General features: G+C 40.1%; 102 protein-coding genes, 5 tRNA genes, 1 other RNA gene and 4 pseudogenes (1 of these 112 running past the window's edge). 72 read left to right on the top strand and 40 right to left on the bottom strand.

Annotation, left to right across the window (positions count from 1 at the left end; genetic code table 11):
* From lpxB to DV434_RS05215, 5 genes are all read right to left on the bottom strand, one after another.
* On the bottom strand, nucleotides 1-166 hold the 5' end (the start) of the coding sequence (gene lpxB / locus DV434_RS05235) for a lipid-A-disaccharide synthase (RefSeq protein WP_118785374.1). 1,007 nt of this gene lie to the left of the window's left edge; only the first 166 of its 1,173 coding nucleotides appear in the window; the start codon lies at nucleotides 164-166; the stop codon falls past the left edge of the window.
* Between the two features lie 115 nt (nucleotides 167-281).
* Nucleotides 282-1,853: an SIALI-17 repeat-containing surface protein gene (locus DV434_RS05230; protein ID WP_118811527.1), complete on the bottom strand. Its 1,572-nt coding sequence runs from the start codon at nucleotides 1,851-1,853 to the stop codon at nucleotides 282-284.
* A 44-nt stretch (nucleotides 1,854-1,897) separates the two neighbouring features.
* Nucleotides 1,898-2,686, bottom strand: coding sequence for an acyl-ACP--UDP-N-acetylglucosamine O-acyltransferase (gene lpxA / locus DV434_RS05225; RefSeq protein ID WP_118811526.1), 789 nt, complete (start codon nucleotides 2,684-2,686; stop codon nucleotides 1,898-1,900).
* A 14-nt stretch (nucleotides 2,687-2,700) separates the two neighbouring features.
* A complete protein-coding gene (fabZ, locus tag DV434_RS05220; protein WP_050541747.1) occupies nucleotides 2,701-3,105 on the bottom strand; it encodes a 3-hydroxyacyl-ACP dehydratase FabZ in 405 nt (134 codons plus the stop codon).
* Between the two features lie 127 nt (nucleotides 3,106-3,232).
* Nucleotides 3,233-4,792, bottom strand: a complete 1,560-nt coding sequence (locus DV434_RS05215) for a phosphoethanolamine transferase (RefSeq protein WP_005632883.1) — start codon at nucleotides 4,790-4,792, stop codon at nucleotides 3,233-3,235.
* A 130-nt stretch (nucleotides 4,793-4,922) separates the two neighbouring features.
* Between DV434_RS05215 and pyrH the strand changes: the two genes are divergently transcribed.
* Entirely contained in the window at nucleotides 4,923-5,636 is a 714-nt protein-coding gene (gene pyrH / locus DV434_RS05210; protein WP_005628053.1) for a UMP kinase, read from the top strand.
* A 64-nt stretch (nucleotides 5,637-5,700) separates the two neighbouring features.
* On the opposite strand, the gene DV434_RS05205 is transcribed toward pyrH, so the two are convergent.
* On the bottom strand, nucleotides 5,701-7,227 hold the full coding sequence (locus tag DV434_RS05205; protein WP_005632882.1) for a catalase: 1,527 nt from the start codon (nucleotides 7,225-7,227) through the stop codon (nucleotides 5,701-5,703).
* Nucleotides 7,228-7,417: 190 nt separating this feature from the next.
* Here DV434_RS05205 and DV434_RS05200 point away from each other — a divergent pair.
* A pseudogene (locus DV434_RS05200) lies at nucleotides 7,418-8,419 on the top strand (IS5 family transposase); the annotation flags it as partial.
* A gap of 487 nt (nucleotides 8,420-8,906) precedes the next feature.
* On the opposite strand, the gene DV434_RS05195 reads toward DV434_RS05200, so the two are convergent.
* The 9 genes from DV434_RS05195 to gltX all read right to left on the bottom strand — a co-directional run bounded on the left by DV434_RS05195 (nucleotide 8,907) and on the right by gltX (nucleotide 15,736).
* The gene (locus DV434_RS05195; protein WP_118785368.1) at nucleotides 8,907-9,587 is read right to left on the bottom strand and encodes a LysR substrate-binding domain-containing protein; all 681 of its coding nucleotides are present in this window, start codon (nucleotides 9,585-9,587) and stop codon (nucleotides 8,907-8,909) included.
* On the bottom strand, nucleotides 9,482-9,805 hold the full coding sequence (locus tag DV434_RS11110) for a LysR family transcriptional regulator (RefSeq protein ID WP_192881481.1): 324 nt from the start codon (nucleotides 9,803-9,805) through the stop codon (nucleotides 9,482-9,484). The genes DV434_RS05195 and DV434_RS11110 overlap by 106 nt, the downstream gene beginning before the upstream one ends.
* A 69-nt stretch (nucleotides 9,806-9,874) precedes the next feature.
* Nucleotides 9,875-10,534: a caspase family protein gene (locus DV434_RS05185; protein WP_118811525.1), complete on the bottom strand. Its 660-nt coding sequence runs from the start codon at nucleotides 10,532-10,534 to the stop codon at nucleotides 9,875-9,877.
* A gap of 104 nt (nucleotides 10,535-10,638) precedes the next feature.
* Entirely contained in the window at nucleotides 10,639-11,094 is a 456-nt protein-coding gene (locus tag DV434_RS05180; protein WP_118781738.1) for a hypothetical protein, read from the bottom strand.
* A gap of 47 nt (nucleotides 11,095-11,141) precedes the next feature.
* On the bottom strand, nucleotides 11,142-12,350 hold the full coding sequence (locus tag DV434_RS05175) for an ATP-binding protein (RefSeq protein ID WP_118785365.1): 1,209 nt from the start codon (nucleotides 12,348-12,350) through the stop codon (nucleotides 11,142-11,144).
* Nucleotides 12,351-12,625: 275 nt separating this feature from the next.
* Nucleotides 12,626-13,426 carry a DDE-type integrase/transposase/recombinase gene (locus DV434_RS05170; RefSeq protein WP_204628593.1) on the bottom strand — a complete coding sequence of 267 codons (801 nt, stop codon included), beginning with the start codon at nucleotides 13,424-13,426 and terminating at the stop codon, nucleotides 12,626-12,628.
* A gap of 99 nt (nucleotides 13,427-13,525) precedes the next feature.
* Complete coding sequence (locus DV434_RS10975) at nucleotides 13,526-13,813, bottom strand: helix-turn-helix domain-containing protein (RefSeq protein WP_239992758.1); 288 nt, start codon at nucleotides 13,811-13,813, stop codon at nucleotides 13,526-13,528.
* A 324-nt stretch (nucleotides 13,814-14,137) separates the two neighbouring features.
* Nucleotides 14,138-14,213: transfer RNA gene (locus DV434_RS05165), tRNA-Ala, on the bottom strand.
* An 80-nt stretch (nucleotides 14,214-14,293) separates the two neighbouring features.
* Nucleotides 14,294-15,736, bottom strand: a complete 1,443-nt coding sequence (gltX, locus tag DV434_RS05160) for a glutamate--tRNA ligase (RefSeq protein WP_118785364.1) — start codon at nucleotides 15,734-15,736, stop codon at nucleotides 14,294-14,296.
* A 170-nt stretch (nucleotides 15,737-15,906) separates the two neighbouring features.
* Between gltX and DV434_RS05155 the strand changes: the two genes are divergently transcribed.
* From DV434_RS05155 to lpt6, 5 genes are all read left to right on the top strand, one after another.
* Nucleotides 15,907-15,982 (top strand) — tRNA-Val (locus tag DV434_RS05155).
* Between the two features lie 43 nt (nucleotides 15,983-16,025).
* A tRNA-Val gene (locus DV434_RS05150) sits at nucleotides 16,026-16,101 on the top strand.
* A 58-nt stretch (nucleotides 16,102-16,159) separates the two neighbouring features.
* Nucleotides 16,160-16,235, top strand: a tRNA-Val gene (locus tag DV434_RS05145).
* 52 nt (nucleotides 16,236-16,287) lie between these two features.
* Nucleotides 16,288-16,363: transfer RNA gene (locus DV434_RS05140), tRNA-Val, on the top strand.
* 121 nt (nucleotides 16,364-16,484) lie between these two features.
* Complete coding sequence (gene lpt6, locus DV434_RS05135) at nucleotides 16,485-18,140, top strand: phosphoethanolamine transferase Lpt6 (RefSeq protein WP_118785363.1); 1,656 nt, start codon at nucleotides 16,485-16,487, stop codon at nucleotides 18,138-18,140.
* A gap of 43 nt (nucleotides 18,141-18,183) precedes the next feature.
* Here the strand turns inward: lpt6 and DV434_RS05130 are convergent, their stop codons facing one another.
* From DV434_RS05130 to DV434_RS05120, 3 genes are read right to left on the bottom strand one after another with little or no spacing between them, the layout of a single operon-like run.
* Nucleotides 18,184-18,981: a virulence factor BrkB family protein gene (locus tag DV434_RS05130; protein ID WP_118775586.1), complete on the bottom strand. Its 798-nt coding sequence runs from the start codon at nucleotides 18,979-18,981 to the stop codon at nucleotides 18,184-18,186.
* Nucleotides 18,978-19,460, bottom strand: a complete 483-nt coding sequence (locus tag DV434_RS05125; RefSeq protein WP_118775587.1) for a YchJ family protein — start codon at nucleotides 19,458-19,460, stop codon at nucleotides 18,978-18,980. The genes DV434_RS05130 and DV434_RS05125 overlap by 4 nt, the downstream gene beginning before the upstream one ends.
* Nucleotides 19,461-19,462: 2 nt before the next feature.
* Nucleotides 19,463-20,125, bottom strand: a complete 663-nt coding sequence (locus DV434_RS05120) for an MOSC domain-containing protein (RefSeq protein ID WP_118785362.1) — start codon at nucleotides 20,123-20,125, stop codon at nucleotides 19,463-19,465.
* 237 nt (nucleotides 20,126-20,362) lie between these two features.
* Here DV434_RS05120 and udp point away from each other — a divergent pair, with 237 nt between their 5' ends.
* Nucleotides 20,363-21,121, top strand: a complete 759-nt coding sequence (udp, locus tag DV434_RS05115; RefSeq protein WP_005635080.1) for a uridine phosphorylase — start codon at nucleotides 20,363-20,365, stop codon at nucleotides 21,119-21,121.
* A 74-nt stretch (nucleotides 21,122-21,195) separates the two neighbouring features.
* Here the strand turns inward: udp and pssA are convergent, their stop codons facing one another.
* Nucleotides 21,196-22,563 carry a CDP-diacylglycerol--serine O-phosphatidyltransferase gene (pssA, locus tag DV434_RS05110; RefSeq protein WP_118785361.1) on the bottom strand — a complete coding sequence of 456 codons (1,368 nt, stop codon included), beginning with the start codon at nucleotides 22,561-22,563 and terminating at the stop codon, nucleotides 21,196-21,198.
* Nucleotides 22,564-22,709: 146 nt separating this feature from the next.
* Here pssA and DV434_RS05105 point away from each other — a divergent pair, with 146 nt between their 5' ends.
* A complete protein-coding gene (locus DV434_RS05105; protein WP_118785360.1) occupies nucleotides 22,710-23,765 on the top strand; it encodes a tRNA/rRNA methyltransferase in 1,056 nt (351 codons plus the stop codon).
* Nucleotides 23,766-23,796: 31 nt separating this feature from the next.
* Here DV434_RS05105 and DV434_RS05100 read toward each other — a convergent pair whose 3' ends face one another.
* Nucleotides 23,797-24,495, bottom strand: a complete 699-nt coding sequence (locus tag DV434_RS05100; protein ID WP_192881486.1) for a tRNA1(Val) (adenine(37)-N6)-methyltransferase — start codon at nucleotides 24,493-24,495, stop codon at nucleotides 23,797-23,799.
* A 340-nt stretch (nucleotides 24,496-24,835) separates the two neighbouring features.
* On the opposite strand from DV434_RS05100, the gene srmB reads away from it, so the two are divergent.
* Nucleotides 24,836-26,161, top strand: a complete 1,326-nt coding sequence (srmB, locus tag DV434_RS05095) for an ATP-dependent RNA helicase SrmB (RefSeq protein ID WP_118785359.1) — start codon at nucleotides 24,836-24,838, stop codon at nucleotides 26,159-26,161.
* A gap of 119 nt (nucleotides 26,162-26,280) precedes the next feature.
* Here the strand turns inward: srmB and rdgC are convergent, their stop codons facing one another.
* Nucleotides 26,281-27,189 (bottom strand): recombination-associated protein RdgC, encoded by a 909-nt coding sequence (gene rdgC / locus DV434_RS05090; RefSeq protein ID WP_118785358.1) that lies wholly within the window; start codon nucleotides 27,187-27,189, stop codon nucleotides 26,281-26,283.
* 65 nt (nucleotides 27,190-27,254) lie between these two features.
* Here rdgC and proC point away from each other — a divergent pair, with 65 nt between their 5' ends.
* The 13 genes from proC (at nucleotide 27,255) to DV434_RS05025 (ending at nucleotide 41,278) form a co-directional block, all read left to right on the top strand.
* Nucleotides 27,255-28,070: a pyrroline-5-carboxylate reductase gene (proC, locus tag DV434_RS05085; protein ID WP_114908653.1), complete on the top strand. Its 816-nt coding sequence runs from the start codon at nucleotides 27,255-27,257 to the stop codon at nucleotides 28,068-28,070.
* Entirely contained in the window at nucleotides 28,070-29,236 is a 1,167-nt protein-coding gene (locus tag DV434_RS05080) for a 3-phenylpropionate MFS transporter (RefSeq protein ID WP_118785357.1), read from the top strand. Before proC ends, DV434_RS05080 begins: the two co-directional genes overlap by 1 nt.
* Nucleotides 29,237-29,266: 30 nt before the next feature.
* Nucleotides 29,267-30,160: a site-specific tyrosine recombinase XerD gene (gene xerD / locus DV434_RS05075; RefSeq protein ID WP_118785356.1), complete on the top strand. Its 894-nt coding sequence runs from the start codon at nucleotides 29,267-29,269 to the stop codon at nucleotides 30,158-30,160.
* Nucleotides 30,161-30,346: 186 nt separating this feature from the next.
* On the top strand, nucleotides 30,347-31,984 hold the full coding sequence (gene pyrG / locus DV434_RS05070) for a glutamine hydrolyzing CTP synthase (protein ID WP_005636432.1): 1,638 nt from the start codon (nucleotides 30,347-30,349) through the stop codon (nucleotides 31,982-31,984).
* Nucleotides 31,985-32,174: 190 nt separating this feature from the next.
* On the top strand, nucleotides 32,175-33,485 hold the full coding sequence (gene eno / locus DV434_RS05065; RefSeq protein ID WP_118785355.1) for a phosphopyruvate hydratase: 1,311 nt from the start codon (nucleotides 32,175-32,177) through the stop codon (nucleotides 33,483-33,485).
* Nucleotides 33,486-33,556: 71 nt separating this feature from the next.
* Complete coding sequence (locus DV434_RS05060; protein WP_118785354.1) at nucleotides 33,557-34,195, top strand: NUDIX hydrolase N-terminal domain-containing protein; 639 nt, start codon at nucleotides 33,557-33,559, stop codon at nucleotides 34,193-34,195.
* An 8-nt stretch (nucleotides 34,196-34,203) separates the two neighbouring features.
* The gene (locus DV434_RS05055) at nucleotides 34,204-34,623 is read left to right on the top strand and encodes a DUF2251 domain-containing protein (protein WP_005636440.1); all 420 of its coding nucleotides are present in this window, start codon (nucleotides 34,204-34,206) and stop codon (nucleotides 34,621-34,623) included.
* A gap of 12 nt (nucleotides 34,624-34,635) precedes the next feature.
* On the top strand, nucleotides 34,636-35,220 hold the full coding sequence (locus tag DV434_RS05050) for a DUF1190 domain-containing protein (RefSeq protein WP_118785353.1): 585 nt from the start codon (nucleotides 34,636-34,638) through the stop codon (nucleotides 35,218-35,220).
* Nucleotides 35,221-36,402 (top strand): glutathionylspermidine synthase family protein, encoded by a 1,182-nt coding sequence (locus DV434_RS05045; RefSeq protein ID WP_118785352.1) that lies wholly within the window; start codon nucleotides 35,221-35,223, stop codon nucleotides 36,400-36,402. It abuts the gene before it with no gap.
* Nucleotides 36,403-36,688: 286 nt separating this feature from the next.
* Nucleotides 36,689-37,543 carry a formate transporter FocA gene (gene focA, locus DV434_RS05040; RefSeq protein WP_053465239.1) on the top strand — a complete coding sequence of 285 codons (855 nt, stop codon included), beginning with the start codon at nucleotides 36,689-36,691 and terminating at the stop codon, nucleotides 37,541-37,543.
* Nucleotides 37,544-37,580: 37 nt separating this feature from the next.
* Nucleotides 37,581-39,893 carry a formate C-acetyltransferase gene (gene pflB / locus DV434_RS05035; protein ID WP_192882519.1) on the top strand — a complete coding sequence of 771 codons (2,313 nt, stop codon included), beginning with the start codon at nucleotides 37,581-37,583 and terminating at the stop codon, nucleotides 39,891-39,893.
* A gap of 130 nt (nucleotides 39,894-40,023) precedes the next feature.
* Nucleotides 40,024-40,764, top strand: a complete 741-nt coding sequence (gene pflA, locus DV434_RS05030) for a pyruvate formate lyase 1-activating protein (RefSeq protein ID WP_118811523.1) — start codon at nucleotides 40,024-40,026, stop codon at nucleotides 40,762-40,764.
* A 31-nt stretch (nucleotides 40,765-40,795) separates the two neighbouring features.
* Nucleotides 40,796-41,278: a surface-adhesin E family protein gene (locus DV434_RS05025; protein WP_118811522.1), complete on the top strand. Its 483-nt coding sequence runs from the start codon at nucleotides 40,796-40,798 to the stop codon at nucleotides 41,276-41,278.
* A 46-nt stretch (nucleotides 41,279-41,324) separates the two neighbouring features.
* Here DV434_RS05025 and dsbB read toward each other — a convergent pair whose 3' ends face one another.
* Together dsbB and nhaB are read right to left on the bottom strand one after the other, a co-directional pair.
* Nucleotides 41,325-41,858 (bottom strand): disulfide bond formation protein DsbB, encoded by a 534-nt coding sequence (dsbB, locus tag DV434_RS05020; RefSeq protein WP_005632029.1) that lies wholly within the window; start codon nucleotides 41,856-41,858, stop codon nucleotides 41,325-41,327.
* A gap of 9 nt (nucleotides 41,859-41,867) precedes the next feature.
* Nucleotides 41,868-43,412, bottom strand: coding sequence for a Na(+)/H(+) antiporter NhaB (gene nhaB, locus DV434_RS05015; RefSeq protein WP_118811521.1), 1,545 nt, complete (start codon nucleotides 43,410-43,412; stop codon nucleotides 41,868-41,870).
* A 124-nt stretch (nucleotides 43,413-43,536) separates the two neighbouring features.
* On the opposite strand from nhaB, the gene fadR reads away from it, so the two are divergent.
* The 4 genes from fadR (at nucleotide 43,537) to ruvX (ending at nucleotide 46,043) form a co-directional block, all read left to right on the top strand.
* A complete protein-coding gene (gene fadR / locus DV434_RS05010) occupies nucleotides 43,537-44,262 on the top strand; it encodes a fatty acid metabolism transcriptional regulator FadR (RefSeq protein WP_118785347.1) in 726 nt (241 codons plus the stop codon).
* A gap of 61 nt (nucleotides 44,263-44,323) precedes the next feature.
* On the top strand, nucleotides 44,324-45,061 hold the full coding sequence (gene rsmE, locus DV434_RS05005) for a 16S rRNA (uracil(1498)-N(3))-methyltransferase (protein WP_118785346.1): 738 nt from the start codon (nucleotides 44,324-44,326) through the stop codon (nucleotides 45,059-45,061).
* Nucleotides 45,058-45,618 (top strand): YqgE/AlgH family protein, encoded by a 561-nt coding sequence (locus DV434_RS05000; RefSeq protein WP_005627726.1) that lies wholly within the window; start codon nucleotides 45,058-45,060, stop codon nucleotides 45,616-45,618. The genes rsmE and DV434_RS05000 overlap by 4 nt, the downstream gene beginning before the upstream one ends.
* The gene (gene ruvX / locus DV434_RS04995) at nucleotides 45,618-46,043 is read left to right on the top strand and encodes a Holliday junction resolvase RuvX (protein WP_005646895.1); all 426 of its coding nucleotides are present in this window, start codon (nucleotides 45,618-45,620) and stop codon (nucleotides 46,041-46,043) included. Before DV434_RS05000 ends, ruvX begins: the two co-directional genes overlap by 1 nt.
* A gap of 141 nt (nucleotides 46,044-46,184) precedes the next feature.
* On the opposite strand, the gene trhP is transcribed toward ruvX, so the two are convergent.
* The 5 genes and pseudogenes from trhP to efp all read right to left on the bottom strand — a co-directional run bounded on the left by trhP (nucleotide 46,185) and on the right by efp (nucleotide 50,573).
* Complete coding sequence (gene trhP / locus DV434_RS04990; RefSeq protein WP_048953461.1) at nucleotides 46,185-47,564, bottom strand: prephenate-dependent tRNA uridine(34) hydroxylase TrhP; 1,380 nt, start codon at nucleotides 47,562-47,564, stop codon at nucleotides 46,185-46,187.
* A 200-nt stretch (nucleotides 47,565-47,764) separates the two neighbouring features.
* Nucleotides 47,765-48,418 (bottom strand): annotated as a pseudogene (locus tag DV434_RS04985) (IS1595 family transposase).
* A 31-nt stretch (nucleotides 48,419-48,449) separates the two neighbouring features.
* Nucleotides 48,450-48,815: a transposase gene (locus DV434_RS04980; protein WP_118785345.1), complete on the bottom strand. Its 366-nt coding sequence runs from the start codon at nucleotides 48,813-48,815 to the stop codon at nucleotides 48,450-48,452.
* A gap of 124 nt (nucleotides 48,816-48,939) precedes the next feature.
* Nucleotides 48,940-49,695 (bottom strand): opacity family porin, encoded by a 756-nt coding sequence (locus DV434_RS04975; RefSeq protein WP_118811520.1) that lies wholly within the window; start codon nucleotides 49,693-49,695, stop codon nucleotides 48,940-48,942.
* A 311-nt stretch (nucleotides 49,696-50,006) separates the two neighbouring features.
* Nucleotides 50,007-50,573, bottom strand: a complete 567-nt coding sequence (gene efp / locus DV434_RS04970) for an elongation factor P (RefSeq protein WP_005635150.1) — start codon at nucleotides 50,571-50,573, stop codon at nucleotides 50,007-50,009.
* 37 nt (nucleotides 50,574-50,610) lie between these two features.
* Here efp and epmB point away from each other — a divergent pair, with 37 nt between their 5' ends.
* The 10 genes from epmB to DV434_RS04920 all read left to right on the top strand — a co-directional run bounded on the left by epmB (nucleotide 50,611) and on the right by DV434_RS04920 (nucleotide 60,284).
* Nucleotides 50,611-51,627, top strand: a complete 1,017-nt coding sequence (epmB, locus tag DV434_RS04965; protein ID WP_118785343.1) for an EF-P beta-lysylation protein EpmB — start codon at nucleotides 50,611-50,613, stop codon at nucleotides 51,625-51,627.
* 84 nt (nucleotides 51,628-51,711) lie between these two features.
* Nucleotides 51,712-53,061 (top strand): opacity-associated protein OapA, encoded by a 1,350-nt coding sequence (gene oapA, locus DV434_RS04960; protein WP_118785342.1) that lies wholly within the window; start codon nucleotides 51,712-51,714, stop codon nucleotides 53,059-53,061.
* A gap of 47 nt (nucleotides 53,062-53,108) precedes the next feature.
* The gene (locus tag DV434_RS04955) at nucleotides 53,109-53,513 is read left to right on the top strand and encodes an Opacity-associated protein OapB (protein WP_118785341.1); all 405 of its coding nucleotides are present in this window, start codon (nucleotides 53,109-53,111) and stop codon (nucleotides 53,511-53,513) included.
* Between the two features lie 2 nt (nucleotides 53,514-53,515).
* Complete coding sequence (gene recO / locus DV434_RS04950; protein WP_118785340.1) at nucleotides 53,516-54,226, top strand: DNA repair protein RecO; 711 nt, start codon at nucleotides 53,516-53,518, stop codon at nucleotides 54,224-54,226.
* Complete coding sequence (rlmD, locus tag DV434_RS04945; protein WP_118785339.1) at nucleotides 54,226-55,542, top strand: 23S rRNA (uracil(1939)-C(5))-methyltransferase RlmD; 1,317 nt, start codon at nucleotides 54,226-54,228, stop codon at nucleotides 55,540-55,542. The genes recO and rlmD overlap by 1 nt, the downstream gene beginning before the upstream one ends.
* A gap of 77 nt (nucleotides 55,543-55,619) precedes the next feature.
* Nucleotides 55,620-57,851 carry a GTP diphosphokinase gene (relA, locus tag DV434_RS04940; protein ID WP_118785338.1) on the top strand — a complete coding sequence of 744 codons (2,232 nt, stop codon included), beginning with the start codon at nucleotides 55,620-55,622 and terminating at the stop codon, nucleotides 57,849-57,851.
* A gap of 14 nt (nucleotides 57,852-57,865) precedes the next feature.
* The gene (locus DV434_RS04935; RefSeq protein WP_005627042.1) at nucleotides 57,866-58,222 is read left to right on the top strand and encodes a diacylglycerol kinase; all 357 of its coding nucleotides are present in this window, start codon (nucleotides 57,866-57,868) and stop codon (nucleotides 58,220-58,222) included.
* An 82-nt stretch (nucleotides 58,223-58,304) separates the two neighbouring features.
* Nucleotides 58,305-58,898, top strand: coding sequence for a molybdopterin adenylyltransferase (mog, locus tag DV434_RS04930; protein WP_118785337.1), 594 nt, complete (start codon nucleotides 58,305-58,307; stop codon nucleotides 58,896-58,898).
* Between the two features lies 1 nt (nucleotide 58,899).
* Entirely contained in the window at nucleotides 58,900-59,238 is a 339-nt protein-coding gene (gene glnB, locus DV434_RS04925; RefSeq protein WP_005627040.1) for a nitrogen regulatory protein P-II, read from the top strand.
* The gene (locus tag DV434_RS04920; RefSeq protein ID WP_118785336.1) at nucleotides 59,238-60,284 is read left to right on the top strand and encodes an AI-2E family transporter; all 1,047 of its coding nucleotides are present in this window, start codon (nucleotides 59,238-59,240) and stop codon (nucleotides 60,282-60,284) included. Before glnB ends, DV434_RS04920 begins: the two co-directional genes overlap by 1 nt.
* A 39-nt stretch (nucleotides 60,285-60,323) precedes the next feature.
* On the opposite strand, the gene priA is transcribed toward DV434_RS04920, so the two are convergent.
* Nucleotides 60,324-62,516: a primosomal protein N' gene (gene priA / locus DV434_RS04915; RefSeq protein ID WP_118785335.1), complete on the bottom strand. Its 2,193-nt coding sequence runs from the start codon at nucleotides 62,514-62,516 to the stop codon at nucleotides 60,324-60,326.
* Between the two features lie 84 nt (nucleotides 62,517-62,600).
* On the opposite strand from priA, the gene trmB reads away from it, so the two are divergent.
* The 10 genes from trmB to ftsN all read left to right on the top strand — a co-directional run bounded on the left by trmB (nucleotide 62,601) and on the right by ftsN (nucleotide 71,255).
* A complete protein-coding gene (trmB, locus tag DV434_RS04910) occupies nucleotides 62,601-63,341 on the top strand; it encodes a tRNA (guanosine(46)-N7)-methyltransferase TrmB (RefSeq protein WP_118785334.1) in 741 nt (246 codons plus the stop codon).
* Between the two features lie 117 nt (nucleotides 63,342-63,458).
* Nucleotides 63,459-63,803, top strand: a complete 345-nt coding sequence (locus DV434_RS04905) for a YggL family protein (RefSeq protein WP_005632159.1) — start codon at nucleotides 63,459-63,461, stop codon at nucleotides 63,801-63,803.
* Between the two features lie 214 nt (nucleotides 63,804-64,017).
* On the top strand, nucleotides 64,018-64,548 hold the full coding sequence (gene napF, locus DV434_RS04900) for a ferredoxin-type protein NapF (protein WP_118785333.1): 531 nt from the start codon (nucleotides 64,018-64,020) through the stop codon (nucleotides 64,546-64,548).
* On the top strand, nucleotides 64,541-64,822 hold the full coding sequence (locus DV434_RS04895; RefSeq protein WP_005627031.1) for a chaperone NapD: 282 nt from the start codon (nucleotides 64,541-64,543) through the stop codon (nucleotides 64,820-64,822). The genes napF and DV434_RS04895 overlap by 8 nt, the downstream gene beginning before the upstream one ends.
* Before the next feature lie 156 nt (nucleotides 64,823-64,978).
* Nucleotides 64,979-67,462: a nitrate reductase catalytic subunit NapA gene (napA, locus tag DV434_RS04890; RefSeq protein WP_118811519.1), complete on the top strand. Its 2,484-nt coding sequence runs from the start codon at nucleotides 64,979-64,981 to the stop codon at nucleotides 67,460-67,462.
* 54 nt (nucleotides 67,463-67,516) lie between these two features.
* Nucleotides 67,517-68,356, top strand: coding sequence for a ferredoxin-type protein NapG (gene napG / locus DV434_RS04885; protein WP_118811518.1), 840 nt, complete (start codon nucleotides 67,517-67,519; stop codon nucleotides 68,354-68,356).
* Nucleotides 68,356-69,219 (top strand): quinol dehydrogenase ferredoxin subunit NapH, encoded by an 864-nt coding sequence (gene napH, locus DV434_RS04880; RefSeq protein WP_118811517.1) that lies wholly within the window; start codon nucleotides 68,356-68,358, stop codon nucleotides 69,217-69,219. The genes napG and napH overlap by 1 nt, the downstream gene beginning before the upstream one ends.
* Before the next feature lie 5 nt (nucleotides 69,220-69,224).
* The gene (locus DV434_RS04875; RefSeq protein WP_005632144.1) at nucleotides 69,225-69,668 is read left to right on the top strand and encodes a nitrate reductase cytochrome c-type subunit; all 444 of its coding nucleotides are present in this window, start codon (nucleotides 69,225-69,227) and stop codon (nucleotides 69,666-69,668) included.
* 14 nt (nucleotides 69,669-69,682) lie between these two features.
* A complete protein-coding gene (locus tag DV434_RS04870; RefSeq protein WP_005632140.1) occupies nucleotides 69,683-70,285 on the top strand; it encodes a cytochrome c3 family protein in 603 nt (200 codons plus the stop codon).
* 175 nt (nucleotides 70,286-70,460) lie between these two features.
* The gene (gene ftsN / locus DV434_RS04865; protein ID WP_118811516.1) at nucleotides 70,461-71,255 is read left to right on the top strand and encodes a cell division protein FtsN; all 795 of its coding nucleotides are present in this window, start codon (nucleotides 70,461-70,463) and stop codon (nucleotides 71,253-71,255) included.
* A 102-nt stretch (nucleotides 71,256-71,357) separates the two neighbouring features.
* On the opposite strand, the gene proB is transcribed toward ftsN, so the two are convergent.
* Nucleotides 71,358-72,461 carry a glutamate 5-kinase gene (gene proB, locus DV434_RS04860; RefSeq protein ID WP_118811515.1) on the bottom strand — a complete coding sequence of 368 codons (1,104 nt, stop codon included), beginning with the start codon at nucleotides 72,459-72,461 and terminating at the stop codon, nucleotides 71,358-71,360.
* A gap of 101 nt (nucleotides 72,462-72,562) precedes the next feature.
* On the opposite strand from proB, the gene folA reads away from it, so the two are divergent.
* The 15 genes and pseudogenes from folA to DV434_RS04785 all read left to right on the top strand — a co-directional run bounded on the left by folA (nucleotide 72,563) and on the right by DV434_RS04785 (nucleotide 88,991).
* The gene (gene folA / locus DV434_RS04855; RefSeq protein ID WP_085000005.1) at nucleotides 72,563-73,045 is read left to right on the top strand and encodes a type 3 dihydrofolate reductase; all 483 of its coding nucleotides are present in this window, start codon (nucleotides 72,563-72,565) and stop codon (nucleotides 73,043-73,045) included.
* A 171-nt stretch (nucleotides 73,046-73,216) separates the two neighbouring features.
* Nucleotides 73,217-74,389: an EmrA/EmrK family multidrug efflux transporter periplasmic adaptor subunit gene (locus DV434_RS04850; RefSeq protein ID WP_106381641.1), complete on the top strand. Its 1,173-nt coding sequence runs from the start codon at nucleotides 73,217-73,219 to the stop codon at nucleotides 74,387-74,389.
* 9 nt (nucleotides 74,390-74,398) lie between these two features.
* Nucleotides 74,399-75,931: a DHA2 family efflux MFS transporter permease subunit gene (locus DV434_RS04845; protein WP_118811514.1), complete on the top strand. Its 1,533-nt coding sequence runs from the start codon at nucleotides 74,399-74,401 to the stop codon at nucleotides 75,929-75,931.
* Between the two features lie 125 nt (nucleotides 75,932-76,056).
* Nucleotides 76,057-78,351 carry a CRISPR-associated helicase Cas3' gene (gene cas3 / locus DV434_RS04840; RefSeq protein ID WP_118785324.1) on the top strand — a complete coding sequence of 765 codons (2,295 nt, stop codon included), beginning with the start codon at nucleotides 76,057-76,059 and terminating at the stop codon, nucleotides 78,349-78,351.
* 112 nt (nucleotides 78,352-78,463) lie between these two features.
* A complete protein-coding gene (locus tag DV434_RS04835; RefSeq protein WP_118785323.1) occupies nucleotides 78,464-79,513 on the top strand; it encodes an SIR2 family protein in 1,050 nt (349 codons plus the stop codon).
* A complete protein-coding gene (locus DV434_RS04830) occupies nucleotides 79,503-81,251 on the top strand; it encodes an ATP-binding protein (RefSeq protein WP_118785322.1) in 1,749 nt (582 codons plus the stop codon). Before DV434_RS04835 ends, DV434_RS04830 begins: the two co-directional genes overlap by 11 nt.
* Before the next feature lie 119 nt (nucleotides 81,252-81,370).
* Nucleotides 81,371-82,045 carry a type I-C CRISPR-associated protein Cas5c gene (gene cas5c, locus DV434_RS04825; RefSeq protein WP_118785321.1) on the top strand — a complete coding sequence of 225 codons (675 nt, stop codon included), beginning with the start codon at nucleotides 81,371-81,373 and terminating at the stop codon, nucleotides 82,043-82,045.
* Nucleotides 82,042-83,820, top strand: coding sequence for a type I-C CRISPR-associated protein Cas8c/Csd1 (gene cas8c, locus DV434_RS04820; protein ID WP_118785320.1), 1,779 nt, complete (start codon nucleotides 82,042-82,044; stop codon nucleotides 83,818-83,820). The genes cas5c and cas8c overlap by 4 nt, the downstream gene beginning before the upstream one ends.
* An 11-nt stretch (nucleotides 83,821-83,831) precedes the next feature.
* Nucleotides 83,832-84,704 carry a type I-C CRISPR-associated protein Cas7/Csd2 gene (cas7c, locus tag DV434_RS04815; protein WP_118785319.1) on the top strand — a complete coding sequence of 291 codons (873 nt, stop codon included), beginning with the start codon at nucleotides 83,832-83,834 and terminating at the stop codon, nucleotides 84,702-84,704.
* A gap of 14 nt (nucleotides 84,705-84,718) precedes the next feature.
* Nucleotides 84,719-85,369 (top strand): CRISPR-associated protein Cas4, encoded by a 651-nt coding sequence (cas4, locus tag DV434_RS04810; protein WP_118785318.1) that lies wholly within the window; start codon nucleotides 84,719-84,721, stop codon nucleotides 85,367-85,369.
* Between the two features lie 151 nt (nucleotides 85,370-85,520).
* Entirely contained in the window at nucleotides 85,521-85,784 is a 264-nt protein-coding gene (locus DV434_RS04805) for a hypothetical protein (protein ID WP_118785317.1), read from the top strand.
* A gap of 142 nt (nucleotides 85,785-85,926) precedes the next feature.
* The gene (locus DV434_RS04800; protein ID WP_118785316.1) at nucleotides 85,927-86,631 is read left to right on the top strand and encodes a hypothetical protein; all 705 of its coding nucleotides are present in this window, start codon (nucleotides 85,927-85,929) and stop codon (nucleotides 86,629-86,631) included.
* A gap of 201 nt (nucleotides 86,632-86,832) precedes the next feature.
* Nucleotides 86,833-87,297, top strand: a pseudogene (locus DV434_RS10970) (CRISPR-associated endonuclease Cas1); the annotation flags it as partial.
* A gap of 12 nt (nucleotides 87,298-87,309) precedes the next feature.
* Nucleotides 87,310-87,546 (top strand): annotated as a pseudogene (gene cas2, locus DV434_RS10890) (CRISPR-associated endonuclease Cas2).
* Nucleotides 87,547-88,229: 683 nt separating this feature from the next.
* Nucleotides 88,230-88,991 carry a HugZ family heme oxygenase gene (locus tag DV434_RS04785; protein WP_118785315.1) on the top strand — a complete coding sequence of 254 codons (762 nt, stop codon included), beginning with the start codon at nucleotides 88,230-88,232 and terminating at the stop codon, nucleotides 88,989-88,991.
* 115 nt (nucleotides 88,992-89,106) lie between these two features.
* Here the strand turns inward: DV434_RS04785 and DV434_RS04780 are convergent, their stop codons facing one another.
* The 3 genes from DV434_RS04780 to polA are packed head-to-tail and all read right to left on the bottom strand — an operon-like array spanning nucleotide 89,107 to nucleotide 93,563.
* Nucleotides 89,107-90,411 carry an L-cysteine desulfidase family protein gene (locus DV434_RS04780; RefSeq protein ID WP_118785314.1) on the bottom strand — a complete coding sequence of 435 codons (1,305 nt, stop codon included), beginning with the start codon at nucleotides 90,409-90,411 and terminating at the stop codon, nucleotides 89,107-89,109.
* An 18-nt stretch (nucleotides 90,412-90,429) separates the two neighbouring features.
* Nucleotides 90,430-90,744, bottom strand: a complete 315-nt coding sequence (locus tag DV434_RS04775; protein ID WP_005632128.1) for a cupin domain-containing protein — start codon at nucleotides 90,742-90,744, stop codon at nucleotides 90,430-90,432.
* A gap of 11 nt (nucleotides 90,745-90,755) precedes the next feature.
* Nucleotides 90,756-93,563 (bottom strand): DNA polymerase I, encoded by a 2,808-nt coding sequence (polA, locus tag DV434_RS04770; RefSeq protein ID WP_118811513.1) that lies wholly within the window; start codon nucleotides 93,561-93,563, stop codon nucleotides 90,756-90,758.
* Between the two features lie 148 nt (nucleotides 93,564-93,711).
* Between polA and DV434_RS04765 the strand changes: the two genes are divergently transcribed.
* The 4 genes from DV434_RS04765 (at nucleotide 93,712) to clpB (ending at nucleotide 97,737) form a co-directional block, all read left to right on the top strand.
* The gene (locus tag DV434_RS04765; RefSeq protein WP_118785312.1) at nucleotides 93,712-94,014 is read left to right on the top strand and encodes a cell division protein ZapA; all 303 of its coding nucleotides are present in this window, start codon (nucleotides 93,712-93,714) and stop codon (nucleotides 94,012-94,014) included.
* Nucleotides 94,015-94,259: 245 nt separating this feature from the next.
* Nucleotides 94,260-94,457: non-coding RNA, 6S RNA (ssrS, locus tag DV434_RS04760), on the top strand.
* A 17-nt stretch (nucleotides 94,458-94,474) separates the two neighbouring features.
* Nucleotides 94,475-95,038 (top strand): 5-formyltetrahydrofolate cyclo-ligase, encoded by a 564-nt coding sequence (locus DV434_RS04755; RefSeq protein WP_114909450.1) that lies wholly within the window; start codon nucleotides 94,475-94,477, stop codon nucleotides 95,036-95,038.
* A 128-nt stretch (nucleotides 95,039-95,166) separates the two neighbouring features.
* On the top strand, nucleotides 95,167-97,737 hold the full coding sequence (gene clpB / locus DV434_RS04750; protein ID WP_118785311.1) for an ATP-dependent chaperone ClpB: 2,571 nt from the start codon (nucleotides 95,167-95,169) through the stop codon (nucleotides 97,735-97,737).
* A 269-nt stretch (nucleotides 97,738-98,006) separates the two neighbouring features.
* Here the strand turns inward: clpB and nhaA are convergent, their stop codons facing one another.
* The gene (gene nhaA, locus DV434_RS04745; RefSeq protein ID WP_192882518.1) at nucleotides 98,007-99,173 is read right to left on the bottom strand and encodes a Na+/H+ antiporter NhaA; all 1,167 of its coding nucleotides are present in this window, start codon (nucleotides 99,171-99,173) and stop codon (nucleotides 98,007-98,009) included.
* Between the two features lie 225 nt (nucleotides 99,174-99,398).
* Here nhaA and brnQ point away from each other — a divergent pair, with 225 nt between their 5' ends.
* A complete protein-coding gene (gene brnQ / locus DV434_RS04740; RefSeq protein WP_118811529.1) occupies nucleotides 99,399-100,709 on the top strand; it encodes a branched-chain amino acid transport system II carrier protein in 1,311 nt (436 codons plus the stop codon).
* A gap of 2 nt (nucleotides 100,710-100,711) precedes the next feature.
* On the opposite strand, the gene gss is transcribed toward brnQ, so the two are convergent.
* A complete protein-coding gene (gss, locus tag DV434_RS04735; RefSeq protein WP_118811512.1) occupies nucleotides 100,712-102,598 on the bottom strand; it encodes a bifunctional glutathionylspermidine amidase/synthase in 1,887 nt (628 codons plus the stop codon).
* A gap of 228 nt (nucleotides 102,599-102,826) precedes the next feature.
* Between gss and yedE the strand changes: the two genes are divergently transcribed.
* The gene (gene yedE, locus DV434_RS04730; RefSeq protein ID WP_118811511.1) at nucleotides 102,827-103,885 is read left to right on the top strand and encodes a YedE family putative selenium transporter; all 1,059 of its coding nucleotides are present in this window, start codon (nucleotides 102,827-102,829) and stop codon (nucleotides 103,883-103,885) included.
* A 143-nt stretch (nucleotides 103,886-104,028) separates the two neighbouring features.
* Here yedE and DV434_RS04725 read toward each other — a convergent pair whose 3' ends face one another.
* A complete protein-coding gene (locus DV434_RS04725) occupies nucleotides 104,029-105,267 on the bottom strand; it encodes a YadA-like family protein (protein ID WP_239994343.1) in 1,239 nt (412 codons plus the stop codon).
* Nucleotides 105,268-105,642: 375 nt separating this feature from the next.
* On the opposite strand from DV434_RS04725, the gene rnr reads away from it, so the two are divergent.
* A complete protein-coding gene (rnr, locus tag DV434_RS04720; protein ID WP_118811509.1) occupies nucleotides 105,643-107,991 on the top strand; it encodes a ribonuclease R in 2,349 nt (782 codons plus the stop codon).
* Nucleotides 107,992-108,046: 55 nt separating this feature from the next.
* Nucleotides 108,047-108,787: a 23S rRNA (guanosine(2251)-2'-O)-methyltransferase RlmB gene (rlmB, locus tag DV434_RS04715; protein WP_118811508.1), complete on the top strand. Its 741-nt coding sequence runs from the start codon at nucleotides 108,047-108,049 to the stop codon at nucleotides 108,785-108,787.
* A gap of 161 nt (nucleotides 108,788-108,948) precedes the next feature.
* Here the strand turns inward: rlmB and DV434_RS04710 are convergent, their stop codons facing one another.
* Nucleotides 108,949-109,410 carry an Lrp/AsnC family transcriptional regulator gene (locus DV434_RS04710; RefSeq protein WP_118785307.1) on the bottom strand — a complete coding sequence of 154 codons (462 nt, stop codon included), beginning with the start codon at nucleotides 109,408-109,410 and terminating at the stop codon, nucleotides 108,949-108,951.
* A gap of 118 nt (nucleotides 109,411-109,528) precedes the next feature.
* Between DV434_RS04710 and rarD the strand changes: the two genes are divergently transcribed.
* Complete coding sequence (gene rarD, locus DV434_RS04705; RefSeq protein ID WP_192881476.1) at nucleotides 109,529-110,419, top strand: EamA family transporter RarD; 891 nt, start codon at nucleotides 109,529-109,531, stop codon at nucleotides 110,417-110,419.
* 61 nt (nucleotides 110,420-110,480) lie between these two features.
* Here rarD and guaA read toward each other — a convergent pair whose 3' ends face one another.
* From guaA to guaB, 3 genes are all read right to left on the bottom strand, one after another.
* Nucleotides 110,481-112,052, bottom strand: a complete 1,572-nt coding sequence (gene guaA, locus DV434_RS04700) for a glutamine-hydrolyzing GMP synthase (RefSeq protein ID WP_118785305.1) — start codon at nucleotides 112,050-112,052, stop codon at nucleotides 110,481-110,483.
* 13 nt (nucleotides 112,053-112,065) lie between these two features.
* Complete coding sequence (locus tag DV434_RS04695) at nucleotides 112,066-112,395, bottom strand: hypothetical protein (RefSeq protein ID WP_005646998.1); 330 nt, start codon at nucleotides 112,393-112,395, stop codon at nucleotides 112,066-112,068.
* A gap of 68 nt (nucleotides 112,396-112,463) precedes the next feature.
* A complete protein-coding gene (gene guaB / locus DV434_RS04690; RefSeq protein ID WP_118785304.1) occupies nucleotides 112,464-113,930 on the bottom strand; it encodes an IMP dehydrogenase in 1,467 nt (488 codons plus the stop codon).
* 129 nt (nucleotides 113,931-114,059) lie between these two features.
* On the opposite strand from guaB, the gene birA reads away from it, so the two are divergent.
* Nucleotides 114,060-114,968 (top strand): bifunctional biotin--[acetyl-CoA-carboxylase] ligase/biotin operon repressor BirA, encoded by a 909-nt coding sequence (birA, locus tag DV434_RS04685; protein ID WP_192881485.1) that lies wholly within the window; start codon nucleotides 114,060-114,062, stop codon nucleotides 114,966-114,968.
* The last annotated feature ends 375 nt before the right edge of the window (nucleotides 114,969-115,343 follow it).

Genomic DNA, 115,343 nt, shown 5'->3' with positions numbered 1-115,343 from the left:
TATCGACAAGCGTCTCACAGCCTTCAGCCAACATTCTTGGGCCAGCAATGCCAATAAAGCGAGCATTAGGATAATGAGCTTTGAGTTGGCGAATTAAACCAGCACCGAGAATATCACCAGATGCTTCTCCAGCAACAAGAGCAATGGTTGGATTTATCCTATTCATAAACGTTATCCTTGAATAAAATTAAAACAATAAAAATTATAAAGGGCGTTTGTATAAGTACGCCCTAATGTGATTTTTAATTTAACATGATATAAAACATCCTAGAACTACTATTCTAGAATTTACCTTCTAATGATAGATAGGTTCCCCATTGTTTACTACTAATCAGTCCATTTTTTATATAAGGTGTAAAGGATATACTAAATTTTGGAGAAAATTGGTAATTCAATCCTGAACTAATACTCCACTGGGTTTTGTGAATATTAAGATGATAGTCATGTTTGAGGTTTTCTATTTGCACAGCACCAGTCACATTGCTTTTAATTTGATGTTCAATTTCTATAGTATTTAACCATGTTAATTTAGTAGTGATTGAATAATTCCATTTTATACCTGATGCAAGTGAATGCTCTCTCCATTGTATATTATTGTATTTCATTAAAAACTGAGAAACAGGTACATCATATCCATTTTGTTTAATCTGTGTATTTCGGTAAGATAAATACCAACCTAAAGAGTTTTTATTTGATAGTGTTAAGTCCTGACCCAATGTTAAATTCCATGAGATACCTTTATATCTGGTAACACTGTTATTAAAATAGGGGGGGGGGAGTAAATAAGAATTATTATTTTTTGCAATTCCAGCTACAATATATGAATTAGAAGGCAATTTATAATGTGCGAAAGCCCCTATTCCAACATTATTATGAAGTGTGCGATAGTTGTTTGATAAATGATTTTCTAATGAACGCTCTATGTTTACTCCTAAAGTTAACTTATTTGTTATTCCGTATCCCAAACGTAGGCCAAGTAAATTATCATGTATATCATTTTTAGCCATATAATGATGTCGAATGCCATAACAAAACTCATTTTTATTAGCAATACAATAGGTTTGTAAGGAACGTAATTTATTAAATTGATGCTTCAATAATATACTATTGTTTTCTTCTAATTTTCGTTGTGATAGCGATTGGCGAGGCTCAACATATTCAGGTTTATCCATTATTGGCGCATTAGATGGCACAGCTGTAATTGAAACATATGTAACTACTGGTAGTATATCTTGAAAATCAGCTTCACCATCCTTATCGCCATTAACCCCACCTTCAAAATCAACAGGTTCTGCACGGTCAGGAATGCCATTAACTGAACCTGTAAATTCGATTTTTGAATGTATCTCAGGCGTGCCTTTCATATATGGAATATTTAGAGATTCTTCATCAGGATGAGGTCGCAGAATAGATTTTGCTAGTTCACTTATACTGTCAGTATCATGTTTATAACCAGGATTATAATTATAATCATGATGAGGATAAGGCTTATAATCAGGATAAGATACACTTGGTCCCTCATCACCACAATTAGTAATGCAACCTTTATATTCTGGTATTTCATGAATTGGTGGATCCATGCTATTTACCCCCCCAGTAAACTCTGGAGGTTTGGCTGCGACTTCAGGAATACCATTAACCGCACCATTAAACTCTGGGGGAAGCTCTGTTCTTATTACTTTGAAAGGAACGGCACCAATAGAAATAACATCTTTAATTATTAATGATTCAGAAATAGGAGATTCTTTATCATCAATCGAAACTGATAGATGTAGTGCTAATGTATCAGGAGAAGAAAATAAAAAGGTTGTAGTAAGAAAAAATTTAAACTTACTGTTGAGATTTAATAACATAAATTTTTCTTATAATTATTATGAATAGTGAATGAAAAATATTATTAACGAATAATACCGCGAGTTGAACGTTTGAAAAATTCAACAAAGAAACTGATCGCTGAATCGGTTTCCGCAATTTGCTCAATTTCGGGTAACACTTCTTCGAGCGTTTTACCACTACGATAGATCATTTTATAAACGTTACGGATTGCGTGCATGGTTGGTTTATCAAAACCACGACGTTTTAAACCTTCTAAGTTTACGCCAAATGGACGGGCGTGGTTGCCTTGAGCCATAACATAAGGAGGTACATCTTGGCTTACCATAGAACCGCCGCCTAACATGACGTGTGCACCAACGATCACAAATTGGTGAATTGCTGACATACCACCAACAATGACGAAATCATCTAATTCTACGTGACCTGCAAGCGTTGCATTGTTTGCCAAAATACAGTTGTTTTTAATTTGGCAATCATGTGCAACGTGAACATTCACCATTAATAAATTGTTATTGCCAATAGCGGTTACGCCACCGCCTTGGATCGTGCCTCGATGGATTGTCACGTGTTCACGAATTCGGTTGCCATTACCAATAATCGTTTTGGTTGCTTCGCCGTTATATTTTAAATCTTGGTTCACTTCACCAATGCTAGCGAATTGATAGATTTCATTATCTTCGCCAATAACTGTATCACCACGTACGACAACGTGAGATTTCAATACGGTGCGAGCTTTAATTTCAACAGTGCCTTCAACAATACAGAAAGGCCCGATAACAACACCTTCACCAATAACCGCGCCTTCTTCAACTAAGGCCGTTGGATGGATTTTTGCATTTGGGTGGATCATATTTACCCCCTTAATTAACGACGAGCGCACATTAGTTTTGCTTCACAAGCAATTTCACCATTTACGGTTGCTACGCCAGTAAATGCAGTGATGCCACGGCGTTCTTTAATCACTTGAACGTTTAATTCCATTTGATCTCCAGGTAACACTGGGCGTTTAAAGCGCGCTTCATCAATACCTGCGAAATAGAATAATTCACCGCCTTTTAATTCGTGAGTTTTAAAGGCTAAAATGCCCATTGCTTGTGCCAAAGCTTCTAAAATTAAAACGCCCGGTAAAATAGGTTCGCCAGGGAAGTGACCTGTGAAACAAGGCTCATTGACGCTAATATTTTTAATCGCTTTTAACCATTCACCTTCTTTAAAATCCAATACGCGATCCACTAATAAAAATGGATAGCGATGTGGTAATAAACTCATAATTTCTTTTGATTCGATCACTCTTGGTTGTTGTTCTGACACGTTGACACCTTACAAAAAATAAACAAATAAAATCTGTCGGATTATACGATATTTACGGCTAAAAATAAAACGCACCCAATATAGCCTAGTGTTTAGGACGAATATCAATGGCAGGATCGTCATCTTTACGATATTTTTCATCAATTCGTTTTTGCAATCCAAAGTCATTTTTATCCGACTCGTTAGAAAATAAATCTTCTGTTTGCGTTAATTGAGGATTTTTAATTCCCATCCAATTTGCGATTCCTTCTAAGAAGTTCAACCCAGATTTAAACACCTTATATTCTTTGCGTTCGGTGTCATCCGACGAAATTTTGAATAACGGAATATTATGATGTTCTCGACTGAAACAGTTTTGATTGAACAAAAGTATATTGTTTTTTTCATCTTGTTGGTGGCATAAACCGTGATCTGAGAAATAAATCATTGAGAAAGTGCGGTGATTTTTCTTCGCGTTTTCTGCAAGCTGATCATATACGCGTTTTAAAAATTCATCAGTTTTCTTAATAGACGACACATAGCAATTTAAGTAACCATATCTCGGATTAAGATCTTTATCGTTAAAGATTTTTGGATAATCTTCGACACGGTCGCAAGCCATTGGATGTGAGCCATAAATATGCAACACAATAAAACGTTTTCCTTGAATAGGATCTTCTAGTACTTGGGCGAATTTTGGTAATAAATCAAAATCACTAAAGTTAGTAGAATTAAAGCTCCCGCCTTTTTTCAAGAAAAAGGTTTCATCAGATTTTGAAGCAAGAGATGAAACTGGCGTATCGAATTCACCGAGCATACCTTGATTAGAAAGCCAATAAGTTTTCACGCCTGCAGATTTGATGAGATCGACTAAACTCAAACTGTAATTGGGTTCCCATTTTTCTTTGTTAGGAAGGGTTAACATAAGTCGAAGTGAGGCGACGGTATTGGTTCCTGCTGAACGAAAACCATCAATCAATGTGCCTTTAGCGCTAGACATAAATGGCGTGTTTTCAATTGGATAGCCGTAGGCATTGTGATAATCTTTCCGTGCACTTTCACCAAGAACAATCACATAATCATCATAGCGTGAATTTTCTAATGTTGATTTTCCCCAGTTATCAGATTGGGACATTTGTTTGAGTTTTTGTACTTCATCCACAATTTTTAATGTAGAACTTACGGTTTCTTTAATCGGTTCAGCAAGCGGCATGTTGTAAGCAAAAAGCAATGTCGCCAAGGCAATAAATGTTTTATTACGATAAAATTTTATGCCAAATTTCACCGCACTTTTGTACTGAAGAAAAATCAAAATAGGAATGGCGAAAGCAATTAAGTAACTACTCACTGGGATTTGCAATAGAAATTCCTTTGTTTCCAACATATCTGTCGCGAAAAGCGAGGCGATATATTGGTAGCTTGGAGGGCCAAAATTTAGTCCTGTAGGCGTATAAAAAGCATGCAGTAATGCAAGCGGTAGCAAAATAAAATAAAAGGATTTTTTACTGCTACTTAATAAGAGAATAGTTGTTGTCGCAAGCAGAATGAGAACCACAGTTGGTTCTGTAAACATTCCAGAACCGATTAAAATAAAATAACCTGCTAATGCGGCACAAATCACCGCAAAAAGTGCGGGCAAAATTGGGCTTGTTTTTTTCGTGTTCATAATTGTCTTCCCTGAAAAGAAAATGCCGCTATTATCCTCCTTTCACTCAGAATTTCCATATTTAACTTCTTCACTCTTGAGCGGTTATTTTATAGAATAAGCCAATTTTTTAAGCCAGAGGGAAAAAACAATGAGCCAACCAATTTATAAACGTATTTTATTGAAATTAAGCGGTGAAGCATTACAAGGAGAAGATGGTTTTGGTATCGATCCTGCAATTCTCGATCGTATGGCTGTTGAAATTAAAGAATTAGTGGAAATGGGCGTGGAAGTTGGTGTCGTTCTTGGTGGTGGAAACTTATTCCGTGGCGCAAAACTAGCAAAAGCTGGGATGAATCGCGTGGTGGGCGACCATATGGGAATGCTTGCTACGGTGATGAATGGTTTGGCAATGCGTGATTCTTTATTCCGCGCTGATGTGAATGCAAAATTAATGTCAGCTTTCCAATTAAATGGTATTTGCGATACTTATAACTGGTCTGAAGCAATCAAAATGTTACGTGAAAAACGCGTAGTCATTTTCTCTGCGGGAACAGGAAGTCCATTCTTTACCACTGATTCTGCTGCTTGTTTGCGTGGTATTGAAATTGAAGCTGATGTTGTGTTGAAAGCGACTAAAGTTGATGGTGTGTATGATTGTGATCCAGCGAAAAATCCTGATGCAAAACTTTATAAAAATTTAAGTTATGCAGAAGTGATCGATAAAGAATTACAAGTGATGGACTTAGCGGCGTTTACTTTAGCTCGTGATCATGGCATGCCGATCCGAGTATTCAATATGGGTAAACCTGGTGCATTACGTCAAGTAGTGACTGGTACCGAAGAAGGCACCACTATTTGTTAGTGAATGTTGAAAAGTAAAACGGTAGGAAAATTCCTACCGTTTTTGTTTGGCTACAGCCTAGAGATTATAACAATCCACCTTGACCTAAGGCTGGGTCAGTTTCACGTGCTTTTAATGCATCTTCAACGGTTAAGCCCAATGCTTTTGCAACGCCTTCACCATATGCTGGCTCACACCAGTGACAGTTACGGATATGACGGTATTTGATGAACTCAGGTGCATCACCCATTGCAGCTGCAGTGTTGTTGAATAACGCTTGTTTTTGCTCTGCACTCATTAAGTTAAATAATGCTCGCGGTTGGCTGAAGTAATCATTATCATCATTACGGAAATCCCAGTGTGCCGCATCACCATTAATGCGAAGCGGTGGTTCAGCAAAGTCTGGTTGTTGTTGCCATTGGCTGAAGCTGTTTGGCTCGTAGTGCGGTAGGCTACCATAGTTGCCGTCTACACGGCCTTGGCCATCACGTTGGTTGCTATGAACAGGGCAACGTGGACGGTTTACTGGAATTTGACGGTAGTTCACACCTAAACGGTAACGTTGTGCATCCGCATAGTTGAATAAACGAGCTTGTAACATTCTGTCAGGACTTGCACCGATACCCGGCACCAAGTTACTTGGTGCAAATGCAGATTGTTCTACATCTGCAAAGAAGTTCTCTGGGTTACGGTTTAATTCAAACTCACCGACTTCAATTAATGGGTAGTCTTTTTTCGGCCATACTTTAGTTAAGTCGAATGGATGATAAGGCACTTTTTCCGCATCTGCTTCAGGCATAATTTGTACGAATAGCGTCCATTTCGGGAAGTCGCCACGTTCAATTGCTTCGTATAAATCACGTTGATGGCTTTCACGATCATTTGCGATAACTGCAGCTGCTTCTGCATCGGTTAAGTTTTTAATACCTTGTTGAGTATGAAAATGGAATTTTACCCAGAAACGTTCACCCGCTTCGTTCCAGAAACTGTAAGTATGTGAACCATAACCATGCATATGACGATAGCTTGCTGGAATACCACGATCACTCATAACAACGGTTACTTGGTGCAATGCTTCAGGTAATAATGTCCAAAAATCCCAGTTGTTAGTGGCTGAACGCATATTGGTACGTGGATCGCGTTTTACTGCTTTGTTTAAATCTGGGAATTTACGAGGATCACGTAAGAAGAATACCGGGGTGTTGTTACCCACTAAGTCCCAGTTACCTTCTTCGGTATAGAATTTTAATGCGAAACCACGAATATCACGTTCAGCATCAGCTGCACCACGTTCACCTGCAACAGTGGTAAAACGTGCGAACATTTCTGTTTTTTTGCCAACTTCACTGAAAATTTTTGCGCGAGTATATTTAGTAATATCGTGTGTGACAGTAAAGGTACCAAATGCACCAGAACCTTTTGCGTGCATACGACGCTCTGGAATAACTTCGCGTACGAAATCAGCTAATTTTTCGTTAAGCCATAAATCTTGTGAAAGTAATGGACCACGCGGACCAGCAGTTAAACTGTTTTGATTGTCCGCCACAGGGGCGCCATTTCCCATAGTTAGGTTAGTAGAAGATAAATGCGAAAAAGGGCATTGAGAACTCATTATTAACTCCTTGTATGTATGAAATAAGTAGGGTTGAAATAAATTTCGTAAACATCATACAAAAAGGTTTTAACGATTGAAATCTATCAAATCAATCAAAAAAAACTATGCTAGGTGACAGGGTTTTGAGATTAGATGAGACCTTTGCAAAATCCCCTAAATTCCCACCAAGACATTTAGGGGATTTTCCATGACCACCTTCTTCCAACAAACCGCACAAGCCATGATTGCCAAACACATCGACCGCTTCCCGCTATTGAAGTTGGATCAAGTGATTGATTGGCAGCCGATCGAACAGTACCTGAATCGTCAAAGAACCCGTTACCTTCGAGACCACCGCGGCCGTCCCGCCTATCCCCTGCTGTCCATGTTCAAAGCCGTCCTGCTTGGACAATGGCACAGCCTCTCCGATCCCGAACTCGAACACAGCCTCATCACCCGCATCGATTTCAACCTGTTTTGCCATTTTGACGAACTGAGCATCCCCGATTACAGCACCTTATGCCGCTACCGCAACTGGCTGGCGCAAGACGACACCCTTTCCGAACTGCTGGAACTGATTAACCGCCAACTGACCGAAAAAGGTTTAAAAGTAGAGAAAGCATCTGCGGCCGTCATTGACGCCACCATTATTCAAACCGCCGGCAGCAAACAGCGTCAGGCCATAGAAGTCGATGAGGAAGGACAAGTCAGCGGACAAACCACACCGGGCAAAGACAGCGATGCCCGTTGGACAAAGAAAAATGGCCTCTACAGACTCGGGTACAAACAACATACCCGTACCGATGCGGAAGGCTATATCGAGAAACTGCACATTACCCCCGCCAATGCGCATGAGTGCAAACACCTGTCGCCTTTGTTGGAAGGACTGCCCGAAGGTACGACCATCTATGCCGATAAAGGCTATGACAGTGAGGAAAACTGACAACATCTGGAAAAGCATCAGTTACTGGACGGCATTATGCGCAAAGCCCACCGTAACCGTCCGTTGTCGGAAGCGCAAACCAAACGTAACCGATATTTGTCGAAAACCCATTATGTGGTCGAACAGAGCTTCGGTACGCTGCACCGTAAATTCCGCTATGCCCGGGCAGCCTATTTCGGGCTGATTAAAGTGAGTGCGCAAAGCCATCTGAAGGCGATGTGTTTGAACCTGTTGAAAGCGGCTAATAGGCTAAGTGTGCCTGTTGCGCCTAAAAGGCGGCCCGGATGCCTGATTATGGGGCGTCCGGGGAGGATTAAGGGGTATTTGGGTAAAATTAGGAGGTATTAGGGGAGGGAAAGAGCCGAAAACCTGTGTTTGGGGTTTCGGCTGTTGAGGGAAAGGCTTTTTTGCAAAGGTCTCGGATGGATTTGTTTTTTGATTTCTATCCGCATCCGCAAGCAATTTTTCGAGGATATTAGGAATTAAAAATAGATGTCTGCCTGAGAGGGGAAGGGCAAGGGGCGATATCGACTGTTTCGAATTTCTATTATGGGAAATTAAGTTTGAACCAGTACAGCCTTACCTTGCCGTAGCTCAAAGGGAACACTTATCAAGGTCAAAGTACCCAATGAATTGGGCTTAATACTGTCTGAGACCTTATTGCTTTGTCCTGATTTAAATCTAATCCACTATATTATGTCTTAAGGTCGTCTGAAAATACAGTTTCCATGGCATTAAGCCTTGAACTTGGGATTCAGACGACCTTTTCTATTTTCAACCACTCAATCAACGCCTCTGCCGCCTGCGTTTTGTGGCGGTTGGGCGGGTAGTACAAGGCCATCGGCGAATAGACGGCGCACTCGTGGGAGAAGAGTTCCACCAGTGCGCCCGAGGCCAGTTTGTCGGCGACGGCATAATGCGGCAGCCATGTCAGCCCCAAGCCGTCAAGGGCGGCGGTTTTGACAAGGGCGGTGCTGTTGAATGTGAGGCTGGTAGGAACGCGCACGCGGTGGATTTGCCCGTTTTGGAAAAATTCCCAGTCGTCCAAGCGGTTAAAGGCGTTGAACGCGGGCACTATACAGCGGTGCTGAGCGAGTTCGGACGGTGTTTCAGGCTGCCCGTGGCGGGTGAGATAGTCGGGCGCGACTACGACGCACATCGCCCGTTCGCTCGAAATCAGCACGGCGACCATGTCCTGCGCCACGTCGCTCGAAGGCCTTACACCAAAATCAAAGCCCTGCGCCACGATGTCCGACCAACTGTTGCTGATCAGAATCTCCACGTCCACCTCGGGAAACGCCGCCAAAAACGACCGCACTTTGGGGTAAATCAGGTAATAGGCGGGGTTCTCCGCCGCATTGATGCGCAGCCTGCCCCGCACCGTGTCGCCCAAATCGTTAAGCGCCGCCAGCTCGTCCTGAATGCCGCCAAACATCGGCGCAATCCGCTCATACAGCCGCTGCCCACCTCCGTGGGTGACATGGAACGGGTGGTGCGGTTTAACAGCTTGGTATTTAAGCGGTTTTCCAAATCGTTCATGCGGTGGCTGAGCGCAGACGGCTGCACCCCGAGCGACTGCGCCGCACGGCTGAAATTGCCGAGTTTGACGACTTGGGTGAAGGCGTAGAGGTCGTTGAAGTTGCGGTTTTGCATGGGGTTGTTCCATATTGAAATGCCGTCTGAAAGGTTAGTTCCAGACGGCATTTTGTTCAAAACTAGAAATTACCAAGAGATCAAATTTCTTTTGGGATTGACACAAAATACTAATTGCCGATCTTCTTGTACTCGTATTAGACCTTTGTAAGTTGGTGTCTGTTTCCCATTTGATTTTCTATAAACGACAGGGCTTGTAGTCTGATGTACGGTAATAGCACTTACAGTTCTTTCATTTCCTTTTGATAATTGTATTGCATTTGAAATCAGATTCTGAGTATAAAGACCCCCATCATCATCTTGTGCAAACTCTCCAATAGAACAAGCATATAGTCTTAAATCTTGTTCAACAGCGGAATTTATACAATTATGATAAATCGTTCTAACTTCATCTCGTGTTAAATAACTTACCATACTATCCATTGCGACACTCTCTGTAGAAAGTTTTGCAATGTTTTCAGAAATTGTTTTTCTCACATCTCTACAACAATCAAAAATGCTTAACTGTTTTTTTGCTATACTTTTGAAATACTCTTCTGATAGGTCATACTTTTCTTTATGGCTTGGGTAGATATGAGTAATTCCCTGACTTGTATCCCCATGTCCTCCAAAAAGTAAAACAAAATAATCAAGGTTTAAACGTTTATAAAAATTAATCCGTGTTTGCAGATCAAGTTTAGACGGGCTTTTAAGAATGTCGATTTCACTATCATTCCAAGCCCCCCCCATTAAGACTTTTTAAAAAGGAATTAAAGTAATTAATATCCTTCTCTACGCCTAGCTTGGGATCTAAATTACCAAGTATTAATGCTTTTTTCTTCATTATAGAACTCCTAGTTCAATATTTTATTAACAAAGGATACAAATTTCTCATTGTATCCATCTGTATTTGCATATTCATCTGTTAAAGGTTCTTTCCAGATTTTTCTATGTAACCTCAACCAATTTTTTATATCAACATGATTTTTAGTTATTTTCTTTAAATCATAATTATAATAATTACATACATCAGATAAATGGTTAAATACCAGTATTGTGTACATCTCATAACGAATGAACTTCTCTGCTTCATCATGTTCATGTTTGGCTTTTGATTTATCCCATGAATCACAAAAAACAGGATATTCTAGATAAGGGTATTCTACAGAAATTTTTAAAATGTTATCTCTATCATCTCGCAATTTTTCTTTTCGTGTATTTTTGATCCCAAGGTAATACACTACGATTGAGCTTATAGTAGATGTAATTGCTGAAATAATAGTTGTATCTAACCAAGAATTTTCACTCATAAATAGCTCATATAAATAAGAACTCATTGAAACTAATTTTACTCTACTTACATATGATTTGCCACCAACCAATCCACCACATGCACCACCTTAACTCCATCCACTTCGCCCACGTCCATTCGGTTCGCGGTCAGCACGGTTTTTTGATAATTATCAGGCAGGTTGACTAGATTGCCGACTTCTCGGTTGCTGTTTTCGGGCAGTTGCATGGCGACTTGGAAATACTGGATTTCCGTGCCTTTTTTCGCCACGAAGTCAATTTCGGTGTTATCGTAGCTGCCCACGTCCACTTGGTAGCCACGGCGCAGCAGTTCGATAAACACAATGTTTTCAATCTGATGCCCGAAGTTGTCGCGGAACGATTTGTTCAGCGTGGCGTTGCGCAAGCCCGTGTCCACGCTGTAATACTTGGCTTGGGTGCGCAGGTGGGCTTTGCCGCGCAGGTCGTAGCGGCGGGCTTGGTAGAAGATGAACGCCTGTTCCAGCAGGTCCACATATTTGGCAATGGCGTTGTTGCTTGCGCCCGTACCCTCGTTTTTCAGGATGTTGGCGATGTTGTTAATGGAAATGCTGTTGCCTGTTTCACTCAATAAAAAGGCGGCGAGGCGGCTCAACACGCCGTCGTTGCGCAGGTTGGCACGCTCGCTCACATCTTTGAGTAAAATCGAATTGAAAATACCGTCCAAAATCGTGCGGCGCACTTCTTCGTCTTCCACCAACGCCGTGGCGGGGAAACCGCCGCGCTGCACATATTCGGGAAAAAGTGTGTCCGGCACGCCGTCGAATTGGCGGAATTGCATATATTCTTGAAATGAAAGGGGAAACACAGGAATTTCCACCATTCGCCCCACCAGCAGCGTCGCCAGCTCGCCCGACAGCAGCGAGGAATTTGAGCCCGACAGATAAATATCCGCATCCAAATCCACCCGCAGGCTGTTCACGGCATCTTCCCAGCCTGCAACCCGTTGAATCTCATCAAAAAACAGATACATTTTCTGCCCCGCCTGCGCACGCTCCATCACATAGCGGTACAGCGTTTCGGCGGTGCGCAAGGCTTGGAGCTGCATGGATTCAAAGTTCAAAAACACAATCTGTGCCTCTGCCACACCGCTGGTTTGCAAATAACGGCGGAACATTTCCAGCACAAAAGTCTTGCCCGAACGGCGCACGCCGGTGATGACTTTGATAAATTCACTGTTTTGGTATTTTTTCAAGCGGTTGAGATAAATGGGGCGGTCAAATACAGTTTGCAGCATAATAAAAACTTCCTAAATTTTGCTAGATTATTTTCATTATAATGCAAAGTTAAAGGGTTTTATAGGCTGATTTTCAGTATAGTGAAAATAAAAGGTCGTCTGAAAGCCTGATTGCTGAATTTTCCTCACAACGGCATTGCCATTTTCCCTAATTATCAAACCAACACAAATCCCTATAATGCGTTCCATAGATCAATCAACCGGCAGGATTTAAAATTAGACGTCTCAAAACCACTTTATTAACCTGTACAACCCAAACATCGTTTACATTTTCCCTAAAGACATCGTTTACATTCGTTAGGTTGTTTATGCCACAATGTGGCAGATTTAATTTTCATTTCCTTGGCATCAAAACTGCCCAGTAAATGAAAGCGATAATAAATATGCCAAATGCCATCGGCATAAGGCTCGAACGCTACAGGTTCATTGGCAAGCACTTGGCTGAGATAATAAGTTTTTCCTTGCCATTTGATTTCGCCACTGAGTTTCACTTTGCGGATTTCAACATTATCCCCATAGTCATATGGCTCAATGTGACCTGTATAAATTCGCTTTGACGGCTCATAACATTCGGCAGGTGTTTTACGACCAATGCCTTCGTGTGAACGTTCTTCGTTGTATTCTCGTAAGAATTGGTTGAAGAATGTCTGTTGAGCTTCAAAGCTATTTTGAGGTTGAAGCACTGCTTTTAAGCTACGGTGCATTCGCTCGTGTCGTCCGTTTTGCTCTGGGTGTGATGGCTTAATTCGTTCAGGACGAATACCTAAGTCAATCCACCATTTAGAAAGCTTGCTGATTCCACCTAATGCTTGTGATGCAAAAGGTGAGCCGTTATCGGTACGAATCGAATACGGCAGACCAAATTGCTCAAAAAGGCGTTCAAACTCAGCAATAACAGGCGTTGATTTTGTATTAGGCAACCCCTTACAGCAAAATAAAAAGCGACTGAAATTATCCGTAATCGTCAGCGGATAGCAGAACTTCTGATTGCTGAGTAAAAATTGCCCCTTGAAGTCAGCACTCCAAGTGGCATTGGGTGCGGTGCATTCGCCAAAAGGTTGTGTGTCTGCACTCATACGACGCTTCGTCTTACGAGGCTGAACTAACCACGCGCCAAAATTAAATCGCCCGTGCTATCAGCTGGTTTTTTCGCCTCTGGAAAATGCCGAGTAAAGCTATCTAAAAGCTTTTTGGCCTCCCCAGTGAGGATGTTTAAGTTTCTCACTGATAAGCCAGTCACAAATCCATTGTGGCGTGGCATTAGGGCTATGATGAGGTTTACGAGATAACTCGCTTAAGCCCTCAAAGCCAAGTTGTTCGTGGCGTTTAATCCATTTATCTGCCGTTGGACAGCTAATATTAAACTGCTGACACAGTTCAGTTTTAGTATAGCGTTGGCTTAGCCACGCGTTTAAGAAAAGTACACGCTGTAGCATCGCATCGGTCTCTATCCAAGGCATCATCAATCTCCAGTGGATTAGGTATTTTGATGATAAGTTTACGGGAAAAATGTAAACGATGTCCTCGGGTTAGAATGTAAATGATGTCCTCGGGTTAGAATGTAAATGATGTCCTCGGGTTAGAATGTAAATGATGTTATCAGGTTGTACCGAGTATTTGGGTAAAATCAGGAGGTATTGGGGGAGGGAAAGAGCCGAAAACCTGTGTTTGGGTTCCGGCTGTCGAAGGAAGGGCTTTCTTGCAAAGGTCTCTAGATGTATTTTTATTGGTTTTATTATGCAACAAAAAAGCCTTGAAATTTAAAATTCCAAGGCTTTCTTATAAACTGGTGGAGATAATCGGGATCGAACCGACGACCTCTTGAATGCCATTCAAGCGCTCTCCCAACTGAGCTATATCCCCATAAAAGACAGCGACATGATAAAATTTGACTATGTGGCTGTCAATACGATTTTATTCAGGGCTTGTTATCCGGTTAAATATTAAGCGTTTTGTGCATGAATAAAATCAATAGCGCGCTGAATACGCGTAAGTACGCGCTCTCTGCCGATACCGACTAGGGTAACATCCATTGATGGCGATTGACCAGAACCTGTCACAGCGACACGTAATGGCATACCAACTTTACCCATGCCCACTTCTAGTTCAGCTGCCGTTTGCTCAATCGCTTCGTGAGTAGAATGTAAATCCCAGTTAGAAAGTGCGGTTAATTTTTCTTTCACTTTTGCAAGCGCTTCAGCAGCATTGCCTTTGAAATGTTTTTTCGCTGCGGCTTCATCAAAGGTTTCAAACTCTTCAAAGAAGTAGCGGCTTGAACTTGCCATTTCTTTTAAGGTTTTGCAACGTTCCGCAAGCATGGTGACTATTTCAGTTAATGCAGGACCATTGGTTGTATCAATGCCTTGATCTTTGTAATGCCATTCAAGATGTTTAGCCACATATTCTGGCGGTAATTCACGGATATAATGTTGATTCAACCATTGTAATTTTTCGGTATTAAATGCACTAGCTGATTTGCTAACGTGATCTAATTCGAAATAGTTGATCATTTCTTCGCGACTGAAAATTTCTTGGTCGCCATGTCCCCAGCCTAAACGTACGAGATAGTTGATTAAAGCTTCTGGTAAGTAACCATCATCACGATATTGCATTACGCTCACTGCGCCATGTCGTTTAGATAATTTTTGACCATCATCTCCATTAATCATGGAAACGTGCGCATAGGTTGGAATTGGTGCACCAATTGCTTTTAAAATGTTAATTTGACGTGGCGTGTTGTTGATATGATCTTCGCCACGCACCACATGAGTGATGCCCATGTCCCAGTCATCTACAACTACGCAGAAGTTATAAGTTGGTGAACCGTCTGTGCGACGAATAATAAGATCATCAAGCTCACTGTTGCTGATTTCAATGCGGCCACGCACTGCATCATCAAATACTACTGAGCCTTCAGTTGGATTTTTAAAACGTACAACGTGGGGTTCATCAGGTGAATGGCTGTGATCGTGTAAGCAGTGACGGTCATAACGTGGTTTTTCTTTATTTTGTTCTTGAGTATGACGAAGTTCTTCTAAGCGATCTTTAGTACAATAGCAACGATATGCTAAGCCTTGTTCAATCATTTCATCGATCACTTGGTTGTAACGATCAAAGCGTTTAGTTTGGTAATAAGGGCCATGCTCCCACGGAAGATTTAACCATTCCATTCCTTCAATAATTGCAGCAGTTGCTTCTGGTGTTGAACGCTCTAAATCAGTGTCTTCAATTCGTAATACAAATTCGCCGTTATTATGTTTTGCGTATAACCAAGAATAAAGTGCGGTACGTGCGCCACCTACATGTAAATAACCTGTAGGACTAGGAGCAAAACGAGTACGCACTTTTACATTTGGGTCTAAATTAAAAGGAGCATCTAGTTTCATTTTTATAACCTATCTTCAATAAAATATTAGTCGTTATTCTACTACGACTTGTTTGACTTCTAAATAAAAAAGCGGATTTTATGCTTATTTTTACGACAATTAAACAAAATTTAATAAAAAGGTATTGACTGAAAATGCATTCTCCCTATAATGCCAACCCACAACATTAAGGGCGATTAGCTCAGTTGGGAGAGCACCTCCCTTACAAGGAGGGGGTCACTGGTTCGAGACCGGTATCGCCCACCACTTCTCTAAAAAGTGTTCTTAATGTTACTAAGTTTGACCAAGCGGGCGATTAGCTCAGTTGGGAGAGCACCTCCCTTACAAGGAGGGGGTCACTGGTTCGAGACCGGTATCGCCCACCACTTTTCTAAAGTGTCCTTTCCGCTCAAACTTTCCCTTTATATTTAAACGCTTTCTTGTGGGCGATTAGCTCAGTTGGGAGAGCACCTCCCTTACAAGGAGGGGGTCACTGGTTCGAGACCGGTATCGCCCACCACTTAAAAGTGTTTAAATAAACCGAAAATTTAGGGTTTTGCCTTAATATTATCGGGCGATTAGCTCAGTTGGGAGAGCACCTCCCTTACAAGGAGGGGGTCACTGGTTCGAGACCGGTATCGCCCACCACTTTATTTTCAAATTCTCTAAATAATTTTCTTTTCCCGTTCAATCCATTACGTTTACGTGATAAAGTGCGCAGACATTGTCATGTCTCATTTTAGTCTGTTATGCATCATAGGGAAAATTCATGATTGCTTATATTTTCTTAGCTTTATTCACGATTGCGGCAGTGATTTTTATCGTAAACTCCCATTATCGTTGGACTTATTTCTTTGCTATTACGCTTTTTACTTTTTTATTTGGCGGCATGCTTATGGTTTCTGGCCAATGGCAACGTGCTTTAAATTTTTCATCTGTGCTTTTTGTAGTGCTGATGTTATTTCACCGTTTAAAAATTCATTATTACAAACAGCCTTTGTTAATTTCAGATTTCTTTCTTGTGGTAGATTGGCGAAATTGGGAAACCTTAATTCATTATAAAGGTGCGTTATTTGGCGTTATTGGACTACTTGCGTTATTAGGTTATGCGATTTTTGGTTTTAATGATGTCGAGTCTTTAGGGGGATTAGGTAATACCATTGGGACGTTATTGTTTATTGTTAGCTTTAGCTTGATGTGGCATTATTCTAAAAAGCCAAGTGCGGTGCAAGTTTGGTTAGATTCTTTGCCCGATGATGGTCGTGATGTGTTTTTAAATTTACCAATGTCTTGCCGCGGTATTTTTTTCAAGGTGCCAAATTTTGATGGCAATAGCCAAAATTTTATTGAGAAAATGACCGCACTTTCATCTGATACAAACAAGGTATCTGAAACAAAACCCGATATTGTAGTGACATTAATGGAATCCACTCTGAACCCTCATCAATTTGCTTTTAGTCAGCAATCTATTCCACCACTTTCCATGTTTGCCCCCCAAAATGATACGGTATTTGCTTCGCCGTTGCGTGTACATACTTTTGCTGGCGCAACGTGGAAATCAGAATTTGCTTTTTTAGCCGGTGTGCCTTCGACCGATTTTGGCGCGTTAGCAAGTGGCGTTTTTTATTCTGTTGTACCGCACTTGCAATCAGGTTTAGTGAAAAATCTAAAAGCTCAAGGATATTTTTGTGTTGCCTTGTCGCCTTTTACAAAAGGTAATTACAATGCAAAATCCGCTTATGATCATTTCGGTTTTGATTTGATGTTACAGCCACAAGATCTTGGCTATCCTGCGCCTATCAGTAAAAATCTTTGGGATATTAGTAGTGAAGAAATGATGAAGTACACCCGAATGATTTTGGAAAAACAACATCCTGCGTTAGAAAATGTAGATCAGCCAATGTTTGTTTATATATTGACTATGCGTGAACATGGTCCATATGAATTGGGCATGGAAAATAAATTTAATCTTCAAATGCCTAATTTAGGGGCTAAAAGTATTTCTGCATTGAATGACTATACTCAACGTATTGTCGCATTAAATGATGCGATTGAAGGAATGAATAACTATTTACATGAACGTAAAAAGCCTTTTGTTCTAGGTTATTTCGGTGATCACCAAGTAGCATTTGATAATGTTATCCCTCCGAAGAAAGGGGATTATGCACAGCCCGATTATGTGACACAATTTGTTGTAAGAAGTAATTGTGCAAGTCAATTTAAGCAAGAGCAACATTTTTTAGATCTTGCTTTTGCTGGAGGCGTCTTGATGAATGTAGCTGGATTATCAGCAGAAGATGAATTTATGAAAGCGAATATGGCAATGTGTAAACTAAGTAACGGAAAATTGGAAGATTCTTCTAATCCTGCATTTGTGAATGACTATCGTCATTATCTCTATCAAACCTTAAAGATTGCAAAATAGCTAAATAAAAAAGACTGATGTTGATAAATCGGTCTTTCCATTTTTATTCTTTTAACTCGCCTAATACTTCAGATAATTGTGCCCCGACCAGCACAACTAGCCAGCTAATCTGAATCCACAATAGCATAATCGGCAATGTTGCCATTGCGCCATAGATTAGTTGATAAGAAGGGAATGTGGTGATGTACCAAGTAAAGGCTTGTTTACCAAGTGTAAAGAAAATAGCGGCGATAAGCGCACCACAAGCAGAATATCTGATATCTACTTTCTTATTTGGCACGATGGTATAAATCAATGTGAAAATAAACCATGTGAAAAAGAACGGGAGTAAACTCAGCAATTTTACGCCGAGTGAAAGTGTTTCTGATTGTTCAAACATCACTTTTATATAAGAGCTAATCCCTATACTTGTACCTATAAGGAGAGGTCCAAAAGTCAGAATCATCCAGTAAATCGCGAAAGAGGTAAAAATAGGGCGAATACTTGTATCATGCCAAATGCTGTTGAGGGTTCGGTCGATGTTATTAATTAGCATCAAGGCAACGGCAATTAAACTCACAATTCCCACCGCACTCATTTTCTTTGAGTTCGAGACGAATTGATCGATATATTCGCCTACCATATCACTCGCTGATGGTGCGAAATTGGTGAAAATCATTTCTTTTAATTCTCCAGTGACTTCATTGAATACAGGAAAGGCAGAGAATATAGAAAAAATCACCATCACCATTGGCACGATAGCAAGCATCGTGCTGTAAGTTAATGCGCCAGCAGCTTGGTTGAGTTTATTTTCTGAAAAACGTTTCCAAAAGAGCTGGGTAAATTGTTTCAATGAAATCATAAAAATCCCCCACAGCAATGTTTAAATTTTTTACCGGAACCACATACACAAGGTTGTTTCATTGTAGGCAAGGATACGGTCGGATCCACAAAATACCAACGGTTTTCAATTTTTACAAAAATTGACCGTTCTTGATGAGCTAGTTTTCCTTCTTCGCCTTGAAAAATAGCTTTAAATTCCACCGTACTTTGAGTTTTTGTGAGGTTTTCTGTTTTTAGAATTTCTAATCCTAGCCATGTAGTATTGTCAGCCCATTCTTGCAATAGATGAGTCTCTAATAAAGTTTGTTGGCTTGGCACAGTTGTTGCAACAATATAAGGTATATTTTTTAAAACATAAGCCGTATAACGTGAACGCATGAGTTGTTCTACCGTTTCGGGAAACGCTTGTCTCAAATGAAATTTTCCACAACAATCTGCGTAATGATGACCAGATTGACATGGACAATCTTCGGAAAGTGCGGTTGAAATTTCTGACATATTTATCCCTGTTGTTTGAATTTCGATACTTGCGATCGAATTGAGCGTTTAAAGGCTTCAGCTAATACTTCAATATCTAATGCCGCTTCTAGTTCAGCTTCATTTTCGGGTGCAGATAACAAGCGATTTAAATGGCGAATTGTTACTTGCGGATAAGGGCGCGCGAGCAATTTCAATTCATCACCTTGTCTAATTTCTCCCACTTTAATGACGCGAACATACCATCCACTGAGCCCGGTTTTATAAACAATATCGCGAGTCTCTTCGTTTTCCGTATTTTTTGATAAACGCTCACAAGGTTTACGAGGCTGAGATACTTCTAAAATGGTTGAGCCGATTTGATAACGATCACCAATACAGACGCTGTCTTCATTTAAGCCTGACACAACAAAATTTTCTCCGTATGTAGCAGTTTCCATATAAGAAAAATCTTTATTTAATAAAGTATTTAATTCATTAAAAGAACCTGCCGACATAAAAAAGAGAGATTTATCTACACCACCATGATGTTTTTTCAAACCAACATCGTTTCCTTCTGCACCAAGAGAATGAATTTTTACCGATGGTACTGTTTTCTTACGAATTGCGCTTTCGTATACGCTTCCATCGGAAAAGGTTAGGGTTTCAACTTGTCCCACTTTTATAACTAAAATTTTTGCATTCATTTTATTTTTCGCTTGTTCTAGAAAAAATTTACGTGGAATTATAACCGAAAACGTTTAACTTTTTGACCGCACTTCTTTTTTTACTTATTATTCGTTATCAGAAAAATGAAAAGGAAATAATGAAAATGTTTGAAAGAGAAAACAAAATTTTCTAAAAATGTTTTATTTCTTTTCTTTACAATAAGATTTTTCCTAAGGGCGAAATCATCACGTTCAATGATAATAAGGAGATTTATTATGTCAGACGTATTCCACCTAAACCTAACAAAATCCCAATTAAAAGGGGCAACACTCGCTATTGTTCCTGGCGATCCTGCCCGCAGTGAGCGTATTGCGAAACAACTTGATAATCCAGAGTTTCTTGCTAGCACGCGTGAATTTACTTCATGGTTAGGTTATCTTAATGGACAACCTGTTGTGGTATGTTCTACAGGTATTGGTGGGCCATCAACATCAATTTGTGTGGAAGAACTTGCTCAACTTGGTGTTCGCACTTTCTTACGTATTGGCACAACGGGTGCGATTCAACCGCACATTAATGTAGGCGATGTTCTTATCACAACCGCTTCTGTTCGCTTAGATGGCGCAAGCCGTCATTTTGCGCCGTTAGAATATCCTGCTGTGGCAAATTTTGAATGTACAACCGCACTTTATAATGCAGCGAAAGCAAAAGGTATCGAGCCTTATGTAGGCGTAACCGCATCATCTGATACATTCTATCCAGGTCAAGAGCGTTATGATACCTATAGCGGTAAAGTATATCGTGATTACCAAGGTCTACTTAAACAATGGCAAGATTTGAATGTGATGAACTATGAAATGGAATCATCAACATTGTTTACCATGTGTAGCGCATTAGGTTTGCGTGCTGGGATGGTTGCGGGCGTGATTGTAAACCGCACTCAACAAGAAATTCCAAATGAAGCAACAATGAAACAAACGGAAGAAAAAGCTGTATCTGTTGTGATCGCAGCTGCGCAGGCGTTGTTAAGTTAATGTTTTTTAATTGAAAGAATAAAGCCTTGTTTTCACAAGGCTTTATTATTAGGTCTAAAAAGTATTATTCAGCATTACAGAATCATTTTCACTAATTTATCCGCTTTAATTCGTGCAAATTTTTTCAAAAGTTTTTGCACTGGTTCTGGGTATTGATTCAATTCTTCTAATTCAGTGTAATGTTTTAATACTTTTGTATGTTGGCGAATTTGGTTTTGCTCTTTTTCCACTTGGGCTAAAAGCTGTTGTTGTGGATCGTAAATTAATAAGCCATTTTCTGCGTCCAAACGCCATGCTCGAGGGTTAAGATTATTGCCCGTAAGTAAAATATAACGGTCATCCACCCACACACCTTTTAAGTGGTAAGTATTATCGCCATCACGCCACAAACGCACCACAAGCTGACCATTTTCAATTTGAGTCTCAAATTTTTCACAGAAACGGCGAAGATTACTTTCATAAAGATAAGGTAATGCCCCCGCCATTTTGAATGGTTGTTCTGGTGGAATATAAAAATCGTTTGCGACTTTATCGCCAACAATAATTTCTACTCGTTTACCGTTTTCCAATAACGTCGCTATTTTATGTTGCAATGTGCGTGGGAAATTAAAGTATGGCGTACAAATCACCAATTTTTCTTGTACTTGCAAGAATAAATCTTCAATTACTTGATTTAATTCATTGCCTGATGCGCCTAAGCCAAACAGTGGCGATACGCTTAAAACATTTGGTAATTTCACCGCACTTTTTAATGAATATTCTCCATTTTGAGCAAGATCTTTACGATAAGCGCGAATATTGCTGCGGATCTCTTTGGTGCGAGGGCGGTTGGTGACATCAAGTGGATAAACTGCACTGAAATCTAACAAATAATCATTGATGAAATTTATCATCGAATCAGCTAATTCAGCATGAGTGATTTTTTGATAGCGGTCGTAACGATATTTTTCAAATTGATGAAGATAGACATTATTTATGCTTGCACCGCTATAAAGCACGGTATCATCAAATACAAAGCCTTTAACGTGCAATACACCAAAAACTTCTCGTGTATTAATTGGCACGCCAAAGAACATATTCGGATCATCTGGTAACTGATAAGTTTGGCGTTGCTCGCAATACCAATCTGCATTGGTGGCCGATTTTTCCGCCCCTAATAAATTGCGTTGTGCGCGATGCCAATCTATGAGAATTTTTACATCCAAGTGTGGATTTTCTTGCTTCACGCGATAAATTTCATCGAGGATTTCCTGTCCCGCTTCATCTTTTTGCCAATAAAGTGCGGTGACATAAATACGTTTTTTTGCGTTTCTGATTAATTCAATAATTTGAGTTTTAAATTCAGCCGGGCTACCCAAAAATTCAATTTGCTCAGCTTGCAAGGCAAGGAATGGCAAATTATTTAAATTTTGTTCAGCTCGTTTGGTTTTATTGATTAACATAATCCATCTCGTGATTAAAGACTAGTGCGTTAGTTTACAATATTTCACGTGCTTATTAATAGAAAAAAGGCTTTTTTTCGTTATAATGCTCACAAATTTTAGCATTTTTTGGCTAAAAAACAGCCATTTTTATTCAGGAAAACCCTATGAACGACAAACACAAACCGTCTTTTCAATCCTCCGGCAGATCCTTTCAAGAACGCTCAGTAGGTGAAAAATACAGAGAAAAACCAACTCAAAATCGACCGCACTTTAATGATAAATTTAATGGAAATAGAAACGAAAAATCTCGTTTTCCTCGTGATAAACAAGAAGTGAAAGAAACTAAAATTACGCAACTTTCTTTATCTCGTGCGCCATCAAATAAAAATACAGAACAACCTAAAGTTCAAGTGACGATAAAAAGTACTGGTACGGTTTATAAAACAAAAGAAAAGAAAACGGGTGCGCTTTCTCCTCGTGCGCCTGAAAAAATTAAGAAAAACCGTGCGGAAGAAATGAAAGTTTACGGTGAAAATGCCTGTTTAGCTTTATTTGCAGAACGCCCTGAAAGTATTGTTCGATTGTGGGCAACCGTACAAATGTCACACAAAATTGGCGAGGTATTGAGTTATTTAGCCGAAAACAAGAAGGCTTATCATGTTGTAGATAGTGAAGAATTAGCACGAGTGAGTGGAACGGAACATCATGGTGGCATTTGCTTATTAGTGAAGAAACCGCGTGCTTTCACGTTGCAAGGATATTTGGATATTCCTCGTAACGAGGATTGTTTAGTGCTATTAGACAACGTGAATAATGCACAAAATATTGGTGGCGTATTGCGTACTTGTGCTTATTTTGGCGTGAAAAATATTGTCGCCGATAATGTGGAAAATCTGTATTCGGGAGCCTCTATGCGTGTAGCAGAAGGTGGCGCAGAATATATTCGTGTGTTAGAAACGGATTATATTGATTCAGCTTTAATGCAATTGCGTAAATCAGGCTATCAAATTATTCACGTATCGCACAATAAACAAGGCGACTCATTGGATAAAGTGCGGTTAAAAAATAAAGTGGTTTTTGTGCTAAGTGAAAGTTCTACGGAAAGTTTAGCGACGCCAGAAGATACACAAGTGCGTTTAACGCTCGCAAGTCCAATTAAATCAGGCTTAAACATTGCAGTGAATGCGGGTGTATTGTTAGCGAAGTGGTATTTTAGATAGTGTATGATTAAAGGGGAAAATGATTTCCCCTTTAAAATTTCAAATAAAAGTCTTTAGTCAATTCAATAAACGCTTCGGTGTATTGATTATCCGCATCATAAATCACCAATTGATCTTGCATTAAAACTTCGGGTTGTTTGGCAAAGGTAAGTAGCATTCTTTGGGGCGTTTTTCCCATTTTTGTAATGACATTCGTTTGTTTTATGCAAAAAAGTGCGGTGGATTTTGTGAGCGTTTTTCCCGCATCATAAGGCAGGACAAAACTTATTTTCCCATTTTCCGATAAGCTCATTGCAGCCCATTCTAACCAATTTAAGTGGCTTTGCTTGGTATAACGAGCCAATTCTCTTTCCTCATTTTTACAAGCAATACCTTGTTCAAAATAAGGTGGATTTGCCACAATTAAATCAAAGGTTTGTGCAGTGGTTTGTAAAAAATGTTGTATATCCGTTTGAATAAGTTGAATACGATTTTTCCACACTGAATTATTAATGTTTTCTTGCGCTTGTTTTGCTGCAATGGGATCCAACTCAACCGCTTGAATTTGGCAGTTTTCTTTTGTTCGTTGTGCCAACATTAAAGCCAATAATCCTGTACCGCTTCCCATATCTAAAATGTTTTTACAATGCTTTACATCTGCCCAAGCACCTAACAAAATGCCATCTGTGCCGACTTTCATGGCACAAGAATCTTGATTGATATGGAATTGTTTAAAGGTAAATCTGCTCATAAATTTTTCGTAAATTGACCGCACTTGGGGCTGTTGATAACTCATTTCCCGTTTGAGCTGGAGACTATTTTTGGTGAGAACAAGGCGAAAGCGGTGAAGTTTAGCATTCTAAACAAACCGATTTCAACGCTGTTATCGCCAAAAATAGTCCCAGCCCTTCGGGTTATGTTTAAAATGTGCACACTCTTTGTTGCAATTCTCATCAAGAGAACCACTCTTGATTTCGAATTGCGTCGCGATTGTGCGCATTTTAAACGATAACTCAAGCGTGAAATGAGTTATCAATAGCCCCTAATTTCAGGTATAATCCGCGCCAATTTTAACAAAGAACCACACAATAATGAATTTATCCCAATTTGAACAATTTGATCTTTCTCCCGAACTTTTAAAGGCGCTTGAGAAAAAAGGTTATTCCCGCCCAACAGCTATTCAAATGGAAGCCATTCCTGCCGCAATGGAAGCGCGTGATGTATTAGGCTCTGCACCAACGGGAACAGGGAAAACTGCTGCTTTTTTATTACCTGCGCTACAACATTTATTGGATTATCCGCGTCGTAAACCAGGTCCACCGCGTATTTTGGTATTAACGCCAACCCGTGAACTGGCAATGCAAGTTGCTGAACAAGCGGAAGAATTAGCGCAGTTCACCCATTTAAATATTGCGACCATTACAGGTGGTGTGGCGTATCAAAATCACGGTGATGTGTTCAATACCAATCAAGATTTGGTGGTGGCAACGCCCGGTCGTTTGTTGCAATACATTAAGGAAGAAAATTTTGATTGCCGTTCCGTTGAAATGCTGATTTTTGATGAAGCGGATAGAATGTTACAAATGGGATTTGGGCAAGATGCGGAAAAAATTGCAGCTGAAACCCGTTGGCGGAAACAAACCTTGTTGTTTTCTGCAACATTGGAAGGAGAGTTGTTAGTCGATTTTGCGGAGCGTTTGTTGAATGATCCCGTTAAAGTGGATGCTGAACCAAGCCGTCGAGAGAGAAAAAAAATCAACCAATGGTATTACCATGCAGACAGCAATGAACACAAAATCAAATTGCTCGCGCGTTTTATTGAAACTGAAGAAGTGACGCGTGGAATTGTGTTTGTTCGTCGTCGTGAAGATGCGCGTGAACTTTCTGAAACATTGCGTAAACGAGGCATTCGTTCTGCGTATTTAGAAGGTGAAATGGCACAAACTCAACGTAACAATGCGATTGATAAGTTGAAATCAGGTATTGTGACGGTATTGGTTGCAACGGATGTAGCTGCGCGTGGTATTGATATTGACGATGTAAGCCATGTTATGAATTTTGATTTACCGTATAGTGCGGATACTTATTTGCATCGAATTGGACGTACAGCACGAGCAGGTAAAAAGGGCACGGCGGTCTCTTTTGTCGAAGCCCATGATTACAAGTTACTTGGTAAAATCAAACGCTATACCGAGGAAATTTTAAAGGCACGCATTTTAGAAGGTTTAGAACCTCGCACTAAGCCGCCAAAAGACGGTGAAGTGAAATCTGTAAGCAAAAAACAAAAGGCACGCATTAAAGAAAAACGTGAAGAAAAGAGAAAAACAGAGGCGAAGAAAAAAGTAAAATTGCGTCATAAGGATACGAAAAATATCGGCAAACGACGCAAGCCAAGTAACTCAAATACTGAACAATAATTTAATGATAAGCAAGCCTTTCCTCATATTTTGGGAAAGGCTCTTGTCTATGCTTGATTTAACCTCTGTCTAGGCAAACATTGTTCAAGCAAAAAGTGCAGTAAATTTATAATATGATTTTACAGTCTAGTTTTTTCGCCACCAAATTCATCTAATAAATTTTCGGTGAGTTTGGCTAAAATACCAGTCATCAGTACAAAATCTGCATCGAAACGCTGTGCAAAATCTTCTTTCAGAATATCATCATTTTTTTCGCGTACACTATCTGCAAATTTTAAACGTTTGAGGGTGCAATCTTCGTTAAAAACGAAAGTTAAGGTATCTTCCCATTCTAAGGCTAATTTACTTACTACTTTTTTGCCATCTTGCAGAAGGGCGAGAATTTCTTCATTTTCTAAGGGTTGTTTTTTACAACGAATAATGCTGTCTTCCTGGCTGCCACGAAGCTCGGCTTCTTCTAATGCAAGTAACCAATGGGGTAAGCTATCTTGAACTATCCAATTCGTTAAAATCGTGCTGGGTTCATTAGCAAATGCTAAAGGCACGACAGGGAGCGATCCTAAGGATTTACGCAGTAATGCGAGCGCATCTTCCGCGCGTTTACTCGATGCGGCATCAACATGAACAAGATTATTTTCCGTATCAATCCATAGCGCTGTATGCTGATTTTTACTAAACGCACGAGGTAATAAATTCATCACGACATCATCTTTTAATGTCTGTTTTTCTACCTTTTTAAGTTTGCGATTTTCTTTTTGTTCGAGGCTTTCAATGCGGTCATCTAATTCACGTTTGACTACATTTGCCGGCAAGATTTTTTCTTCTTTTTTGGCGATTAATAGAATTTGTTTTCCTACAGAAAAATAGAGTAAATCAGAACCTCTTAATGGAGCAGACCAGCCAAATTTACTTTGATCTTGAGCGCCGCAAGGATGAAATTGACAATCTTCTAGTTGAGTTTGTAGTTGTGTAAGATCCCAATCTAGCGGTTTAGTCAGCCTATAAGTCATTAAATTTTTGAACCACATCGTAACACTTCCTTCAATATAGGGTAGAATGTGTTGCATTATAGCCCATAAAAGTAGGAAAAACGATGCAACACAAATTGATTGCCTTTATTGGCGGCGGCAATATGGCGCAGGCTATTATTCTTGGCTTGTTGAAACAAGGTTATCCTGCCGAGCAAATTATTGTGAATGATCCGAATGAGGAAAAAAGAGCATTTTTTGCTAATCTTGGCGTGGCAACTTCAGAAAATAATGTGGAAAGTGCAACCAAAGCGGAAGTTGTGTTGCTTGCGGTAAAACCTCAAATGATGGCTGATGTTTGTTCGCCACTAAGTGCGGTGGATTTTTCCGACAAATTGTTAATTTCCATTGCCGCCGGTATTTCAACTGAACGCTTGAACGCATTAATTCCAAGTATAAAATCGATAGTGCGCGTCATGCCAAATACGCCCGCATTGGTGGGGGAAGGTATGGCGGGGTTATTTGCACCGAAAAATACGAGTGAAAATCACCGCACTTTTGCACAAGATTTATTGGGATCTGTGGGAAGAACGGTTTGGGTGGATGATGAAAGTCAAATGCACGCAGTAACTGCCGCGTCAGGAAGTAGCCCCGCTTATTTCTTTTTAATGCTGGAAGCGATGCAGCAAGCCTTAATCAAAATGAATATTGATGAGAAAACTGCGCGTGAATTAGTGCAGCAATCTATGTTTGGTGCAGCAAAAATGGTGGCTGAAAATCCGCAAATTGCGCTTTCAACTTTACGTGAAAATGTTACCTCGAAAGGTGGTACCACTGCGGCGGCGTTAGCAGTATTTGATGCTCAACATTTTAATCAAACAATAGAGCAAGCCATGCAAGCTTGTTTGTCTCGTTCACAAGAAATGGAAACTTTATTCTGATGCAAGTTCGTCCTTTTTATTGGCTCGCACTGAGCTTTCTAGGTTACTACTGCGCTTATGGCGTATTTTTGCCGTTTTTCCCCGCATGGTTGAAATCTCAACAATATGGTGAAGAAATGATTGGTTTGGTGATCGGGAGTGCTTATATTTTCCGATTTGCGGGCGGATTATTTTTTTCATCGCTGATTAAAAAAGCCAATCATATTATTAGTTCCTTACGTCTATTGGCGTTAGCATCGGCCATTATTATGGCGGCTATGAGTTTAGTTGCTCATAATTTTTGGTTGTTGTTTATTGCTATTGGTTTGTATGCTTCTGTGAATTCAGCGGGAATGCCAATTGGGGATTCGTTGGCATCCACTTGGCAACGCCAAATCGGCTTAGATTACGGCAAAGTACGTTTGATTGGCTCTTCTGCCTTTATTCTTGGCGTAGTGGTGTTTGGTGGCATGATTGGCTGGGTCGGCGAGCAAAATATCGTGTGGATTTTAACCGCACTTTTATCTTTCTATACCATCATTCAGCTTTTAAAACCGACCATTCCCCCAAAAGATGAAATACCTGAAGATGGCGTTCAAAATGATGTTGGTTTTATTGCTTTACTGAAAAATCCGATGACATTACGAGTCATGATAGCAGTAGGGCTGATTCAAGGCTCTCATGCGGCTTATTATGTTTATAGCACGATTTATTGGACAAGCATTGGAATTTCTGTTTCACAAACTAGCTTACTTTGGGGCATTGGCGTATTAGCAGAAATTGTATTATTTTTCTTTTCTCGTCGTTTATTTCAAAATATTTCTATTAGTGTGTTGCTTTATATTTCTGCACTTGCGTGCGTTGGACGCTGGGCTGTAATGGGATATATTGAAGATTTTTGGTTGATATTCTTATTGCAACTTATGCACAGTCTAACCTATGCCGTTTGCCATTATGCGATTGTTCGCTATATCACGACCCAGCCACAAAGCCATATTACGAAATTACAAGGTTTGTATAATGGTTTATCCAATGGTGTGTTAATTGCCATTTTTACCGCGATTGCGGGAACGATTTATCCAACGTCGCCAGCGATGACATTTGTATTTATGAGTATCATTGCGGCGGCTGCATTTTTTGTGATTCCACGCAAGTTAAATGCCTTTTTGATTGTTCAGCATAAATAGGACGCATCGCTTTCCTTGTAGAAAAGTAATATGAAAAATCTTGTGCTTATTGATTTGTTTCTTAACGAATATTGGATTGAAAAAGGGCTTTCAGAAAATACCGTTCAATCTTATCGTTTGGATTTAACCGCACTTTGTGATTGGTTGGATAAAAACGACTTGTCTTTGGAAACCTTAGATGCTGTAGATTTGCAAGGTTTTCTAGGTGAACGTTTGGAGAAAGGTTACAAAGCCACGAGCACCGCGCGAATGTTAAGTGCAATGCGTAAACTTTTCCAATATTTATATCGGGAAAAATATCGCGTGGATGATCCAAGTGCGGTGCTAAGTTCGCCTAAATTACCCAGTCGCCTGCCAAAATATTTAACTGAGCAACAAGTGTCAGATTTGCTCAATACGCCAGATGTAGACGTGCCTTTGGAGTTACGCGATAAAGCAATGTTAGAGTTGCTTTATGCGACTGGGCTTCGTGTAACGGAGTTAGTTTCGCTGACGATTGAAAACATGAGCGTGCAACAAGGCGTGGTGCGAGTGATTGGTAAAGGGAACAAAGAGCGTATTGTGCCAATGGGGGAAGAAGCTGCCTATTGGGTTCGTCAATTTATGCTTTATGGTCGCCCTGTGCTATTAAATGGGCTGAGTTCTGATGTTGTGTTTCCAAGTCAGCGTGCACAGCAAATGACTCGTCAAACTTTCTGGCATCGTGTAAAACATTATGCCATTCTCGCGGATATTGATGCGGATACACTTTCCCCTCACGTTCTTCGCCATGCTTTTGCCACCCATTTAGTGAATCATGGTGCGGATTTACGTGTGGTGCAAATGTTGCTAGGGCATACAGATTTATCTACAACACAGATTTATACTCACGTGGCAAAAGAGAGATTGAAACGATTACATGAAAGATTTCATCCTAGAGGATAGATAAGTCTAACAAGGCTTTACATGCTAATTGTGGTTTTCTAATTGAGTTCATTGACCAAATCAGGTAAACTACCGTCCCGTCTTTGATAGCTAGTTATCTTCGATTTTTGACCGCACTTTTGGTTGATTTTGTCTGTAAGATGATTAGCTATAATCATTTATATCCCAATACAGATTAGGTTCCCTATGGCTACAAATTATATTTTCGTCACTGGCGGTGTGGTTTCATCGTTAGGTAAAGGCATTGCGGCAGCATCATTGGCGGCAATTTTAGAAGCTCGTGGTTTAAACGTAACTATTATGAAATTAGATCCATATATTAATGTGGATCCGGGTACGATGAGCCCAACCCAACATGGGGAAGTTTTCGTCACTCAAGATGGAGCTGAAACAGATTTAGACTTAGGTCACTATGAGCGTTTTATCCGTACGAAAATGACTAAACGCAATAACTTCACCACAGGCAAAATTTATTCTGAAGTATTACGTAAAGAGCGTCGTGGCGATTATCTTGGTGCAACAATTCAAGTGATTCCACATATCACCAATGAAATTAAAGATCGCGTCATTGCTGGCGCTCAAGGTCATGATGTCGTGATTGTTGAAGTGGGCGGTACCGTTGGTGATATTGAATCACTCCCATTCTTAGAAGCATTACGTCAATTAGCCGTTCAAGTTGGTCGTGAACACACCTTATTTATGCACTTAACTTTAGTGCCTTATATTCCAACGGCGGGTGAAGTAAAAACGAAACCAACCCAACATTCTGTAAAAGAATTGCTTTCTATTGGTATTCAACCTGATGTGTTGATTTGCCGTTCAGATCGCATGATTCCGCCAAATGAACGCGCGAAAATTGCTTTATTCTGTAACGTTCCAGAACGCGCAGTCATTTCATTAAAAGATGTAAATTCGATTTATCAAATCCCAGCATTATTAAAATCTCAAGGTTTAGATGATTTCGTCTGTGAACGTTTCCGTTTAACTTGCCCTGAGGCGGATCTGTCTGAATGGGAGCAAGTGCTTTACAAACAAGCAAATCCAGTGGGTGAAGTGACCATTGGTATGGTAGGTAAATATACTGAGTTACCCGATGCCTATAAATCTGTAAATGAAGCATTGAAACATGCCGGTTTAACGAATCGTTTAAGCGTTAACATTAAATATATTGATTCCCAAGATGTTGAAACCAAAGGTGTTGAAGTATTAAAAGGCATTGATGGCATTCTTGTTCCTGGTGGATTCGGTTATCGTGGTGTGGAAGGTAAAATTCGTACCGCACAATATGCACGTGAAAACAAAATTCCTTACTTGGGAATTTGTTTAGGCATGCAGATCGCGTTGATTGAATATGCACGTAATGTAGCGGGTTTAACTAAAGCAAATTCATCTGAATTTGATAAAGATTGTGAACAACCTGTGGTGGCATTAATCACGGAATGGCAAGATGCTGATGGTAATACAGAAGTGCGTACCGATGAATCTGATCTTGGCGGAACAATGCGTTTAGGCGCACAACAATGTCATTTGGTGTCAGGCAGCCGCGCTCGCGAGCTTTATGGAAAAGAAACCATTGAAGAGCGCCATCGTCATCGTTATGAAGTGAATAACACGTTACTTCCACAAATTGAAAAAGCAGGATTGAAAGTAACGGGCTTATCTGCAGATAAAAAATTGGTAGAAATTATCGAAGTGCCAAATCATCCTTGGTTTGTCGCTTGCCAATTCCACCCAGAATTTACTTCTACGCCTCGTGATGGCCATCCGTTGTTTGCAGGCTTTGTAAAAGCAGCCTATGAAAATCACAAACAATCCGTGAAGTAATGGATTAAATTAGAGTAAAAAGAGCGGTGAGAAACGACAAATTTTTTCACCGCTCTTTTATTTTGTAAAAATAGATAAAGATCAAAGCATACGCATTTTTTACAAGACAAAATCTCAAAATAGCTTTATCATATCGCCTGTTTTAGGCTCGCCTAACCCGTTTTAATTAACTTAATTGAGGAAAATAAAAATGGCAAAAATCGTTAAAGTGATTGGTCGCGAAATCATCGACTCACGCGGTAATCCAACTGTTGAAGCTGAAGTTCATCTTGAAGGTGGTTTTGTTGGTTTAGCAGCGGCTCCATCTGGTGCATCAACTGGTTCTCGCGAAGCATTAGAATTACGTGACGGCGATAAATCTCGTTTCTTAGGCAAAGGCGTATTAAAAGCTGTAGCAGCAGTAAATGGCCCAATTGCTGAAGCAATTCTTGGTAAAGATGCGTCTAACCAAGCTGAAATCGACCAAATCATGATCGAGTTAGACGGAACCGAAAACAAATCTAACTTTGGTGCAAACGCAATCTTAGCGGTATCTTTAGCAAACGCAAAAGCAGCTGCAGCATCTAAAGGTTTACCACTTTACGCTTACATTGCAGAACTTAACGGCACTCCAGGCGTTTACTCTATGCCATTACCAATGATGAACATCATCAACGGTGGTGAGCACGCAGACAACAACGTTGATATCCAAGAATTTATGATTCAACCAGTGGGTGCGAAAACCTTACGTGAAGCACTTCGTATCGGTGCTGAAGTATTCCACAACCTTGCTAAAGTATTAAAAGCTAAAGGCATGAGCACTGCTGTTGGTGACGAAGGTGGTTTCGCACCAAACTTAGCATCTAACGCAGACGCTTTAGCATGTATCAAAGAAGCTGTAGAAAAAGCAGGTTACGTATTAGGTAAAGACGTGACTTTAGCGATGGACTGCGCATCTTCTGAGTTCTACAACAAAGAAACTGGCAAATACGAAATGAAAGGCGAAGGCCGTTCATTCACTTCTCAAGAGTTCACACACTATCTTGAAGAGTTAACTAAACAATACCCAATCGTATCTATCGAAGATGGTCAAGATGAATCTGACTGGGAAGGTTTTGCATACCAAACTAAAGTGTTAGGCGACCGCGTTCAATTAGTGGGCGACGACTTATTCGTAACTAACACCAAAATCTTAAAAGAAGGTATCGAAAAAGGTATTGCAAACTCCATCTTAATTAAATTCAACCAAATCGGTTCTTTAACTGAAACTTTGGCAGCAATCAAAATGGCTAAAGATGCAGGTTACACCGCTGTGATCTCTCACCGTTCAGGTGAAACCGAAGATGCGACTATCGCTGATTTAGCGGTTGGTACAGCAGCAGGTCAAATCAAAACTGGTTCTATGAGCCGTTCTGACCGTATTGCGAAATACAACCAATTAATCCGTATCGAAGAAGCATTAGAACGCGCGGGTACTCCAGCAGCATTCCCTGGCTTAAAAGCGGTTAAAGGTCAAGCGTAATTCACGCTGAATTTACTGTAAAATCTCACCGCACTTTGTATAAAAGTGCGGTGTTTTTTTAGGGAGTTTTTATGAATACTCAATCTAATTCATTGCTTACTGAACCTTGGTTATCTTGGGCGATTGAAATTCAAAGTATTGCACAAAGTGGCTTGGCTTATTGTAAAAATATTTATGATATAGAACGCTATGAGCGTCTTCGAGATTTAGCAGCTGAAATGATTAGCCATAAAATGGCAATACCAAAAGAAACGGTTAAAAATCTTTTTTGTAATGAGGATGGCTACCAAACTCCAAAAATAGATACTCGGGCAGCGATTTTTCAAGATGATAAAATTTTGTTAGTGCTAGAAAATGATGGACTTTGGTCATTGCCTGGAGGATGGGTTGATGTATTGGAGACGCTTCATAGTAATACAGTAAAAGAGGTGTATGAGGAAGCAGGGCTAAATGTGAAGCCAACTTTTATTATTGCAATCCACGACCAGCATAAGCATAACTATCCGCCTTTGGCTCATCGTGTACAGAAGGCTTTTATTATGTGTGAAAGATTGTCAGGTGAATTTAAGGCAAACAGTGAAACGTTGGACTCTGCTTATTTTTCCTTGGATAAACTTCCACCAATGAATGATGCAAAAAATACGAAAGCTCAAGTAGAGCTTTGTTTTCAAGCATATAATAGTCGCCATTGGATTACACAATTTGATTAGGAAAAATTATGTTACATTTAACTTTAGAGGACGAACTCTTTTTAGGAACGCCAAAGCAAGTGGGAACGCATTCTACGGTATTTGAGCATTTTGCTGTGATGTTTGAAGATGACGGTGAAACAGGCTATTTTTATGCACTTGATATGCGTCAAAATGCTCAACCGATAGTGGATATGTTGCATGTGTATAATGTTGATTCAACCTCTAATCATCATGAGGCTCGCAAACTTGAAATTTGTTGGGATGAAAGTGGTTATTTAGCATTGTTGCTTATTAATGGCTATCCTCATGCCGTATTTGATTTTGCTCGTTTAGTCGGCTATAACAGCAATAAATATCCACAACCAGATTTAATGAGTATGTGGACTCGTGAAGAAATTACCAATAAACAGGCCGAGCAATGGCTAGGCGTGAAAACCATTCGATAAAAATTGAGAACAATGAAAAAGAAAAATCAGATTTTAGTTAGTTTATCTATTGTGGCCTTATTAGGAGGCTGTTCAGAAGAACAAGTACAACGTGATGTGTATCAGTCTTTAGATGATTGTTTAGCGGATTGGAAAAAAATTGAGCTTTGTGAAGCAGATAAAAATACTGAAAGTACTCAGAAAACTGAGACTACACCACAGCAGGGGCTTGGTTTAAATATTCGTGATAATGGTAATGCAGAAAGTGCGGTAAAAAATTCAGCTGAAAATAATGCGCAAGCTAATCAAAGCGAGAACAATGCTGAATCAACTGCAAAAGCTGAAAGTACCGATCCTTCTTTAGGGGCTGCGATTGCCGGTGGCGTTATGGGGTATATGGCGGCTCGTGCAATTAGTAGTTTCCTTGGCCCAAGTTATCATCCTGGAAATCGAGCTGTCACTACGCCAACAGGGCAAGTTGTGCAACCGCAAACAAATCGTTCTGTTGGAAAACCAATGCTCGTGAAAGGAAATGCAGGAAGCATGAATAGCAAACCTGTATCTCGTGGTGGTTTTAGTAGCCCCAATAATACTAATCGTAGCAGCAGTGGGGGCTAAATGAAACGTGTAACAGGGTTTCCTACTCGACCAGATATGGTGCAACAGCTACTTAATGTTGGATTTGATTATTATAACTTGCCTTCCAGTGATGGATCTCATTATTGGTCTGATAATGTCGCCTATGAATTTACCTTAGCGGAAATTGATCGCATTGAGGATACAACTAATGAATTACATTCAATGTGTTTAGATTTTGCGGCGGATGAAATTAAAAAAGGCGATTATGAAAATTACCGTTTTACGGAGTTGCAAAAACAGCTTATTGAAACCTCTTGGCGTAACCAAGATCCTTATTTATATGGGCGTTTTGATTTTGGCTATGATGGTGAAAACCTAAAAATGTTTGAATATAACGCCGATACGCCAACATCCTTGTTGGAGGCTGCGGTTGTTCAATGGCAGTGGTTGGAGCAAATTGAGGGCTTGAAACATCGGGATCAATTTAACTGGATTCATGAAGAATTAATAAAACATTTCCAATTTTTGAAACAACAAAGTGGCAAAACCGATTTCCATTTGAGTGCTATGCAAGATGCTGGCCGTGAAGATTGGGGCAATGTGGATTATTTAGCTGATGTGGCTTATAACGCTGGTTGGAATATTCATCAATTAGCGGTAGAGGATATTGGCTACAACAGCGAAACAGAAAAATTTGTAGATTTAAATGATCAGCCTATTGAAATGTTATTTAAATTGTATCCGCTGGAATGGCTAAGCCACGCTGAGTTTGCTCGCCATATTACAACCGCTGAAACACGATTTATTGAGCCTGCGTGGAAAATGTTGTTAAGTAATAAAGCGCTATTGGCAAAACTTTGGGCACGTTATCCTAATCATCCGAATTTATTACCTGCTTATTTTACGCCTTTCGAACTACCAAAAGATTTATCAATGTGGGTGAAAAAACCATTGTTAGGTCGAGAGGGTGCCAATGTCTTCTATTATGAGAAAAACAATGGCGTAGAATTTGCAGCGAAAGGAAGCGAACACTCTGCGTTTTATGCTAATTCAGGTTATGTTTATCAACAAAAATTTGAATTACCAAGTTTTGATGGAATGTATCCAATTATCGGCTCTTGGGTTGTGGGGGATGTGGCTTGCGGTATGGGATTACGCGAAGATTTTACAGCAGTGACGGGGAATGATAGCCATTTTATACCTCATTATTTTGTACCTTAATGACTCCTGAATATTACTAAAATAACTAGAAAACTAACCGCACTTTTGTCTTTTTTGATAAAAGTGCGGTTTATTTTTTGTGGATTTTATCTAACCTGAAATGTGTATAGCGTATTTTCTTTAACAAATCTTGTAAAAAATCAAATTTTGTTGAAATAAATAGTAGTTTTCTTTGCAATACTAGGGGAGGAGAGTAAAATGGCGACGGTTGTAGAAGTATTTGAAGTTGTAAACCTATTAGAAGTATTAAATTTTCATTCACTTTTTCAATATTTGGAGTTTGATTATGGCATCAGAAAATCAAAAACTGTCTTCTGTTGCGCTCACACCTGTTGAAGCAACGGATTATGCAGAAAATACAGCGACTTATAAAGCAAATAAACGTCCATTTTTATCGTTTATGTCCGGCATTAGTGCCGGTGCTTGTATTGCCTTAGCCTTTGTATTTTACACAACAACACAAACTGCTAGTGCAGGCGCACCTTGGGGATTAACCAAGTTAGTAGGTGGATTAGTCTTCTCCTTGGGTGTAATTATGGTGGTGATTTTAGGATCTGAATTATTCACCTCTTCTACTTTAACCTTAGTTGCCCGCGTAGGCGGAAAAATAACAACAACCCAAATGATTCGAAACTGGATCGTAGTATATTTGGGCAACTTCGTTGGTGGTTTATTTATTGCGGCTGTTATTTGGTTTGGTGGACAAACAATGGCAGCAAATGGCCAATGGGGTTTAACAATTCTTGCAACTGCCCAACATAAAATTCATCACACTTGGTTTGAAGCTTTTAACCTAGGTATTTTATGTAATATTATGGTGTGTGTGGCGGTTTGGATGTCTTATTCTGGTAAGACGGTTACAGACAAAGCATTTATTATGATTATGCCGATTGGTTTGTTTGTCGCGTCAGGATTTGAACACTGTGTGGCTAATATGTTTATGATTCCGATGGGAATTATTACCGCACATTTTAGTACACCTGAATTTTGGCAACAAATCGGCGTTGATCCGATGAAATACGCAGATTTAGATTTGTATCATTTCATTGTGAAAAATTTAATCCCTGTAACGTTGGGAAATATTGTCGGCGGGGCAATTTGTATTGGTGTATTCCAACGTTATTTAACCAAAACTCATTAAAGATTTACTTATTTATTAATTAACAAAGGAAATGACTATGTCAGAACTTAATGAAGCGCAAAAATTGGCGTGGGCTGGTTTTGCTGGTGGCGATTGGCAAAACAATGTCAATGTACGTGACTTTATCCAAAAAAACTATACCCCGTATGAAGGCGATGACTCTTTCTTAGCAGGTCCAACTGAAGCAACAACTAAGCTTTGGGAATCTGTGATGGAAGGAATTAAAATTGAAAACCGTACTCACGCGCCATTAGATTTTGATGAACATACTCCATCTACCATTATCTCTCACGCACCAGGTTACATTAACAAAGATTTAGAAAAAATCGTTGGTCTTCAAACTGATGAACCTTTAAAACGTGCCATTATGCCATTTGGTGGTATTAAAATGGTGGAAGGGTCATGCAAAATTTACGGTCGTGAATTAGATCCTGAAGTGAAAAAAATCTTCACTGAATACCGTAAAACGCATAACCAAGGTGTATTCGATGTTTATACGCCAGATATTTTACGTTGCCGTAAATCTGGTGTATTAACGGGTCTTCCAGATGCTTATGGTCGTGGCCGTATTATCGGTGACTACCGTCGTGTAGCACTTTACGGTGTAGACTTCTTAATGAAAGATAAATACGCGCAATTCTCTTCTTTACAAAAAGATTTAGAAGATGGTGTAAATCTTGAAGCAACAATTCGTTTACGTGAAGAAATCGCAGAACAACACCGTGCATTAGGCCAAATGAAACAAATGGCTGCAAGCTATGGTTATGATATTTCTAACCCAGCGACCAATGCTCAAGAAGCCATTCAATGGATGTACTTTGCTTATCTTGCTGCAATCAAATCACAAAATGGTGCGGCAATGTCATTCGGTCGTACTGCAACCTTTATTGACGTGTACATCGAACGTGATTTAAAAGCAGGAAAAATTACTGAAACTGAAGCGCAAGAATTAGTTGACCACTTAGTTATGAAACTCCGTATGGTTCGTTTCTTACGTACACCTGAATACGATCAATTATTCTCTGGTGACCCAATGTGGGCAACTGAAACTATCGCAGGTATGGGGTTAGACGGTCGTACATTAGTAACCAAAAATACATTCCGTATTTTACACACCCTTTACAACATGGGTACTTCTCCAGAACCAAACTTAACGATTCTTTGGTCTGAACAATTACCTGAAAACTTCAAACGTTTCTGCGCGAAAGTATCGATTGATACCTCATCCGTTCAATACGAAAACGATGATTTAATGCGTCCAGACTTCAACAACGATGACTACGCAATCGCATGTTGTGTATCACCAATGGTTGTGGGTAAACAAATGCAATTCTTCGGTGCGCGTGCAAACTTAGCGAAAACATTGTTATACGCAATCAACGGCGGTATCGATGAAAAATTAGGTATGCAAGTAGGCCCGAAAACTGCACCAATTACTGATGAAGTATTAGATTTCGATACAGTAATGAGCCGTATGGATAGCTTTATGGATTGGTTGGCAAAACAATATGTGACAGCCTTAAACGTAATCCACTATATGCACGATAAATATTCATACGAAGCAGCATTAATGGCATTACATGATCGTGATGTATACCGTACCATGGCTTGTGGTATCGCAGGTCTTTCTGTTGCGGCTGACTCACTTTCAGCAATCAAATATGCGAAAGTTAAACCAGTTCGTGGCGACATCAAAGATAAAGATGGCAATGTTGTTGCAACTAACGTAGCAATCGACTTTGAAATCGAAGGTGAATATCCACAATATGGTAACAACGATAACCGTGTTGATGACATCGCTTGTGACTTAGTTGAACGTTTCATGAAGAAAATTCAAAAACTTAAAACTTACCGCAATGCAGTGCCTACACAATCTGTATTAACTATTACTTCTAACGTGGTTTATGGTAAGAAAACGGGTAACACCCCAGATGGCCGTCGTACTGGTGCACCATTCGGACCAGGTGCGAACCCAATGCACGGTCGTGACCAAAAAGGTGCGGTAGCATCATTAACTTCTGTAGCTAAACTACCGTTTGCTTATGCGAAAGATGGTATTTCTTATACCTTCTCAATCGTACCAAATGCGTTAGGTAAAGATGCAGAAGCACAACGTCGCAACCTTGCTGGCTTAATGGATGGTTACTTCCACCACGAAGCAACGGTTGAAGGTGGCCAACACTTAAATGTGAACGTGTTAAACCGTGAAATGTTGTTAGATGCAATGGAAAATCCGGATAAATATCCACAATTGACTATCCGTGTATCTGGCTACGCAGTACGTTTCAACTCTTTAACTAAAGAGCAACAACAAGACGTAATTACTAGAACTTTCACAGAGTCAATGTAAAAACATTTTTATTTTTGACCGCACTTTGGCGGGAACATAATGTGTATGAGCCTGATTTCAATCAGGCTCATTTTTTATAGACTAAATATTTGGTAAAATTTAGCTATATCTAATTTTAGGAAATTTATGTATGTCAGTTCTTGGAAGAATTCACTCTTTTGAATCCTGTGGCACTGTAGATGGGCCAGGTATTCGTTTTATTTTATTTATGCAAGGTTGCTTGATGCGCTGTAAATATTGCCACAATCGTGATACTTGGGATCTTGAAGGGGGTAAAGAAATCAGTGTCGAAGATTTAATGAAAGAAGTCGTGACTTATCGCCATTTTATGAATGCTACTGGTGGTGGCGTGACAGCATCTGGCGGTGAGGCTGTGTTACAAGCGGAGTTTGTACGTGATTGGTTCCGTGCTTGTAAAGTAGAAGGGATTAATACTTGCTTGGATACAAATGGTTTTGTACGTCATTATGATCATATTATTGATGAATTATTAGATGTAACAGATCTTGTTTTACTTGATTTAAAAGAGCTTAATGATCAAGTTCATCAAAATCTTATTGGGGTACCAAATAAACGTACCCTTGAATTTGCAAAATATTTGCAAAAACGTCATCAACGTACATGGATTCGTTATGTTGTGGTTCCTGGTTATACCGATAGCGATCACGATGTGCATTTATTAGGTCAGTTTATTGAAGGTATGACCAATATTGAAAAAGTTGAACTTCTTCCTTATCATCGATTAGGTGCGCATAAATGGAAAACCCTTGGGTTAGATTATGAGCTTGAAGATGTATTACCGCCAACCAAAGAATCGTTAGAGCATATTAAAACAATCCTAGAAGGTTATGGGCACACTATAAAATTCTAGAGTGAATGTCAGCTAACATAAGGAGTGAATAATGAAAAAACTGATTTTTATATTATCATTTGGGTTGCTTAGCGCTTGTTCTGCTCAAACTCAAAAGGCTGAACAAAATGATATGAAGCTGACACCTCCGACTGATGTGCGAAGCGGATATGTACGTTTGGTGAAGAATGTGAATTATTACATCGATAGTGAATCGATCTGGGTGGATAATCAAGAGCCACAAATTGTACATTTTGATGCAGTGGTGAATTTAGATAAGGGATTGTATGTTTATCCTGAGCCTAAACGTTATGCACGTTCTGTTCGTCAGTATAAGATTTTGAATTGTGCAAATTATCATTTAACTCAAGTACGAACTGATTTCTATGATGAATTTTGGGGACAGGGTTTGCGTGCGGCACCTAAAAAGCAAAAGAAACATACGTTAAGTTTAACACCTGATACAACGCTTTATAATGCTGCTCAGATTATTTGTGCGAATTATGGCAGAGCACAACCTTCAGATAAAAAATAACAAAATATAGCGAATAAAAAATACGGTGAAATTTCACCGTATTTTTTTAATTAAATATTCTTCTTTGTTTTCGTGTTTTGACTACTTGCACTATTAATAATAAAGCAAGAATTATCACATATACTGCAAAAATAAATACCAACCATTGCACCATTGTCACACCGAATAATGACCATTGACTTTCATTACAAGAGCCAGTCGGACTAAACATAAATGGAAACCATTGGTGAAATGGTAAAGTCTCAGGAAAGTTTGGTATAAATTCACATTGTTTCCAAGGGGCTGGATTCATTTGTAAATCAAGATGACGGAATGAAACCAATAATCCCTTAATGCCACTGAATAAGCCCAATGCCAAAGCGATTAATCGAATGATTAAAGCGCGAGGTTGAAGTAAACCTATAATGCCCGCAATAAATAACCCAATTATTGCTAAACGTTCATACACGCAAAGTACACAAGGTTGTAATCCCATTCCATATTGGAAGTAAAGTGCGGTAGATTCTAGTGCTAAACTTGAGAATGCCAGCAGAAACCATGCAGAACGTTTTTCAGAAAATTGTTTTAAAAGTGCGAGCATTTTTTCTCCTTAAATTGGAAAAATTAAACCTAAGTTTGCTAGCCAAATAGTAGCAGCTGGTAAGATAAATTCAATAGCCAGTAACCCAATGATCGAAAGTACAATCGTGTAAGGTAAAGCCATATAAACCATTCTTCCGTAAGAAAGACGAATTAATGGGGCTAGTGATGAGGTCAATAAGAATAAGAATGCTGCTTGCCCATTTGGCGTTGCCACTGACGGTAAGTTTGTCCCTGTATTGATTGCAACAGAGAGCAATTCAAATTGGTGCGGAGCAATTACGCCATTCGTTAACGCCGCTTTCGCTTCATTGATATAAACCGTTGCGACGAATACGTTATCAGAGATAGAAGAAAGCAAGCCGTTAAATACGTAGAATAAGGCAAGCTGTGTATTTTCTTCTGAAGAAAGAACGAAGTGAATGATTGGCGCAAAAAGTTTTTGATCGATAATTACGGCAACCACTGAGAAGAATACCACGAGCAATGCAGTGAAAGGTAAGGATTCTTGGAATGATTTACCGATAGTGTGTTCATCAGTCACACCAGTGAATGCAGTTGCAAAAATAATGATACTTAAACCAATCAAGCCCACTGCCGCAAGATGGAACGCCAATCCAAGAATTAACCAAATCGCGATTAATGCTTGCACACCTAATTTAATTTTGTCTTGTTTAGACATTTTCTCTGAATTAGTGCGGTCTAAATCCGACAAGATTTTCCATACATCTTCAGGTAATTTTTCACCATAACCGAATAATTTGAATTTTTCTACTAAGAAACAAGTCAGTAGTCCGCAGATAAATACTGGAACCGTAACTGGTGCCATGCGGAAGAAAAATTCGATAAAGTTCCATTTTGCTTGTTCTGCAATGATTAAGTTTTGTGGTTCACCCACCATTGTCATCACACCACCAAGTGCGGTTCCGACGCCAGCATGCATCATCAAGCTACGTAAAAATGAACGGAATTTTTCTAAGGTCTCGTGGTGTTGTGTTGTAATTTTCTCATCATCGGCAATATCAACGGCATCAATTAAATTATTACCTGATGCGACTTTGTGATAAACACCATAGAATCCCATTGCTACGCTGATAATTACGGCAACAACCGTTAGTGCATCAAGGAAGGCTGATAGGAAGGCTGCGCTAAAACAGAAAGCTAAAGAAAGTGCGATTTTTGAACGAATTTTGACAAGTAATTTCGTGAATACGTAAAGAAGCAGTTGTTTCATGAAGAAAATACCTGCCACCATAAACATCAGTAACAGGATTACTTCAAAGTTTGCCATAATTTCCGTTTTTACGTGCTCTACATTTGTCATCCCGATAATAATGGCTTCAATCGCTAGTAAGCCACCTGGTTGCAAAGGATAGCATTTTAATGCCATTGCTAGCGTAAAAATAAATTCTGCAACGAGTAACCAACCCGCAATAAAAGGGCTGACTAAAAAGAAAATAATAGGATTAATAATAAGAAAAACCACAATGGCGAGCTTATACCATTCTGGACTTGACCCAAGAAAGTTTTTCATAAAAGCTTGTGTGTTTGTCATAGAGAACTCCATTATTTTTATCACGTGAACATTGTAATATATCCCCCTTTAAAGGATAATAAAAACTGAGTAATTTTTTTATAAAATTGCGTTTTTTTTGATTTTTATCTGATTTTTAATTGTAATGCAAAACGATAACGATATTTTAAAAGCCCAAAGTCCAGCAGCCTTAGCAGAAGAATATATTGTCAAAAGCATTTGGCAAGATGTTTTTCCCGCAGGCAGTAATTTACCATCAGAACGTGATTTAGCCGATAAGATCGGAGTGACTCGCACCACTTTGCGTGAAGTTTTACAACGTTTAGCGCGTGATGGTTGGCTGACTATTCAGCACGGCAAACCAACAAAAGTAAATAATATCTGGGATACGGCAGGGCCAAATATTATTGAAACACTAATCGGTTTAGATATGCAGTCAGCACCTTTGATTATTGATAATATGTTGTCTTTACGCAGTAAAATGTCTGAATCTTATATTTATGAGGCAGTAAAAAATTCTCCTCAACAATCTGCCGCACTTTTTGCTGAATTAGATCAATTACAAAATACGGCGCAAGGTTACACAGAATTTGATTACAAATTATTTCGTCAATTTACCGTAGTGGCTAATAAGCCCTTTTATCGTTTAATTTTTAATAGTTTGAAAGGGGTTTACCAACGAATTGGTTTTTTATTTTTTAAAGAAGAAAAACATCGAGAACTTACAAAAACATTCTATTTAGAAATGCAACAAATTTGCCTTGCGGGAAATGCTGATGCGGTGGTGGATTGTATTCGTAAACATAATTTACGTTCTTCAACTTATTGGAAAACTATTCTAGAGCGATTGCCGCAGAATCTTTCGGATTGATTTCAACATCAAAAGTGCGGTGAATTTTAACCGCACTTTTTCATTAATATAGATAAACATTATGCGCATACCAAGAATTTATCATCCTGAATCCCTTGAAAATCAAACTCAATGTCAACTTTCCGAAGACGCGGCAAACCATGTAGGGCGCGTGTTAAGAATGACAGAAGGTGAGCAAATTGAACTCTTTGATGGTTCTAATCATATTTATCCAGCCAAAATTATTGAGTCGAATAAAAAAGCGGTAAAGGTGGCGATTTTTGGGCGTGAGCTGGCGGATAAAGAATCCAATTTAAAAATTCATTTGGGTCAAGTGATTTCTCGCGGAGAGCGAATGGAATTTACCATTCAAAAATCGGTGGAATTGGGTGTGAATGTGATTACGCCATTATGGTCAGAACGCTGTGGCGTAAAGCTTGATGGCGAACGCATGGATAAAAAAATCCAACAATGGCAAAAAATTGCGATTGGTGCTTGTGAACAGTGCGGTCGTAATATTGTGCCGGAGATTCGTCCACTGATGAAATTGCAAGATTGGTGTGCAGAAAATGACGGAGCGCTAAAATTGAATTTGCATCCACGCGCGCAATATTCGATTAAAACGTTACCGAATATTCCCGTTGAAGGTGTTCGCTTATTAATTGGCTCAGAAGGTGGATTATCTGCACAAGAAATTGCACAAACTGAACAGCAAGGATTTACTGAAATTTTATTAGGAAAGCGTGTTTTGCGTACTGAAACTGCATCGCTTGCGGCGATTAGTGCACTACAAATTTGTTTTGGAGATTTAGGTGAATGATGGAGTTACAAGGGAAATTTTTGATCGCGATGCCACACTTAGACGATTATTTTAATCGTACTGTGGTGTTTATGTGCGAGCATAATGAGCAAGGCTCGATGGGGTTAGTGATTAATCAGCCAACAGATTTAAGCATTGCGGAACTTTATTCAAAACTCAATTTTATGATGAAAAATGACCGCACTTTTAGCAATGAAATGGTGGTAGCAGGTGGCCCCATGCATAGTGAAAGAGGTTTTATTCTACATAAGAATACACCTAATGAATTTCAGCATACTTATAAAATCACGGATGATCTTTCAATGACAACCTCTGCTGATGTAATAGAGACGCTAGGTTCTGAACTTGCGCCAGAAAAATACCTTATCGCTCTTGGATGCTCTAGCTGGGAGGCTGGGCAGTTGGAAAAAGAAATCACTGATAATGCTTGGTTAGTCGCTACTGCGAACGATCAGATTTTATTTGATATGCCTTATGATGAGCGCTATGTTGCGGCGAATCAATTGCTTGGTATTCACCCACATAATTTTGTGTTTGCACAAGTGGGGCATAGCTAATGGGGATTACTGCACTTGCTTTTGATTTTGGTACCAAAAGTATTGGCTGTGCTGTAGGGCAAAGTATTACCGGCACCGCACAAGCCTTGCCTGCTTTTAAGGCGCAAGATGGTATCCCAAACTGGGATGCAATCGAAAAATGCTTGAAAGAATGGAAACCAGATGTTGTCGTAGTTGGTTTGCCTTTAAATATGGATGGAACAGAGCAAGATCTCACTTTGCGTGCTCGTAAATTTGCAAATCGTTTACAAGGTCGTTTTGGCGTTAATGTTCAGTTGCAAGATGAACGTCTAACAACAACAGAGGCTCGTAGTGAAATTTTTGATAGAGGCGGTTTTCGAGCCTTAAAAAAAGGCAAAGTAGATGGGATCTCTGCTTGTTTGATTCTAGAAAGTTGGTTTGAGGTTGCAGAATATTCGGAATAAAAAAAGCCCTTTCAAAAGCTGAAAGGGCAAAAATATTTGGAGTCATACTATGAGTTGTTGAATTAACAAATCAGGTATGTGGCGTATTATAATAATAAAATACAAAAATGCAACATTTTTTTAACAAATATTTTTTGTCATTTAATTATGTGGATTTCTTGTATTGCTATTGACTAAATTACGCATTAGTAAAGCATAGTCTAAGTTGATATCTTGTGGTACGTCTAAGAACACAAAATGCCCATCACCTAGCGCTGCATCAACCGCTTCATTTTTACGATTTAGCATTTTTTCAATTTTGAAATTGATATTCCCCTGAGGGGTCATCATTTCTACATCATCACCAAGTAGGAATTTGTTCTTCACCGCCACTTCAGCCATACCTTGTTCATTACGTTTACCAGTAAATTCACCGACAAATTGCTGACGATCAGAAATAGAATAGCCATATTCGTAGTTTTGGTATTCATCGTGCGTATGACGACGTAGGAAACCTTCGGTATAACCACGATGAGCAAGGGATTCCAGCGTATCCATTAAGCTTTCATCAAATGGTTTGCCAGCAGCAGCATCATCAATGGCTTTGCGGTAAACTTGTGCCGTTCTTGCGCAGTAATAGAATGATTTAGTACGACCTTCGATTTTTAGAGAATGCACACCAAGTGCGGTCAATTTTTCTACATGTTGTACGGCACGCAGATCTTTTGAATTCATAAAGTAGGTGCCGTGTTCATCTTCAAACGCCGTCATTTGCTCATCTGGCTTTTGTGATTCGGTATAGAGGAAAACTTTATCTGTTACTGCACCTTCGCCTAAGGTTGGTGCGACATTTTTCACTTCGATTTGTTGAGCAGGATCGATTTTAGGCACGATGTTGCCTACTTCATCCGTGGTGCCTTCTTCCATTTTGTATTCCCAACGGCAAGCATTAGTGCAAGTGCCTTGGTTTGGATCGCGTTTGTTGATATAACCAGAAAGTAAGCAACGACCAGAATACGCCATACATAACGCGCCATGTACGAAAATTTCGAGTTCGATGTCTGGTACGTGTTGGCGAATTTCAGCGATCTCTTCAATGGATAATTCGCGCGATAAAATCACACGAGTTAATCCCATTTGTTTCCAGAATTTGACTGTTGCCCAGTTTACGGCATTTGCTTGTACAGAAAGGTGAATATCAATATCTGGGAAGTTTTCACGCACCAACATAATTAAGCCTGGGTCAGACATAATTAAGGCATCAGGGCCCATGTCTATCACAGGTTGTAAATCTTTGATAAAGGTCTTGAGTTTGGAGTTGTGTGGTGCAATGTTTACGACCACATAGAATTTTTTGCCAAGTGCATGGGCTTCATCGATCCCGATTTTTAAATTGGCGTGATTAAATTCATTGTTACGTACGCGCAAGCTGTAACGAGGTTGCCCTGCATAAACGGCATCTGCGCCATAAGCAAAGGCGTAGCGCATATTTTTGAGAGAGCCAGCAGGGGAAAGTAATTCTGGTTTGAATTGGGTTGTCATAATATTCTCTTTTGTCTGATTTCAGGTCAGGGATTTGCGCTAGGCAAATCGTTAGGTGGGGTATTGTAGAGAAAATATTTGGCTTGTAAAGGAAAGTGCGGTTAAATCCTAATTAGAAATTCAGTTTATCTCGTTCTGATAGAAAGATTTAACCGCTTGAAATTACCCTATATTAAATAAGGGGCTGAAGTAGATTAGCCCTAAATACCACACCATTTTCTCAATATTTTAAGCTGTTCTTTTGGTGCTCCAAAGTTAAACCGAAATTCACATTCCTTCAAGAATAAAGGAAAGTTTTTTCGGTCGATTCCATTATATTTTCGGAGGATTCTTTTCGCCTGACTCCAGAAATTTTCTATTCCATTTATGTGGTTTTGTTTCACCGCAAATAGTTCGGAATGATTGATTCGTTCGTGGTGAAATTTGCTCACATCAAGGGCATCATAGCTTCGATAAGTATCGGTATAAACCCAGCTGTCAGGCTTGATTTTCCTCACAATAACAGGCATTAATGTCTCTGTTTTGGTATTTTCTACCACTACTGTAAATACTTTTCCTTGTCGCTTTAACAAACCGAATACAGCAACTTTTCCTGCTGCGCCTCGACCTTGTTTTCCTTTACGATGACCGCCAAAATAGCTTTCATCAAGCCCAATTTAACCATCAAAAACCTCATCGGCTTCAAGGGCTAAATGATAGCTAATGACTTCACGAATTTTTCGGTAAAACAAAATCGCTGAATTGGCTTGGATACCGAGTAAATCAGCCGCTGCTCGGGCTGTCACTTCTAATACAAAAAATTCAAGGAGCTTATTTTGTATAGATATCTTTAATTTACAATGGGTTATCTTCATTTTTATAGACTAGCATATTTGCTAATCTACGTCAGCCCCTAATTTTTTTCTGTCGTTGTTTTTGACGGTCGAGCGCATCCAACTCCTTTAGGTAAGCAATCTCCGCACGAGCTAAGGCGAGCTCTCGTTGTAACTTTTTAAACGCTTTAGGTGAAAAGTCTGTGGTTTCTGGAATTTCAATGTCTTTCTTTTTCATCTTTGGCTTCGCTATTTTCGGTGTTTGAAGGTTTGTATGAGGCGATTTTACGCCATCAAGCCCTCTTTCCCGAAATGCTTTTAGCCAATAAATGATGAGAGCGTGGGAAATTTTATGAAGTTTAGCCACCTCACGGATACCATAATCCTGTTCGGTGACGAGTTTGATAATTTTCAAACGAAATTGATAAGGGTAGGACATAATCTGCACCTCAAATTAGGTGTCCAGATTTTGGGGTGCAGATCAACAAGCGGTCAAATGCTTCTTGTCTTTGTAAATAATCAGAAGAATTTGACCGCGTAAATAGAAAACTAAATTTGTTTAATTAAAAACGGTAACGTACACCGAAAGAGGCTTCGTGAGTTTTAAAACGCACGTTTTCTAAATGTCCCCAATCATTATAACGATAACCTAAGTCTAAGGTAATATTCGGTGTAATGTCATAGCCAATACCACCAATAAAACCAAAGCCAATGCGTTTTATGGTTCTGGAATATGATGTTTCCTCATACGCCTTCACATCTCCTCCCATTGGCATATTGTTAGCCTTAAATGTAAGTTTTGTTGTAAATTCATCTTTTGTATAACCGCTGGCAGCAACATGCCCAACTCCAATTCTTGCACCAACATAAGGTTTAATTTTATATTCAGTATCAAAATCATAAATTACAGAAATACCATAAGAATTCTTGGCTTGGAAACTACCTGCATCTTTGTGATCAATTACTGTGCTAGATTTAACTAGATTCATCGGATGAGTCGATCCAACAGGATCTTTTTCGATAGGTTCACTAATAAGATGTTTGCCGTGACTCCATTTACGATAATGAGCATAATCTACTGCAATTCGCCAATTGCCAAAATCATAACCAATAGAAAAACGAGGATGGTTGGAATGAGTTTTGATGTATGAATAGTCTTGTAATATTTCAGGTTGATTTGGAGCGTGTGTCTCTATTTTTTCACGTGCGTGCACCCAATCGGCTTGCACATAAACCCCTTTTCCATTATCTTCCGCTTGTACAGCAGAAGAGAAGAGAAGAGAAGAGAAGAGAAGAGAAGAGAAGAGAAGACTTCTCAATTCGAATATTCATTAGGGTTCCTCCAAAGGATTTTTGTTTAAAATAAAATTTTTATAGTCGATTTTTGAAAACCGTGCTTCATTTTACTCTATTCTATACTATAAGTAAAAATGTTTTAATTAAAGCATAAAATAACAGAAAAATTTGACTGATTGGTTTTTTATGCTTTCTATCAAACTATATTATTTATAAAAAAATGCCTTTCCTATTTATGAACGGAAAGGCATTTTTATCGCATGAATTGTAGTGCTTTTTATTACTGCGACATAATATACCGCAGAAATTAACCGCACTTTTGTCATCTAAGCAATTATTTTACGCGAGATACGTATTCGCCAGAACGAGTATCTACTTTGATTACTTCACCGATTTGAACGAAAAGAGGTACTTTTACGACTGCGCCAGTGCTTAATGTTGCTGGTTTACCGCCAGTACCTGCTGTATCGCCTTTAAGGCCTGGGTCTGTATCGACGATTTCTAATTCAACAAAGTTTGGTGGAGTAACAGTAATTGGCGCACCATTCCATAAAGTCACGATACAATCTGCTTGGTCTAATAACCATTTTTCTGCATCACCTACAGCTTTTGCATCAGCAGAGTATTGTTCAAATGTTTCTGGGTGCATGAAGTACCAGAATGCATCGTCTTTGTATGAATAAGTTAAGTTAAGATCCATAACATCAGCAGCTTCAACCGAAGTACCAGATTTGAAGTTTACGTCTAATACTTTGCCTGAAATTAATTTACGAATACGAGTACGGGTGAAAGCTTGACCTTTACCTGGTTTTACGAACTCATTTTCAACGATTACGCAAGGTTCGCCGTCTTGCATAAATTTTAGACCTGGTTTGAAATCACTGGTAGTATATGTAGCCATATTTTTAATATCCTAAAAATTAGAGATGGTTTGAAAAGTGCGTATTTTAACCCAAGAACCCGTCATTAGAGAAGAACAAAATTGGCTCACAATTCTAAAAAATGCGATTTCAGATCCTAAATTATTGCTAAAAGCCTTAAATTTACCAGAAGATGATTTTGAGCAATCCATTGCTGCGCGGAAACTTTTTTCGCTTCGTGTGCCACAACCTTTCATTGATAAAATAGAAAAAGGTAATCCGCAAGATCCTCTTTTCTTGCAAGTGATGTGTTCTGATTTAGAATTTGTGCAAGCCGAAGGATTTAGTACGGATCCCTTAGAAGAAAAAAATGCCAATGCGGTGCCGAATATTCTTCATAAATATCAAAACCGCTTGCTCTTTATGGCGAAGGGTGGTTGTGCGGTGAATTGTCGTTATTGCTTCCGCCGACATTTTCCTTACGATGAAAACCCGGGAAATAAAAAAAGCTGGCAACTAGCATTAGATTACATTGCAGTGCATCCTGAAATTGAAGAAGTGATTTTTTCAGGCGGTGATCCTTTAATGGCGAAAGATCATGAGTTAGCGTGGTTAATAAAACATTTGGAAAATATACCGCACTTACAACGTTTGCGTATTCACACTCGTTTGCCTGTCGTGATTCCGCAACGGATTACTGATGAATTTTGTACCTTATTAGCAGAAACTCGTTTGCAAACTGTTATGGTGACACACATTAATCACCCAAATGAAATTGATCAAATTTTTGCTCATGCGATGCAAAAATTAAAAGCTGTGAATGTCACGCTTTTGAATCAATCCGTTTTGCTAAAAGACGTGAATGATGACGCGCAAATTCTAAAAATATTGAGTGATAAACTTTTCCAAACAGGAATTTTGCCTTATTACTTGCATTTGCTAGATAAAGTGCAAGGAGCGAGCCATTTTCTGATTAGCGATATAGAGGCTATGCAAATTTATAAAACCTTGCAATCTCTTACATCTGGCTATCTTGTTCCCAAACTCGCACGAGAAATTGCTGGCGAACCAAATAAGACTTTATACGCGGAATAAGATCCGATAAAATATCGCGTAATTTTTTCGCCGCACTTCCGTGGCTAATTAACATGAATAACAACAAGTATCAGGAGTAATCCAGTGGATTCTATGAATAAAAATCAAAATGAACAATCATCTCAAGATGAATTAGATTTAGGCCTTAACCAAGAGCCGATTACACCAAAGAAAACAATTCAGCCAAGTTCGTCAATTTTAGGTAAAGCAAAAGGGTTATTTGCCAAAAAAAATCACGTGCAAACTAACTTTCAGCAACGTAAAGAACCTACTTTTGGCGATTCATCAGCGCAAGAAAATGCTCCTTTAATTCCGAGTGAAAATTTGAAAACAGCACAAGAGCCAGTTCTTCAAACTTCTTCCACAGAAGAAAATATTTCTACTGTTGATGAAGAAATCAGTGCTGAAAATAACGCGGATGAAACCGTCGAAAAGGCTGAAAAACCTATTTTAGCCCAACCAGAAAAATGGAAAGTGTTGCAAGTATTACCGGCAAAGCATCGCCGTTTATTTATGGCTATTTTGGCGTTGGTCATTTTATTAATTATTTTCTTTGCATTAAAACCAAGTTCTGACACTGTTGAGTCTTTCACTCAGTCTAACAGCAATGAAATTCCAGTGCAGTTCCAATCTTTAGATCAAAATCAACCAGTTGAAACCACGATTTTAGATAATCCACCTGCACAAAATCAAATGGCTGCAGAGCAAGCTAACCAACCTGAATCTGCGCCAAAAGCAGATGACTCAGCTAATAGTGCGACCGCTCAAAATCAACCTGCAGAAAACGTAGCTGCGCCACAAAACATGGCTGAGCCACAAAATATGGCTCAAGCTCCAGTTCAAACCTCAAATACAATGGATTCAGCTAAGCCTATGCAAGCAGCTCAATCTGAGCAACTACAAACTCAAGCTCAAGTGGAACAGTCAAAAGCGCCAACTGTTGTAGCACCAGTTCCACCAGTGAAAAAAGTAGTAGAACAACAAGTTGCGCATAAAGATATTGCGAAAAAAGAAGTGAAGGTTGCTGAAAAAGCACATGTACCAGCAAAAGCAACTGAACAAACCGTCGCTAAAACAGTAGGAAAAGCACCAATTGTTGAAGCAAAGCCAGTTCAAGTGAAAAAAGAAACTAAGGTTCAAATAGTTGATGCAAAACCTGCAACAAAAGCAGCTGCACCAACTGCATCGGCGAAAACGTTAACTGTGCCTAAAGGCGTTTCTCTTATGCAAGTATTCCGTGACAATCAACTTAATATTTCGGATGTTAATGCAATGAGTAAAGCTGCGGGTGCGGGCAATGTTTTAAGTAGCTTTAAACCGGGTGATAAAGTTGCAGTATCTGTGAACAGTCAAGGGCGAGTAAATGAAATGCGTTTATCTAACGGTACGCGATTTGTCCGTCAGTCTGATGGTTCTTATGAATATAAAAAATAATATTTAGGGCGAGTAATCGCCCATTTTTCTTTTGCAAGTAGGATTCTATGTTTAAAAAAATGTTTCTAATTTTAACCGCACTTTGCTTGATCGGTTGTGCTCAAAATGGTTTACCAAAGAAGCCAGAGCCGCAAAAGATGCAGGTGGAAAAAGTAGATAAAGCTTTGCAAAAAGGTGAGGCTAAGGTTTATTTGTGTAAAGATGATAAGCAAGTTCGTGTGGTTCATTCCACTCAAAAAAGACGTAAAAAATCATTGCATCACATTACGGTGACTTTTAATTCTATGTCAGAAAAATTGACATTAATGATTTCTGAGCGCGGTAAAAATTACGGCAATATTCGTTGGGCGTGGCAAGAGCGCGATGATTTTAGTGTGCTAAAAACTAATTTAGGTGAAGTTTTAGCGGAACAATGTGTATTACAACCCGTAGAGCGTTTATCCGGTAATTAATTGTGCAAACCGAACTCCAGCGAGGCTTTATTCTTCATCGTCGCCCTTATAGTGAAACGAGTCTTTTAGTCGATTTGTTTACTGAAGAAAGTGGTCGCCTAACCGTGATCGCCAAGGGCGCACGAGCAAAGCGTTCATCTTGGAAGTCGGTCTTGCAACCTTTCACACCTTTATTGTTGCGTTGGACGGGAAAAAGTTCATTGAAAACCCTTACTAAAGTTGAACCCGCCGCAATTACACTGCCTTTACAACAAATCGCCCTTTATAGTGGCTTTTATGTAAATGAATTACTCACTCGTGTTATTGAGCCTGAAACGCCGAATCCTTCGCTGTTTCAACATTATTTAAAATGCTTAACGGGCTTGGCAACTGAAACCAACGTTGAGCCAACTTTGCGTCTTTTTGAATTTCAACTTTTACACATTCTCGGTTACGGCGTGGATTTTCTTCATTGTGCGGGTTCTGGCGAGCCAGTGGATTTCTCAATGACATATCGTTATCGTGAAGAAAAAGGTTTTATTGCGTCCTTAGTGAAAGATAATCTCACTTTTTACGGAAGAGATTTATTAGCCTTTGAAGCTCTCGATTTTTCTGATGATGCGGTACGTCAGGCAGCAAAACGTTTTACTCGTATTGCACTGAAACCTTATCTTGGCGATAAACCGCTAAAAAGCCGAGAATTATTCACTCAAAATATTTTACTTCTAAAATAATGGTTCTTCTTTATACCCCAAAGCAAAAAACAAACAATGTTCAAACCATTACGGCTGATATTCTTGATTTAGATTATCAAGGTTTAGGCGTCGCGAAAATTAATGGTAAAACTTGGTTTATTGAAAATGCACTTCCGCACGAAAAAGTGGAATGTCGGATTCTGGAAGATAAACGCCAATATGGGCATGCTATGGCAAAAAAATGGCTAATAAAAAGCCCTGAACGTTTAGCACCAAAATGTGCTCATTTTATGCGTTGTGGTGGTTGCCAAGGACAACATATTCCTATTGAAATGCAGAGGAAAGCGAAAGAATCCGCATTGTTTAAACGATTAAGTAAATTACAGTCAGAGCCGATTTCATTTCAACCTATGATTTGTGGCGACGCGTGGGCGTATCGTCGTCGTGTACGTTTGAGTTTATGGTTTAATCTAAACACAAAACAAGTTGAAATGGGCTTTCGTCAGAAAAATGCTAATGATTTAGTTACCATTCAATCTTGTGAAGTGGCAGAACCTGCAATTAATTATTTACTACCTAAATTAACCGCACTTTTAGAACAATTCTCTGCGCCGAAACAGCTTGGACATATTGAATTTGTGGCGGCCGATAATGGCGTTGCAATGTTGTTACGTTACACCAAAAAACTTGCGGAAATTGACCGCACTTTATTGCTCAAATTTGCTGAACAAGAAAAGTTAATGCTGTTTTTACAAAGCGATGAAGGTATTGAACAAATCTATGGCGATGCACCTTATTATCAATTTTCTGATGGCATAAAATTACATTTTGATATTCGTGATTTTATTCAAGTAAATCGTGCATTAAATGAACGTATGGTCAATACTGCGTTGGATTGGCTTGAATTGAGCCAACAAGATTGCGTGCTAGATTTATTTTGCGGCATGGGAAATTTTACGCTCCCTCTCGCCAAACTCGTGAAAAGTGCGGTGGGAATTGAAGGCATTTTTGAAATGGTACAAAAAGCGGAGCAAAATGCCGCAAGAAACCAAATCAAGAATATTGAATTTTTCCAAGCCGATCTTGACCAATCCTTTGTTGAACAACCTTGGGCTCGTCAGTCGTTCAATAAAATTTTGCTTGATCCTCCACGCAGCGGTGCAGCTTTCGCGTTAAATGCTTTGTGTGAGCTGAAAGCTGAGAAAATTTTATATGTGTCTTGTAATCCCGCAACATTAGTGCGCGATGCAGAAATTTTACGTGATTTTGGCTACAAGATTGAAAAAAGTGCGGTGATAGATATGTTCCCTCATACGGGGCATTTGGAATCGGTGACGTTATTCACTACAAAATAACTCGGTTATTCGGTACAATATCCACCCAAAATAAAAGCGACAGGAAGTTGCTTTCTCTTCATCAACAAGGGGGTGTTATGGTTGCTGTTCGTGGTTCTCATTTGTTAAATCCGCAGGATTTTGTGATTGAACAATGGTGCGCTGGCTTAAAACTGGCAGAACAAACAGAAAAAAGTTTGATCGATGCGTGGTATTACGCACGTGACTTAATGAGCACTCATCCCAATGAAATGAAGAATGCTACCTTGATGCTCCAGTCTGGCGTGGAAATGGTAGAAATTTTGCACGAACTTAATATGGATGCGGAAACCCTGCTTACTGCCATGTTGTTTCCTATCGTTGCAAATAAATTAATAGACTGGGACAGTCTAAAAGATAAATTTGGTGCGAAAATCACTAAATTGCTTAAAGGCGTGTTGGAGATGGATAATATTCGCCAACTTAATGCCAGCCATTCCGCAAACGCACTGCAAGTAGATAATGTTCGCCGTATGTTGTTGGCGATGGTGGATGATTTCCGCTGCGTAATCATTAAACTTGCTGAACGCATTACTTTCTTGCGTGATGCAGAGCATCGTTGCGCAGAGGAAGATAAAATCCTTGCCGCCAAAGAATGTTCTTATATTTACGCCCCTCTTGCCAATCGTCTTGGGATTGGTCAGTTGAAATGGGAGTTAGAGGATTACTGCTTCCGTTATCTCCATCCCGAACAATATCGCGCTATTGCTAAATTATTGCAGGAACGTCGTCTCGATCGAGAACATTACATTGCTGATTTCGTTAGTGAGTTGAGCGGTTATTTACGTGAAAATATCGAGCAAGTGGAAGTCTATGGTCGTCCGAAACATATTTATAGCATTTGGCGCAAAATGCAGAAAAAGCATCTTGAGTTTAGCGGTTTATATGATGTAAGAGCGGTCAGAATTATCGTGCAAAAATTGCAAGATTGTTATACCGCACTTGGGATTGTTCATACTCAATTTAAACACTTACCCAAAGAATTTGACGATTATGTCGCGAACCCTAAACCGAACGGTTATCAATCTATTCATACTGTTGTTTTGGGTAAAGGTGGCAAGCCAATTGAAGTGCAAATTCGAACCCAACAAATGCATGATGATGCAGAGTTAGGGGTTGCGGCTCACTGGAAATATAAAGAAGGCAATACAGGCAGTATGTCTGCCTACGAAGAAAAAATTGCGTGGTTGCGTAAATTGCTAGCTTGGCAAGATGATATTACGGATTCTGGCGAAGTGATGGCTGAGTTACGCAGTCAAGTATTTGATGATCGTGTCTATGTGTTTACGCCAAAAGGCGAAGTGGTGGATTTGCCAACGGGATCTACACCATTAGATTTTGCTTATGCAATTCATAGTGAAATTGGCCATCGCTGCATCGGGGCAAAAGTGGCAGGGCGTATTGTGCCATTTACCTATCAGCTACAAATGGGTGATCAAATCGATATTATTACCCAGAAAAATCCGAACCCGAGCCGTGACTGGCTAAATCCAAATTTAGGATTTACTCACACCGCAAAATCTCGAGCTAAAATTCAAGCGTGGTTTAAAAAACAAGATCGCGATAAAAATATTCCAGCAGGCAAAGAATTACTCGATAATGAACTCGCCCGTTTAAATTTAAGCATTAAGCAAATAGAGCCTTATGCGTTACCACGCTATAACTTGAAAAATTTGGACGATCTTTATGCGGGCATTGGCAGTGGCGATATTCGTTTAAATAACTTAATCAATTTCTTGCAAAGTAAATTGATTAAAGTGACCGCTGAAGAAGCTGATCAAGAAATTTTACGTCATGTTGCTAACAAAAGTGCGGTCAATTCTCAGCAGAAATCTGAAAAGAACAATGGCTACGTAATTGTGGAAGGAGTAGGCAATCTTATGCATCATATTGCACGTTGCTGCCAGCCTATTCCTGGCGATGCGATTGTTGGCTATATCACAATGGGGCGTGGTATTTCTATTCACAGAGCGGATTGTGAACAGTTCTTGGATTTACAAACAGCTCATCCAGAGCGAGTTGTGGAATCTATTTGGGGCGAAAATTACGCAAGTGGTTTCCATATTAATATCCGTATTGTGGCAGGCGATCGCAATGGCTTATTGCGTGATATTACGACGGTTCTAGCAAATGAAAAAATTAGCGTGTTAGGGGTGTCAAGCCGTGCTGATACCAAAAAACAGCTTGCTACCATTGATATGGAAATTGAACTCCATAATGTTGAAAGTTTGAGTAAAATATTGGCTCGATTAGCAAAATTAGATGACGTAATTGAGGCGAAACGTTTATAAAAATAGGAAAATTTATGTATAAAACGACGGGGCTAACCCATTTAATCAACTCCACTAAATATTCATTACAAGGCTTAAAAAGTGCATTTAAAAATGAAACAGCTTTTCGCCACGAATGTTTTTTAGCCTGCATTTTAATTCCTCTTGCGTTCTTTTTAGGCGAAACAAAAATTGAAATTATCTTGATGATTTCTTCTGTTTTGCTTGTGATGGCGTTAGAACTTTTAAACAGTGCGGTGGAAGCTGTCGTTGATCGCATTGGTACAGAACGCCACGAACTTTCAGGGCGTGCGAAAGATCAAGGTTCTGCATCGGTATTTATTGCCCTTTGTATTGTCGGTATTGTTTGGGGCGGAATTTTATTCTTCTAGCCCTTAAAAAGTGCGGTACGTTTTTACCGCATTTTTGATTTATCCAATCACGTCAAAATCATTTATAAAAATAAGGAAAAATATGACCGCACTTTTAAAAATTGGTCTGGTGTCTGTTTCTGATCGCGCATCAGCAGGCGTGTATCAAGATCAAGGTATTCCAGAATTACAGGCTTGGTTAGAACAAGCGTTAGTAGATCCTTTCCATTTAGAAACAAGATTAATCCCCGATGAGCAGCCAGTTATTGAACAAACATTAAAAGAACTGGTGGATGAACAAGGTTGCTATTTGGTGCTGACAACTGGTGGAACTGGGCCAGCAAAACGCGATGTAACGCCTGATGCCACCCTTGCTGTAGCGGATCGAGAAATGCCGGGTTTTGGCGAACAAATGCGTCAAGTGAGTTTGCATTTTGTACCTACCGCAATTTTATCTCGCCAAGTGGGCGTAATTCGTAAGGAAAGTCTGATTTTAAATCTTCCGGGTCAGCCTAAAGCAATTAAAGAAACCTTAGAAGGCGTGAAAGATAAAGAAGGAAATGTGCTTGTAAAAGGCATTTTTAGTGCGGTGCCTTATTGTTTGCAACTGATTAACGGCTTATATATTGATACCAAGCCTGAAATCATTGAAAGTTTCCGTCCTAAATCAGCAAGACGCGAAAATCTGGAGAAATAGCATGAAAAAAATCGAAGCAATGATTAAACCCTTTAAATTAGATGATGTGCGAGAAAGTCTTTCAGATATTGGTATTTCAGGTATGACAATCACGGAAGTACGCGGATTTGGTCGCCAAAAAGGTCACACAGAACTTTATCGTGGTGCGGAATATATGGTGGATTTTCTGCCGAAAGTGAAATTGGAAGTGGTAGTTCCCGATGAGCTTGTGGATCAATGTATTGAAGCGATTATTGAAACGGCACAAACAGGCAAAATCGGTGACGGCAAAATTTTTGTTTATAACGTTGAGCGAGCGATCCGCATTCGCACGGGAGAAGAAAACGAGGATGCGATTTAGTGCAAAATAATTTAAATTTACACCGCACTTTGCTTGGCATTGCTTCGGTGATTATTATCTTAGCTGGTGTTGCATTGGCGGTAGAAATCGTGGTGCCATTCTTGCTATCGCTATTTATCGCGATAATTTGTTCACCGATGATTAAGGCGATGACGCAACGCCGAATTCCTCATTGGTTGGCCATTACTTTGCTTTTCATCTTGATTTCTTTGGTGTTTTTCTTATTAGTCGGGCTGATTAACAGCACTGCAAGAGAATTCACCCAATCAATTCCACAATATAAAGTTTTGCTTTCACAACGCGTGAGTGATTTAACTGAATTGTTGCAACGTTTCAATCTGCCTTTCACGCTTTCGCGTGAAACTATCCAAGAAAATTTTGACCCAAGTATCATTATGAATTTTGTGAGCCGAGTATTGTTGAATTTCTCTGGCGTGGTGAGTAATGTGTTTGTTTTAGTGCTGGTCGTGATTTTTATGCTTGCGGAAGCACCAACGATGAAACATAAATTTGCTATGGTGATTAGTTCAACCCCTCATGATGCAGCCAAAGAAGAACGCCATATTGATCGCGTTTTGCAAGGCGTAATTGGTTATCTCGGCATTAAAAGTATCACGAGCTTGCTTACTGGTGTTGGTATTTTTATTTTGTTGGAAACCTGTGGGGTTCAATATGCCATTTTGTGGGCAACCTTGGGTTTCTTGCTGAATTATATTCCGAATATTGGTTCAATCATCGCGGCTATTCCGATTATTGTGCAAGCCTTATTACTGAACGGTTTTGGAATTGGTTTTGGCGTGGCAATCGGTGTTATTGCGATTAATATGGTTGTCGGTAACATTATTGAGCCTAAAATGATGGGACAACGGTTAGGGCTTTCAACTTTAGTGGTGTTTCTTTCATTATTGTTTTGGGGATGGTTACTTGGAACCGTGGGAATGTTACTTTCTGTTCCTCTGACGATGGCATTAAAAATTGCCTTGGAGTCCAGTCCCAATACGGCAAAATATGCCTGTCTATTGGGTGATGTCGAAGATTTCAAATAGATTTTATAGAGAAAGTGCGGTGAATTTTCACCGCATTTTTTATGATAAGTCTTGCGGATCAACATCCAAAATTAACCGCACTTGGCTGTTTTTTTCAAGTTCGGCTTGTTGATATTCTCTCAATGCTTTTTGCAGCGTCATTCTTGACGGATGTTGCAATAATAACTGCCAGCGATATTGCCCTGCTTTTTTGCTGAACGGTGCAGGCATTGGGCCAAGCATTTGCAATCCCGTAATTTGCTTTGATTGAAAAAAATTTGCAATCTGGCTTAAGTAATTTTCTGCAAGATCAGAATGTCGAGCCTGTGCTTTGAATAACGCCTGAAAAGTGAAAGGCGGCAATCCCATTGAATGGCGTAATTGTAAGGTTTCTTTTGCAAAAGCTTGGTAGCCATTCGCTAATAACGTGGTAAGCAAAGGATGATCTGGATAATGTGTTTGTAGCACGACTTCGCCTTGTTTATCGGCACGTCCAGCTCGTCCAGCAACTTGAATATAAAGTTGAGCTAAACGTTCTTCTGCACGAAAATCCAGTGAAAATAATGCACTATCTACATTCACTAAGGCAACGAGGGTAACATTCGGAAAATGATGTCCTTTCGCGAGCATTTGTGTGCCAATCAAAATTTGGCTTTTGCCTTGTTGAATATCTTCTAAATAACCTTCCAATTTTCCTTTACGCGCCGTGCTATCGCGGTCGATTCGCGCTACAGAATAATGAGGAAATAGCATTTTCAAGGTTTCTTCTAATTGTTCCGTGCCAAGACCTGTAGTGACTAAATGAGTCGAGCCGCAATCACCACATTGTCGAGGAATAGTTTTTTGAGCACCGCAATGGTGACAACGCAATACATTTTGATGCTGATGATACGTATAAGGTTTTTCACAATGCGGGCATTGTGCAATCCAACCACATTCATGGCAAAGCAATACGGGCGCAAAGCCACGACGATTTAAGAAAAGCAACACTTGATTGCCCTTTTCTAGGTGAGCTTTCATCCGTTCTAATAAGGGTTTCGAAAGCCCGTTTTGTATGTTTTGATTTTTCAAATCAACAACGAAATGACGAAGTGCGGTAGAATTCCCCGCTCTTTTTGATAAAACTAAATGTTGGTATTTGCCATTTTGTACATTATTAATACTTTCTAAACTTGGTGTGGCGGAGCCCATTAATACCGCAATATTTAGTTTTTGAGCCAGTACAATCGCCAAGTCTCGCGCGTGATAACGCCAACTGTCTTGTTGTTTGTAAGACGAATCGTGTTCCTCGTCCAAAATAATTGCACCAAGATTAGAAAATTGCGTGAACAACGCCGATCTCGTGCCAATCACAATGGCACTTTGTCCCGAACGCGCACGATCCCATACATAAAGCCGTTGCGTATCGGTTAAATTAGAATGCAGCACATCAATTTCAACATTGAAACGCGCTTTAAAACGGTGCACCGTTTGTGGAGTTAGTCCGATTTCAGGTACAAGCACTAATACTTGCTTACCCGATTTTAAAATTTCTTCAATATACTGCAGATAAATTTCTGTTTTTCCAGAACCAGTCACTCCATCGAGCAGCCATACATTGAAACCAGAATGAAAGAGCAATTGACTAAACGCTAAGGCTTGCTGCTTATTTAAGGTTAAACGATTTTCAGCATTGATAATTGGGTTATTGCCTAAGCTTTGTTGCCAGCTTAGGGGATTTGTTTGGATAGTAATTTCTTCAATAAACCCTTTGGCTTTTAAGGCAGACCAAATGGCAGAGGAAAAATTATTATTACCTTTTTCAAGATCAGTTTCAGATAAGCATTGTAGGGCTTCAGCTTGCTTTTTCGAGCGTTTTAATTCGCCTTGTTCAAGGGCATTTTTCCCCGCATCCGTAATTCGCCAAAAAGTGCGGTCATTTTTTACCGCACTTTCGCCGTTACGCAATTTCACAGGCAAGGCTTGAAATAACACATCGCCTAATCCCGCTTGATAATAATTTGCTGCCCAATGAAGCCAATCCCAATAAATTGGGGTAAAGATCGGTGCTAAATCTAATGGTTGAAGAATGGCTTTGAGCTTACCCTCTGGCACGTCCGATTTTGTCGGAAAATCAGCCACAATGGCGACACGTTTTTGCGTACCAAAAGGCACAAGAACGCGCATACCGATTTGTAATAAAACATCATCGGGAACGAGATAATCAAATAAACGAGAAAGCGGCACAGCCAGTGCCACTCGGACAATTTTCATAATCAACCTTGGGAAAAAATTTGCCCTATTATACGAGAAAAACGTGTATAATCGCCGCCAATTTTTTTCACGAACAAGATTTTTATGACACAAAGTTTTGCTGATCAAAAACGTAAAACCGTTGAAACCGCAGAATTTACCGAAGATGGCCGCTATAAACGCAAAGTCCGTAGTTTTGTGCTACGCACTGGTCGTTTGAGTGAATTTCAGAAAAACATGATGAACGATAACTGGGGAACACTTGGTTTGGATTATCAAACGGAACCTTTTGATTTTGCGAAGATTTATGGCAATGATAATCCAGTTGTATTAGAAATTGGCTTTGGGATGGGAAAATCGCTCGTGGATATGGCTTTTGCTAATCCCGACAAAAATTACCTTGGCATTGAAGTTCATACTCCGGGTGTGGGTGCTTGTATTGCTTATGCAGTGGAAAAAGGTGTAACGAATTTACGCGTGATCTGTCATGATGCAACGGAAATTTTACGTGACAGTATTGCTGATGGCACGCTTGGCGGTTTGCAATTATTTTTCCCAGATCCTTGGCATAAAGCTAAACATCATAAACGTCGTATTGTTCAACCGCACTTTGTGGCACAAGTTGTGCAAAAATTAGGTAAAAATGGTTTTATCCATATGGCAACAGACTGGGAAAATTATGCTGAGCAAATGTTAGAAGTATTAAGCGCAAACACCGATTTAGTGAATACCTCGAAAAATGGTGATTATATTCCAAGACCAGATTTTAGACCTTTAACTAAATTTGAAGCCAGAGGTCACAGACTTGGTCATGGTGTTTGGGATTTATACTTTGTGAAGAAATAAGCCTATTTTGGGCAAATTAACTTTTGGGTGAAGATTGATGTTGGGGAAATCCGATGCCAAATTCACGAATTTAATATAGAATACTGATTTGAATACGACCTTAATAGGAGAAATACCATGTCTAAATCTTACAATCAACGTCAACGCAAGAAACTTCACCTCGCTGAATTCCAAGAACTTGGTTTTCTTGTAAATTTCCAATTTGCAGAAGGTACTGCGATTGAAACTGTAGATGAAATTGTTGATCGTTTTATTAACGAAGTGATTCAACCAAATGGTCTAGCTTATGAAGGTAGCGGGTATTTACATTGGGAAGGTTTAGTTTGCCTAGAAAAAATTGGTAAATGTGATGAAAGCCACCGTGAAACTGTGAAAAAATGGTTAGAAACCAATGGCTTGCAACAAATTGAAGTAAGCGAATTATTTGATATTTGGTGGGAATATCCAGCAAAAGCAGAGTAATTTGATTTAAAAACAGCATGGCATAAATCGCTGTGCTGTTTTATTAAAAATATTAGCGAAATTCACCGCACTTTAGATTTTTTGATCTATCACAAATAAAGCTCAATAATTTAACGTTCTACCCATTTTGGGTGGTTTATATTGTAACTGTTGTGTCGCATAATTCTACGCCTTAAAAAAGCATTTGTTTATTTATTCACAAAAGGCACGCTCGATGACCGTTGAAAACTTACCCCGCAGACAGTTTTTACGAGGTAAATTCTTAACGTCTTTGCATTCAGAAAATGAGCAAAAACAAGGCTTTGATGGAATTCGCCCACCTTGGGCTGTCGAAAATTCTATTTTTGTGGAGCAATGTACGCGCTGTGGCGATTGTCTTTTTGTCTGTGAAACCAATATTTTGGTGAAAGGCGATGGAGGCTTTCCTGAAGTTCGTTTTGATAATGGCGAATGTACTTTTTGTGGAAAATGCGTAGATGTGTGTAAACAACCTATTTTTCATTCTCGCGATGAAAAACCTTGGTTACACAAAATCGAAATTGGCATGGCTTGTTTAAGCCAACATCGCATTGAGTGCCGTTCTTGCCAAGACAGTTGCCCGATGAGAGCAATTAGTTTTCGTCTGCAAATGGGGGGAGTTGCGCAGCCTTTAGTGAATACGGATGTTTGTAACGGCTGTGGGGCTTGTTTACAGGGGTGTCCGGTGAATGCGATTAAAATTAGTTATCTAAAACAAAATGAGTAATACAAATTTATCTCCGGAAAGCGCAAAAGATTGGCATGTTGTTGGGCTAATTGTTCAAGGTAATCCGGAAAAATTTGCGGCAATTCGAACCGCACTTTTAGCGATTGAGCATACTGAAATTCCAACTTTTGATGAAAAATTTGGAAAGATGGTCGTAGTGATGCAATCGCATGATCAACATATTCTGCTAGATAATATGGAAAGCGTGAAAGACATTGATGGTGTTATTAATGTGTCATTGGTGTATCACGAGCAAGACGAGCAGAAGAAATAAATTACTATAACAATACCTTTATTCTCTTGTAAGCAAGGGAAATGCTTAAAAGATAAAAGAAAAGTTTTTGTCTTTTATCGTAAGGCTACTGCCTTATCGGTGTGTAAAAAAGTTTACATTTAATAATAAATCAGTGTTTAACGTGGGGGAAACGCGATGAGTTTAAGTCGTCGAGACTTTATGAAAGCCAACGCAGCTGTAGCTGCGGCAACGGCTGCGGGGCTGACCATCCCAGTCAAAAATGTGGTTGCGGCTGAATCCGAAATTAAATGGGACAAAGCAGTATGTCGTTTCTGTGGTACTGGTTGTGCAGTATTAGTTGGTACTAAAGATGGACGTGTTGTGGCATCTCAAGGTGATCCGGATGCAGAAGTAAACCGTGGTTTAAACTGTATTAAAGGTTACTTCTTACCGAAAATTATGTACGGTAAAGACCGTGTAACTCAGCCACTTTTACGTATGACAAACGGAAAATTTGATAAGAACGGCGATTTTACGCCTGTTTCTTGGGATTTTGCGTTCAAAACAATGGCTGAAAAATTTAAAGAAGCTTTTAAAAAGAACGGGCAAAATGCAGTAGGTATGTTCACTTCTGGACAATCTACCATTTGGGAAGGCTATGCGAAGAATAAACTTTGGAAAGCAGGTTTCCGTTCTAACAACGTAGATCCGAATGCTCGTCACTGTATGGCATCTGCAGCGGTTGCGTTTATGCGTACCTTCGGTATGGATGAACCTATGGGTTGTTATAACGACATTGAACATGCAGATGCTTTCGTTCTTTGGGGCTCAAATATGGCGGAAATGCACCCAATTTTATGGTCGCGCATTACTGATCGCCGTATCTCTAATCCTGATGTTCGTGTTACTGTACTTTCTACTTACGAACATCGTAGTTTTGAACTTGCCGATCACGGTTTGGTATTTACACCACAAACCGATTTGGCGATTATGAACTACATCATCAATTATTTAATTCAGAACAATGCTGTAAACCACGATTTTGTGAACAAACACACTAAATTTAAACGTGGTGAAACCAATATCGGTTACGGTTTACGTCCTGAAAACCCATTAGAAAAAGGTACTAACAATAAAACTGCAGGCAAAATGCATGATTCTTCTTTTGAAGAATTAAAACAAATTGTGTCTGAATATACACTTGAAAAAGTGTCTGAAATGTCTGGTGTAGATAAGACTCAGCTTGAGACTTTAGCGAAACTTTATGCAGATCCAAGCAAAAAAGTGGTATCTTTCTGGACAATGGGCTTCAACCAACACACTCGTGGTGTGTGGGCAAACCACCTAATTTATAACATCCACTTATTAACTGGAAAAATCTCAATTCCAGGTTGTGGACCATTCTCATTAACTGGTCAGCCGTCTGCTTGTGGTACTGCGCGTGAAGTAGGTTCATTCCCTCATCGTTTACCAGCAGACTTAGTAGTAACGAATCCTAAACACCGTGAAACAGCGGAACGTATTTGGAAATTACCAAAAGGTACTATTTCTGAAAAAGTTGGTTTGCACACAATTGCACAAGACCGTGCAATGAACGACGGCAAAATGAATGTGCTATGGCAAATGTGTAACAACAATATGCAGGCTGGTCCAAACATTAATCAAGATCGTTTACCAGGCTGGCGTAAAGAAGGCAACTTCGTTGTTGTATCCGATCCTTACCCAACTGTATCCGCACTTTCTGCTGACTTAATTCTTCCAACTGCAATGTGGGTAGAAAAAGAGGGAGCTTACGGTAATGCAGAACGTCGTACTCAATTCTGGCGTCAACAAGTAAAAGCACCAGGTGAAGCAAAATCAGACTTATGGCAATTAATGGAGTTTGCAAAATACTTCACGACTGATGAAATGTGGACAGAAGAATTACTTGCACAAATGCCAGAATATAGAGGTAAAACTTTATATGATGTGCTCTTCAAAAATGGTCAAGTAGATAAATTCCCATTAAGCGAACTTGCTGAAGGTCAATTAAACGACGAATCAGAACACTTCGGTTACTATGTACACAAAGGTTTGTTCGAAGAATATGCTGAATTTGGTCGCGGTCATGGTCATGACTTGGCTCCATTTGAAATGTATCACAAAGCGCGTGGTTTACGCTGGCCGGTTGTCGAAGGTAAAGAAACCTTATGGCGTTACCGTGAAGGCTACGATCCGTACGTTAAAGAAGGTGAAGGTGTGGCATTCTACGGTTATCCAGACAAGAAAGCGATTATTCTTGCGGTACCTTATGAGCCTGCAGCTGAGTCTCCAGATAAAGAATATGACTTGTGGTTATCTACCGGTCGTGTTCTAGAGCATTGGCATACTGGTACTATGACTCGCCGTGTGCCTGAATTACACCGTGCTATGCCGAACAACCTTGTTTGGATGCACCCATTGGATGCTGAAGCTCGTGGTTTACGCCATGGCGATAAAATTAAGATTTCATCCCGTCGAGGCGAAATGATTTCTTACTTAGATACTCGCGGACGTAATAAACCACCTCGTGGCTTAGTATTCACCACTTTCTTTGATGCAGGTCAGCTTGCAAATAGCTTAACGCTAGATGCGACAGATCCAATCTCAAAAGAAACCGACTTTAAAAAATGTGCGGTAAAAGTGGAAAAGGCTGCGTAAAAATCATGTAAAAATCAATCGCACTTTATTTTCCCCTATCAATAAAAGAGGAAGATGAAAGTGCGGTTAAAATCTAAAAAGAAAATGAAGAAGCCTGCTCTCAATCCTGAACGTAGAAAATTTCTCAAAGAAGCAACTCGTACTGCGGGTGGTTTAGCTAGCGTTGGGATTTTGTTGGGATTGCAGCAAAATCAAAGTCTTGCTCGCGAAGGTGTGCTATTACGCCCACCGTTTGCTTTGCAAGATGCGAAAGCGTTTTCTGCCGCTTGTATTCGTTGTGGACAATGTGTTCAAGCCTGTCCTTATGACATGCTGCATTTAGCATCTTTATTATCGCCAGTAGAAGCGGGAACACCGTATTTTATTGCGCGTGATAAACCTTGCGAAATGTGCCCTGACATTCCTTGTGCTCATGCTTGTCCAACTGGCGCGCTTGATCGCAATGCGACAAATATTAATGAGTCGCGTATGGGACTGTCAGTATTGTTAGACCACGAAACTTGCTTGAACTGGCAAGGATTACGTTGCGATGTTTGTTATCGAGTTTGCCCATTAATCGATAAAGCGATTACATTGGAAAAACAACATAATCCACGTTCTGATAAGCATGCGTTATTTATTCCAACAGTACATTCTGAAGCGTGTACCGGATGTGGGAAATGTGAGCAAGCTTGTGTGTTAGAAGAAGCTGCGATTAAGGTTTTACCAATGGATCTTGCAAAAGGTATGTTAGGTAAACATTATCGTTTGGGCTGGGAAGAAAAAGTGAAAGCTGGTCATTCTCTTGCGCCTAAAGATATGATTTCGTTGCCGACTCGTACGCCAGAAGGAGCAACTGTAATTCCTGAACCGGCAGAGCCCGTGCTTGCACCTATTTTAGGGAGTGGCAAATAATGGCAAATATACCAAAATTTGCAGGTAAAGAGTCGCGAGAAAAATGGGGCTGGTGGTATGCAAACCGCTTTTTGTTTTGGCGTCGACTAAGCCAACTTAGCATTCTTGCGATGTTTTTAAGCGGTCCTTATTTTGGTGTTTGGATTTTAAAAGGCAATTATAGTGGAAGCTTATTGCTCGATACTGTTCCATTAAGCGACCCTTTAATTACAGCAGAAAGCTTGGCTGCAAGACATTTACCTGATGCTCTCACCTTGATTGGTGCAGCAATTATTGTGTTATTTTACGCAGTACTGGGTAGTAAAGTATTTTGTGGTTGGGTATGTCCGCTAAATGTTGTGACGGACTGTGCTGCGTGGCTACGCCGTAAGTTAGGCATTCGCCAAACGGCAAAAATTTCGCGCGGTTTACGTTATGGCATTCTTGCGCTTATTTTACTAGGCAGTTGCGTAAGTGGGATGTTGCTTTGGGAGTGGGTTAATCCAGTGGCTGCACTTGGCCGTGCCTTTATATTTGGCTTTGGTGCAACAGGCTGGCTATTGCTTGTTATTTTTCTTTTTGATTTATTGATTGTAGAACATGGCTGGTGTGGACACCTTTGCCCAATTGGTGCTGCTTACGGTGTGATTGGTGCAAAAAGTTTAATCCGTATCAAAGTGATTGATCGTGCTAAATGCGATAATTGTATGGATTGCTACAATGTTTGTCCCGAAGCCCAAGTGTTACGTTCACCTTTACATGGAAAAAAAGACGAAAGCCTACTTGTGCTTTCCAAAGATTGCATCAGCTGCGGACGTTGTATTGACGTTTGCGCTGAAAAAGTTTTTAAATTTTCGACCAGATTCGATCATTCAGGGGAGTGATTAATATGACTAAACAGGTATCTAAAATTTTAGCGGGATTATTTACCGCACTTTTTGCTGGCTCACTGATGGCATCTGATGCACCAGCAGTGGGAAAAGATTTAACTCAAGCGGCAGAAAATATTGCTCCAGCATTTCATAATGCACCGCGTCAAAGTGAATTACCAGCGTTAAACTATGTAAACCAACCTCCAATGGTTCCACATAGTGTTGCAAATTATCAAGTGACAAAAAATGCGAACCAATGTTTAAATTGTCACAGCCCAGAAAATTCTCGTTTGAGTGGTGCAACTCGAATCAGCCCAACTCACTTTATGGATCGTGATGGTAAAGTGGGTTCAAGCTCATCACCACGTCGTTATTTCTGTTTACAATGTCACGTTTCTCAATCAAACGTAGATCCGATTGTTCCAAATGATTTCAAACCGATGAAAGGTTACGGAAACTAATTTAAGAGGTCTATATGTCTGAGAAAAAACCAAATATCTTAAAGCGTTTCTGGCAATGGTTTAGAAAACCAAGCCGTATGGCGATAGGTACGATTATTATTTTATCAGCTATCGGTGGTATTCTTTCTTGGGTTGGTTTTAACTATGGTCTAGAGAAAACTAATACTGAGCAGTTCTGTGCGAGTTGTCATACCCAAGATGCTTATCCAGAATATTTGCATAGCGTGCATTATCAAACTCGTACTGGTGTGGGGGCAAGTTGTCCAGATTGTCACGTACCACATGAATTTGGTGCAAAAATGAAACGTAAAATTGTTGCGGCGAAGGAAGTATTTGCTCACTATACTGGAAAAGTGGATACCTTAGAAAAATTCAATGCACATCGTTTAGAAATGGCTGAAAACGAATGGGCTCGTATGAAAGCTAACGATTCTAAAGAATGCCGTAACTGTCATAAAGTAGATCGTATGAACTTCAACGATCAACGTTCTGTGGCTGCACGTATGCATGAAAAAATGAAGACTGAAGGTAAAACTTGTATCGACTGTCACAAAGGTATTGCACACCAACTACCTGATATGAGTGGCGTTGAGTCAGGATTCAAAGACGAGAAATAATTTTCTCAAAATATTGTGAAAAAATACCGCGCTTAGCTAATAAGTGCGGTATTTTTATTTTGTGTTTATACACGATAATCTATTGATGTTAGTCTTTATTTAAAGCCTATTTTTCAGTAAACTTAGCAAGTTTTGTTGAATTATTAAAATATTACTTAAAATTTAGGAATTTATTGTGGCTCACCGAGATTTTGCCGCACGTCGCGGTTCAAATAATAAGAAAAAAACAAAAAAAAATAAGAATATTCTGATCATCTTCGCTTTAGTCATTGTGTTGGCTTTTGGCGCAGGGCTTTATTTGTTGAAAAATAAAAATAGCGAAGCTGAAGCTGTAGTGCAACAGGCTGCGACACAACAAGAAAAAACGCAACCTAAAAGTATTTTACCTAATCGCCCAGAAGAAGTTTGGAGTTATATCAAAGCATTAGAAACTCGAACTGTTCCTGTTGATAATAAACCTACAAGCGTAGAGCAAAATATGCGTTTAACCGAAGAACAACGCCAAGTTTTAGCACAAATGGAAAAAGAACAACAAGCTGCGGAGGAAGCTCGTAAATTAGCGGAGCAACAACGTGCGGTAGAAACGGCGAAAGCTCAACAAGTGCAAGCAGCGCCAAAAGTAGAGCAAGCGAAAAAGCCTGAAGCCGTAAAAACAGAAACAGTGGAACCTGAATCTACACAAAAACAAGAACAACCAAAAATTGAGGCAGCTAAAAAGGTTGAACAATCTAAAACTACAGATAATTTGAACGGTGGTAAAAAATTCGGTTTACAATGTGGCGCTTTCAAAAATAGAGCGCAAGCTGAAAATTTGCAAGGACGCTTATCAATGACTGGTTTAAATGCACAAGTGCAAGTGAATGGTGAGTGGAACCGTGTTCGTGTAGGGGGATTTGCTAGTCGAGATGCAGCAGTGCAGGCTCAAAATAAAGCCAAAAGTGTGGCTGATTGCGTAGTGATTGGCATGTAATGTTAATCTAAGGTTGTTGAATTTTAAATCTATATCATTGAAATAAAAAAATCCCAACTAAAAGTGCGGTGCAATTAGTTGGGATTTTTTCATTAAGGATTATTACAAAATAATCATATCATCACGATGCATTGCTACTGCACCGTATTCATAGCCTAAAACATTTTCAATGTCTGCTGATTTTCTGCCCTTAATTAATTGTAGGGCATCGCTGTTATAGCGTGGCATACCTAGTGCAATGTCTTTACCCGATTGAGTGCGTATTTTGACTACTTCACCACGCGAAAAAAGTCCTTCCACGTTAATAATACCAGCGGGTAATAAAGATTTATTTTGTTCAAGAATGGCATTTTTCGCTCCATCATCAATAGTGATAATGCCTGCCGATGGCGCGGCGAAAAGCCATTGTTTGCGGCTTTCTAATCGATCAGATTGGTGTGCAATAAATTTTGTGCCAATATCTTGTTCATAAGCAAGATCAGCGATCACATTTGGACGATTACCCGGTGCAATAATGGTTTCAATTCCAGAGCGAGTGGCAACATCGGCAGCAATGATTTTAGTCATCATTCCTCCAGTGCCAAGATTAGTCCCACTGCCACCTGCGATTGAGCGAATGTGATCCGTGATTTGCTCTACAACTGGGATTAATTTCGCTTCAGGATTTTTACGCGGATCACTATCAAATAAACCTTGTTGATCAGTTAATAAATAAAGTTGTTCCGCTTGAACAAGAATAGCGACTAATGCAGATAAATTGTCATTATCGCCAACTTTAATTTCTGCGGTTGCCACCGCATCATTTTCATTAATTACAGGAATTATGTGATTGTCTAAAAGTGCGTGTAAAGTATCTCGTGCATTTAAAAAACGTTCGCGATCTTCAATATCGGCACGAGTTAATAAAAGTTGTCCGATATGAATATCATAAATAGCAAATAATTTTTCCCAAGCCTGAATTAATTGGCTCTGACCAACCGCTGCAAGCAGTTGCTTTGAGGCAATAGTGGGTGGTAATTGAGGATGATTTAAATAATGGCGACCCGCAGCAATGGCACCAGAAGTCACAATCACTATACGAAATCCATCATTATGCAGTTGTGCAATTTGACGAACAATTTCCATCATATGTGGCGAATTCAGTTTTGGCGAACCCTGAGTTAGCGTGCTTGTACCGAATTTCACAACAATTGTTTTTTTGTTCATAGTCCTTTCCCAAGTTCTTAAAATTGGTATTAACGTTATCACTAAATCAATGACAAATCACTTAATATCAGGTATAGTAACGGCAAATTTTAGGGGGACTTATGACATTTAGTTTAATTGTAGCGACGACATTAAATAGTGTAATTGGTAAAGATAACCAAATGCCTTGGCACTTGCCTGCAGATTTAGCTCGGTTTCGTCAGAACACCACTGGTAAACCTGTCATTATGGGGCGTAAAACCTTTGAAAGTATTGGTCGTCCACTACCTAAACGTACCAATATCGTACTTTCTCATCAGCCTTTTAAACACGAAGGTGTGGTATGGAAAGATAGCCTTGAAAGTGCGGTCAATTTTGTCAGAGATTTTGATGAAATTATGTTGATTGGTGGGGGAGAGTTATTCAAACAATATTTGCCACAAGCAGATAAGTTATACCTTACTCAAATTCAAACAGAACTAGATGGCGATACTTTTTTCCCTCAATTGAATTGGGAAGAGTGGAAAATTGAATTTGACGAATATCGTAAGGCGGATGAACAAAATCGCTATGATTGCCGATTTTTAATTCTTACCCGAAAATAAATTAAATAAATGAAACAATACTTCTAGAACATTCATTAATCTAGCAAACAAAGAGATGATCATTTTCCCTTGAGTTCCCCTTTTTAAAGTTTCATAATGACCTTTCATTTTTATTTTTGATAGTTTTAAATATCCCATTTTTAAACATTATCCCAAATCAGGGAAGGCATTATGACGCAAACTGCAACTGAAACCCCATCAAATAAATCTGTATCAAAGAAAACTAATCGTAAAAAAAGTTTAAGCATTTTTATTCTTCTCCTGCTTATTATTGGTATTGCTTGTGCTTTGTATTGGTTTTTCTTCTTGAAGGATTTTGAAGAAACAGAAGATGCTTATGTGGGTGGTAATCAAGTGATGGTGTCATCACAAGTTGCAGGTAATGTGGCGAAGATTAATGCTGACAATATGGATAAAGTCCATTCAGGCGATGTACTAATTGAATTAGATGATACCAATGCAAAACTTAGTTTTGAACAAGCAAAAAGCAATCTCGCCAATGCAGTGCGTCAAATAGAACAACTGGGTTTTACTGTGCAGCAATTGCAATCCGCTGTGCACGCCAATGAAATTTCTTTAGCTCAAGCACAAGGCAATTTGACACGCCGAATCCAACTTGAAAAAATGGGTGCGATTGATAAAGAATCTTTCCAACACGCAAAAGAAGCTGTCGAGCTTGCCAAAGCAAATTTAAATGCCTCTAGAAACCAATTGGCTGCTAATCAGGCTTTATTGCGTAACGTTCCATTACGTGAACAACCTCAAATACAGAATGCAATTAGTTCACTCAAACAGGCTTGGTTAAATTTGCAACGTACAAAAATTAGAAGTCCAATTGATGGCTATGTAGCGCGTCGTAATGCTCAAGTAGGACAAGCAGTTTCAGTGGGCGGCGCATTAATGGCGGTGGTATCTAATGAACAAATGTGGCTAGAAGCTAACTTCAAAGAAACCCAATTAACGAATATGCGAATTGGTCAGCCAGTGAAAATTCATTTTGATTTATATGGTAAAAATAAAGAATTTGATGGCATGATAAATGGCATTGAAATGGGAACTGGCAATGCGTTTTCTCTTTTACCTTCGCAAAATGCCACTGGTAACTGGATTAAAGTGGTGCAACGTGTACCTGTGCGAATTAAATTAGATCCACAACAATTTGCCGAAATGCCATTGAGAATTGGTCTTTCTGCAACGGCAAAAGTAAGAATTGCAGATTCATCTGGCCCAATGTTACGAGAAAAATCAGAACAGAAAACTTTATTTGCTACTGATACACTTAAATATGATGAAAGTGCGGTAGAAGATTTAATTGAATCTATCATTCAGCAAAACAGCCATTAAGGCAGTGCTATGGACAATTCCGCAAAAAAATTCCCACCTATTCAAGGTGGCGCCCTGATTTTATTAACGCTGGCTTTATCTCTCGCCACCTTTATGCAGGTATTAGATTCTACGATTGCAAATGTGGCGATTCCTACTATTGCGGGCGATTTAGGCGCATCTTTTAGTCAAGGTACGTGGGTAATTACTTCTTTTGGTGTGGCAAACGCGATTTCTATTCCAATAACAGGTTGGTTAGCAAAACGTTTTGGCGAAGTGCGGTTATTTTTAGTCTCAACTTTTTTATTCGTTGTCTCTTCTTGGCTTTGTGGGATTGCAGATAGTCTTGAGGCATTAATTATTTTTCGCGTCATTCAAGGTGCTGTCGCAGGCCCTGTGATCCCTCTTTCGCAAAGTTTATTATTAAATAATTACCCACCAGAAAAACGCGGAATGGCATTGGCGTTTTGGTCAATGACTATTGTGGTTGCGCCTATTTTTGGCCCAATTTTAGGCGGATGGATTAGTGATAATATCCACTGGGGATGGATCTTCTTTATCAATGTTCCGATTGGTTTATTAGTTGTGCTAATCAGCTGGAAGATTTTGGGGAGCCGAGAAAGTGAAATTGTTCATCAACCTATTGATAAAGTCGGTTTAATTTTACTTGTCTTAGGTGTGGGGTGTTTGCAATTAATGCTTGATCAGGGCCGTGAGCAAGATTGGTTTAATTCTAATGAAATCATTATATTAGCCGTTGTTGCTGTCGTTTGTCTGATTGCCTTGGTTATTTGGGAATTGACAGATGATAATCCTGTAGTAGATATTTCGCTTTTCCATTCTCGTAATTTTAGTGTAGGGTGTTTATGTACTAGTTTAGCCTTTTTGATTTATTTAGGTTCTGTGGTATTAATTCCGCTCTTGCTACAACAAGTCTTCCATTACACCGCAACGTGGGCTGGGCTTGCGGCTTCCCCAGTTGGATTATTCCCAATTTTGCTTTCACCGATTATTGGGCGTTTCGGTTATAAGATCGATATGCGAGTTTTAGTGACGATAAGTTTTATTGTATATGCAATAACATTTTATTGGCGAGCGGTGACTTTCGAGCCATCAATGACTTTTGCTGATGTGGCTTTACCACAATTAGTACAAGGTTTAGCGGTAGCCTGTTTCTTTATGCCACTTACCACGATAACCTTGTCTGGTTTACCTGCGCATAAAATGGCTTCCGCCTCTAGCTTATTTAACTTCTTGAGAACTTTAGCGGGTTCTGTAGGGACATCTTTAACCACATTTATGTGGTATAACCGTGAAGCTGTTCACCACACTCAATTAACAGAATACATTAATCCTTATAACCCAATTTCCCAAAGTTTTTACCATCAAATGAATCAATTTGGTTTAAGTGATACCCAAACTTCAGCTTACCTCGCTCAACAAATAACATCGCAAGGATTTATTATTGGTGCAAATGAAATATTTTGGCTATCAGCTATGGGATTCTTAGGATTGTTTATTGTGATTTGGTTTGCAAAACCACCTTTTGGCGGGCGTCATTAGTATCATATTATTCAAAATTTGAATGATTTAACCTCAAAATGTATCAATGTAAACATGGTTGAATTAAAAGAGGATTAGGAGTAGATTAGGCCAAATAATAATCATAAATATAAGGGATTATTTTTATGTTTACTAAGCCTTTCTACTACGCCCATTCCGCGCAAGATAAACTCGGTAATCTCTTACCTTACGAACACTGGCAAACCTTGCAAAGTCATTCACTCAATGTAGGCGAAATGGCAGCGGAGTTTGCTCAGGTATTTGGTGCGCAGGAAATTGCCTGCCAGACGGGACAGCTGCATGATTTGGGGAAATATTCAGAAGCCTTTAACCACCGATTGCATGGTGGTCCCTCAGTTGATCACGCTACCGCCGGAGCAAAAATCGCTTTTGAGCATTGGGGCAGCATTGCTATCGGCAAGCTAATGGCGTTTTGCATTGCGGGACACCATGCCGGTTTGGCGAACGGTACGGGCGAGGGTAATAACCGCAACACCTTGAGACAGCGTTTGGCGTTGCAATTCGGCAAAGATATTCCGGAACTCGATAGTGTATGGCTGCAAGAAATCAAGCTACCCGAAACTTTGCCTGTGCCGCCGCTTAAAGCCGACGCTCATCATCCTTATTTCTCCTACGCTTTTTTCACCCGAATGCTCTATTCCTGCTTGGTGGATGCAGATTATCTTGATACCGAAGCCTTTTATTTAAAGCTAGAAAACAAAGCCGCTGAGCGCGGCGGTTATCCCGATTTAAATGCCTTACAACACAATTTCAATCAATTTATCAACAATTTCAGACGACGTATCGCTCAAGCTCCAGAGCAAACCGAAGCCGAAAAACGCAATGCCGCCTTAAACCGTCTGCGCAGTGAAATTCTCGATCATGCCGTAGAACAAGCGGTACAACCGCAAGGGCTGTTTACGCTCACCGTGCCGACCGGCGGCGGTAAAACCTTCACTTCCATGGCGTTCGCACTGGAACACGCCAAACATCACGGCATGCGGCGTGTGATTTACGTCATCCCGTTCACCAGCATCATCGAACAAAATGCCGCCGAATTCCGCAAAGCCTTTGGCGAATTGGAGGAACAAGCCGTGTTGGAGCACCACAGCACCTTCGACGACAGCGAACTGCAAGACGATACCACCAAAGACAAATTGCGCCTTGCCTCGGAAAACTGGGACGCGCCGATTGTCGTGACCACCGCCGTGCAATTCTTTGAATCCCTCTTTGCCGACCGCTCCTCGCGCTGCCGCAAACTGCACAACATCGCAGGCTCCGTCATCATCCTCGACGAAGCGCAAATGCTGCCGCTCAATCTGTTGCTACCCATCATGCAAGCCATCAAAGAATTGGCGCAAAACTACCGCTGCAGTGTCGTCATGTGCACCGCCACCCAGCCGGCCGTGCAAGCCGAAAACGGCTTCTATCGCGGCTTTGAAAACGTGCGCGAAATAGCCACAAAACCGACCGCACTTTTCGACAAACTGCGCCGCACCACCGTGCAGCATATCGGCACACAAACCGACGCCGACCTGCTCGCCAAACTTGGCGAATACCCGCAAATGCTCGTCATCGTCAATAACCGCCGCCACGCCCGCGGCCTGTACGACCAAGCCAAACACCTTGACGGCACGTTCCACCTGACCACCTTAATGTGCGCCAAACACCGCAGCCAAAAGCTCGATGAGATTCGAGGTCGTCTGAAAAAGGGTGAAGCCTGCCGCGTTATCGCCACCTCCTTAATTGAAGCCGGCGTTGATGTAGATTTTCCGCTGGTGATGCGCGCCGAAGCAGGTTTAGACAGCGTTGCGCAAGCTGCAGGACGCTGCAACCGCGAAGGCAAAAGGCTGCCTGAAAACAGCTTTGTCTGGATATTCGCGCCTGAAGAACAATGGAAAGCCCCGCCCGAACTTGCCACCCAAGCCGCCGTTATGCGCCTGACCGCTGACAGCTTCTCAGACGACCTCTTATCCGCCCAAGCCGTCTCCGCCTACTTCTCCGAGCTTTATCAATTAAAAGGCAGTGAACTGGACAATAAAAAAATTCTGAAAATGCACAACGATACAGGGCAAAGCCTCGATTTCCCATTCCAAACCATCGCCGACCAATTCCGCATGATCGAAAGCTATATGCAGCCGCTGATTATTCCGTTCGAGGATGAGGCCGAAAGCCTCATCAGCAGCCTGCACCACGCCGACCACATTGGCGGACTGCTACGCAAACTGCAACCTTACACCGTCCAAATCCCCGAAAAAGCCCTCGCCGCTTTGTATAAAGCAGGGCGTATCGAACCGATTAACGAGAAAAACTTCGGCAAACAGTTTTATATGCTGATCGGGCTGGATTTGTATGATGACGTAGCGGGCTTGAGTTGGGAGGATGTGGAGTTTTTGAAGGGGGAGAGTTTGGTGTTTTGAGCTTGTCTAAATAGATAAAAAATAATTTAAATTCTTTAGAAGTTTATTTTTTAAATGTACAAGAGTAATATGCTATCAACACAAAAAATGGATGCTGGAGAAAGCGTAAAAAATGAATAACACAGAACTTGATGATTTAAAAAGATGGCTACAAGAGATCTTTACAGATAAGTTAGTAATTATTGTTGGTTCAGGTCTATCTTGTGCAGAGGGTTTGCCTAGCATGTGGCATCTAGGTAAGAGATTGAAACAGGAGATACCTAGCAAAATCTCAGATGAAAATTTGGAAACTTGGAATGAAATTGCAACCTGCCTTGAATCAGACGGATTAGAAGGTGCTTTATTAAAGCATCCAGCTAATGATGCAATCGAATCAGCAATAATCAAAATAACGGCTGAATATGTTTTAAATGAAGAACAAAAGGCAATTAATAGATGTATTTCTGAAAATAAGAAACTCAAATTCTCCTATTTATTGCCTCATATTTCAGCATGCACCCCTAAGACAGCTCGTGTGATTACAACAAATTACGATAGATTGATTGAGTTTGCAGCTGAGTATGAGGATTGGGGCGTTGATTCGATGATGGTCGGACGGTACTGGGGAAGACATAATCCTGATTTGAGTGAAAAATTATTAGTTGAAAAGGTTGTTGCAAAAGGAAAAACGCCAAGACTTGTTTATCGAAAACATATCAAAATTTATAAACCACATGGCAGTTTAGATTGGTTTATGGCTGGAGATACTCCAATGACTAGTTGCATAGGCGCAATGGAAGAACCGCTAATTATTACACCTGGTGTTGGTAAGTATAAAAAGGGATATGAGCAGCCATTTGATGCTCATCGAGAACAAGGGAATAGAGCAATTGATGACGCTTCTGCAATTTTATGTATTGGCTATGGTTTCAATGATGATCATCTTCAAACTCATCTGACTACTAAAATTAAAAGCGGTATCAGAACTTTAATATTGACAAGGGGTTTGTCAGATAATGCTCGAAAAGTAGTCAGTGAATCATCAAATTGCAAGGCTCTTGTTTTTAATGAAAATCCACAAGGCACTTCCGTTATTAGTAGCTCGGGAGAAGAGGTTATTTCTAATGTTGACTGGTGGGATATTGAATATTTTGTGAAAGAGGTTCTAGAAAATGGATGTTAATAAATTAAATTTTGAAGCTAAAGATCAGCTCGGAAGAGTGGTAACGGTAGATACAAGTCGGGTTTTGATTTCTGTTGAAGAACATGAACAAATGACCAGCATTGCCGTTGGTAATTTGATTGCAATCAATGGTAGAACAGCCAATGAATTCCTTATTGGCATCATTGAACGGGTAACTCGATCAATTAGTGAAAAATTACTTTTGGAAGATGAATCTGATGATGGTTCAATTCCGTTAGGAGAAAGTCAAGATGATTTTATTAGAGCTGTTTTAATTGGGACTTACAGAACAGTTGATGGCAGCTTGAGCAATACATTTAAACGTGGTGCGGATTGCTTCCCTCAAATTGATAAAACTTGCTTTCATCTCAGTGGCAGCAATCTGCAATTATTTATGAATCTGCTATCAGCCAATGTAGCAGAAAATGAGCGATTAACATTAGGTCATTTTATGGCTGATGAAACAGCAATAGCAGTAGCGAATGGCGATAAGTTCTTTCAACGGCACGCTGCTATTTTGGGTAGTACTGGTTCTGGTAAAAGTTGGTCTGTTGCTTTGATTTTAGAAAGAGCAGCCGCATTAAAATCGGCTAATCTTATCGTTTTCGATATGCATGGAGAATACTCAACTTTGTGTGACGGAGAAAATCCAATTGCGCAGCAATATCACATTGCAGGACCAGGAGATTTAGACGGTTCAAATCCGAATAGTCTGTTTATACCTTACTGGTTATTAAACAGAGAAGAAATGCTGGCTTTGATTCTTGACCGCAGTGACGATAATGCACCAAATCAGGCAGCAAGGTTTACCGAACATGTCCGTACTTTGAAAGAGCAGACCTTACAAAATGAAGAAAAAACGGAGGTGCTCGAGACATTTACAGTAGATTCACCCATTCCTTATGACATTAACTCTTTATTGGATGAATTGAATAAAGATGATACAGGTACAAAAACGGGAGCAAGTGGAAAAGAAGTAAAAGGAGATTGGAATGGTAGATTGACGAGATTCATAGGTCGTCTGAAAGCCAAAATTGATGATAGACGTTGTGGATTTATGTTTCAGCCTCCTGAAGAATGTAATGACTACGGTTGGCTAGAAAATATGTTGATGAAACTGTTTGCTGTTTCAGAGAGCCAAAGGGGCATTAAAATTATTGATTTCTCTGAAGTTCCATCAGATGTATTGCCAATTATTACAGGTGTTCTTGCTCGCTTGTTATATAACATTCAATTCTGGATGGATAAAGATGCACGACACCCATTAACGATTGTTTGCGATGAAGCGCATTTATATCTCCCAGTTCGTGATGCAGCAGAGGCAGCAGAAAAACGCGCATTAGAAGCCTTTGAACGCATTGCAAAAGAAGGCAGAAAATACGGTGTATCTCTATTAGTTGTTAGCCAGCGTCCTTCGGATGTTAGCCGGACAATTCTCAGTCAATGCAATAATTTTTTGGTTCTTCGCTTAACAAATGATCAAGATCAAAGTGTTGTGAAGCGTTTATTGCCTGAATCAATGGTAGGAATTACAGATATTTTGCCACTGCTTGATTTAGGCGAAGCATTGCTATTAGGAGATTCAATTTTACTTCCTACAAGAATTAAACTTGATAAACCTACAATAGCTCCTGAAAGCGCAACGCGGCAATTTTGGAGTGATTGGGCAAACCAAGAACCAAAACCAGATGCTGTATCAAAAGCTGTTGAAGCACTACGCCGACAAGTTCGAGCATAGCACATCATTTGAAAACTTTTCGCACTTAACCGTGCGTGGATTGAAACTAAAGTAGTTAGATTAGTCAGCTAATCCGCTCCTTCTGTATGAAGGGGCGTGTGTACAAAAAGGAGAACCAAATGAACCAAATCCGCCTACACATTTGGGGCGATTATGCCTGTTTTACCCGTCTGGAGATGAAGGTGGAGCGGGTGTCTTATGATGTCATCACGCCGTCGGCGGCGCGCGGGATTTTGGCGGCGGTGCATTGGAAGCCGGCGATTCGGTGGGTGATTGACCGGATTTATGTGTTAAAGCCGATTCGGTTTGAGTCGGTACGGCGCAATGAGTTGGGCGGCAAGATTTCGGCGGGTAAGGTCAGCGGCGCGATGAAGCGTAAGAGCGTTGCTGATTTATATACGCTGATTGAAGACGACCGCCAGCAACGCGCGGCGACGGTGCTTAAAGATGTGGCGTATGTAATTGAAGCTCATGCGGTGCTGACGGCAAAAGCGGGGTCGGATGAGACCGTTACCAAGCATATTGAGATGTTCAAACGCCGTGCGAAAAAGGGGCAATGTTTTCAGCAGCCTTGTTTGGGCGTGCGTGAATTTCCTGCCGATTTTGCGTTGATTGACGAAGACGAACCGCTACCGTCGTCGGCGTTATCGGAAAGCGAGGTAAACCGTGATTTAGGCTGGATACTGCACGATATTGATTTTGACCACGGCAATACACCGCATTTTTTCCGCGCACAAATGAAAGACGGCGTGATTGATGTGCCGTCGTTTTATGCCGAGGAGGTGAAAGCATGATTCTTGCATCCCTTGCCCGCTATTACCGCCGTTTGGCGGCGGAAACCGATGAAATGGGCAACCCAAAAGTGCCGCCTTATGGCTTTAGTGAGGAGAAAATCGGCTGGATTTTGGTGTTGGATAAAGAAGGCCGTCTGAAAACCGCTGTGCCGAATCTGACTGCCGATAAAAAGCCGCAGCCGAAGCTGATGAGCGTGCCGCGCCCTGAAAAACGCACGTCGGGCATCAAGCCGAATTTTTTGTGGGATAAAACCGCCTACGCGCTTGGCGTAGAAGCCAATAAAAACAAAGCCGAAGCAAAAGAAAAACCGTTTACGACGGCTGAAAAAACTTTTGACGCCTTTAAGCAATACCATCTCAATTTACTGCAAAACAGCGACGATGAAGGCTTGCAAGCCTTGTGCCGTTTTCTGCAAAACTGGCAGCCTGCACATTTCGCCGCCGAAAATCTGCCTGCCGAAATGCTCGATGCCAACATCGCATTTTCTCTTGAAAAACCGACCGCACTTATCCATAAACGCGAAGCAGCGCAAAGCTTGTGGGCAGGCTGCTTGAAAAGCGATGAAGCGCTCGAGGGTTTGTGCCTGATTAGTGGCGATACTGCTCCGATTGCGCGGCTGCATCCTGCAATTAAAGGCGTGTTTGGCGGACAAAGTTCCGGCGGTTCGATTATTTCATTCAACAAAGAAGCCTTTGCTTCGTTCGGCAAGGAGCAAGGTGCAAATGCGCCCGTTTCCGAACAATCCGCGTTTGCCTACACCACCGCGCTGAACTATCTGTTGCGCCGCGAAAACAATCACTGCCTGACCATCGGCGATGCCAGCACGGTCTTTTGGGCGGAAGCGGACGATAACGCAACGGCGCAGGCTGCCGAAGGTTTCTTCGCGCAAGTATTCACACCGCCGGATGACGAACAAGAAAGTTCCAAAGTTTTCAACGTATTGGAACAAATCGGCAAAGGTCGCCCGCTGCAAGAAATTGCGCCCGAACTCTCTGCCAATACCCGTTTTTATATCTTAGGGCTTGCCCCCAATGCCGCGCGGATTTCTGTTCGCTTTTGGCTAGACACCACGTTTGGGCAGCTGGCGGAAAATTTGGCGCAGCATTGGCAAGATTTAGCCCTTGAGCCTTGCGCGTGGAAAACGCCGCCGTCTATTTGGCGATTCTTATTGCAAACTGCCGTATTGAGCAAAAGCGAAAATATCTCGCCCGTATTGGCAGGCGAAATGACCCGCGCCGTGATTTGCGGCACGCCGTATCCCTTGAGTTTACTGTCGCAACTGATTACCCGAATCCGTGCCGACGGCGACGTGAACGGCCTGCGCGTGGCAATGATGAAAGCCGTATTAGAGCGGCGTTTTAGAAAAGGTTTTATCGAAGAAGGAGTTCCTATGAGTTTGAACAATGAAAGCCCGAATCGCGCCTATCTTTTAGGGCGGCTGTTTGCCGTGTTGGAGCGCATTCAATATCAGGCGTTGGGCGAATTAAATGCCGGCATTGCCGATCGCTATTACGGCTCTGCATCCGCCGTGCCGTTTTCCGTTTTTCCGCGTCTTTTGTCGGGTGCAAAACACCATTTGTCGCGCTTGCGTAAAGACAAAGCCGGTATGGCGGTAAATTTGGATAAAGATTTGGGCGAAATCATTGCCAAACTGCACGAAACCTTTCCACGCCATTTGAGCATTGACGAGCAAGGCCGCTTCGCCATCGGCTATTACCACCAAAAACAAAGCTATTTTGCTAAAAAAGAAACCGCTGAAACCATTGAAAACTAAGGAGCCAGAAAATGTCTGCCATTCAAAACCGTTATGAATTTGTTTACTTTTTTGATGTAACAAACGGCAACCCAAACGGCGATCCCGATGCGGGTAATATGCCGCGCCTCGATCCCGAATCCAGCAAAGGCTTGGTAACCGATGTCTGCCTGAAACGCAAAATCCGTAATTTTGTGGAAATCAGCAGCGAAAACGAAGCCGGTTACGAAATCTACGTCAAAGAAAAAAGCGTGTTAAACCTGCAAAACAAACGCGCTTATGAGGCTTTAGGGATTGAACCAAATACTAAAGAAAAAAAACTGCCCAAAGATGAAGCCAAAGCCCGCGACATTACCGCTTGGATGTGCAAAAACTTCTTTGATATCCGCACCTTTGGCGCCGTGATGACTACCGAAGTCAACAGCGGACAAGTGCGCGGTCCGGTGCAACTGGCATTCGCCCAATCCATCGACCCCATCGTGCCGCTGGAAGTTTCCATCACCCGCATGGCGGTAACCAACGAAAAAGACTTGGAAAAAGAACGCACTATGGGGCGAAAATACATCGTCCCTTACGCGCTCTACCGTGTGCACGGCTTTATCTCCGCCAACCTTGCTGCCAAAACCGGTTTTTCAGACGACGACTTAGCCAAACTTTGGCAAGCCCTGACGCTGATGTTTGAACACGACCGCTCCGCCGCCCGTGGCGAAATGGCGGCACGCAAACTGATTGTTTTCAAACACGACAATGCACTCGGCAGCCAGCCTGCACATAAATTGTTTGACGCCGTGAAAGTCGAACGCGTAAACGGCGAATCAGGTACGCCTGCAAGCGGTTTTGGCGATTACAAAATCAGCGTGGTTTCAGACGGCCTGAATGGCGTGAGCGTGGAAGAGTTGCTGTAAAAACGCCTGAAAAAATGACCGCACTTTTAACCGAAATCCAAGGGGAAAATCAGGACATTCGCCTGATTCCCCTTTCCGCCCTGCAACATTACGCTTTTTGTCCGCGCCAATGCGCGTTGATTCACAACGAGCAGGCGTGGGCGGAGAACTATTTGACCGCGCAGGGCAAAGCGTTGCATGAGCGGGTGGATTCGGGCGAGCCTGAAACGCGCAAGGGCGTGCGCTTTGAGCGGACGGTGCATGTGTCGGCAGAGAAATTGGGCATCAATGGCGTGTTGGATTTGGTGGAAGTGGAAATGAAAACAGGCCGTCTGAAACCCGTGGAATACAAACGTGGCAAGCCCAAACCCAATCCGATGGACGAAATCCAGCTTTGCGCCCAAGGTTTGTGCTTGGAAGAAATGACGGGTCAAACCGTCTCTGAGGGCGCGCTGTGGTATATGCAAACCCGCCACCGCATCCCCGTCGTGTTTTCAGACGGCCTGCGCGCCCAAGCCCTCGCAACTATAGCCGCCGTCCGTGAATTATTGGAAAGCGAACAAACTCCACCGCCCGACTACGGCAAACGCTGCAAAGCCTGCTCGCTGGTGGAGATTTGCCAGCCGGAGTTGCTGGGGAAACGGGATAGGAGTGTGGGGTATGTAGAGGGGTTATTTGGGGCGTAGTAGGTTTCAAAAGTCTACGCATATCAATAAAGTATAAAGATACTTTCGAATAATACTTTACATAAGCACTGCTGATTGGTAGAATCCTTTTCAGCTAAATGAACCGTTGGCTAGAAATGAACTTTCAATTTAACCTGATTTAGGAGCAAATATGTTGAATCATATGCATCGAGCAAAAGAGAAAAAAATGGCTTATGTATTACATGCTGAATTTGGATATACAAAACAAGCTATTGCACAACTTATGAAAATCAGTCCGCAACAAATGGGACAGTGGATTAAGGAAGTATCTTATGAATTACAAATACATAAGATGGGACAAGAAATCCAGAAATTGAAGCAAGAGCTAATTTCATTAGGTTATTCTCCTCAAAAACAATTAGGGCACGATGTCATCGAATATCTTAAAAAGTGATTTGAGTTTTTATTGAGTTAGGCGAACGCCTAATCTTTATTATCTAAGTTGTGCTTATGCTGAAGTTTTTCTAAGGTGATTGGAGCCTTGAGATAAATCTCTATAGTAGCCATTAATTTTTATCGAAATTGGAGAATAGAAAATGCCTATTGATGACTGTCGTGGTGAAGAAACTCGTGTACAGCTTGTTCATGATTTTGAAATTGTACCTTTAGCTTATGTCAGATTATTAAATGGACAAACTAAGGAAAGTTGTGCAGGACCAACTTTAGACAGAGAGTATTATGTTTTTAGTTATCAAAGTTATGCAGATCAAGCCGATGCTGGTACTTTTGTTTGTGGAATAACTGTTGCTAATGACTTTATTAATTTGATACAACGGCAAAATCCAGCAGTAAATCGATTACCTTTATTTGATCCATTGGCAGGTTTTGGTCAAGTTGGAAATGCAAATAATGTAGGTCGCGCAGGAGTTGGAAGAGGTGTTCAACAAGTACCAAACTGGAATCCAATAGCTAAAGAACTCTATGATGCAATAGGTATGATTTGTCTTATGTGGAATTTGGATAATGTTAGCGGAGCATTAGAAAGTGTATTGTTTAATTTAGTTAGCAATCCTACGCAGGTGCCTGATAATTCAGATATACGTAGTATAAATACTATTATTTCAAATCACTTTAATATTGATGTAGGTAATCAGCGCGTAGCCAGCTTAGCTTTATGTTTTCAAAGGTTTCTGGTTGATAATGGAGTACATAATCCTCCATTAATACAGTTCTTTAATTTAACGACACATTTTACTCAACATGTTGCTAATAGTTGGAATCCTGTTCCTTACTTTAATTGACAAGCATAGGTCGGGTTATGGCGTTCCGCCTAATCTAACCTATCATTTTTCAGGTAATCTAACCATTGCCCCAAAAAAGAGCGGTCAAAACCCAAGGAATTTCCCATGCACAAACTACAAAACACGCTCTACATCACCACCCAAGGCAGCTATCTGCATAAGGAGCGGGAGACGCTGGTGGTGGAGTAGGATCGCAAAAAGATGGCGCAATTGCCAGTGCATTCCATCGGGCATATTTTCTGTTTTGGGAATGTGTTGGTGTCGCCTTTTCTGCTTGGGTTTTGCGGTGAAAATAATGTGAATTTGGCGTTTTTTACCGAAAACAGGCGTTATTTGGGACGATTTCAGGGACGGTAGAGCGGCAATGTGCTGTTGCGTCGGGCGCAGTATCGGGTGTCGGAGCAAAATCCCGTGCCGATTGCGCGCAATATCATTGCGGCGAAGATTCAGGCGAGTAAGCGGGTGCTTCAGCGGCAGATTCGCAATTATGGCGAGAATGCGGCGATTTAAAGTGCGGTGTCTTTGAACATTTCGCTGCGGCAGTTGAAGAGCGCGGCGGAGCTGGACGTGGTGCGCGGCATTGAAGGCGATGCGGCGGCGCGTTATTTCGGCGTATTTGGGCTGCTTTTGAGCGAAAAAAGCGGCTTTTCTTTTGACGACCCAAACGGGCAAGCGCGATTGCGCCGCATAGCAAAACATTGCTTAGATTACGGCGTGCGGGCGTAATATTCAGTATTTGAATGTGATGTCACGCCTGACCAGTGGGTCATGTTGAAAAACAAACTGTTGGAAACCTACGACCCGACGTGTGATAGTCTGCGTTTTTATCATTTAGGCAGCAAATGGCGTAATAAAGTGGAACATCATGGGGCAAAACCAGCAATAGATGTATTTAAAGACGTACTTGTCATTTAGTTCGCTAACCTGTTGTTCTCATTAAAACCCTGATGGGATAGAGATCTTTATTTTCTTTAACAATTTGGATGAGTTAATCTATTTGTATAACGGCAATGTGGCCGTTATACTGACTAAACTCCTTATCATAAAATCAGTTAGCGAAATACAGTATTTAAGACACTGATTTTTATTGTTTTTTTTATGTAGGGAGCAGCCGCCTCCGCGCGGCTGTGTGTTGAAACTTAAAGACAGGATGCCCTGCTTCTTTTTTAAAGAAGCAGCCGCCTCTGCGCGGCTGTGTGTTGAAACCAAGCAGAATTCATCTTTTTTAATTCGTTTGACGCAGCCGCCTCCGCACGGCTGTGTGTTGAAACATTTCTTCTGTTGGATTATCTATATATTTAATAGCAGCCGTCTCCGTGCGGCTGTGTGTTGAAACGTCACGACATCATATAGCAACCCAAGCTGGATTAGCTGCCGCCTTCGAGCGGCTGTATGTTGAAATCCTCACGTATTAAGCCAAGGGCAACCCTTACAACGCAGCTGTTTCAGCCAGCATATGTTAAAGTAGTTCTGTTTTTCATTATTTAAATGTTATTTTTTTGTTAAATATATTTTGCTTAAGTATAATGCTCAACATTATTCCTCACGGAAGAGAATCCGTAGAATAATGAGATTAATCGTAAATATAAGGAACAAAAATGGATTTCAATCGAATTATCACTCACATGAATGATCATCACCAAGATGATATGGCTGCCCTTTGTAAAAAATTTGGGGGCGTAAATGAAATCACGGATGTGAGATTAGTTAATGTAGATTTTGGTGGTTTAGATTTTAAATATAATGATGGAAAAACATTACGCGTGGAATTTCCACAACAAGCTGATGAAGGTTCAATTAAGCAAGCAATAATCAATCTTTGTGTAGAAAATAAACCAGTTGCAAATTACGATCGTATCAAAGCTAAAATTGATGAATTTCGTCAAGAATTTAAAAGCTGTGTGCTTGCCACTTTAGATAAAGATGGCCTACCGATGGCGTCTTATGCGCCAATTATTTCGCTTGATGGAAAATATTATATTTATATCAGTGCCATCGCAGAGCATTATGACAATTTAAAACGTAATCCTAATCAAGTAGAAGTGATGTTTTTAGAAGATGAAAGCAAAGCGAAATCTATCATTGTACGTACTCGTTTACGTTACAAGGCTCGTGCACGTTTTATTCCTCGTGAAGATCCAATTGTTGAAAAAGTCTTAGATAAATTAGCAGAAACTATGAATGATGTAGGCGGAATTAAAACAATTCGTGAATTTACTGATTTTGATTTAGTTGAACTTACATTTGGAACAGGTCGTTTTGTAAGAGGTTTTGGCCAAGCTTATTTGATTGATGCTAATGGGGAAATTTCTCATATTGGTGTCAAAGGCAATCCACACGAAAAAGAAAGTGGTAAATAATATTGTCTCTTAATGAAGATAAAGGGTTGAGTGTAAATTTATACTCAACCCTTTTGTTTACGATAAATTCGAGTGAAATTGAAATTTCTTTATTTTTCACCGCACTTTATTTTCGTTAAGGACAAGGCTTGCTTACCATAATTTCAATAACTTGTCTGTCGATATGTTGCATACTTTTTGATGCAATAGCGCAGAGATTATCAATGGTTCGATCAAGATCGTGTTCGACAATACCTTCATTGCCAGTAACGTGGGTTTCATCCATTGCCATAAGTACCGATTTATAGCCTGAAGCAACGCTGGTGGAGACTTTCATGGCGCAACTATTGGCTGCACCATCACAGATAATGCCACTAATATCGCCAATCATACTGCAAATGCCCATACTGGCTGTTTCAAATTTTCCTGTGAGTAAATATGCAATGCCAGCGCAACTTCCCATTGATGCTGTAGTCACGGCACAAAGTGCGGAGAGTTTTGGTAATTTACTATGAATATAAATGGCCATTAAGTGTGATAAGAAAAGTGCGCGGATTCGTTTTTCTTCACTCACCTTGAGATAATCTGCAACAACGACAACAGGCATCGTTGCAGCGATTCCTTGATTGCCCGAACCAGAATTGCTCATCGCAGGCAACGTTGCTCCGCCCATTCTTGCATCTGATGCGGCGGTGGTTTCAATCATAATTTTGCTTAGCAAATCATCAGAAATTAAACCGCTACCCACTTGTTTTCTCAATGTGCGGCCAATATGCAATCCATAATTTTCTCGCAAACCTTCATCTGAAAGCGCTCGATTAAGCTCTGCAGCTTGACTAATAAAACGAATTTTTTCTAATTCAACTGCATTGGAAAATTCAAAAATCTCGCGTGCACTAATTTGTTTAAAAACCTCATAAGGATCGCAATTAGTACATTCATCTTCCACTTTCTGAAAAATGATTTCACCATTTTTTTCGATCAAAATAACATTGGTATGCTGATCTTGAATGGCTACTTTTATGTAATCATTATCGGCAAACAATGTTGATTCTGAATATAAAATATGTTCGGTTTGATGAATATCTACACTCACTAATTTTTGTTCAAGCATAGATTTAGCGGCAATAACTTGCTCTGGCGTAATATGTTTTAATACTTCTAAACCGCCATCTGGATTACCGCCTAATGCGCCAATTGCCGCAGCAATGGGTAATCCCACCATGCCCGTTCCCGGTACTGCAACGCCCAATCCATTTTTCATTAAGTTTGGCGACACCTTGGCTTCAATACGTTCAGGTGTTTTGCCTAAATATTTAGCCGCTGTAGCAGATGCGAGCGCAAGAGAAATGGGTTCAGTACAGCCTAGGGCTGGCACAACATCATGTTTAACGATGTGGAGTAATGGTTTTTCAATTTCGTTAAGTCTTTCTTGATTCATAAAATTCTTTTTAATTTGTTAAATACTGTCTTCTTTCTCTATGACTAATATACGCGCTTCACCTTGTGGATGAGCAACATGTTCGGTACCGATACCCGCATAAAAAATATCACCCGTATGGAGCAATACGGCTTTCTCTTGACCATCTTCTTTGTAGCGCATTTCCACCGTACCATCCATGACAGCAAAGACTTCTTCACCGTCATTGATATGCCATTTGTAAGGTTTATCTGTCCAGTGCAGACGCACCGAAATACCATTCATATTGGTAATATCGAGGGCTCCCCAAGCACGTTCTGCCGTAAAGTGGCGACTTTTAATAACTTTATTCATGATTAAATTCCTTAGTGCGCTTCATCCCAATTTTGTCCAACACCCACTTCCACAATCAACGGAACAACTAATTCAGCAGCGGCTTCCATGTGTTGTTTAATTTGCTCATGGAAAAATTCTACTTTTTCTGACCGCACTTCAAACACTAATTCATCATGTACTTGCATAATCATTTCAATATCTGGATCGTGACGGATTACTTCATCAAGTTTAATCATCGCTCGTTTAATAATATCCGCAGCCGTGCCTTGCATCGGTGCATTTATCGCTACGCGTTCCGCCCCTTTACGACGCATGGCATTGCTAGAATTAATATCAGGTAAATATAAACGACGACCAAATAGCGTTTCCACATAGCCTTGTGCTTTCGCTTTTTCACGGATATCGGTCATAAATTGCTGTACACTCGGATAGCGTTGGAAATATAAATCCATATATTTTTGTGCATCAGGACGAGAAATACCAAGTTGGCGTGAAAGTCCAAACGCGGACATTCCATAAATTAAGCCGAAATTAATTGCTTTAGCATTGCGACGTTGCTCGCTGGTGACTTCATCTAATGATACACCGAAGATTTCAGCTGCGGTGGAGAGATGAATATCCTTGCCTTGAGAGAAGGCGTTAATTAAGCCTTGATCGCCGGAAAGATGCGCCATAATGCGTAACTCAATTTGAGAATAGTCAGCGGCGACAATAGAATAACCTTCACGCGCGATAAATGCTTGTCGAATACGACGACCTTCTTCATTCCGAATTGGGATATTTTGTAGGTTTGGATCACTAGATGATAAACGTCCTGTCGCCGTGACTGCTTGATGATAAGAGGTATGCACTCGCCCCGTTTGTGAATTGACCATTTGAGGCAGTTTATCCGTGTAAGTATATTTGAGTTTGCTCAACCCACGATGTTCAACCAAAATTTTGGGTAATTCGTGACTATAGGCTAATTCTTCCAATACTTCTTCATTTGTTGATGGCGCACCTTTTGGCGTTTTTTGTAAAATAGGTAGCCCAAGTTTATCGAACAAAATTTCTTGTAATTGTTTGGTGGAGGCCAAATTAAATGGCTGTCCCGCTAATGCGTAAGCTTGTTCCTCAAGTGCGGTTAATCTTGTGGCAATTTCGTTAGATTGTATAAAGAGGGCATCACTATCAATCAAAACGCCTGTACGTTCCATACGAGAAAGCACATGAAGTAATGGTAATTCCATTGTTTTATACAATTCAACAAGCGTTGGTTCTTCTTGCAGTTTCAACCACAGTGCTTGTTGTAATTTCATGGTCACATCAGCATCTTCTGCTGCGTATTCAGTGGCTTGTTCTAATGGAATTTGATTAAACGTAAGCTGACTTTTCCCTTTTCCTGCAATGCTTTCAAATGCAATAGTCTCATGGCCTAAATAACGTTTAGCTAAATCGTCCATATTATGACGACCAGTACTATTTAGCGTATAAGAAAGCAACATCGTATCAAATTCAACACCTTGTAATTCAATGCCATGACGGGCAAAAATACTTTCATCAAATTTAATATTTTGTCCAATTTTGTGAATATTAGGATTTTCTAAAATGGGTTTGATAGCAGCAAGTGCGGTCGATTTTTCAAGTATTTTTGGCGCATCCAAATAATCTAATTGCAATGGTAAATAAGCGGCTTCGCCATTTTCAAGAGCAAAAGAGATACCCACTAAATTCGCAGACATATAATCAAGACTGTCTGTTTCAGTATCGACTGCAATGAGTTTTGCTGCATTGAGTTTTTCAATCCAGCGGGTTAAATCCGTTTGAGTGAGCAAGGTTTCATATTTTGTACGATCGATTTGAATTTTAGGCGTATTTTCCACCGCACTATTTCCCACCGAATTTTGAGCTGGTGATGTCGCTTGATACTGGTTCATTTTCACTGGCTGTTCAGTGGTTTGGGTTATGGAGTCAGCTCCATTCATCACTTCATTAAGCCAGCGTTTAAATTCGTAGCGAGCAAAATATTCAATGAGTTGATCATTTTGGCTTTCTCCAAGCAACAATTCATCTGTTGTCACGTTAAGTTCAACATCCGTTTTGATTGTTGCTAATGTATAAGAAAGATCGGCATTAGTTTTTTCCGCTAATAATTTTTCACCTAGTTTTTTCGCCCCACGAATCGGCAATTCCGCTACTTTTTCAAGATTAGCATAAATCTCGGCCATGCTTCCGATGCCTTGTAGTAAACCAAGTGCGGTTTTTTCGCCAACGCCAGCAACGCCCGGAATGTTATCTGCACTATCGCCCATGAGTGCTAGATAATCAATGATGAGTTCAGGTGGAATACCGTATTTTTCAATCACACCCTCGCGATCCAATAAGCTATTATTCATGGTGTTGATGAGCATAATATTGTCATCAACTAATTGTGCCATATCTTTATCGCCAGTACTAATGAGCACTTTTTTACCCAAACGAGATGCTTGTCGTGCGAGCGTGCCGATCACATCATCAGCTTCAACCCCTTCCACCACTAAAAGCGGAATCCCCAATGCACGAATCATATCGTGCAAAGGCTGAATTTGTTTGCGTAAATCATCAGGCATTGGTGGTCGGTGAGATTTATATTGTTCAAACATTTCATCACGAAATGTTTTCCCTTTTGCATCAAAAACAACAGCTATATGAGTGGGCTGTACTTGTGAGATGAGGCTTTTTAGCATATTTAACACGCCATACATTGCACCCGTTGGCTCACCTGCTGCATTGGTTAAAGGAGGAAAGGCATGAAATGCACGATATAAATAAGAAGAACCATCCACTAGCACAAGCGGATTTGTTGCAATTTGGGCCATAAAAATCTCGTTTTAAACTGAAAAATGCGGGCATTATAGCGTAATTTATGGTGATGAGCGAACGGCGGATTCAATGTAAAATTTGTGACGAACGTTTTTTGCTATGGCATAATATCAGCCACTCAAATATTTAATTTAAGGAAATCAAATGTCGTTAAAATTGGTCGAAATTTTAGTTTTGGGTCAAGTCTTGCGTTTAAACGTGCCCGTTGAACAAGAGGAATTATTGCGCCAAGCTGCCCGTAATTTAGATATATTGGTTTCTGAAATGAAAGAAAAGACTGGTCTTATTCAGCTTGATCGTGTGCTTTCTATTGTGGCGCTTAATTTGAGTTTTGAATTAAGCCAAGAAAAAAATAAAGCGGCTAAAATTGAAGAGGTATTGAGAATGGGTATCCAACAATTAGATCATTCGTTAGAAAATATTCGTGTAAATAAAGAACAATATTAAATTGGAAAGTGCGGTGAAATAGAGCTGAGATTTTTTCAAATTAAAAGATCTAACTAATTCAGAGCAATTAGTTAAAAATCATTTAAGTCACCGCAATATTCTTTAGATTCTTCTTTCCAAGATCAATAAATACCCAAAACTAATTTGTGTTATCACACTCTTTTGTTGTTTTATAATCAACTCGTTAAAATTGACAAATAAATGCTAGTCAATACTGAGAATTTGGGCTAGTATAAAACCATAAGAATTACCTGGAGTGTTCGTCAGTAGGCTATGTCCCTGAGCCGATACTTTAAATCTTATAAATTGGTTTCCTATCGTTGGTGTGTAGGCTTAACCTTTGACTCGTTCATTGGGCTAAGAAACCTGAAAACGGTATCAACTGATTTCCTTGAACCGTCGGGTTCAAGGACTACTGCCCGCAGCGGCACTCTGGGTTCTATCTTCTCCTTTCATGTCTATGAATACTCAAAAACGCCAGCAAATCCGCTCTGACATTCGAAAAATACGAGCAAATTTAACCGCACTTCAACAGAAAAAAGCTGAGCAATCGGTTACTCAACAGGCGTTAAATCTTATCGAGCAACGACAAGCCCAAAATATTGCATTATATTTTTCTTTTGATGGCGAAATTTCTACAAAAGCCTTAATCCAATCCCTTTGGATGCAAAACAAAAATGTGTATTTGCCTGTTTTACATCCTTTTACTAAACATCATTTATTGTTTTTACGCTATTTACCTGATACGCCAATGAAACAAAATCAGTTTGGTATTTGGGAGCCAAAGCTGAATGTTCAAAATGTTTTGCCATTAAATGAACTGGATATTTTGTTTACGCCATTGGTGGCTTTTGATAAACAGGGAAACCGCCTTGGCATGGGCGGTGGATTTTATGATCGCACCTTGCAGAATTGGCAAAATAAGTCTTTTATTCCAGTTGGTTTAGCGCATCAATGTCAGCAAGTAGAAAATCTTCCCACTGAGCATTGGGATGTGCCACTGTTCGATATTTTGGTAGGTTGAAACCTATCATCAAATTTTTATTGATAGATAAAATCAAAAATATTTCATTTTTTCTCTTGAAATCCTTTTAAACGATCTTACTTAATTTGAGCAAACGGCGAAAGCCAAAACCAAATTGAGGAAAGTGTATGAACATTGAAAAATTTACAACAAAGTTCCAAGAAGCTTTAAGCGAAGCACAATCACTTGCTATCGGAAAAGATAATCAATTTATTGAACCCGTGCATTTATTGACTGCACTGTTAAATCAACAGGGCGGTTCAATTGCACCAATTTTAACTGCAAGTGGCGTAAATGTAACTTTATTGCGTAATGAATTAAAGACTGAACTAAATAAATTGCCACAGGTTATTGGCAATGGCGGTGATGTACAACTTTCACGCCAGCTCATTAATTTACTTAATTTATGCGATAAATTTGCACAACAAAACCAAGATAAATTTATTTCGAGCGAATTGTTTTTGCTTGCAGCTTTAGAAGAACGAGGAGCGCTCAGCGATATTTTGAAAAAGTGCGGTGCGAAAAAAGAACAAATTTCGCAAGCCATTCAGCAAATTAGAGGGGGACAAAACGTGAACGATCAAAATGCAGAAGAAAGCAGACAAGCATTAGAAAAATATACAATTGATTTAACTGCTCGTGCAGAAAGTGGCAAACTTGATCCTGTAATTGGACGTGATGAAGAAATTCGTCGAGCCATTCAAGTATTACAACGTCGTACCAAAAACAACCCAGTGTTAATTGGTGAGCCGGGTGTAGGTAAAACCGCTATTGTCGAAGGTTTGGCACAACGCATTGTAAATGGTGAAGTGCCAGAAGGTTTGAAAAATAAACGCGTACTTTCATTAGATATGGGGGCGTTGATTGCTGGTGCGAAATATCGTGGTGAATTTGAAGAGCGTTTAAAAGCGGTTCTCAATGAACTTTCGAAAGAAGAAGGTCGCGTTATCCTCTTTATTGATGAAATTCATACTATGGTCGGCGCGGGTAAAACCGATGGTGCGATGGATGCGGGTAACTTATTAAAACCAAGTTTAGCGCGCGGTGAATTACATTGTGTGGGTGCAACAACGTTAGACGAATATCGTCAATATATTGAAAAAGATGCCGCACTTGAACGCCGTTTCCAAAAAGTATTTGTGGACGAACCAAGTGTAGAAGATACTATTGCGATCTTACGTGGTTTGAAAGAACGTTATGAAATTCACCACCATGTAGATATTACTGACCCTGCGATTGTCGCTGCGGCAACGCTTTCACATCGTTATATTTCCGATCGTCAGTTACCTGATAAAGCGATTGATTTGATTGATGAAGCGGCGTCTAGCATTCGTATGGAAATAGATTCTAAACCTGAACCGCTGGATCGTCTTGAACGTCGTATTATTCAATTAAAATTGGAACAACAAGCGTTACAAAAAGAAGAAGACGAAGCAAGTCGCAAACGTTTAGAAATGTTAGAGAAAGAATTGGCTGAAAAAGAACGTGAATATGCTGAACTTGAAGAAGTGTGGAAATCTGAAAAAGCAACGCTTTCTGGCTCTCAACATATTAAACAAGAATTAGATACTGCAAAAACCGAACTAGAACAAGCTCGTCGTGCGGGTGATTTAGCTAAAATGTCTGAGTTGCAATATGGCCGCATCCCTGCTCTTGAAAAGCAACTTGAGCAAGCTGAAACTAGCGAAGGAAAAGAAATGACGCTTTTACGCTATCGCGTCACGGATGAAGAAATCGCAGAAGTGCTTTCTAAAGCCACAGGCATTCCAGTATCAAAAATGATGGCAGGCGAGAAAGAAAAACTCTTGCGCATGGAAGATGAACTACATAAACGAGTGATTGGTCAAGAAGAAGCGGTTGATGCCGTCGCGAACGCGATTCGTCGTAGCCGCGCTGGTCTTTCTGATCCTAATCGCCCAATTGGTTCTTTCTTGTTCCTTGGGCCAACAGGTGTGGGTAAAACAGAGCTTTGTAAAACCTTGGCTAAATTCTTGTTTGATAGTGAAGATGCGATGGTGCGCATTGATATGTCAGAGTTTATGGAAAAACACAGTGTCTCTCGCTTAGTTGGTGCACCTCCAGGCTATGTTGGATATGAAGAAGGTGGTTATTTAACTGAGGCTGTTCGTCGTCGTCCATATTCGGTCATTTTGCTCGATGAAGTGGAAAAAGCCCATGCAGATGTGTTCAACATCTTGTTGCAAGTGTTAGATGATGGTCGTTTAACTGACGGGCAAGGTCGTACTGTGGACTTCCGTAATACGGTGGTGATCATGACCTCTAACTTAGGTTCTGATTTAATCCAAGGTAACAAAGATGAAAGCTATAGCGAAATGAAAGCCTTAGTGATGTCTGTAGTGGGGCAACATTTCCGCCCGGAATTTATCAACCGTATTGACGAGACCGTGGTATTCCATCCGCTTGGTAAAGAAAATATCCGTGCAATAGCCAATATTCAATTAGAACGTTTGACAAAACGTATGGAAACTCGTGGTTACGAATTGGTGTTTACCGATGCTTTATTAGATTTCATTGGTGAAGTGGGGTACGACCCAATTTATGGCGCGCGTCCATTGAAACGTGCAATTCAACAAGAGATCGAAAACAGCTTGGCACAACAAATTCTATCTGGTGCGTTATTACCTGGTAAGGTTGTTACCATTGATTACGCCAACGCAGAAGTTCAAGCTAGACAATAGGTATTAAAAAAGTTCGGTAAATTTCATCTGAGCCTAAAAAACTGGGCTATTTACTTAAGGACTGATGACGATATTGTATCGGACTCAGTCCTTTTAATTTTAGTTAAACTCCAACTATAAAAACATTCCGTTTTTAATCGACCAAATAAACTTTCTATTTCCGCATTGTCTAGATAGTTTTCTTTTCTTGACATGCTTTGTATGTCATCGGTCGCTTATTTAGTCCAACTTTTAGGGCTGCAGCTCAATTTACCGCACTTTGTGTATGATTAGCTTCGTTTTGCCGTTTGTTTTAAGAATAAATACCCAAGCGTTGCTGAAACGGTTGAACCAAGTAAAATACCTAAACGAGAAAGCGTATTGACACTTTCTCCAGCATCTGCATCAAAAGCAAGGCTTGCTAAGAACATTGACATCGTAAAGCCGATACCACATAAAACTGCGACCGCAAAAATTTGTTTAAAATTGATTCCATCCGGTAATTTAGCTAATCCCAACTTAACGGAGATATAACTAAATCCAAAAACGCCGACTGGTTTACCGATAATTAAACCGCACGCGATAGCCAATAATAATGGCGATGAAATCATACTCACATCAATACCGTCAAAACTAACGCCCGCATTAGCAAAAGCAAAGAGCGGTAAAATAACGAAGGATGACCAAGGTGCTAAAATGTGCTCAAAATCATGTAATGGTCGTTCACCTTTTTTACCTGTTAATGGAATGCAAAAACCAATAATCACGCCAGCCAAAGTCGCATGAACACCAGATTTTAAAACAGATGCCCATAAAATTGCCCCTATCACCATATAGGCACAAAGAGCGCTAACTCTAAAGCGGTTTAATAAAACCAAAGTCAAAATAGAAATACCTGAGAAAATTAGAGCCTGCACACTTAATTCATGAGAGAAGAACAAAGCGATGACAACAATCGCGCCTAAGTCATCAATAATAGCGAGTGCGAGTAAAAAAATCTTGAGAGGCAATGGCACTTGCTTACTCAATAATGCCATGATGCCAAGCGCAAAAGCGATATCTGTCGCCATAGGAATAGCCCAGCCGTTTGCAAGGCTAGGATCCTGTTTTGCAATAAACCAATAAACTAACGCAGGCACGATCATTCCGCCTACAGCAGCAATAGCAGGGAAAATCGCTTGTTGATAGGTAGAAAGCGCGCCTTCAAATAATTCTTTTTTTACTTCCATTCCAACTAGCACAAAAAATACTGCCATAAAACCATCGTTAATCCAGTGGATTAAGGTTTTATTAATAGAGAAACTGCCAATTTGCAAACTGACTGGCAAATTCAAAAAATCATTATATTGACTGCTTAATGGCGAATTAGCCAGCAACATCGCTACTGCAGCAGAAAAAAGCAACAAAATACCACCAGCGGATTCTAATTTTAAAAAGCGTTGAATCAGTTGTACCACGCAAACTCCTTCCAAAAATAAATAACAAAAAATTAACAAAGGCTGAATCCTAGCATATTTTTGCCCTAAAAGGGAAAAGTGCGGTCAATTTTGCAGGGATTTTTATCGAATTGTCGATAAGATTCTTCATATTGTGACGAAATTCACATTTTTAGTTTTACAGAATAGGGATTTTCTACACTTTGTAGTAGAATGCAGGCCTTTTTATTTTTAGAGTCAAAAATTATGTTTTCACGTAAAGATATTATCGTTTTAGGAATGATGATCTTCGCCTTATTTTTAGGTGCAGGTAACATCATTTTTCCGCCAATGGAAGGCTTCACTGCTGGACAGCATTGGGCAGGTGCCTCCTTCGGTTTTGTATTAACCGGCGTTTTAATGCCTTTTATTACACTTGTTATTGTATCTATTTTAGGTCGTGGTGAAGAACTCACGAAAGATTTACCTAAATGGGCGGGCACAGGTTTTCTTGTTATACTTTATCTAACCATTGGCTCCACCTTTGCAATGCCACGTATCACAAATGTTGCTTACGAAATGGCGTGGTTACCTTTAGGATTAGTGGAAGATAATGCGAGTGTTCGTTTCCTCTTTTCACTCATTTTTAACTTAATCGCGATGGGCTTTATGATTCGCCCAAACACCATTATTTCAAGTGTTGGTAAATTCATGACACCGGCATTGCTTGTATTATTAGTTGCTGTAGCCGTCACTGTCTTCATTTCACCTTTATCTGAGATTCAAGCGCCAAGTAAAGCGTATGAAAATGGCCATTCTTTATTAATCGGCTTAACCAGCGGTTATCAAACCATGGACGTACTCGCAGCTATTGCTTTCGGTGGAATCGTCGCTCGTGCACTCGCAGCAAAAAATGTAACTCAACCCAAAGACATCGTGAAATACACTATCTCAGCTGGATTTGTTTCGGTCATCTTACTGGCGGGTTTATATTTTTCGCTTTTTTATCTAGGCGCGACTAGTGCTGCAGTTGCAGAAGGTGCAACTAATGGCGGACAAATTTTCTCTCGTTATGTAAATGTCTTATTCGGTTCTGCTGGAACTTGGATTATGGCGGGTATTATTGTATTAGCGAGCTTAACAACCCTTGTAGGTGTAACGAGTGCTGCCGCTGACTATTTTTCAAAGTTCTCTGTGCGTTTCTCTTACCCATTCTGGGCCGCACTTTTTACCGCAATGACAATCACTGTTTCACAATATGGTTTAACGGATCTACTTCGCATAACGATCCCTGCTTTGTTATTAATTTATCCGGTAGCGATTGTGCTTGTATTATTGCAATTCTTACGCAAAAAACTTCCATCAATAAAATTTACATACAACAGCACATTAATCGTAACTGTTTGTTTTAGTTTATGTGACAGCTTAAATAACGTTAAAATGTTACCAGAAAGCATTAATTCATTATTGGAACACTTCCCTCTTTCATCTGAAGGAATGGCTTGGTTGGTTCCGACTTTAGTGATGTTAGTTGCAAGCATTTTAATTGGAAAAGCATTGCGTAAAACCCATTCTTAATATCACAAGCTATTTTGTTTATCCTTTAATACTCTCAATGGTTGCATATCACTATTGCCTACAATCACTCGAGTCGAATCAGAACGTAGGCAAGTGCCACCATAATGCCCTCCAACGGTAAAAGTACAGATTTGCAAATATTGATCTTCTACTTGTGGTAAACACCAAAGCTGTTGATAAATACTATCTTGCTGACTAAACTGGCCATCGGTTGTGTCTAGCATGGAATTATTTTCACCAATCAATTTAACGTTATCACCTCGGCGACCTGCAATTGGTTTTTGTGCATAGCCATTCTGAATTAAGTTTGGTGTGAGATGAAAACTTGCCTCTAACAAATAACGATGATTAGGGAATAAAGACCAAAGCACAGGCAAAATTGCTTTATTGCTTGGAATTGCCGTCCAAAGTGGTTCATAAACCAACACTTCTGGGCGAAGTAGAACGTCAATTAACCGCACTTTATCTTCAGGATAACCTGTACGAATAGGTGGAGCGACTTCCATTCCTGTTGCATCTTCACGAAGTTGTTCCAACATAGTTTCCCACGCCCAGGTTTTCCAAACGGTTTGAACTTGGTTATTTTCATCATCAATCAGGCGACCACGATTATCCCAATGTAAACCTTCCGTGCCATGAATAATTTTGGCTTGAAATCCCGCCTGCACTAATGCCTGTTGCATAAACATAGCGTGATAATCTTCTTCATCATCATGATCTTGCAAAATATGAACTAATTTTGAGGCTTGACTATGTTGCCAACAATCAGCTAACGCATTACGCAAGCCATCAGACGGATTTTCCCCCAATACGCCACCAGCTTGTTTTGCCCAACGATTCATAATATCGCCCGCTTCAGCATGGCAAGAGGCTGAGTCTGCATTATATTCATAAACTTTCAAACCTCGTTCACTCATACAGAAATCTAAACGACCTGTAATCGTCTGATAACGGCGATTTTGCCAAGAAAGTCTTAAGCGTGGCCAAAGGAGCTTCGGAATATTGAAATACTGCAACAGGTTATCATCTTTAAGTACCTTGTCTGTTGCATGTAAATACATTAAATGCAGTTCATTAGTGGCGTGAATTAATTCTTGTTGAGCACTTTCAGATATAGAAAAATAGCGATATTGATCAGAATGGCTCACTTTATGCCCGCCCATCGCCTTGATATAAGCTGTATCAAATGGTTCATTTTCATTTAACCATTTCCCACTAAATTGTCCATGATTGTCAACATGATGAGCTTGTAACCGAAGTGCGGTTGATTTTGGAAAAGGTTGGGGTTCTGAAAATTCAGTGTCGTTTGTTTGAATCATCCAACCAAGAATTTGGGTATCATCAAAAGTATCTTGTAGAAAATAACCTTGTTCTGAAACAATCATCGGCAATTCACGCGTCCATTGCTGACCACTCGGCAAACGGGAATGAATCACATTTTGCTCGGCGATTCGAACGCTATCAGGCAACACCTCAGTGATAATTGCCACATGTCCCGTGTGTTTAAATTCGCCCCCTTCTTGCCAAATTAATAAGGAACCTGCTTGAGGTTTCCGTTTGCAACCATTAGCAAATGCCTGCAAGGGCAACAAGGCATCGTTCACTACTTGGCGTAAAAAACGTAAAGAAAAGATCTCGTATGCCATACCGACATCGGCAAACACAACACCATGATTGAGATATAAATAACGACGTGCAAATTCCACACACTGCCATTTATAGCCCATATATTCTCGCCCTAGATAACTGCGAAATGCGGCATCATTCGGGAACTCTTTATCATCTGCAGTATTATAATCTGAGGAATAAATTGCCACGCCACCAGGCGCATATCCAAGCAAGCTACCAAAAGGATCGTGGGTAATGATATTGGCTGAACGTTCTGTCATCGTATCTTCCGAGTAAAAAATGAATGGCGTTAGTATAGATCTTTTATTTTCATTACGGAAATCAATAAAAATTTTACCGCACTTTTTTCGTAGCAAATTTTTGATTTATCTCATCTTTTCATCAAAACCTTCTTTACCATTTAACTTCTTAGATTAAAATGAACGAGCTTTTCGAGTATTCGAGAGTACACAATTTAGTTTAACTTTAGATATCACAAGGGTTTCATTATGAAAGGATCAAAATGGCCTGTGGTTGCAGGTGCTGCACTTGGTATCATCGCTCCACTCCTTACTTATAGCGGAAATCCCGGCAATATGGGATTCTGCGCAGCCTGTTTCTTACGCGATACAGCTGGCTCCATTGGCTTACATCAAGCCGCTCCACTTCAATATATTCGCCCCGAGCTCATCGGATTAATATTTGGTGCGTTAGTGAGTGCATTATTTGCGAAAGAATTTCGTGCTCGTGGCGGTTCATCACCATTCATACGCTTAATTTTAGGCGCATTTGCCATGATTGGTGCCCTAACATTCTTAGGTTGTCCATGGCGCGCATATTTGCGTTTAGGCGGTGGCGATTTATCTGCGATTGCCGGTATAGTCGGTTTATTCGTCGGTGTACTAGGTGGAATTTTCTTTAGCAATCGAGGATTTTCGCTCGGCAAAGCAAAAGAACAAGCTCCTGTTACAGGCTGGATTTCTGTCATTATCGCGGGTTTATTACTTATTGGCGTTATCACACAATTTAGTTTTGGCGAAGGCTTACCTCTTTATTTCTCACAAAAAGGCCCTGGCACACAACATGCATTTTGGGCATTATCTTTAGTAGGTGGGCTAATCGTAGGCGTATTAATGCAAAAATCACGTTTCTGCTCAATCGGTGCATTCCGCAATTTCATTCTATTCCGTGATTCTTCCTTATTGAACGGTGTCATCGCTCTAGTGGTGTTTGCCACAATTACTAATGCTTTACTTGGTCAATTCCATTTAGGGTTTGAACAACAACCTGGTGCACATAATCAATATCTTTGGAACTTCCTCGGCATGGCACTGTGCGGTTTATGCTTCGCCCTTGGCGGTGGTTGTCCTGGCAAACATTTAGTTCATCTTGGTGAAGGTGATAATGACTCCGCTATTTTTGTGCTTGGTATGCTTTTAGGTGCAGCCGCTGCACATCGTTTAAGCCTTGCTGCTTCAGGTTCTGGCATTGGTGAATTTACGCCTTACGCTTTAGTGCTTGGATTTATATTCTGCGCCTATATTGGCTTTACCAAAAAATCTGCTTAATTCACTTTCTATCTGCACTCATCACGAGTGCAGATTTTATCCTTCCCCAAAAGGTTAACTATAACCCATTTGAATATCTACAATATTTAAATAGATAAATAAAAAAGGGCGTACATCACGCCCCTAATCACTCAGTTTAAAGATTATTTTCTTAATGCTTTTTTCAATTCAGCCAATTCTTTTTGCATTGCCGACACTTCTTGTCGCAATTGCAAAACTTCCGCAGAATCAACCGCACTTTGTGTAGATAAATTAGGTTTATGTTTATTGCCGAACTTCCAAGAAATTCCTGCACCAAGCATTTTTTCTGAGCCAGACATACTTCCAGAAAGATTCAGTAACACATTTTCAGAAGGTTTAAATACAGCTCCAACCGCCATTGCTTGCGTATTCTTATAATTACCAACTCCCACTGAAACAGCAAATTTATCATCTACACCTAAATTTGCATGTTTCAATGAAGCTAACGCTGCTGCACTAGCACCCACTCTATTCATACGAGTATCTACACGATCTAAGTGGTTATTGATATTAGTAAATTGATTACCAATACCACCAATTTTAGCTTCTACCGCATTTAATTGACGCACATTAACTGCATCATAATCTTCTGTACCATCGGCGACATTAGTGATTTGACGGTAAAGATTATAATTACTATCGCCTACAGAAACGGTGTTAGGACGGTTAGCAAGTGAACTTGCGCCCAAAGCAACGGAGTTATAAGCGGTTGATTCGCTTTCATAACCCAAAGCTAAACTTTTTTCTGCTTCTGCCTTGCTGTGCATACCGAAAGCAGAACCGCGATAGCCGGTTACCTGACTACCGCCGCCGACGGCAGTACCTTCAACCGCGGCAACCGTAGAAAATGCCCCCAAGGCTGTGCTGAATAAGTTATGCGAAGATGCTTTCAAACCAAAAGCTATTGCTCCATAGGTTTCACCCTGCTTTTCGATTAAAGATTGTTCACTTTCACGTTTAATATTAATTTTGGTTGCTTTGCCATTTTCATCCACTTCAATGCTTTTGTTGTCTTGTCCTTGAATAGTATTCTTTTTACCTTTTTCTAGTTTTTCTACACGGCTTCCTGTGCCGAAAGCGGTTGCACCGTATCCGTCCTTGCTTTTTGCAGCAGAACCGATGGCAAGAGAGTTTTCTCCTTCAGCTTCTGCACTGAAGCCAAGTGCAACCCCGCCTTTGGGTGCTTTGGTTTTTGCACCAATAGCAGTACTGAAATTCCCGCCCTTATCGCCTAAACCTGCTTGTGCCTCATAACCCACCGCTAAAGAGCCCAAGTTTTTTGCTTGAGAATTTCCACCGATGGCGGCAGCTCCGTGAGATTTGCCATTTTCAGGATTGAACACTTTACTGTCATCCCCCAAGGCTATTCCCCAAATAACATTACTGGGAGCAGTCCCATACTCAGGTGTCCATTTTGGATCAACGGCAAAAGATTGGATAGAATAAAAAGAAGTAGAAATAAGTAGGCTAATTAAAGAAAGGCGGGTTAGACTATTTTGCTTGCTTGCTTGCTTGCTTGCTTGCTTGCTTAATGATTGTCATAATATTGTTCCTTTTGTCAAATGAATAATAATTAAGGGTTTTAAACTTTAACAAAAAATAAAAAAGAAAAATAGGTGTTTATTTGCACATTGAAAAAGTTCATTGGTTTTACTGATAAATAAACCTCCCCCCATCTTGCATTATCCCCCTTACAGTGTCAAACTCTCCGCACTTTTTAAAACTGTAAAAAAATAATGACAAAAAAACGTAAAAACTTAATTAACCAAGATCCGCATTACAAACGAGAATTGGAAAAATACGGCAATCCAATTCCAAGCCGTGAATTTATTTTAAGCGTTATTCGAGACAATAATGCACCGATGAATCGGGATGAAATTTTGACCGCACTTTCCATTCGAAATGAAGATCAAATAGAAGCGATGCGTCGCCGGTTACGAGCGATGGAAAATGACGGCCAATTAGTGTTCACCAAACGTAAACGCTATGCCTTGCCAGAAAAATTAGATTTATTTAAAGGCACTGTAATTGGTCATCGCGAAGGTTTTGGTTTTTTACAGGTCGATGGCAAAAAGGATGATTTATTCATTCCAAACCATCAAATGCAAAGAGTCATGCATGGAGATTTTGTCTTAGCTCAGCCTGCTGGATTAGATCGTCGTGGTCGCCGTGAAGTGAGAATTGTACGCGTATTAGAAAGTCGTAAAAAACAAATTGTGGGTCGCTTTTTCTTAGAAAACGGTTTTAGCTATGTGATACCTGATGACAGCAGAATTGGCCGAGATATTCTCGTGCCAAATGAACATCGTAATGGTGCTCGCATGGGACAAGTTGTCGTTGTCGAATTGCAAGAACGCTCAGCCAGTTTTAACCAGCCAATTGGCGTAATCACTGAAATTCTAGGCGATAATATGGCGAAAGGAATGGAAGTAGAAATCGCCTTGCGTAACCACGATATTCCCTATAAATTTCCAAGTGCGGTGGAAAAATACGTAAAAAAATTCACTGAAGAAGTCCCTGAAGAAGCCAAAAAAGGGCGTGTAGATTTACGCCATTTACCGCTTGTGACCATTGATGGCGAAGATGCTCGTGATTTTGACGATGCTGTTTATTGTGAAAAACATGGCAAAGGCTGGAAACTTTGGGTAGCGATTGCGGATGTCAGTTATTACGTACGTTTACGTTCCGCTTTAGATGTAGAAGCGCATAATCGTGGTAACTCGGTTTATTTTCCGAACCGAGTTGTACCCATGCTACCTGAAATTTTATCGAACGGCTTATGCTCTCTTAACCCACAAGTGGATCGTTTGTGTATGGTGTGTGAGATGCAAATTTCTGCCAAAGGTAAGCTCACAGATTATCGCTTTTATGAAGCAGTGATGAATTCTCACGCCCGCCTCACTTATACCAAAGTAGCCAAAATGCTTGAAGGCGATGAAGAATTACACACTCGTTATTCTACGCTGGTGCCTCATTTAGAAGAACTTTATAAACTCTATCAAGCTTTGCTTAGTGCGCGTCATCAACGTGGTGCGATCGATTTTGAAACCATTGAAACTAAGTTTATTTTTAATGCAATGGGGAGAATTGAGCGCATTGAACCCGTTGTTCGCAATGATGCCCACAAAATCATTGAGGAATGTATGATTCTTGCGAATATCGCAGCAGCTAATTTTATGGAAAAACATAAAGAACCTGCGTTATATCGTATTCATGCCACCCCTAGCGAAGAAAAATTAACATCGTTCCGCACTTTCTTAAGTGAGTTTGGTTTAACTTTAGAAGGTGGCTTAAAACCAACCACAAAAGACTATGCTGCTCTCTTAGAAAAAGTTAAAGAACGACCAGATCATGAACTTATTCAAACAATGTTGCTACGTTCATTAAGTCAAGCTGTCTATCATGCTGATAATATTGGGCACTTTGGTTTGGCTTTGGAAGAGTATGCTCACTTTACTTCACCAATTCGCCGTTATCCTGACTTAACACTTCATCGAGGCATCAAGTATTTACTCGCTAAAGAACAAGGCGCTAAACGTAAAACAACGGATACTGGCGGTTATCATTACTCTTTTGATGAAATGGATTTACTTGGCAATCACTGTTCAATGACGGAACGCCGTGCTGACGACGCCACTCGTGAAGTGGCAGATTGGTTGAAATGCGAATATATGCAAGATCATGTTGGCGGTGAATTTAGCGGAGTCATTTCATCTGTGACTGGATTTGGTTTATTTGTACGCTTAGATGATTTATTCATCGATGGTTTAGTCCATATTTCTACCTTAGAAAACGATTATTACCAATTTGATGCAGCAAAACAGCGTTTAATCGGCGAAAATAGTGGAATGCAATATCGCTTAGGCGATAAAGTTCGCATCAAAGTTGAAGCGGTACATTTAGAAAATAAAATGGTCGATTTCTCGCTGATGGGGAGTGAACGTAAACCTCGTCGTGCTGGAAAAACGGCGAAAGAAAAAGCCAAGAAAGTCTTTAAAGAACTACCGTCTAAAACATCCCAGAAACGAAAAAGTGCGGTAAAAAAGAAAGAAGTTTCGAAGAAAACATCTAGAAAACGAAAATAATTCACTTCCTATTTTAAGAATGAATTAAAAATTCAAATAAGAAAAAGAGAAATTTATGTCAGAACAAATCTACGGCATTCATGCTGTTAATAGTATTTTAACCCATTCACCAGAACGTTTAATTGAAGTCTTCATTCTTAAAGGCCGTGAAGATAAACGTCTACAGCCACTCTTAAATGAACTTTATTCTCTAGGAATTGGTGTGCAATTTGTTAATCGACAAACACTCGATAAAAAAGCTGATGGCGAAGTTCATCAAGGTGTCATTGCTCGCGTACAAGCGGCAAAAGAGCTGAATGAAAATGATCTTGATGAAATTCTTGCGAATAAACAAAATCCGCTTTTATTAGTTTTAGATGGTGTGACGGATCCACACAACTTGGGAGCATGTTTGCGAACAGCTGATGCAGCGGGCGCAGTGGCTGTGATCGTACCGAAAGATAAATCAGCACAATTAACATCTATCGCGCGTAAAGTTGCTTGTGGCGCGGCAGAAACCGTGCCGTTAATTCGTGTAACCAATCTTTCTCGCACACTGCGCGATTTACAGCAAAATCATAACATTTGGGTGGTTGGCACTGCTGGCGAAGCAACTGAAACCATTTATCAAAGCAAACTGACAGGGCCACTAGCACTTGTTATGGGAGCAGAAGGCGAAGGGATGCGTCGTTTAACACGTGAACATTGCGATCAGCTGATTAGCATTCCAATGGCTGGTTCAGTTTCATCATTAAATGTATCTGTCGCAACAGGGGTATGTTTATTTGAAATTGTACGTCAGCGTTTAGGTTCATAAGAAAAGTGCGGTAAATTTTCTTTGACCTCAAAAACTAGACTATTTATTTAAAGGATTGACGACGATATTGTATCGGACTCAGTCCTTTTAATTTCAGTTGAATTTATCGGTAATTATTGAGCTCCACTTGGTGGGAGAAGAGCAAAATTTACTGTGCTGTTCTATAAGATAATTCCACTATCTGCTTTGGTAAAATTCATTATAAATAAACTTTTATAAGTTCTTACATGAAATTCACCCGTCAATACTCGACGTGTGAATGCGTGATAGCTTTCCATATCTTTTGCATGGAGTAGTAACATAAAATCATAGTCCCCTGAGATTTCGTAACAGCTCACCACTTCGTCTTCTTGGCGCATTTTTCGTTCAAATTGCTCTTGATAATAAGAGTGTTGATTATCCATTTCGACCATGACAAATACGCTAATCGTACGCCCAACGGCTTTTGGGGAAACGACTGCAACTCGTTTTGTAATAACGCCTGAATCAGTTAATGCTTGTACACGTCGTTGACAGGTTGCAACGGAACTATTCACTTTCTCTGACAGTTCTTTTAACGGAATCATGGTATCTTGTTGTAATACATTCAAAATATGACGATCTAATTTATCCAGTGTTTGCATAAGATAATTTCTCAAAAATGTAATAATTGAGAAAAATATTATCATAATAAAAATAAAGTTGAGATTTTTTATTGCCTTGGGCTTTTATAATAATCGTATTAATAAGATGAGGCCCAAGATGAAAGTAGTCACTCAAGGCGTATTATTGTGCATTTTTTCACAATGTTTATTTGGCATATTGTATCTATTTAGTGTATGGCTCCAACCACTTAGCGGAACGGATGTTTTTGCGTGGCGTATGTTAACCATGATCTTTGGGCTACTTTTAATTTTATTCCCGACTATTGGTTGCCGCTCTCTTTTGTCTCTTATTACGACAACGTTAGGAAAAAGTTGGACACGTTGGATTTTATTTTTACTGGGGACATTAGATGCGGGAAGTCAATTCTGGCTCTTTATGTGGGCACCGCTAAATGGCGAAGGGATAAATATTGCGATGGGATATTTTCTTTTCCCTCTGATCATGGCTATTTTAGGATGGGCTTGGTTAAAAGAACGCTTATCATTTATTCAGAAAATCGCGCTTTTACTGGCTGCCTGCGGTGTTGTACATGAATTATGGCACACTCAAAGTTTTTCATGGACAAGCTTGTGGGTTTGTACGGTTTATCCATTTTATTATCTAAGCCGTAAATGGATGAAAATCCCAGCTCTACAAGGAATTACATTGGATATTATTTTAATTTCAATTCCTTGTTTTATTTATATTCGTTCTCAAAGCGATACGCTTTCTTTGGTTACGCAAGAATATCGTTATTGGTTATTGCTACCAGCACTTGGTATTGTGAGTGCGATTTCGCTTTCAGCCAACTTAAAATCAAGCCAACAAATTCCAGTTAGTATTTTTGCGGTGTTGAGTTATATTGAACCCATATTGCTTTTTTTAATAGCTGTCTTTGTGCTAGATAATCAAATAACCACAAGCGATTATTTTACTTATGTGCCTATTTGGTTAAGTCTCATTGTGATTGGCATAGAAGGGCTTTTAAACAAAAATAAAGTGCGGTGAAAATTAACCGCACTTATTAAAGTTACTGAAATAATTAGAAAGTATCTGAAATAGAGATTTTCTATTCCCACTCGATTGTCGCTGGTGGTTTTCCGCTGATGTCGTATACGACGCGGGAAATGCCATTCACTTCATTGATGATGCGGTTAGACACTTTGCCTAATAAATCATAAGGTAAATGAGCCCAATGTGCGGTCATAAAATCAATGGTTTCTACCGCGCGTAGGGAAATAACCCAATCGTATTTACGACCATCGCCCATCACACCTACAGATTTCACTGGTAAGAATACGCTGAAGGCTTGGCTGGTTTTTTCATACCAACCGCTATTGCGTAATTCTTCGATAAAGATTGCATCTGCACGGCGTAATAAATCGCAGTATTCTTTTTTCACTTCGCCTAATACACGCACGCCTAAGCCTGGGCCAGGGAATGGGTGGCGGTTGATCATTTCAGCTGGTAAGCCTAATGCTAAACCGATTTTTCGTACTTCATCTTTAAATAATTCACGTAGCGGTTCAACTAAACCAAGTTTCATATAGTCTGGTAAGCCACCTACGTTGTGGTGTGATTTAATCACATGTGCTTTACCGGTTTTGCTTGCTGCAGATTCGATCACGTCAGGGTAGATCGTACCTTGTGCTAACCATTCCACGTTAGTCAGTTTTTTCGATTCATCATCGAATACATCAACGAATACTTTACCGATAATTTTACGTTTTGCTTCAGGATCCGATACGCCAGCAAGTTCGCCTAAGAAACGGCTTTCAGCATCAACACGGGTAATATTTAAACCGAATTTGTCACCGAACATTTCCATGACTTGATCGCCTTCGTGTAAGCGAAGCAAACCATTATCCACGAATACGCAGTGTAAGTTTTTGCCGATAGCACGGTGTAAAAGTAATGCAACCACAGAAGAGTCCACACCACCAGATAAACCTAAAATCACTTCATCATCGCCCACTTGCTTTTTAATGCGAGCCACAGCGTCTTCAATGATGTTTTCTGCAGTCCATTTAGTTTCGCAACCACAGATATTCACAACAAAATTAGTTAATAATTCTAAACCTTTTTTGGTGTGGGTTACTTCTGGGTGGAATTGTACGCCGTAGAAACGACGGTTTTCGTCTGACATTGCAGCAATTGGGCAAGTTGGTGTAGTCCCTGTTACTTGGAAATTTTGAGGTAAACGAGTGACTTTATCGCCGTGGCTCATCCAAACGTCTAATTTCGGCTCAGAAGCGGTTAAATTATCGTTAAGATTTGCAAAAAGTGCGGTGGAATTTTCAAGAGAAACTGAAGCATAGCCGAACTCCCTGTGCTCAGACGTTTCGGTTAAGCCGCCAAGTTGCATCGCCATAGTTTGCATTCCATAGCAAACGCCTAATACTGGTACACCAGCATTAAATACATATTCCGGTGCACGAGGGCTATTTTCTTCTGTTGTACTCTCAGGACCACCTGAAAGAATAATACCCGTTGGGGCAAATTCACGAATTTGTTGTTCGGTTACATCCCAAGCCCAAAGTTCGCAGTACACACCGATTTCACGCACACGACGCGCAATCAGTTGAGTATATTGTGAACCGAAGTCGAGGATCAGGATTTTGTGATTGTGGATGTTTGTCATTTTTTGCCTTATGTTAATTTTGTTTTGTCATATTGATGTAAGTTCCACCATGTCCATCGCTGATATATTTGATGTGAAATGTTTCGGTCTTATTACAGCCTTTTACTGTCCAAGTTTCATTCACTAAATCTACAGTGGAAGTTTTGTTGTTTAGTTTTACATCATCGATCTGAGTGTGAATTTGTTTAGGCGTACAATTATGGATTGCTCTGAAAAATAGGTTAATGTTACTTGCCGTATCATATTTTAGTAAATCGTCTGCGGTTGTTTCCCCAGTATAAGTTGGACCGAGTAATGTGCAGGCCGATAGAATAAATGGAATCAGTAATATAAATTTCTTCATTATAGTTCCTTTTATTACATGAAACAGTTAAAAAGAGCGGGCAAATTTAACCGCTCTTTTATTCATTGTTAGCCCATACGATAGTTTGGCGCTTCTTTAGTAATCGTTACATCATGAACGTGGCTTTCTTTAATGCCTGCACCACTGATTCGAACGAATTCTGCTTTTGTGCGTAACTCTTCGATGGTTGCGCAGCCAGTTAAGCCCATGCAAGAACGTAAACCACCCATTTGTTGGTGGATGATTTCTTTTAAGTAACCTTTGTATGGAATACGGCCTTCGATACCTTCTGGTACGAGTTTGTCTGCAGCGTTATCCGATTGGAAGTAACGGTCTGAAGAGCCTTTCGCCATGGCACCTAATGAGCCCATACCACGGTAAGATTTAAATGCACGACCTTGGTAAAGTTCGATTTCACCCGGTGCTTCTTCAGTACCAGCAAACATAGAGCCAACCATTACACAGCTTGCGCCTGCAGCGATGGCTTTTGCAATATCACCAGAGAAACGAATACCACCGTCCGCGATAACTGGAATGCCACGATCTTTTAATGCCGCAGCAGCATCTGCGATAGCGGTGATTTGTGGAACACCTACACCGGTCACGATACGAGTAGTACAAATAGAACCAGGACCAATACCTACTTTCACTGCACTTGCTCCTGCGTCGGCTAATGCGATTGCACCTTCAGCGGTTGCCACGTTACCTGCCACGATTGGAAGATTAGGGTATTTCGCGCGGGTTTCACGAACACGTTGTAACACGCCTTCAGAGTGACCATGTGAAGAGTCGATTAACAATACATCTACACCTGCTTTCACTAATGCATCAATACGTTCTTCGTTACCTGGGCCTGCACCTACAGCGGCACCTACGCGTAAACGACCGAATTCATCTTTACATGCATTTGGTTTTTGTTCTGCTTTTTGGAAGTCTTTAACGGTAATCATGCCTTTAAGTTTGAAGCTATCATTAACCACTAATACTTTTTCAACACGGTGTCGATGCATTAATTCTAAAATTTCTTCGCGACTCGCCCCTTCTTTTACTGTTACCAAGTCTTCTTTTTTCGTCATTACTTGTGAAACAGTTTTGCTCAAATCTTTTACGAAACGGGTGTCGCGTCCAGTAATGATACCAATTAGGTTATTTTCACTATCTACAACAGGGTAGCCAGCGAAGCCATTTTTCTTCACCATTTCAGCAAGTTCGGCAAGCGTTAAATTTGGTGAAACAGTTACTGGTTCAGAGACGATACCGCTTTCGAATTTTTTCACTTTACGAACACGGTCCGCTTGGCGTTCAATGGTCATATTTTTATGAATAAAGCCGATGCCACCTTCTTGCGCTAAAGAGATCGCAAGTTTGGTTTCGGTTACGGTATCCATTGCTGCTGAAAGCATAGGAATATTCAAATTAATTTCTTTAGTGAGTTTGGTTGAAAGATTGGCTGTATTTGGAAGCACTGTTGAATGTGCTGGGACGAGTAGAACATCGTCAAAAGTAAGGGCTTCTTGTTTAATGCGTAATGACATTGCAATATTCTCGCTAAGTTGAAGTTAAAAAATATTGCGGTGGGATTATACAGATTTTACTTGATTTTGAAAACGAAATTTTTGGATTTGTGCTATGATTTTCGCTCCGTTTACCACAAGGGATAAATGATGAATTTCGCTTTATTGACATATTTAGCTGACTGTCAGCCGAAAGTGCGGTTTGAATTGGAAAAGTTTTCTCTGGATATTGAAGAGGACATTAAACAATTACGTGAGCTAGGCTTGGAAATAGTCGTTGATAGCCAAAATTATTGCTTAGTGCCTAGTCTTCCTTTATTAAATCCTCAGCAAATTTCAACCGCACTTTTTCCTTATAGTATCCATTATCAGCCGATTATTTCCTCTACAAATGAATGGATACTACAAAATATTCCTTCCTTAAAAAAAGGTGATCTTTGTGTGGCTGAATATCAAACTGCAGGACGCGGTCGACGTGGGCGTCAGTGGCTTTCCCCTTTTGCCGGACAAATCATGTTTAGTTTTTATTGGGCATTTGATCCTAGCAAATCAATTGAGGGATTAAGTTTAGTCATCGGTTTGGCGATTGCCGAGGTGCTAAATGTGCAAGTGAAATGGCCAAATGATATTTTGTTTAATGGAAGAAAGTTGGGTGGAATTTTGGTTGAAATCGCTAACCATAAAAATGGTATGCTCAATTTAGTGATTGGCGTAGGTATTAATGTGTCGTTGCCAAAACAAACAGAAATTAGTCAGCCTTATGCGGAAGTATGTGAAATAGTTCCTGATGTAGAGCGACAAACCTTATTACCAAAACTCATTCAACATTTGTATGCACGTTTAAATATCTTTGAGAAAAATGGTATTAATGCGGAATTTCAACAGGAGTGGAAATCATATAATGCGTTTTCAAATAGTGAAGTAAATGTGCTGACTGAACAAGGTGTTATTTCAGGTATTGAACAAGGCATAGATGAACACGGTTATTTAAAAGTATTATGTGGCAATAAAATCCAGATGTTTAATGGTGGTGAAGTTTCATTGCGTAAGAAATTATAGCGATAAAAATTTGAGCATTCTAACCGCACTTTTTAATGAAATGTTTATATTTCCATCAAAAGATCATTTTTTTAAATATTTTTACAAAAAGTACTTGCAAGGGTTTTGAAAATCCCTATAATGCACCGCACACAACGACGCACTGTTGTGAAGTTTTTAAGTTTCCACGTGCGTCGTTGTTTTTTGCTCTTTAACAATGTATCAGACAATCTGTGTGGGCACTTGTTGATTGACTTGTTTTAAAAATATTTTTAATTTTGAAGTCTTAATAGGTGCTTAACTGAAAATTCATCATTACTTTTTTAAGTAGTGTTTTATTTATAGCTAAGCAGTTTATTGAGCGATTGAACTTGAATTGAAGAGTTTGATCATGGC

Source organism: Haemophilus haemolyticus, assembly GCF_003493685.1.
In the GTDB taxonomy this organism is placed as follows: Bacteria; Pseudomonadota; Gammaproteobacteria; order Enterobacterales; family Pasteurellaceae; genus Haemophilus; species Haemophilus haemolyticus_O.
This window is presented reverse-complemented; position numbering and strand designations above follow the sequence as displayed.

Excerpts from the sequence above, each read along its gene's own strand:
- fabZ (WP_050541747.1), bottom strand. The coding sequence starts at position 3,105 with ATGAGTTTATTACCACATCGCTATCCATTTTTATTAGTGGATCGCGTA.
- DV434_RS04800 (WP_118785316.1), top strand. The coding sequence starts at position 85,927 with ATGCCTATTGATGACTGTCGTGGTGAAGAAACTCGTGTACAGCTTGTT.
- DV434_RS05170 (WP_204628593.1), bottom strand. The coding sequence starts at position 13,426 with ATGAGTGCAGACACACAACCTTTTGGCGAATGCACCGCACCCAATGCC.
- DV434_RS10975 (WP_239992758.1), bottom strand. The coding sequence starts at position 13,813 with ATGATGCCTTGGATAGAGACCGATGCGATGCTACAGCGTGTACTTTTC.
- pyrH (WP_005628053.1), top strand. The coding sequence starts at position 4,923 with ATGAGCCAACCAATTTATAAACGTATTTTATTGAAATTAAGCGGTGAA.
- glnB (WP_005627040.1), top strand. The coding sequence starts at position 58,900 with ATGAAAAAAATCGAAGCAATGATTAAACCCTTTAAATTAGATGATGTG.
- DV434_RS04870 (WP_005632140.1), top strand. The coding sequence starts at position 69,683 with ATGTCTGAGAAAAAACCAAATATCTTAAAGCGTTTCTGGCAATGGTTT.
- napG (WP_118811518.1), top strand. The coding sequence starts at position 67,517 with ATGAAAGTGCGGTTAAAATCTAAAAAGAAAATGAAGAAGCCTGCTCTC.
- DV434_RS05195 (WP_118785368.1), bottom strand. The coding sequence starts at position 9,587 with ATGTTTGGCGGCATTCAGGACGAGCTGGCGGCGCTTAACGATTTGGGC.
- DV434_RS05185 (WP_118811525.1), bottom strand. The coding sequence starts at position 10,534 with ATGGGGGGGGCTTGGAATGATAGTGAAATCGACATTCTTAAAAGCCCG.
- DV434_RS05000 (WP_005627726.1), top strand. The coding sequence starts at position 45,058 with ATGATGGAGTTACAAGGGAAATTTTTGATCGCGATGCCACACTTAGAC.
- DV434_RS04710 (WP_118785307.1), bottom strand. The coding sequence starts at position 109,410 with ATGCAAACACTGGATAAATTAGATCGTCATATTTTGAATGTATTACAA.
- DV434_RS05120 (WP_118785362.1), bottom strand. The coding sequence starts at position 20,125 with ATGAATGCAAAAATTTTAGTTATAAAAGTGGGACAAGTTGAAACCCTA.
- cas5c (WP_118785321.1), top strand. The coding sequence starts at position 81,371 with ATGAACCAAATCCGCCTACACATTTGGGGCGATTATGCCTGTTTTACC.
- DV434_RS04845 (WP_118811514.1), top strand. The coding sequence starts at position 74,399 with ATGGACAATTCCGCAAAAAAATTCCCACCTATTCAAGGTGGCGCCCTG.
- yedE (WP_118811511.1), top strand. The coding sequence starts at position 102,827 with ATGAAAGGATCAAAATGGCCTGTGGTTGCAGGTGCTGCACTTGGTATC.
- efp (WP_005635150.1), bottom strand. The coding sequence starts at position 50,573 with ATGGCTACATATACTACCAGTGATTTCAAACCAGGTCTAAAATTTATG.
- pssA (WP_118785361.1), bottom strand. The coding sequence starts at position 22,563 with ATGTTAATCAATAAAACCAAACGAGCTGAACAAAATTTAAATAATTTG.
- rlmB (WP_118811508.1), top strand. The coding sequence starts at position 108,047 with ATGTCAGAACAAATCTACGGCATTCATGCTGTTAATAGTATTTTAACC.
- proC (WP_114908653.1), top strand. The coding sequence starts at position 27,255 with ATGCAACACAAATTGATTGCCTTTATTGGCGGCGGCAATATGGCGCAG.
- pflB (WP_192882519.1), top strand. The coding sequence starts at position 37,581 with ATGTCAGAACTTAATGAAGCGCAAAAATTGGCGTGGGCTGGTTTTGCT.
- udp (WP_005635080.1), top strand. The coding sequence starts at position 20,363 with ATGTCAGACGTATTCCACCTAAACCTAACAAAATCCCAATTAAAAGGG.
- DV434_RS04830 (WP_118785322.1), top strand. The coding sequence starts at position 79,503 with ATGGATGTTAATAAATTAAATTTTGAAGCTAAAGATCAGCTCGGAAGA.
- rdgC (WP_118785358.1), bottom strand. The coding sequence starts at position 27,189 with ATGTGGTTCAAAAATTTAATGACTTATAGGCTGACTAAACCGCTAGAT.
- trhP (WP_048953461.1), bottom strand. The coding sequence starts at position 47,564 with ATGACAACCCAATTCAAACCAGAATTACTTTCCCCTGCTGGCTCTCTC.
- DV434_RS05230 (WP_118811527.1), bottom strand. The coding sequence starts at position 1,853 with ATGTTATTAAATCTCAACAGTAAGTTTAAATTTTTTCTTACTACAACC.
- DV434_RS05100 (WP_192881486.1), bottom strand. The coding sequence starts at position 24,495 with ATGAGCAGATTTACCTTTAAACAATTCCATATCAATCAAGATTCTTGT.
- DV434_RS04895 (WP_005627031.1), top strand. The coding sequence starts at position 64,541 with ATGAGTAATACAAATTTATCTCCGGAAAGCGCAAAAGATTGGCATGTT.
- cas7c (WP_118785319.1), top strand. The coding sequence starts at position 83,832 with ATGTCTGCCATTCAAAACCGTTATGAATTTGTTTACTTTTTTGATGTA.
- DV434_RS05175 (WP_118785365.1), bottom strand. The coding sequence starts at position 12,350 with ATGCTGCAAACTGTATTTGACCGCCCCATTTATCTCAACCGCTTGAAA.
- priA (WP_118785335.1), bottom strand. The coding sequence starts at position 62,516 with ATGAAAATTGTCCGAGTGGCACTGGCTGTGCCGCTTTCTCGTTTATTT.
- DV434_RS05050 (WP_118785353.1), top strand. The coding sequence starts at position 34,636 with ATGAAAAAGAAAAATCAGATTTTAGTTAGTTTATCTATTGTGGCCTTA.
- nhaB (WP_118811521.1), bottom strand. The coding sequence starts at position 43,412 with ATGACAAACACACAAGCTTTTATGAAAAACTTTCTTGGGTCAAGTCCA.
- DV434_RS04785 (WP_118785315.1), top strand. The coding sequence starts at position 88,230 with ATGGATTTCAATCGAATTATCACTCACATGAATGATCATCACCAAGAT.
- ruvX (WP_005646895.1), top strand. The coding sequence starts at position 45,618 with ATGGGGATTACTGCACTTGCTTTTGATTTTGGTACCAAAAGTATTGGC.
- DV434_RS04780 (WP_118785314.1), bottom strand. The coding sequence starts at position 90,411 with ATGAATCAAGAAAGACTTAACGAAATTGAAAAACCATTACTCCACATC.
- DV434_RS04980 (WP_118785345.1), bottom strand. The coding sequence starts at position 48,815 with ATGTCCTACCCTTATCAATTTCGTTTGAAAATTATCAAACTCGTCACC.
- DV434_RS04695 (WP_005646998.1), bottom strand. The coding sequence starts at position 112,395 with ATGAAGAAATTTATATTACTGATTCCATTTATTCTATCGGCCTGCACA.
- DV434_RS05045 (WP_118785352.1), top strand. The coding sequence starts at position 35,221 with ATGAAACGTGTAACAGGGTTTCCTACTCGACCAGATATGGTGCAACAG.
- srmB (WP_118785359.1), top strand. The coding sequence starts at position 24,836 with ATGAATTTATCCCAATTTGAACAATTTGATCTTTCTCCCGAACTTTTA.
- cas8c (WP_118785320.1), top strand. The coding sequence starts at position 82,042 with ATGATTCTTGCATCCCTTGCCCGCTATTACCGCCGTTTGGCGGCGGAA.
- DV434_RS05130 (WP_118775586.1), bottom strand. The coding sequence starts at position 18,981 with ATGATTTCATTGAAACAATTTACCCAGCTCTTTTGGAAACGTTTTTCA.
- polA (WP_118811513.1), bottom strand. The coding sequence starts at position 93,563 with ATGGCCCAAATTGCAACAAATCCGCTTGTGCTAGTGGATGGTTCTTCT.
- rlmD (WP_118785339.1), top strand. The coding sequence starts at position 54,226 with ATGGTTCTTCTTTATACCCCAAAGCAAAAAACAAACAATGTTCAAACC.
- rsmE (WP_118785346.1), top strand. The coding sequence starts at position 44,324 with ATGCGCATACCAAGAATTTATCATCCTGAATCCCTTGAAAATCAAACT.
- xerD (WP_118785356.1), top strand. The coding sequence starts at position 29,267 with ATGAAAAATCTTGTGCTTATTGATTTGTTTCTTAACGAATATTGGATT.
- folA (WP_085000005.1), top strand. The coding sequence starts at position 72,563 with ATGACATTTAGTTTAATTGTAGCGACGACATTAAATAGTGTAATTGGT.
- DV434_RS05080 (WP_118785357.1), top strand. The coding sequence starts at position 28,070 with ATGCAAGTTCGTCCTTTTTATTGGCTCGCACTGAGCTTTCTAGGTTAC.
- guaA (WP_118785305.1), bottom strand. The coding sequence starts at position 112,052 with ATGACAAACATCCACAATCACAAAATCCTGATCCTCGACTTCGGTTCA.
- relA (WP_118785338.1), top strand. The coding sequence starts at position 55,620 with ATGGTTGCTGTTCGTGGTTCTCATTTGTTAAATCCGCAGGATTTTGTG.
- DV434_RS04955 (WP_118785341.1), top strand. The coding sequence starts at position 53,109 with ATGTTTAAAAAAATGTTTCTAATTTTAACCGCACTTTGCTTGATCGGT.
- DV434_RS11110 (WP_192881481.1), bottom strand. The coding sequence starts at position 9,805 with ATGCAAAACCGCAACTTCAACGACCTCTACGCCTTCACCCAAGTCGTC.
- clpB (WP_118785311.1), top strand. The coding sequence starts at position 95,167 with ATGAACATTGAAAAATTTACAACAAAGTTCCAAGAAGCTTTAAGCGAA.
- focA (WP_053465239.1), top strand. The coding sequence starts at position 36,689 with ATGGCATCAGAAAATCAAAAACTGTCTTCTGTTGCGCTCACACCTGTT.
- DV434_RS04935 (WP_005627042.1), top strand. The coding sequence starts at position 57,866 with ATGTATAAAACGACGGGGCTAACCCATTTAATCAACTCCACTAAATAT.
- proB (WP_118811515.1), bottom strand. The coding sequence starts at position 72,461 with ATGAACAAAAAAACAATTGTTGTGAAATTCGGTACAAGCACGCTAACT.
- gltX (WP_118785364.1), bottom strand. The coding sequence starts at position 15,736 with ATGAAACTAGATGCTCCTTTTAATTTAGACCCAAATGTAAAAGTGCGT.
- DV434_RS05125 (WP_118775587.1), bottom strand. The coding sequence starts at position 19,460 with ATGTCAGAAATTTCAACCGCACTTTCCGAAGATTGTCCATGTCAATCT.
- DV434_RS04875 (WP_005632144.1), top strand. The coding sequence starts at position 69,225 with ATGACTAAACAGGTATCTAAAATTTTAGCGGGATTATTTACCGCACTT.
- pyrG (WP_005636432.1), top strand. The coding sequence starts at position 30,347 with ATGGCTACAAATTATATTTTCGTCACTGGCGGTGTGGTTTCATCGTTA.
- fadR (WP_118785347.1), top strand. The coding sequence starts at position 43,537 with ATGCAAAACGATAACGATATTTTAAAAGCCCAAAGTCCAGCAGCCTTA.
- DV434_RS05205 (WP_005632882.1), bottom strand. The coding sequence starts at position 7,227 with ATGAGTTCTCAATGCCCTTTTTCGCATTTATCTTCTACTAACCTAACT.
- napF (WP_118785333.1), top strand. The coding sequence starts at position 64,018 with ATGACCGTTGAAAACTTACCCCGCAGACAGTTTTTACGAGGTAAATTC.
- DV434_RS04755 (WP_114909450.1), top strand. The coding sequence starts at position 94,475 with ATGAATACTCAAAAACGCCAGCAAATCCGCTCTGACATTCGAAAAATA.
- pflA (WP_118811523.1), top strand. The coding sequence starts at position 40,024 with ATGTCAGTTCTTGGAAGAATTCACTCTTTTGAATCCTGTGGCACTGTA.
- DV434_RS05060 (WP_118785354.1), top strand. The coding sequence starts at position 33,557 with ATGAATACTCAATCTAATTCATTGCTTACTGAACCTTGGTTATCTTGG.
- DV434_RS05215 (WP_005632883.1), bottom strand. The coding sequence starts at position 4,792 with ATGAACACGAAAAAAACAAGCCCAATTTTGCCCGCACTTTTTGCGGTG.
- lpt6 (WP_118785363.1), top strand. The coding sequence starts at position 16,485 with ATGATTGCTTATATTTTCTTAGCTTTATTCACGATTGCGGCAGTGATT.
- DV434_RS05180 (WP_118781738.1), bottom strand. The coding sequence starts at position 11,094 with ATGAGTGAAAATTCTTGGTTAGATACAACTATTATTTCAGCAATTACA.
- DV434_RS04775 (WP_005632128.1), bottom strand. The coding sequence starts at position 90,744 with ATGAATAAAGTTATTAAAAGTCGCCACTTTACGGCAGAACGTGCTTGG.
- DV434_RS04850 (WP_106381641.1), top strand. The coding sequence starts at position 73,217 with ATGACGCAAACTGCAACTGAAACCCCATCAAATAAATCTGTATCAAAG.
- napH (WP_118811517.1), top strand. The coding sequence starts at position 68,356 with ATGGCAAATATACCAAAATTTGCAGGTAAAGAGTCGCGAGAAAAATGG.
- rarD (WP_192881476.1), top strand. The coding sequence starts at position 109,529 with ATGAAAGTAGTCACTCAAGGCGTATTATTGTGCATTTTTTCACAATGT.
- trmB (WP_118785334.1), top strand. The coding sequence starts at position 62,601 with ATGACACAAAGTTTTGCTGATCAAAAACGTAAAACCGTTGAAACCGCA.
- DV434_RS05105 (WP_118785360.1), top strand. The coding sequence starts at position 22,710 with ATGAACGACAAACACAAACCGTCTTTTCAATCCTCCGGCAGATCCTTT.
- rnr (WP_118811509.1), top strand. The coding sequence starts at position 105,643 with ATGACAAAAAAACGTAAAAACTTAATTAACCAAGATCCGCATTACAAA.
- napA (WP_118811519.1), top strand. The coding sequence starts at position 64,979 with ATGAGTTTAAGTCGTCGAGACTTTATGAAAGCCAACGCAGCTGTAGCT.
- DV434_RS04835 (WP_118785323.1), top strand. The coding sequence starts at position 78,464 with ATGAATAACACAGAACTTGATGATTTAAAAAGATGGCTACAAGAGATC.
- DV434_RS04805 (WP_118785317.1), top strand. The coding sequence starts at position 85,521 with ATGTTGAATCATATGCATCGAGCAAAAGAGAAAAAAATGGCTTATGTA.
- DV434_RS05025 (WP_118811522.1), top strand. The coding sequence starts at position 40,796 with ATGAAAAAACTGATTTTTATATTATCATTTGGGTTGCTTAGCGCTTGT.
- gss (WP_118811512.1), bottom strand. The coding sequence starts at position 102,598 with ATGACAGAACGTTCAGCCAATATCATTACCCACGATCCTTTTGGTAGC.
- mog (WP_118785337.1), top strand. The coding sequence starts at position 58,305 with ATGACCGCACTTTTAAAAATTGGTCTGGTGTCTGTTTCTGATCGCGCA.
- cas4 (WP_118785318.1), top strand. The coding sequence starts at position 84,719 with ATGACCGCACTTTTAACCGAAATCCAAGGGGAAAATCAGGACATTCGC.
- DV434_RS04905 (WP_005632159.1), top strand. The coding sequence starts at position 63,459 with ATGTCTAAATCTTACAATCAACGTCAACGCAAGAAACTTCACCTCGCT.
- birA (WP_192881485.1), top strand. The coding sequence starts at position 114,060 with ATGAATTTCGCTTTATTGACATATTTAGCTGACTGTCAGCCGAAAGTG.
- lpxA (WP_118811526.1), bottom strand. The coding sequence starts at position 2,686 with ATGATCCACCCAAATGCAAAAATCCATCCAACGGCCTTAGTTGAAGAA.
- guaB (WP_118785304.1), bottom strand. The coding sequence starts at position 113,930 with ATGTCATTACGCATTAAACAAGAAGCCCTTACTTTTGACGATGTTCTA.
- DV434_RS05055 (WP_005636440.1), top strand. The coding sequence starts at position 34,204 with ATGTTACATTTAACTTTAGAGGACGAACTCTTTTTAGGAACGCCAAAG.
- brnQ (WP_118811529.1), top strand. The coding sequence starts at position 99,399 with ATGTTTTCACGTAAAGATATTATCGTTTTAGGAATGATGATCTTCGCC.
- eno (WP_118785355.1), top strand. The coding sequence starts at position 32,175 with ATGGCAAAAATCGTTAAAGTGATTGGTCGCGAAATCATCGACTCACGC.
- dsbB (WP_005632029.1), bottom strand. The coding sequence starts at position 41,858 with ATGCTCGCACTTTTAAAACAATTTTCTGAAAAACGTTCTGCATGGTTT.
- DV434_RS04765 (WP_118785312.1), top strand. The coding sequence starts at position 93,712 with ATGTCGTTAAAATTGGTCGAAATTTTAGTTTTGGGTCAAGTCTTGCGT.
- cas3 (WP_118785324.1), top strand. The coding sequence starts at position 76,057 with ATGTTTACTAAGCCTTTCTACTACGCCCATTCCGCGCAAGATAAACTC.